At 45.5% G+C, this 115,343-nt stretch carries 98 protein-coding genes and 1 pseudogene (1 of these 99 cut by a window edge); 48 read left to right on the top strand and 51 right to left on the bottom strand.

Features of this window, described 5'->3' with window-relative positions:
• Positions 1 to 658: 658 nt before the first annotated feature.
• The 3 genes from ACIGBN_RS11900 to ACIGBN_RS11890 form a co-directional block, all read right to left on the bottom strand.
• On the bottom strand, positions 659 to 1,363 hold the full coding sequence (locus ACIGBN_RS11900) for a glutamine amidotransferase (protein ID WP_133003870.1): 705 nt from the start codon (positions 1,361 to 1,363) through the stop codon (positions 659 to 661).
• 187 nt (positions 1,364 to 1,550) lie between these two features.
• Positions 1,551 to 2,885 carry a glutamine synthetase family protein gene (locus ACIGBN_RS11895; RefSeq protein ID WP_396665646.1) on the bottom strand — a complete coding sequence of 445 codons (1,335 nt, stop codon included), beginning with the start codon at positions 2,883 to 2,885 and terminating at the stop codon, positions 1,551 to 1,553.
• 570 nt (positions 2,886 to 3,455) lie between these two features.
• Positions 3,456 to 4,739, bottom strand: coding sequence for an NAD(P)/FAD-dependent oxidoreductase (locus tag ACIGBN_RS11890; RefSeq protein WP_396665644.1), 1,284 nt, complete (start codon positions 4,737 to 4,739; stop codon positions 3,456 to 3,458).
• A gap of 423 nt (positions 4,740 to 5,162) precedes the next feature.
• Between ACIGBN_RS11890 and aguB the strand changes: the two genes are divergently transcribed.
• From aguB to ACIGBN_RS11865, 5 genes are all read left to right on the top strand, one after another.
• Complete coding sequence (aguB, locus tag ACIGBN_RS11885) at positions 5,163 to 6,041, top strand: N-carbamoylputrescine amidase (RefSeq protein ID WP_396665642.1); 879 nt, start codon at positions 5,163 to 5,165, stop codon at positions 6,039 to 6,041.
• A 314-nt stretch (positions 6,042 to 6,355) separates the two neighbouring features.
• Entirely contained in the window at positions 6,356 to 7,114 is a 759-nt protein-coding gene (locus tag ACIGBN_RS11880) for a sulfite exporter TauE/SafE family protein (RefSeq protein WP_133003866.1), read from the top strand.
• Positions 7,111 to 8,481 carry a sulfoacetaldehyde dehydrogenase SafD gene (safD, locus tag ACIGBN_RS11875; RefSeq protein WP_133003865.1) on the top strand — a complete coding sequence of 457 codons (1,371 nt, stop codon included), beginning with the start codon at positions 7,111 to 7,113 and terminating at the stop codon, positions 8,479 to 8,481. Before ACIGBN_RS11880 ends, safD begins: the two co-directional genes overlap by 4 nt.
• 283 nt (positions 8,482 to 8,764) lie before the next feature.
• The gene (locus ACIGBN_RS11870) at positions 8,765 to 10,156 is read left to right on the top strand and encodes an aspartate aminotransferase family protein (protein WP_396665639.1); all 1,392 of its coding nucleotides are present in this window, start codon (positions 8,765 to 8,767) and stop codon (positions 10,154 to 10,156) included.
• 221 nt (positions 10,157 to 10,377) lie between these two features.
• On the top strand, positions 10,378 to 11,844 hold the full coding sequence (locus ACIGBN_RS11865) for a PLP-dependent aminotransferase family protein (RefSeq protein ID WP_396665637.1): 1,467 nt from the start codon (positions 10,378 to 10,380) through the stop codon (positions 11,842 to 11,844).
• A 27-nt stretch (positions 11,845 to 11,871) separates the two neighbouring features.
• Here ACIGBN_RS11865 and ACIGBN_RS11860 read toward each other — a convergent pair whose 3' ends face one another.
• From ACIGBN_RS11860 to ACIGBN_RS11810, 11 genes are all read right to left on the bottom strand, one after another.
• Complete coding sequence (locus ACIGBN_RS11860) at positions 11,872 to 12,675, bottom strand: glutathione S-transferase family protein (protein WP_133003862.1); 804 nt, start codon at positions 12,673 to 12,675, stop codon at positions 11,872 to 11,874.
• A gap of 495 nt (positions 12,676 to 13,170) precedes the next feature.
• A complete protein-coding gene (locus ACIGBN_RS11855; protein ID WP_133003861.1) occupies positions 13,171 to 14,088 on the bottom strand; it encodes a LysR family transcriptional regulator in 918 nt (305 codons plus the stop codon).
• A 223-nt stretch (positions 14,089 to 14,311) separates the two neighbouring features.
• Complete coding sequence (locus ACIGBN_RS11850; protein WP_396665634.1) at positions 14,312 to 15,808, bottom strand: aldehyde dehydrogenase; 1,497 nt, start codon at positions 15,806 to 15,808, stop codon at positions 14,312 to 14,314.
• A complete protein-coding gene (locus ACIGBN_RS11845; protein WP_396665632.1) occupies positions 15,805 to 17,046 on the bottom strand; it encodes a Zn-dependent hydrolase in 1,242 nt (413 codons plus the stop codon). The genes ACIGBN_RS11850 and ACIGBN_RS11845 overlap by 4 nt, the downstream gene beginning before the upstream one ends.
• Positions 17,047 to 17,078: 32 nt before the next feature.
• Complete coding sequence (locus ACIGBN_RS11840) at positions 17,079 to 18,806, bottom strand: thiamine pyrophosphate-binding protein (protein WP_396665630.1); 1,728 nt, start codon at positions 18,804 to 18,806, stop codon at positions 17,079 to 17,081.
• A gap of 275 nt (positions 18,807 to 19,081) precedes the next feature.
• On the bottom strand, positions 19,082 to 19,789 hold the full coding sequence (locus ACIGBN_RS11835; RefSeq protein WP_396665628.1) for an aldolase/citrate lyase family protein: 708 nt from the start codon (positions 19,787 to 19,789) through the stop codon (positions 19,082 to 19,084).
• A 3-nt stretch (positions 19,790 to 19,792) separates the two neighbouring features.
• Entirely contained in the window at positions 19,793 to 21,076 is a 1,284-nt protein-coding gene (locus ACIGBN_RS11830) for a TRAP transporter large permease (RefSeq protein ID WP_133003856.1), read from the bottom strand.
• Positions 21,069 to 21,533: a TRAP transporter small permease gene (locus ACIGBN_RS11825; protein WP_133003855.1), complete on the bottom strand. Its 465-nt coding sequence runs from the start codon at positions 21,531 to 21,533 to the stop codon at positions 21,069 to 21,071. The genes ACIGBN_RS11830 and ACIGBN_RS11825 overlap by 8 nt, the downstream gene beginning before the upstream one ends.
• A gap of 3 nt (positions 21,534 to 21,536) precedes the next feature.
• Positions 21,537 to 22,538, bottom strand: coding sequence for a DctP family TRAP transporter solute-binding subunit (locus ACIGBN_RS11820; protein WP_396665625.1), 1,002 nt, complete (start codon positions 22,536 to 22,538; stop codon positions 21,537 to 21,539).
• A 350-nt stretch (positions 22,539 to 22,888) separates the two neighbouring features.
• Positions 22,889 to 23,542, bottom strand: coding sequence for a peroxiredoxin (locus ACIGBN_RS11815; RefSeq protein WP_133003853.1), 654 nt, complete (start codon positions 23,540 to 23,542; stop codon positions 22,889 to 22,891).
• A gap of 179 nt (positions 23,543 to 23,721) precedes the next feature.
• Positions 23,722 to 25,083 (bottom strand): sigma-54 interaction domain-containing protein, encoded by a 1,362-nt coding sequence (locus ACIGBN_RS11810; protein ID WP_396665622.1) that lies wholly within the window; start codon positions 25,081 to 25,083, stop codon positions 23,722 to 23,724.
• Between the two features lie 201 nt (positions 25,084 to 25,284).
• Here ACIGBN_RS11810 and ACIGBN_RS11805 point away from each other — a divergent pair, with 201 nt between their 5' ends.
• The 3 genes from ACIGBN_RS11805 to ACIGBN_RS11795 all read left to right on the top strand — a co-directional run bounded on the left by ACIGBN_RS11805 (position 25,285) and on the right by ACIGBN_RS11795 (position 29,542).
• Positions 25,285 to 26,163, top strand: a complete 879-nt coding sequence (locus tag ACIGBN_RS11805; RefSeq protein ID WP_396665620.1) for an MBL fold metallo-hydrolase — start codon at positions 25,285 to 25,287, stop codon at positions 26,161 to 26,163.
• 73 nt (positions 26,164 to 26,236) lie between these two features.
• Positions 26,237 to 27,820 carry a TIGR01244 family sulfur transferase gene (locus ACIGBN_RS11800; protein ID WP_396665618.1) on the top strand — a complete coding sequence of 528 codons (1,584 nt, stop codon included), beginning with the start codon at positions 26,237 to 26,239 and terminating at the stop codon, positions 27,818 to 27,820.
• A 12-nt stretch (positions 27,821 to 27,832) separates the two neighbouring features.
• The gene (locus ACIGBN_RS11795) at positions 27,833 to 29,542 is read left to right on the top strand and encodes a SulP family inorganic anion transporter (protein WP_133003849.1); all 1,710 of its coding nucleotides are present in this window, start codon (positions 27,833 to 27,835) and stop codon (positions 29,540 to 29,542) included.
• A gap of 109 nt (positions 29,543 to 29,651) precedes the next feature.
• Here the strand turns inward: ACIGBN_RS11795 and ACIGBN_RS11790 are convergent, their stop codons facing one another.
• On the bottom strand, positions 29,652 to 30,575 hold the full coding sequence (locus tag ACIGBN_RS11790; protein ID WP_396665616.1) for a LysR family transcriptional regulator: 924 nt from the start codon (positions 30,573 to 30,575) through the stop codon (positions 29,652 to 29,654).
• Positions 30,576 to 30,689: 114 nt separating this feature from the next.
• On the opposite strand from ACIGBN_RS11790, the gene ACIGBN_RS11785 reads away from it, so the two are divergent.
• The 9 genes from ACIGBN_RS11785 (at position 30,690) to ACIGBN_RS11745 (ending at position 41,457) form a co-directional block, all read left to right on the top strand.
• Positions 30,690 to 32,018 carry a purine-cytosine permease family protein gene (locus ACIGBN_RS11785; protein WP_396665614.1) on the top strand — a complete coding sequence of 443 codons (1,329 nt, stop codon included), beginning with the start codon at positions 30,690 to 30,692 and terminating at the stop codon, positions 32,016 to 32,018.
• On the top strand, positions 32,015 to 33,154 hold the full coding sequence (locus ACIGBN_RS11780; protein WP_396665612.1) for a DUF917 domain-containing protein: 1,140 nt from the start codon (positions 32,015 to 32,017) through the stop codon (positions 33,152 to 33,154). The genes ACIGBN_RS11785 and ACIGBN_RS11780 overlap by 4 nt, the downstream gene beginning before the upstream one ends.
• Positions 33,151 to 34,710 (top strand): hydantoinase/oxoprolinase N-terminal domain-containing protein, encoded by a 1,560-nt coding sequence (locus tag ACIGBN_RS11775; protein ID WP_396665610.1) that lies wholly within the window; start codon positions 33,151 to 33,153, stop codon positions 34,708 to 34,710. Before ACIGBN_RS11780 ends, ACIGBN_RS11775 begins: the two co-directional genes overlap by 4 nt.
• Before the next feature lie 304 nt (positions 34,711 to 35,014).
• Complete coding sequence (locus tag ACIGBN_RS11770; RefSeq protein WP_165943005.1) at positions 35,015 to 36,040, top strand: LacI family DNA-binding transcriptional regulator; 1,026 nt, start codon at positions 35,015 to 35,017, stop codon at positions 36,038 to 36,040.
• Between the two features lie 53 nt (positions 36,041 to 36,093).
• The gene (locus ACIGBN_RS11765) at positions 36,094 to 37,353 is read left to right on the top strand and encodes an ABC transporter substrate-binding protein (RefSeq protein ID WP_133003843.1); all 1,260 of its coding nucleotides are present in this window, start codon (positions 36,094 to 36,096) and stop codon (positions 37,351 to 37,353) included.
• 75 nt (positions 37,354 to 37,428) lie between these two features.
• The gene (locus ACIGBN_RS11760) at positions 37,429 to 38,277 is read left to right on the top strand and encodes a carbohydrate ABC transporter permease (protein ID WP_396665606.1); all 849 of its coding nucleotides are present in this window, start codon (positions 37,429 to 37,431) and stop codon (positions 38,275 to 38,277) included.
• Positions 38,274 to 39,134, top strand: coding sequence for a carbohydrate ABC transporter permease (locus ACIGBN_RS11755; RefSeq protein ID WP_207923408.1), 861 nt, complete (start codon positions 38,274 to 38,276; stop codon positions 39,132 to 39,134). The genes ACIGBN_RS11760 and ACIGBN_RS11755 overlap by 4 nt, the downstream gene beginning before the upstream one ends.
• Before the next feature lie 47 nt (positions 39,135 to 39,181).
• Positions 39,182 to 40,195 (top strand): ABC transporter ATP-binding protein, encoded by a 1,014-nt coding sequence (locus tag ACIGBN_RS11750; RefSeq protein ID WP_396665603.1) that lies wholly within the window; start codon positions 39,182 to 39,184, stop codon positions 40,193 to 40,195.
• Positions 40,192 to 41,457, top strand: coding sequence for an MGH1-like glycoside hydrolase domain-containing protein (locus ACIGBN_RS11745; RefSeq protein ID WP_396665601.1), 1,266 nt, complete (start codon positions 40,192 to 40,194; stop codon positions 41,455 to 41,457). Before ACIGBN_RS11750 ends, ACIGBN_RS11745 begins: the two co-directional genes overlap by 4 nt.
• Before the next feature lie 104 nt (positions 41,458 to 41,561).
• Here the strand turns inward: ACIGBN_RS11745 and ACIGBN_RS11740 are convergent, their stop codons facing one another.
• On the bottom strand, positions 41,562 to 42,602 hold the full coding sequence (locus ACIGBN_RS11740; RefSeq protein ID WP_396665599.1) for a hypothetical protein: 1,041 nt from the start codon (positions 42,600 to 42,602) through the stop codon (positions 41,562 to 41,564).
• A 131-nt stretch (positions 42,603 to 42,733) separates the two neighbouring features.
• On the opposite strand from ACIGBN_RS11740, the gene ACIGBN_RS11735 reads away from it, so the two are divergent.
• Both ACIGBN_RS11735 and ACIGBN_RS11730 read left to right on the top strand, forming a co-directional pair.
• Entirely contained in the window at positions 42,734 to 43,207 is a 474-nt protein-coding gene (locus ACIGBN_RS11735) for an Lrp/AsnC family transcriptional regulator (RefSeq protein ID WP_133003839.1), read from the top strand.
• Between the two features lie 302 nt (positions 43,208 to 43,509).
• Positions 43,510 to 45,075, top strand: coding sequence for a diguanylate cyclase (locus tag ACIGBN_RS11730; RefSeq protein ID WP_396665596.1), 1,566 nt, complete (start codon positions 43,510 to 43,512; stop codon positions 45,073 to 45,075).
• 195 nt (positions 45,076 to 45,270) lie between these two features.
• Here the strand turns inward: ACIGBN_RS11730 and ACIGBN_RS11725 are convergent.
• Both ACIGBN_RS11725 and ACIGBN_RS11720 read right to left on the bottom strand, forming a co-directional pair.
• Positions 45,271 to 45,438: pseudogene (locus ACIGBN_RS11725) on the bottom strand (aldehyde dehydrogenase family protein); the annotation flags it as partial.
• A 45-nt stretch (positions 45,439 to 45,483) separates the two neighbouring features.
• Complete coding sequence (locus tag ACIGBN_RS11720; protein WP_396665594.1) at positions 45,484 to 46,395, bottom strand: LysR family transcriptional regulator; 912 nt, start codon at positions 46,393 to 46,395, stop codon at positions 45,484 to 45,486.
• 117 nt (positions 46,396 to 46,512) lie between these two features.
• Between ACIGBN_RS11720 and ACIGBN_RS11715 the strand changes: the two genes are divergently transcribed.
• The 3 genes from ACIGBN_RS11715 to ACIGBN_RS11705 all read left to right on the top strand — a co-directional run bounded on the left by ACIGBN_RS11715 (position 46,513) and on the right by ACIGBN_RS11705 (position 50,720).
• A complete protein-coding gene (locus ACIGBN_RS11715) occupies positions 46,513 to 47,574 on the top strand; it encodes a 4-oxalomesaconate tautomerase (protein WP_133003827.1) in 1,062 nt (353 codons plus the stop codon).
• Between the two features lie 63 nt (positions 47,575 to 47,637).
• Positions 47,638 to 48,720 carry a tripartite tricarboxylate transporter substrate binding protein gene (locus ACIGBN_RS11710; protein WP_133003826.1) on the top strand — a complete coding sequence of 361 codons (1,083 nt, stop codon included), beginning with the start codon at positions 47,638 to 47,640 and terminating at the stop codon, positions 48,718 to 48,720.
• A gap of 32 nt (positions 48,721 to 48,752) precedes the next feature.
• Complete coding sequence (locus ACIGBN_RS11705; RefSeq protein WP_396665592.1) at positions 48,753 to 50,720, top strand: tripartite tricarboxylate transporter permease; 1,968 nt, start codon at positions 48,753 to 48,755, stop codon at positions 50,718 to 50,720.
• A gap of 109 nt (positions 50,721 to 50,829) precedes the next feature.
• Here ACIGBN_RS11705 and ACIGBN_RS11700 read toward each other — a convergent pair whose 3' ends face one another.
• Both ACIGBN_RS11700 and ACIGBN_RS11695 read right to left on the bottom strand, forming a co-directional pair.
• Positions 50,830 to 51,957, bottom strand: coding sequence for an MFS transporter (locus ACIGBN_RS11700; RefSeq protein ID WP_396665590.1), 1,128 nt, complete (start codon positions 51,955 to 51,957; stop codon positions 50,830 to 50,832).
• A gap of 53 nt (positions 51,958 to 52,010) precedes the next feature.
• Positions 52,011 to 53,210, bottom strand: a complete 1,200-nt coding sequence (locus ACIGBN_RS11695; RefSeq protein WP_396665589.1) for an MFS transporter — start codon at positions 53,208 to 53,210, stop codon at positions 52,011 to 52,013.
• A gap of 110 nt (positions 53,211 to 53,320) precedes the next feature.
• On the opposite strand from ACIGBN_RS11695, the gene ACIGBN_RS11690 reads away from it, so the two are divergent.
• The 3 genes from ACIGBN_RS11690 (at position 53,321) to ACIGBN_RS11680 (ending at position 56,319) form a co-directional block, all read left to right on the top strand.
• On the top strand, positions 53,321 to 54,232 hold the full coding sequence (locus ACIGBN_RS11690; RefSeq protein WP_396665587.1) for a LysR substrate-binding domain-containing protein: 912 nt from the start codon (positions 53,321 to 53,323) through the stop codon (positions 54,230 to 54,232).
• 211 nt (positions 54,233 to 54,443) lie between these two features.
• On the top strand, positions 54,444 to 55,319 hold the full coding sequence (locus ACIGBN_RS11685) for a helix-turn-helix domain-containing protein (RefSeq protein WP_396665585.1): 876 nt from the start codon (positions 54,444 to 54,446) through the stop codon (positions 55,317 to 55,319).
• Between the two features lie 139 nt (positions 55,320 to 55,458).
• Entirely contained in the window at positions 55,459 to 56,319 is an 861-nt protein-coding gene (locus tag ACIGBN_RS11680; protein ID WP_396665583.1) for a nuclear transport factor 2 family protein, read from the top strand.
• A gap of 135 nt (positions 56,320 to 56,454) precedes the next feature.
• On the opposite strand, the gene ACIGBN_RS11675 is transcribed toward ACIGBN_RS11680, so the two are convergent.
• Positions 56,455 to 58,188, bottom strand: coding sequence for a SulP family inorganic anion transporter (locus tag ACIGBN_RS11675; RefSeq protein WP_396665581.1), 1,734 nt, complete (start codon positions 58,186 to 58,188; stop codon positions 56,455 to 56,457).
• A 477-nt stretch (positions 58,189 to 58,665) separates the two neighbouring features.
• Here ACIGBN_RS11675 and galE point away from each other — a divergent pair, with 477 nt between their 5' ends.
• From galE to galM, 4 genes are all read left to right on the top strand, one after another.
• Positions 58,666 to 59,682 (top strand): UDP-glucose 4-epimerase GalE, encoded by a 1,017-nt coding sequence (galE, locus tag ACIGBN_RS11670; RefSeq protein ID WP_133003810.1) that lies wholly within the window; start codon positions 58,666 to 58,668, stop codon positions 59,680 to 59,682.
• 96 nt (positions 59,683 to 59,778) lie between these two features.
• Positions 59,779 to 60,846, top strand: a complete 1,068-nt coding sequence (locus ACIGBN_RS11665; protein ID WP_133003809.1) for a UDP-glucose--hexose-1-phosphate uridylyltransferase — start codon at positions 59,779 to 59,781, stop codon at positions 60,844 to 60,846.
• A gap of 127 nt (positions 60,847 to 60,973) precedes the next feature.
• On the top strand, positions 60,974 to 62,140 hold the full coding sequence (galK, locus tag ACIGBN_RS11660; RefSeq protein WP_396665578.1) for a galactokinase: 1,167 nt from the start codon (positions 60,974 to 60,976) through the stop codon (positions 62,138 to 62,140).
• The gene (gene galM / locus ACIGBN_RS11655) at positions 62,137 to 63,234 is read left to right on the top strand and encodes a galactose-1-epimerase (RefSeq protein WP_396665576.1); all 1,098 of its coding nucleotides are present in this window, start codon (positions 62,137 to 62,139) and stop codon (positions 63,232 to 63,234) included. Before galK ends, galM begins: the two co-directional genes overlap by 4 nt.
• A gap of 119 nt (positions 63,235 to 63,353) precedes the next feature.
• Here the strand turns inward: galM and ACIGBN_RS11650 are convergent, their stop codons facing one another.
• From ACIGBN_RS11650 to ACIGBN_RS11640, 3 genes are all read right to left on the bottom strand, one after another.
• Positions 63,354 to 64,370 (bottom strand): substrate-binding domain-containing protein, encoded by a 1,017-nt coding sequence (locus ACIGBN_RS11650; protein ID WP_133003799.1) that lies wholly within the window; start codon positions 64,368 to 64,370, stop codon positions 63,354 to 63,356.
• A 238-nt stretch (positions 64,371 to 64,608) separates the two neighbouring features.
• The gene (locus ACIGBN_RS11645) at positions 64,609 to 66,309 is read right to left on the bottom strand and encodes a solute:sodium symporter family transporter (RefSeq protein ID WP_133003798.1); all 1,701 of its coding nucleotides are present in this window, start codon (positions 66,307 to 66,309) and stop codon (positions 64,609 to 64,611) included.
• 123 nt (positions 66,310 to 66,432) lie between these two features.
• Entirely contained in the window at positions 66,433 to 68,550 is a 2,118-nt protein-coding gene (locus tag ACIGBN_RS11640; protein ID WP_396665573.1) for an alpha-galactosidase, read from the bottom strand.
• Positions 68,551 to 68,799: 249 nt separating this feature from the next.
• On the opposite strand from ACIGBN_RS11640, the gene ACIGBN_RS11635 reads away from it, so the two are divergent.
• The 3 genes from ACIGBN_RS11635 to ACIGBN_RS11625 all read left to right on the top strand — a co-directional run bounded on the left by ACIGBN_RS11635 (position 68,800) and on the right by ACIGBN_RS11625 (position 71,317).
• A complete protein-coding gene (locus tag ACIGBN_RS11635; RefSeq protein ID WP_396665571.1) occupies positions 68,800 to 69,882 on the top strand; it encodes a LacI family DNA-binding transcriptional regulator in 1,083 nt (360 codons plus the stop codon).
• 160 nt (positions 69,883 to 70,042) lie between these two features.
• Positions 70,043 to 70,843, top strand: coding sequence for a DUF547 domain-containing protein (locus ACIGBN_RS11630; protein ID WP_133003795.1), 801 nt, complete (start codon positions 70,043 to 70,045; stop codon positions 70,841 to 70,843).
• Positions 70,844 to 71,002: 159 nt separating this feature from the next.
• Positions 71,003 to 71,317: an NIPSNAP family protein gene (locus tag ACIGBN_RS11625; RefSeq protein WP_133003794.1), complete on the top strand. Its 315-nt coding sequence runs from the start codon at positions 71,003 to 71,005 to the stop codon at positions 71,315 to 71,317.
• Between the two features lie 82 nt (positions 71,318 to 71,399).
• Here the strand turns inward: ACIGBN_RS11625 and ACIGBN_RS11620 are convergent, their stop codons facing one another.
• Both ACIGBN_RS11620 and ACIGBN_RS11615 read right to left on the bottom strand, forming a co-directional pair.
• The gene (locus ACIGBN_RS11620; RefSeq protein WP_133003793.1) at positions 71,400 to 71,750 is read right to left on the bottom strand and encodes a cupin domain-containing protein; all 351 of its coding nucleotides are present in this window, start codon (positions 71,748 to 71,750) and stop codon (positions 71,400 to 71,402) included.
• A 207-nt stretch (positions 71,751 to 71,957) separates the two neighbouring features.
• Positions 71,958 to 72,671 (bottom strand): FadR/GntR family transcriptional regulator, encoded by a 714-nt coding sequence (locus tag ACIGBN_RS11615; protein ID WP_133003792.1) that lies wholly within the window; start codon positions 72,669 to 72,671, stop codon positions 71,958 to 71,960.
• A gap of 296 nt (positions 72,672 to 72,967) precedes the next feature.
• Between ACIGBN_RS11615 and ACIGBN_RS11610 the strand changes: the two genes are divergently transcribed.
• Positions 72,968 to 73,933, top strand: coding sequence for a transposase (locus tag ACIGBN_RS11610; protein ID WP_396665568.1), 966 nt, complete (start codon positions 72,968 to 72,970; stop codon positions 73,931 to 73,933).
• Between the two features lie 306 nt (positions 73,934 to 74,239).
• Here ACIGBN_RS11610 and ACIGBN_RS11605 read toward each other — a convergent pair whose 3' ends face one another.
• Genes ACIGBN_RS11605 through ACIGBN_RS11590 form a run of 4 tightly spaced genes read right to left on the bottom strand, consistent with a single transcriptional unit; the run spans position 74,240 to position 78,872 of the window.
• Entirely contained in the window at positions 74,240 to 75,736 is a 1,497-nt protein-coding gene (locus ACIGBN_RS11605) for a DHA2 family efflux MFS transporter permease subunit (protein ID WP_396665566.1), read from the bottom strand.
• A gap of 9 nt (positions 75,737 to 75,745) precedes the next feature.
• Positions 75,746 to 76,936, bottom strand: a complete 1,191-nt coding sequence (locus ACIGBN_RS11600) for an efflux RND transporter periplasmic adaptor subunit (protein WP_396665564.1) — start codon at positions 76,934 to 76,936, stop codon at positions 75,746 to 75,748.
• 14 nt (positions 76,937 to 76,950) lie between these two features.
• Positions 76,951 to 78,390 carry an efflux transporter outer membrane subunit gene (locus ACIGBN_RS11595; RefSeq protein WP_396665562.1) on the bottom strand — a complete coding sequence of 480 codons (1,440 nt, stop codon included), beginning with the start codon at positions 78,388 to 78,390 and terminating at the stop codon, positions 76,951 to 76,953.
• Positions 78,384 to 78,872, bottom strand: a complete 489-nt coding sequence (locus tag ACIGBN_RS11590; protein ID WP_133003787.1) for a MarR family winged helix-turn-helix transcriptional regulator — start codon at positions 78,870 to 78,872, stop codon at positions 78,384 to 78,386. Before ACIGBN_RS11590 ends, ACIGBN_RS11595 begins: the two co-directional genes overlap by 7 nt.
• 355 nt (positions 78,873 to 79,227) lie before the next feature.
• Here ACIGBN_RS11590 and ACIGBN_RS11585 point away from each other — a divergent pair, with 355 nt between their 5' ends.
• The 3 genes from ACIGBN_RS11585 to ACIGBN_RS11575 are packed head-to-tail and all read left to right on the top strand — an operon-like array spanning position 79,228 to position 81,537.
• Positions 79,228 to 79,581: a response regulator gene (locus ACIGBN_RS11585; protein ID WP_396665560.1), complete on the top strand. Its 354-nt coding sequence runs from the start codon at positions 79,228 to 79,230 to the stop codon at positions 79,579 to 79,581.
• Position 79,582: 1 nt separating this feature from the next.
• Positions 79,583 to 80,212, top strand: coding sequence for a hypothetical protein (locus tag ACIGBN_RS11580; RefSeq protein WP_396665558.1), 630 nt, complete (start codon positions 79,583 to 79,585; stop codon positions 80,210 to 80,212).
• Between the two features lie 2 nt (positions 80,213 to 80,214).
• Positions 80,215 to 81,537: a GGDEF domain-containing protein gene (locus tag ACIGBN_RS11575; RefSeq protein ID WP_396665556.1), complete on the top strand. Its 1,323-nt coding sequence runs from the start codon at positions 80,215 to 80,217 to the stop codon at positions 81,535 to 81,537.
• Positions 81,538 to 81,541: 4 nt separating this feature from the next.
• Here ACIGBN_RS11575 and ACIGBN_RS11570 read toward each other — a convergent pair whose 3' ends face one another.
• The 15 genes from ACIGBN_RS11570 to ACIGBN_RS11500 form a co-directional block, all read right to left on the bottom strand.
• Positions 81,542 to 81,820, bottom strand: a complete 279-nt coding sequence (locus ACIGBN_RS11570) for a hypothetical protein (protein ID WP_396665554.1) — start codon at positions 81,818 to 81,820, stop codon at positions 81,542 to 81,544.
• Positions 81,821 to 82,181: 361 nt separating this feature from the next.
• Complete coding sequence (locus ACIGBN_RS11565; protein WP_133003783.1) at positions 82,182 to 83,474, bottom strand: NCS2 family permease; 1,293 nt, start codon at positions 83,472 to 83,474, stop codon at positions 82,182 to 82,184.
• 440 nt (positions 83,475 to 83,914) lie between these two features.
• Positions 83,915 to 85,555, bottom strand: coding sequence for a phosphoethanolamine transferase (locus ACIGBN_RS11560; protein ID WP_396665552.1), 1,641 nt, complete (start codon positions 85,553 to 85,555; stop codon positions 83,915 to 83,917).
• Between the two features lie 163 nt (positions 85,556 to 85,718).
• A complete protein-coding gene (locus ACIGBN_RS11555; RefSeq protein ID WP_396665550.1) occupies positions 85,719 to 87,383 on the bottom strand; it encodes a phosphoethanolamine transferase in 1,665 nt (554 codons plus the stop codon).
• A 240-nt stretch (positions 87,384 to 87,623) separates the two neighbouring features.
• The gene (locus ACIGBN_RS11550) at positions 87,624 to 88,559 is read right to left on the bottom strand and encodes a class I SAM-dependent methyltransferase (protein ID WP_396665548.1); all 936 of its coding nucleotides are present in this window, start codon (positions 88,557 to 88,559) and stop codon (positions 87,624 to 87,626) included.
• 114 nt (positions 88,560 to 88,673) lie between these two features.
• Positions 88,674 to 89,981, bottom strand: coding sequence for a PepSY-associated TM helix domain-containing protein (locus ACIGBN_RS11545; protein WP_396665546.1), 1,308 nt, complete (start codon positions 89,979 to 89,981; stop codon positions 88,674 to 88,676).
• Positions 89,982 to 90,156: 175 nt separating this feature from the next.
• A complete protein-coding gene (locus tag ACIGBN_RS11540) occupies positions 90,157 to 90,606 on the bottom strand; it encodes a DUF2946 domain-containing protein (RefSeq protein ID WP_396665656.1) in 450 nt (149 codons plus the stop codon).
• A gap of 42 nt (positions 90,607 to 90,648) precedes the next feature.
• The gene (locus tag ACIGBN_RS11535) at positions 90,649 to 91,017 is read right to left on the bottom strand and encodes a DUF2750 domain-containing protein (protein WP_341564711.1); all 369 of its coding nucleotides are present in this window, start codon (positions 91,015 to 91,017) and stop codon (positions 90,649 to 90,651) included.
• A gap of 100 nt (positions 91,018 to 91,117) precedes the next feature.
• Positions 91,118 to 92,131: an adenosine deaminase gene (locus ACIGBN_RS11530; protein WP_396665543.1), complete on the bottom strand. Its 1,014-nt coding sequence runs from the start codon at positions 92,129 to 92,131 to the stop codon at positions 91,118 to 91,120.
• 17 nt (positions 92,132 to 92,148) lie between these two features.
• Positions 92,149 to 92,949 carry a xanthine dehydrogenase accessory protein XdhC gene (gene xdhC / locus ACIGBN_RS11525; RefSeq protein WP_396665541.1) on the bottom strand — a complete coding sequence of 267 codons (801 nt, stop codon included), beginning with the start codon at positions 92,947 to 92,949 and terminating at the stop codon, positions 92,149 to 92,151.
• A gap of 20 nt (positions 92,950 to 92,969) precedes the next feature.
• A complete protein-coding gene (gene uraH / locus ACIGBN_RS11520) occupies positions 92,970 to 93,323 on the bottom strand; it encodes a hydroxyisourate hydrolase (RefSeq protein ID WP_396665539.1) in 354 nt (117 codons plus the stop codon).
• A 123-nt stretch (positions 93,324 to 93,446) separates the two neighbouring features.
• Positions 93,447 to 94,514 (bottom strand): BMP family ABC transporter substrate-binding protein, encoded by a 1,068-nt coding sequence (locus ACIGBN_RS11515; protein WP_396665537.1) that lies wholly within the window; start codon positions 94,512 to 94,514, stop codon positions 93,447 to 93,449.
• A gap of 86 nt (positions 94,515 to 94,600) precedes the next feature.
• Entirely contained in the window at positions 94,601 to 95,533 is a 933-nt protein-coding gene (locus ACIGBN_RS11510) for an ABC transporter permease (RefSeq protein WP_133003772.1), read from the bottom strand.
• A gap of 9 nt (positions 95,534 to 95,542) precedes the next feature.
• Complete coding sequence (locus tag ACIGBN_RS11505) at positions 95,543 to 96,610, bottom strand: ABC transporter permease (protein ID WP_396665535.1); 1,068 nt, start codon at positions 96,608 to 96,610, stop codon at positions 95,543 to 95,545.
• Complete coding sequence (locus tag ACIGBN_RS11500) at positions 96,607 to 98,172, bottom strand: ABC transporter ATP-binding protein (RefSeq protein WP_396665533.1); 1,566 nt, start codon at positions 98,170 to 98,172, stop codon at positions 96,607 to 96,609. The genes ACIGBN_RS11505 and ACIGBN_RS11500 overlap by 4 nt, the downstream gene beginning before the upstream one ends.
• Before the next feature lie 390 nt (positions 98,173 to 98,562).
• Between ACIGBN_RS11500 and puuE the strand changes: the two genes are divergently transcribed.
• From puuE to rlmM, 5 genes are all read left to right on the top strand, one after another.
• Positions 98,563 to 99,474 (top strand): allantoinase PuuE, encoded by a 912-nt coding sequence (gene puuE, locus ACIGBN_RS11495; protein ID WP_243712035.1) that lies wholly within the window; start codon positions 98,563 to 98,565, stop codon positions 99,472 to 99,474.
• An 11-nt stretch (positions 99,475 to 99,485) separates the two neighbouring features.
• On the top strand, positions 99,486 to 100,022 hold the full coding sequence (gene uraD, locus ACIGBN_RS11490; RefSeq protein ID WP_133003769.1) for a 2-oxo-4-hydroxy-4-carboxy-5-ureidoimidazoline decarboxylase: 537 nt from the start codon (positions 99,486 to 99,488) through the stop codon (positions 100,020 to 100,022).
• 145 nt (positions 100,023 to 100,167) lie between these two features.
• Entirely contained in the window at positions 100,168 to 101,262 is a 1,095-nt protein-coding gene (locus tag ACIGBN_RS11485; RefSeq protein WP_396665530.1) for a GGDEF domain-containing protein, read from the top strand.
• Between the two features lie 90 nt (positions 101,263 to 101,352).
• A complete protein-coding gene (locus tag ACIGBN_RS11480; protein WP_133003767.1) occupies positions 101,353 to 102,024 on the top strand; it encodes a TIGR01621 family pseudouridine synthase in 672 nt (223 codons plus the stop codon).
• 41 nt (positions 102,025 to 102,065) lie between these two features.
• Entirely contained in the window at positions 102,066 to 103,118 is a 1,053-nt protein-coding gene (gene rlmM, locus ACIGBN_RS11475; protein WP_396665527.1) for a 23S rRNA (cytidine(2498)-2'-O)-methyltransferase RlmM, read from the top strand.
• A 127-nt stretch (positions 103,119 to 103,245) separates the two neighbouring features.
• Here rlmM and ACIGBN_RS11470 read toward each other — a convergent pair whose 3' ends face one another.
• A complete protein-coding gene (locus ACIGBN_RS11470; RefSeq protein WP_396665526.1) occupies positions 103,246 to 104,919 on the bottom strand; it encodes a murein L,D-transpeptidase in 1,674 nt (557 codons plus the stop codon).
• The gene (locus tag ACIGBN_RS11465; RefSeq protein ID WP_396665524.1) at positions 104,916 to 105,203 is read right to left on the bottom strand and encodes a YkgJ family cysteine cluster protein; all 288 of its coding nucleotides are present in this window, start codon (positions 105,201 to 105,203) and stop codon (positions 104,916 to 104,918) included. The genes ACIGBN_RS11470 and ACIGBN_RS11465 overlap by 4 nt, the downstream gene beginning before the upstream one ends.
• A gap of 189 nt (positions 105,204 to 105,392) precedes the next feature.
• Here ACIGBN_RS11465 and ACIGBN_RS11460 point away from each other — a divergent pair, with 189 nt between their 5' ends.
• The gene (locus ACIGBN_RS11460) at positions 105,393 to 106,628 is read left to right on the top strand and encodes a response regulator (protein ID WP_396665523.1); all 1,236 of its coding nucleotides are present in this window, start codon (positions 105,393 to 105,395) and stop codon (positions 106,626 to 106,628) included.
• A 39-nt stretch (positions 106,629 to 106,667) separates the two neighbouring features.
• On the opposite strand, the gene ACIGBN_RS11455 is transcribed toward ACIGBN_RS11460, so the two are convergent.
• Positions 106,668 to 107,465, bottom strand: coding sequence for a response regulator (locus ACIGBN_RS11455; RefSeq protein ID WP_396665521.1), 798 nt, complete (start codon positions 107,463 to 107,465; stop codon positions 106,668 to 106,670).
• Between the two features lie 92 nt (positions 107,466 to 107,557).
• Between ACIGBN_RS11455 and ppiC the strand changes: the two genes are divergently transcribed.
• Together ppiC and ACIGBN_RS11445 are read left to right on the top strand one after the other, a co-directional pair.
• Positions 107,558 to 107,836, top strand: coding sequence for a peptidylprolyl isomerase PpiC (gene ppiC / locus ACIGBN_RS11450; RefSeq protein ID WP_133003760.1), 279 nt, complete (start codon positions 107,558 to 107,560; stop codon positions 107,834 to 107,836).
• Positions 107,837 to 107,863: 27 nt separating this feature from the next.
• Complete coding sequence (locus ACIGBN_RS11445; protein WP_133003759.1) at positions 107,864 to 108,289, top strand: TIGR01244 family sulfur transferase; 426 nt, start codon at positions 107,864 to 107,866, stop codon at positions 108,287 to 108,289.
• Positions 108,290 to 108,378: 89 nt separating this feature from the next.
• Here ACIGBN_RS11445 and leuA read toward each other — a convergent pair whose 3' ends face one another.
• Positions 108,379 to 110,052, bottom strand: coding sequence for a 2-isopropylmalate synthase (leuA, locus tag ACIGBN_RS11440; RefSeq protein WP_133003758.1), 1,674 nt, complete (start codon positions 110,050 to 110,052; stop codon positions 108,379 to 108,381).
• Positions 110,053 to 110,241: 189 nt separating this feature from the next.
• Between leuA and ACIGBN_RS11435 the strand changes: the two genes are divergently transcribed.
• Positions 110,242 to 110,715: an Lrp/AsnC family transcriptional regulator gene (locus ACIGBN_RS11435; protein WP_133003757.1), complete on the top strand. Its 474-nt coding sequence runs from the start codon at positions 110,242 to 110,244 to the stop codon at positions 110,713 to 110,715.
• Between the two features lie 79 nt (positions 110,716 to 110,794).
• Positions 110,795 to 111,409 (top strand): GTP cyclohydrolase II, encoded by a 615-nt coding sequence (ribA, locus tag ACIGBN_RS11430; RefSeq protein ID WP_133003756.1) that lies wholly within the window; start codon positions 110,795 to 110,797, stop codon positions 111,407 to 111,409.
• Between the two features lie 127 nt (positions 111,410 to 111,536).
• Here ribA and ACIGBN_RS11425 read toward each other — a convergent pair whose 3' ends face one another.
• A complete protein-coding gene (locus ACIGBN_RS11425) occupies positions 111,537 to 112,751 on the bottom strand; it encodes a DEAD/DEAH box helicase (RefSeq protein WP_133003755.1) in 1,215 nt (404 codons plus the stop codon).
• A 207-nt stretch (positions 112,752 to 112,958) separates the two neighbouring features.
• Between ACIGBN_RS11425 and ACIGBN_RS11420 the strand changes: the two genes are divergently transcribed.
• Positions 112,959 to 113,519, top strand: a complete 561-nt coding sequence (locus ACIGBN_RS11420) for a DUF1415 domain-containing protein (RefSeq protein ID WP_341566821.1) — start codon at positions 112,959 to 112,961, stop codon at positions 113,517 to 113,519.
• A 55-nt stretch (positions 113,520 to 113,574) separates the two neighbouring features.
• Positions 113,575 to 114,408 (top strand): S1 RNA-binding domain-containing protein, encoded by an 834-nt coding sequence (locus tag ACIGBN_RS11415; protein ID WP_133003753.1) that lies wholly within the window; start codon positions 113,575 to 113,577, stop codon positions 114,406 to 114,408.
• 72 nt (positions 114,409 to 114,480) lie between these two features.
• Here ACIGBN_RS11415 and ACIGBN_RS11410 read toward each other — a convergent pair whose 3' ends face one another.
• A protein-coding gene (locus tag ACIGBN_RS11410) for a ketopantoate reductase family protein (RefSeq protein WP_396665517.1) crosses the window boundary here: on the bottom strand, positions 114,481 to 115,343 show its 3' portion. 82 nt of this gene lie beyond the right edge of the window; 863 of the gene's 945 nt are visible here — the last part of the coding sequence; the start codon falls outside the window, past its right edge — the gene reads right to left on this strand; the stop codon is at positions 114,481 to 114,483.

Genomic DNA, 115,343 nt, shown 5'->3' with positions numbered 1-115,343 from the left:
CACTGCCCCTAACCATACAGCACATAGATCCAAACCTACCCAGAACAGCCCTCACTAATTTCAAGTATCCGTTATTATCAAGAGAGTCATTGTCGGCGTTAACATTCGGTCGATACAATGACCAAGTAATCTTGATCATACTGTCCTCTACGAACGAGTTCTTAGTGCTAAATCATCCCTCTCATACTCTCCACTAACTCATTGATCTTGTTCTCTTTCATAAATCATTCAGCCAATCAGATTGTTCGATAACACAATAGCGCTCACGGTACGCAATCGACTGGAATAGAGTGTGTGGGAGCACAGCAACGTCACTAAGTAACGCCACCAGAATAAAAACGCTAGGCTATGTGATGCGGCACGCCAATTCAGTGCCTCATCCCTGCCTAATAAAAGTGAGTAATGACAAGCAACTGTCTGGCGGTCGGCATCGGTCAGTGTGCAACTGAAGTGTGTTTGGTTGTTATGAAATGTCGATAAAGATAAAGAGGGAGAGTTTGTCATCAAAGAAAGGTGTCAGATGCGCTCCATAGCGGTTGTATCGCTAATTAGCTAAGAGGTGTATAGCGTGGAATGCATTTGATTGATTGGGGAGAGGTGAGGCTGGCGGTGTCTGTGATGAACCATCCTTTATTAACGAATAAAGGATGGTGCTTTCTTATGGCTTAAGGAATTGCGCAATCCAAGACATAAGTTGTTTATTCTGAATGCTTTCTTCTTTTATCGTGTGACGTGCTTTGTTCGCTACGTCTGGCGTTAATGTTACGCCATCGTATAGCTCGACCAGTTCACTTTCATACTCTTTGGAGAACTCTGGGTGTCCTTGGAAAGTAAGAATACGATCTTTATAAATGAATCCTGCAAATTCACAGAAATCCGATGTCAGGAAAACATCTAGCTTTGCTGGTTTGTCTATCACCTGATCTTGATGAAATGCGCAAAAGGCAATGTCAGTGGCGCCAGGTAGAGTAGGAATTTCACTTGTTACCTGATAGTGATGAACCCCAACACCCCAGCCCGCAGTCGATTTGGTGACAGTGCCGCCGAGTGCACGAGCTATGATTTGATGGCCAAAACAAATGCCCACGAGTACTTGTTGGTTGTTGTCTACCTCACGGATAAATTCACATAGGCGCAAGATCCAAGGGTCGTCATCGTAAGAGTTGCATTTGGAGCCGGTAATTAACCAGCCATCGCAAGAGGTGGTGCTTTGTGGGAATTCATCCAAGCGCACATCGTATATTTCAAATTCTAATCTTGACTCGATGTCCGTCAGTTGTTGCGCGAACATTTCAGCATAGGTTGGATAATTAGCTTGGAGTACATCGGGTGTAATGCCCGCCGCAAGAATACCGATTTTCATTTGGTTAAATCCTCAAAAATAGGGTAGAAATAGAGTCTATTGACCTAGTTAAAGTGTGGGGGCTAGCTGTGTATATTTATGCAGGCAATTCACTCTGTATTTTGCCCCGCCGCTCGATAATAGCCTCTTGCATTTCCCTTTATCAGACTTGATGTAGAAAGCCTGATAAGGGGCGTTTGCTAATCTATTATAAATACGCTTCGTATTCTACATTGGAGATACGGCTGTGCATCTTTTCTTGCTCTTGTTCTTTTGCGGCTCCGTAAACACGCACAAACTCTTCACCTAAATAATCGCGCATAAAATCGCTTTTTTGGAAGCTGGTTGTCGCCAGATCCCAACGGTTCGGTAGTAAATCTAACTCGTTAGATGTGGTGTAAGCGTCGCCTTCAATTGGTTTTGGAGGTGTCATCTTGCCTTCGATGCCATTAAGGGCAGCGCCTAAAACAGCGGCCAACACAAGGTATGGGTTCGCGTCAGCGCCTGATACTCGGTGCTCAATACGTCGTGCTATGTTTTCGCTTTCTGGGATGCGTACCGCAACGGTGCGGTTTTCATAGCCCCAGCTTGCGAACGTTGGCGCATGGGCGCCATTTTGAAAACGGCGATACGAATTTAGATGCGGCGCAAACACCAGCATGGATTCGGCCATGTTGTTTAATAACCCTGCTACTGCGTGTTGCAGCAGAGGTGAGCCTTCTTCTGTGCCGTTGTTGAAGACGTTATTGCCTTGCTCATCCAGTAAACTAAAGTGAACATGAAGACCATTGCCGCTTTTGTCTGCATAAGGCTTAGCCATGAAGCTGGTGCCAAAATCATACTGACGAGCCACGCCCTTCACTAGACGCTTAAACATAATGGCATGATCTGCCGCTTGGACGGCATCGTCTGTGTGCTTCATGTTGATTTCGAACTGACCGGGGCCTAATTCTGAAATAATCGTATCGGCTGGCACGCCTTGTATGTCGCAGGCTCTACGTACTTCTGTGAAGAAGCTTTCTAAACCGTCCATTTCTTCAATGGAATAACAGTCGGTCTTGTTTAGGCGAACCCCATTGCCCTCGGTGATAACCGGAGGAGAAGGAACACGTTTGGCTTCTGATTCGCCATCCAATAGGTAAAATTCTAATTCGGTCGCAACAACAGGCGTGTAACCCAGTGCTTTGAAGCGCTCGACAATGCGCGTCAGTAATTGTCGCGGGTCTGGGTAGAAAGGAGAGCCGTCTGCGTTGTACATCATGGCCAAAATTTGATCTCGTTCAGATTCTGCCCATGGCACAGGAATAGGTTCAGGGTGGACGGCTTTACAAATGCCATCGCTGTCGCCTGTTTCAAACACCAGTCCGTTTTCTAAAACGTCATCACCCCAATGGTCAAAACCAATGACGGACTGTGGTAATTTGACCCCTTGAGTCATAACGCTTTTTAAACCGCTTGCAGGGATGCGCTTACCACGCAAGTTTCCATTTAGGTCTGTGATGAACAGATCGAATTCGTGGTTTCCTTCATACATATCCGACATACAAATTTCTCTCATGAGGTTAGTGTTGGCGTGAGGGTAGTTTGATCAAAGGCTAGAAAGAATAAATGTGAGATCTATGTTTCTTTTGTTTGCTCAACGTTCTCTTATGGCATTTACCTTAACCCGAGCTAACAATGAGAGTAACTATCTCCGAGTGGGTATACGCGAAAATCGAGATGGCTTTTAAAAGGGGATTTTGACGAGTCAAGAATCGGTGTGATATCTCGCTATGGCTTCTGGTAGTTTCTTTATTTTTTATTTAAGTTATTGATTTATATAGAATAAAAATAGATTTAAAAATATTGCAGATCGGTTTTCTGAAGCGGGAAAGTATTAAAATGACAAGCTTTTTGCGTAATAACGGGTTGAAAAGGGGATGAAGAAAGTTGATCAAATGTTCGGTTTATTGTTTTTTTATATCGATACTCGGCTAACATTTTTAATGTCGTTAGATGTCATTTTTGAAATGAGCGTCATGATAAATAGCATGGCCATATTAGATAAAATTAAGCCCTTCAGGGCATTGCTCTGAAGGGCTTAATGGAGACATGACTAACGCGGTTAGTAGGGTTAAATCCCTAACTTATCTCGCATGTTGTAGTAGGTTGCGCCAATGGCCGTGTAAGGTACACGAAGCATCCGTCCACCAGGGAATTGGTATTGCGGCATACTGGCGAACACATCAAAGCGTTCGGTTTCACCATCAATGGCATCAGACAGAATTTCCCCCATCAGGTGTGAGTTAGTCACCCCATGACCTGAATAGCCTTGTGCGTAATACAGATTGTCGCCAATCTTACCGACTTGCGGCATGCGCATCATGGTTAGCAAGAAGTTACCTGTCCAAGCGTAATCCACTTTTACCCCTTTTAAAGAAGGGAATGTTTTCAACATTTTTGGTGTAATTATGGATTCAATTTTGCCCGGTTCACGAGCGCCATAGGTTGTGCCACCGCCGTAAATAAGGCGTCCATCGCCGGATAAACGATAGTAATCAAGCAAATAGTTACAGTCCTCCACACAACGATCGGTTGGCAGTAGCTGCTTTTGTACCGCTTCTGATAATGGCTCAGTGGTAATAACTTGAGTACCACATGGCATGGCTTTCTTCTCAATATCTGGTAGAAGGCCAAAGATGTAAGCGTTACCAGCAACCACAATCGTGTCGGCAATCACTGTCCCTTGTTTGGTGACGACCTTGCTAGGTTTGCCTTGCTCAAGGCGAACTACTTCAGAATCTTCGAAGATTTCACCACCGAGGCTTTCAAACGCTTTTGCCTGCCCTAGTACCAAGTTTAATGGTTGGATATGGCCGCCTTTGCGGTCAAGTAACCCGCCCACGTAGCGTTCGCTACCGATGTGATCTTGGATAGAAGACGCGGTTAACAACTCAAGTTCGTTGTGACCATGGGCTTCCCAAAGTTCTTTTTTGGCTTTTAGCTCTTCAAATTGTTTGTTGTTACAAGCGGCGAACACGTTGCCGTGTTTAAGGTCACAGTCGATGTTGTATTTTTCAATACGGTTGCGGATTAATTCGGAACCAGCAAACGCCATTTTCGCCATTTTCTTACCGATCACGTCGCCATAATTGCTGGTGATGTAATCAATATCGCGGTTAAAGCTATTTACTATCTGACCACCATTACGGCCGGATGCACCAAAGCCGATACGAGTCCCTTCTAAAACGATGACTTTTTTACCTTTTTCAGCAAGGCTTAACGCCGTTGAAATACCGGTAAAACCAGCGCCAACAACACAGACATCACAACGATGCTCACCTGTAAGTTGTGGGCGGATAACCTTATCATTGGCAGACGCAGCATAGTACGAATTTGCATGAGTAGGGGGTGACATAAATAGCCTCTCCTAATACGCGTAGACAACCGTGTCGATACGCTAATAATGTGACATACATAAGAGCAGGTTTCTGCTCTTTCATTTTATTAATCGTGCTTTACACATTTGCTAGGCCGAGGGCCTTTTGTACTTCAAAAGTTATTTTCTGGTTTATAAGGATAAATCGTCGTTGAGCAAAATATTGCTTCTTCGATATTTTTTCAGCTTATCCTTTCCTAAAACGTTTTGCAGTATTGCTCGGTGTAATTTGCTATAGAGCTAAACTAACTGAGATGTTGTCATTAACACCATATCCCCGAGGTGGTATATCGTTTCTTTTGTGGCTCTTTAAGATGTAGTGCAGGATAAGCGGAAGGTATTCGCTTAGACAAAACACTTTATTATTACCCCACCTAGGGTTGCAGATTGGAGAAGTTGACTATGTCGAAGGTAACGGTAGCGGCAACGCAAATGCATTGCACATGGAACCAACAAGAAAATGTAGATCGTGCTGAAAAACTGATTAGAGAAGCTGCCGCCGGTGGTGCGCAAATTATTCTAATTCAAGAGCTTTTTGAAGCGCCTTATTTCTGTATTGAAATCCATGAGTCTTATCATGATCTTGCAACCACACTAGAAGAAAATGCGGCCTTTCAACGATTTAAGGCGTTGGCTGCTGAGTTGAATGTTGTGTTGCCATTTAGCTGGTTTGAAAAAGCCGGCGTCGCGCGTTTTAATTCGTTGGCGATGATTGATGCAGGCGGTGAGCTATTAGGTGTGTATCGTAAAACGCACATTCCAGACAGTGACGGTTACTTAGAAAAATATTACTTTAGCCCTGGAGATACTGGGTTTAAGGTGTGGGACACTCGCTTTGGTCGTATCGGTGTGGGTATTTGTTGGGATCAATGGTTTCCAGAAACCGCGCGATCAATGGCCTTGATGGGCGCTGATTTATTATTCTTCCCTACCGCCATTGGCTCTGAGCCGAGCCAGCCGGAGATGGACACACAACCGCATTGGACGAATGTAATGCGAGGGCATGCCGCAGCAAATCAAACGCCTGTGATTGCTTCGAATCGTATCGGGACAGAAACCGCGCAATACCGTGATTTATCACTGACTTTCTTTGGTTCCTCCTTTATCTGTGATGAAAGTGGGGAGCTTGTTGCGCAAGCGGATCGTGACAGTGAGTCCATTTTACTGCATACCTTTGACCTTGATTATGTGCGTAAACAGCGTAAAGCATGGGGCTTATTCCGTGACCGTCGACCAGAGCATTATGGCGTGATCAACACCCTAGACGGGCAAGTAAAATAGCAGCGAATAGAACAATCCGCTATCGATGGTTTATCGATAAGCGCGTTATAGTGTTTATAGTAAAGGCTTAAAAACAGCCATGCTTAATGGAATGATAAGCCATGTAGATCCTCTCATGGCTTATCATTCTGATCCTTTCAAAGAAACCTCTTTTCTATTACTACACCAAATTCTGCCCTGACATCTTGTGGCCAACGCCAAATGTAAGAAGCCAATGCGGTCTGACGTTATTCTCAAACTGGACCTATGAAGTGTTTTTTCTTCTCAATAGACTGTGAACACTAAACACAACTGGGTGCTATTAAGGGTTCAAGATGGATGTAGTCTCTTTGTCGAATGAAAGTCTTATATGGCTGTCTCTGGCGATTGTTTTTGCTTCGGCGATCACGTCAATTACTGGCATGGCAGGTGGTGTATTGATGTTTTCCGCCATGAGCGTCTTTATGCCAGTAAAACCTCTGATTGCGATTCATGGTGTGGTTCAGGTGTTTAACAATGCAGCACGCAGTTGGTTTTTGCGTACCAGTATTCGCTGGAGAATGTGTTCCTTGTTTGGTATTGGGGCGGTCTTAGGCGCCTTGATAACCACATTGTTTATCGTTCAGTACGTTGGTGAGTTTTTTCCATTGCTGCTGCTCGTTTGTTTGATTTTATACACCTTGTTTAAGCCAAAACACATGCCACAAGTGAAAATCCAAGAGAAAAATTTCTTCTGGGTGGGCATTGCAACAGGGGCTATGGGGATTGTGGTTGGGGCTATTGACCCCTTGTTAGCGGTGTTTTTTATTCGCGACGATTTAACCAAAGAGGAAGTGGTTGCCAATAAGTCGTTGATGCAAATGTTTGCTCACTTAACCAAAATCCCTGCGTTTTTATTCTTAGGTTTTTCGTTTCTGGATAACGCATACCTCATTCTGGTGTTGAGCATAGCGGCGGTGGTCGGTGCCAAGCTGGGTGTGATTGTGCTGCGTTATATCAATACCAAGTTTTTCTTTGCACTAATGAAGCTGGCTTTGTTCATCGCAGCAGGCCGTATTATTTATCAATTGATTCAGATGGGAGTTCCGCTATGAGCCAAACGTATTCTTTAGTTAATCCGTATAACAATGAACTATTGGGTGAGTATGAATACTCATCTTGGGCGCAAATCGAAGAAAAGCTGGCGCTATTAAAACAAGGTCAGAAAACGCAGCGTAAGACGGCGGCTTTTGAGCGTGCCAATATATTAATGACGTTGGCGTCTTTATTAAAAGACAATGCTGAAAAGATGGCCAAGCTCATCACGTTAGAAACCGGAAAAACGATTTCAGATTCTCGTGTGGAAATGGTCCGTGCGGTGAATGCTACCATCGCCAGTGCAGAAGAAGCGCGCCAAATCAGCGGTGAAGCCTTAGATTCTGATGCCTATGCGGCGGCAGGCGGAAAAATTGGTGTGGTGTGTTGGCGTCCGCTTGGCACTATATTTTGCATCACGCCGTTTAACTTTCCAATCAACATAGCGATGCACAAAATTGGCCCTGCGTATGCGGCAGGCAACTCGATCCTATTCAAACCAGGCCCACAAAATACCGCGTCTTCTCAGTTGTTAGTCGACTTATGTTATGAAGCGGGCATTCCACAAAATGTGCTGCAGTTCTGTATGCCGCCATTGTCTGACTTAGACCGTTTGAATGCACACCCTGCGATTAACGCGATTAACTTTACCGGTGGTACGGCGGCGGCGAACGCTATTTCAGCGGCGGCGGGTTATAAAAAGCTGTTGCTTGAACTGGGTGGTAATGACCCTCTTATTATTATGGAGGATGCGGATCTAGAAGCCGCGGCCAAATCGGCAATCAACCATCGTTTTGCGACGGCAGGACAACGCTGTACGGCGGCGAAGCGTCTTTTCATTCACGCTGCTGTGTACGACAAATTTAGAGATATTTTGGTTGAAAAGAGCGCGGCCTTGGTCATTGGCGATCCTATGAAAGACGATACTTTTGTTGGGCCTGTGATTCATCAGGCGGCCGCAGACGAAATTCGTAAACGCATTGAAGGTGCGATTAATGATGGGGCGACGGTGGCATTAGGTAATCAATACGAGGGGGCGTTTGTTTACCCTACGATTCTTGAAAATGTCAGTGCGGACAGTGAAGTGATGATCGAAGAAACCTTTGGCCCTGTGATGCCATTGTACAAATTTGATGATGTGGAAGAGATTATTCCGATTATCAATAACACCGCTTATGGCTTGCAGGCAGGTATTTTCAGTAACAACTTATCCGTAATTCGTTATCTGTTTGAAGAGCTGGATGTGGGGACGTTAGCGACCAATGATGGCCCAGGTTTTCGCACCGAGCACTTTCCTTTTGGCGGCGTAAAAGAAAGTGGCGTAGGACGTGAAGGAATTAAATACGCGATTCGTGAAATGAGTCATACCAAAACATTGGTTATTTAACCTATTTCATTTAGTTGTGTGTGAAAAGCGGCCTAGAGTCGCTTTTTTTATATTTCTATCTATCTGATTTTTATAGTTTTAATTTGATTTCTTGATGAGTTCTAGATGCTGTTGATCTGGTCTTATCATTGCGTTGCTTCTGGTTCTAACAGTTTCTCTAGGAGAAGCGTAATTTTACTCTATCGGAAATAAATAGGTGGCTTGGTTGATCTTTGTTTTCGAGAGAAGAAAACAAAAGAACCTCGTTAAGTTGGTAAATTCAGCAAGAATTGGAGTGGTTACTATGACGTACGATGTAAATGATTTTGACTCTTTGGATGTGGTAAACAACGATCGTGATCATGTTTGGCATCATCTTGCTCAGCATAAGCCATTTGAAAAAACAGGCCCAATGGTGATCGTAAAGGGTGAGGGCATGAGAGTGTGGGATTCAAAAGGAAATGAATACCTAGACGCGGTTTCTGGCGCGGTTTGGACGGTAAACGTAGGCTATGGCCGTACTGAGATTGCGGACGCAGTGCGCGACCAATTAGTTGAAATGAACTACTTTGCACAAACCGCGGGTAACGTTCCTGCGGCGAAGTTCTCCAAAAAGCTGATTGATAAAATGCCAGGTATGAACCGTGTGTATTTTTCTAACTCGGGTTCAGAAGCCAATGAAAAAGCCTTTAAAATCGTGCGTCAAATTGCTCATAAGAAATACGGCGGCAAAAAAACCAAGATTCTATATCGTGACCGCGATTACCACGGTACAACCATTGCGACATTAAGTGCATCAGGCCAATACGAGCGCCGTAATCAATACGGTCCATTTGTACCTGATTTCGTCGAAGTACCTCATTGCTGCGAATATCGAGCGCAAGATGATGCAGATAAAAGTAACTATGGTGTTTGGGCCGCGAACCAAATCGAGAAAGTGATCTTGGCGGAAGGCGCAGACACCATTGGCGCCTTGTGTCTTGAACCCATCACCGCAGGCGGTGGTGTGATTGAGGCGCCTGCGGGTTATTGGCCTCGTGTCCAAGAGATTTGCAAACAGTACGATATCTTGCTGCATATTGATGAAGTTGTGTGTGGTTTGGGTCGTACAGGGACTTGGTTTGGTTATCAGCATTATGGTGTGAAGCCTGATATTGTGACCATGGCTAAAGGTGTCGCATCGGGTTATGCCGCGATTTCTTGTACGGTTACAACAGAGGCGGTGTTTGAAATGTTTAAGGAAGACGAAGACCCACGCATGGGTTACTTCCGTGACATTTCGACCTTTGGTGGCTGTACAGCAGGCCCAGCGGCGGCGCTGGTTAACATGGAAATCATTGAAAACGAGAAACTATTGGAAAACGCCACACACCAAGGTGAATACTTGCGTGGTCGTTTAAGCGATTTGATGTCAAAACACCCACTCATTGGAGAAGTGCGCGGCAAAGGGTTATTAGTGGGCATCGAATTGGTGAAAGACCGTGCGACGAAAGAACCCGTAGAAGAAGAAACCGTCATGGCCATTGCGGGTCATTGTATGGCTAATGGTGTCATTATTGGGCGTACTAATCGTTCTTTCAAAGCGTTTAATAATACCATTTGTTTGGCGCCTGCTTTGATCTCGACTAAAGAAGACATGGACCAATTGGTTGCGGCATTAGATGACGCTATTGCAGACGTGACCAGCAAAATGTAATGCTTTGTGTTGAATGTGAGAATAAGCCCTAAAAGAGGCGCGGTGTTATGTCGCATTTCGAGGCTTTGTCTTAGTGTCAAAGCTCAGCATGGCGTGCTGAGCTTTGACCTTCTAAGTTTTATCGCGCCAGTGTTCACGTCTACAGTGGGTATTTGTGTGTCGAGACGACGCTTTTCTCGTTAGAAAATGTCCAGTCACGCTTCATTTTAAGGTGTTTTTCTATGATGCAACTTTTCCACCTTTCTCAAAGCAAAGACAGCAGTTTACAAAAGCAATTACGCGAACAAATTGCGCTCGCCATTATGAAAGGCAGTATCCCATTGGACATTCCACTGCCATCCAGCCGCAAGCTCGCTGAACAATTGAACATTGGACGCAATACAGTGGTGTTGGCCTATGAGCATTTATTGGACGATGGCTATATTGTCGCCCGAGAAAGGCGTGGCTATTTTGTTAACCCTGATATTTTAGGCGGCCAAGTGAGCGCGTCGCTAAGACCCACCGAGGAAGAATATAAACGCCCAGACTGGGAGCGCCGCTTTAAAGTACAACCCACCGCCCAGACCAACATTGTTAAAGTGCCCGACTGGCAATCCTATGAGTACCCATTTGTGTATGGGCAATTTGACGAAAAAATCTTTCCTAGCGTTAACTGGCGCGAATGCTGTCGGGATGCCGCCAGCGACACGGCATTAAACGATTGGGCATCCGACAATCTAGACAACGATGATCCACGCCTAATCGAGCAAATACGCACGCGTTTATTGCCGAGGCGAGGGGTTTGGGCGTCACCACAACAAATATTGATCACCGTTGGTTCTCAGCAATCTTTGTTTATGTTGGTGCAACTATTATTAGACCAAAATTCGGTACTGGGCCTTGAAGAGCCGGGTTATGTCGATGTGCGCAATATCGCCAGCTTGCATAAGTGCCAGATTAAACCATTGGCCATCGATGATGGTGGCCTGATTGTCGATGACCAGCTTAAAGGTTGTGATCTCATTTACACCACGCCGAGCCATCAATGCCCAACGGCGGTCACCATGCCAATTGAGCGTCGTTATGAGTTATTGAATAGGGCGAACAGCGATGACTTTTTAATCATTGAAGACGATTATGAAAGTGAAACCAACTTCAATGGCAAACCCAGTCCTGCGTTAAAGAGCTTAGACACCAGTGATCGAGTGATTTACATTGGCAGTTTGTCAAAGACCTTAGCGCCGGGACTACGGCTGGGTTATGTGGTGGCATCAGAGCGCTTGATTCAAGAGGCGAGGGCGCTGAGACGCTTGATGATTCGTCATCCAGCGACCAATAACCAGCGCGCGACCGCGTTCTTTTTAGAACGGGGTTATTATGATGCGCTGATGATGAACATCTCTCGAAATTACCAAGCCCGCTGGAATGCCATGAATCGCGCGCTAAACAAATACCTACCAGGAAGTTACGAAGTGCCCACCTTTGGCGGTTCTTGTTACTGGGTAAAGGGTCCTAAAGAGCTTGATGCGCTGGTACTGCAAAAATTGGCCCAGAAAGAGAGTATTCTAATTGAGCCTGGCAATGTGCATTTCTCTCAAGAGAATAGTCCCAAGCATTATTTCCGCTTAGGTTTTTCCTCTATTTCCACTGATCGTATTGAGCCAGGAATTCAGAAACTCGCAGCGATTATTCAAAAGGCCTGCCGCTAAAGGATAGGCCTTGTGAGTGCATGATAGTTAGTTAGAAAACATCCTTTTGATTTTCAAAATCAGGCGCAGGAAAGACAAGGGTACTGGTGGCATCCACTTTTTAATGCCGTTTTTGTAAGAGTCTCGTTTTTCAAATGCTTTTGCCCAGCGTTTGACGTGACTGTATTGATCCACAGGAAAGCCCAAACCGCTTAATAGTACGTATTGGGGAATCCAAGCAATATCGGCAAGAGAGAGTTGTTCTCCAACAATCCAAGCATGTTGTGCCAGTTTGCTATCAATTTCTGAAAACACCTCGTGTATTTGTTCCGCGGCTTCTTTTACTCGTCCTTCAGGAAACCCTTTTAAAGACTGTTCGTGGAACGCTAATAGCGTTTTATCTGGTTGAATTTGACGATAGCGCTCCATATCACTTTCTGCTTTTGTTCCGCCTCCTAGGGTGCCGTAAACAAAAGTTTTAATGGTATTAACGTGTATTTCAGAGGCGAAATTCACCCAGTACTTTACGTCTGCTGCGAGTGCTTGGCTGTCAGTTGGAATGAGCGCTGGTTCAGGAAACTTCTCTTCTAGATACAATAAAATATCGTTGGATTCTGTGACTATCTCACCATTATAAACAATCGCAGGTACTAAGCCTTTTGGGTTGATTTTCAAGTACCAGTCTTCTAGATTTTCTTTTTTGCTTAGGTTGACCTTATGACTCTTCCAAGGGATGTTTTTTTCTTCGGCCATGATTCTTACGCGCATTGAGCAATTGGAGATACCAGCATGATAAATGTGCAGGCCTGTCATGGATTTTATCTCTTGGTCATCAGTCTGGATAATCGGCATTCTTGTTGCTCCTAATGAAAAGGGTGGGCTTCTGTCGTCGATCAAGGGACAGATATTTAGTTGATAAAGACAACCATATGTTAATTTGATTGATCTTGTCAACTTGTTTTCTGCGAATGCTGTTATGACTGAGTTTCTTGGGCAAGAGCCACTTTTCGCCTGACAGGAAGGCTTAATAATAGATAACACAACAATAGGCCGCTTCCCAGCATCACCACAAGCGTCTGCAGAAACTGGCTATTTTGTCTGTAAAGATAGCGACTATTCTGGGTGGAAGGAGCAAGTCTGGGTGGAAGGTGCAGTCTATGATAAAGCCGCGAATAACGTCGCAATGGGTGTTAATTTACGTTACTAATCTGGTTGTGTAAGTTGATAAGAAACCGCTTAAGCTTTCTTTCCCTTTAGCTTAAGCGGTTTTGCGGTAGGCTCAGATGTTTCTAGAGACTACTTTTAAAACCTTGCATTTAGCCTCTTAGGTTTTCTATTTTGATCGCACTATTTATTCTGTAATGCTGCCATCAGGGCGCTAAAGAAAACCTCTTCCGCCTCGCTGAATTTCGGCATTTTGTTCCACATTAAATACAAGCTGATGCGAGCCAAACCATCGTAGGGAGGAAGCTGCCAAAGGTTTCCAGAAAGTACATCTTGCTGCACGACATTTTCTGGTAAGGCACCAATACCAAGGCCTGCTTTAATCATTCTTCTTACTTCTTCTAAGTTATCACTGGTGCCAACAATGCGACCTTCGAGCCTTTCTTGTGCTCTGTAAATGGCCAATGGGGCCAATACACCATCGAGTTGCTCGCTAGCGAATGACACAAAGAATTCGTCTCTTAAGGCTCTGATACTGATGTTTTCTTGTTGGTATAAATGATGATCTTTTCCGCAATATAGATTGTATTTTTGACTTAACAAAAGCGTGTCAGACAATTCGGCGTGTTTTCTGTATTTGAGGCAAATACCAATGCTGGCGGTGTAATTAAGCAAGTTTTGTTTCACATACTCACTGGAACCAGACAAAATTTCGAAAGTGACCCTTGGGTTATTTTTGTGAAATTCTCCCAAGACATGGTCAAAAACATCGCTGTTTATTCCAGTGACTAAGGCGATCCTAACAATGCCGCTTAAGTCATGGGGCGTTGCGCGTACTGCGGTGGTCAGGCGGGCGATACTGCCGTAAATCACAATGGCTTCACGATAAACGAGTTCGCCTGCTTTGCTTAATTCGAAGGTGGTTCCGTTGCGAATAATTAAACGCTCGTCCAATCTCTCTTCAAGGCGTTTAAGGGCTAAGCTGATGGCAGGTTGAGTGAGGTGCAAGCGATCTGCGGCGCGGCTTATACTGCCTTCTTGTACAATGGCAATAAAGGTTCTTAATAGATTCCAGTCGAGCCTGTCATGAATGCCAGACATAGTTTATCCGCCTATGGAGCTGAAAAATTAACTGATCATAGTACAGTTAATTTCTTTTGAAAGGTATTTCATGCGATGAAAATTTTGTGCTGTTTAGTGGCGTAGGGCACTATAGTGAGCTTTCTTCATCTCCTTCTTACCTGCGCAGCACCTTCTTTAAGTACAGAAAGTGCTGCGAAAATGGTCAGTAATGCTCTATTTTGGGTGTTGCTTCAAACCAAACTTATTCGTTTAGATCAATCCAAGTTGATTTTAGATCCGTGTATTTTTCCAGAGCATGGATGGACTTATCGCGACCAAAACCGGATTGTTTTCTACCCCCAAAAGGAACTGTGATAGCCCCATCAGCATAGCTGTTCACCCAGATCATTCCTGCTTGAAGCTTTCGAGAAACACGATGGGCTCGGCCAAGGTTGTTGGTCCAAAGTCCTGCGCCTAAGCCATAGTCAGAATCATTGGCAAGGGCAATGACTTCCGCCTCTGTGGTAAATCGACATAATCCGAGTACCGGCCCAAACAGTTCTTCTTGCATAACCAAATTGCTATTATCGCTGCATTCAAGAATGGTGGGATTTAAGAACCAGCCTTCTTGAAGTTCTGAGCGCAGGGCAGGGGTAAGCTCTTTAGCACCGCCAGCAATGGCTTCTTCGACGCCTGCAATAATACGTTCAAACTGCAATTGGTCGACGATTGCTCCTGCTAAATTGTCAGGGTTAAGGGGATTGCCAGGTTGATATTTCTTTGCTTCTGCGAGCAGTAAGGGCAAAAAGCGGTCATAAATAGAATCTTGCACATACAGGCGCGAAGCGGCAATGCAGACCTCACCTTGATTAATAAAGATGGCCGCTGCTGCGGTGGCGGCGGCGCGCTCTAGGTTCTCATAATCATCAAAGATAATTTGTGGCGATTTACCACCACACTCTAGCCAAACTCGTTTCAGGTTAGAGTGTGCCGAATACTCCATAAAGCGTTTACCAGTCAGCGTGGACCCGGTGAAGGTCAAACAGTCTACATCAGGGTGTAGGCCTAAGGTTTGTCCTGCTACCTTGCCTTGGCCTGGCACGATTTGTAACACGCCATCAGGCAGGCCAGCTTCTGCTGCCAGCGCAGCAAGACGAATCGCGGATAAACTCGATTGTTCAGCAGGTTTGACGATCACACTGTTGCCTGTGGCAAGAGCGGGGGCAATTTTCCAGCTGGTAATCATTAAGGGAAAGTTCCAAGGCACAACCGCCGCAATCACGCCTAACGGCTCTCGTGTTACCGTGGCCAAGACGTTTTCAGCGGTAGGCAGTACTTCATCATTAATGGTCTCGATGGCACCGGCGTAGAAGCGAAAGCAGCGAATTGCTTCGGGAACATCAAAGGCGAGCGCGTCGGCTGCCGTTTTGCCCATGTCCAAGCTTTCCAGCAAGGCCAATTCTTCCGCATGCTCGGCCATCAGATCTGCAAGCTTTTCAAGTACAACACGACGTTGGCTTGGCGATATGCGCGCCCAATCACCTTGATTAAATGCCGCGCGGGCGCCTGAAACGGCACGGTTTACATCATTTTCACTGCAATCGGCAATGTGCGTCAGTGTCTGTTTATTCGCTGGGTTGATGCATGGCAAAGTGCGTTGATCTTGCGCATCACAGTAGTGGCCATTGATCCAAGCGCGCCCTTCAAAAGAGAGCGTGTCTTGCCGTTTTAGCCAATCTTGGTGAGTTAATTTGCTCATAGTGCGCCCCCAGCTTCCGCTAACATAGCGTTTAACAACACATGGGCGCCAGCTTCTAATTCATCGGGTCGTGCGTCTTCTATTTCGTTATGGCTAATCCCCCCAATACAAGGGACAAAAATCATGGCCGTTGGGATGGTGCGACTTAAATAAACCGCATCATGGCCCGCGCCACTGATCATTTCTATGTGCGGCAGCGCTAGAGAATTGACCGCGTCACGAACACGGTTAATACAGTCTTTATTAAAATGAGTGGGTGGCATCTTTTGAACCACTTTTAACGCGATCTCGATGCCTTCCTTTTTCTCTTCGAGCAATAAGGCTGCAAACTCGTCGTGCATTTTATCGAGTTCTGCTTTGTCGCTGTGGCGTAGGTCTACGGTAAATTTCACGCGACCAGGCACCACATTACGCGAGTTAGGGTGCATGTCTAACTCACCCACTGTCACGCGGCCATCTGGCTGACGAGAGTCAGCAATGGTGAGAATGCGATTAATAAGTTGTGAGGCGGTTTTTAATGCATCTCGGCGGTAAGACATCGGGCTTGGACCTGCATGACACTCTTGGCCTGTCACAACAACGTCATACCAATACAGGCCGAGGGCACCTGTCACCACGCCAACCGGTAGGTTTTCGGTGTCGAGTACAGGGCCTTGTTCAATGTGAGCTTCAAAATAGGCTTTTACATCGTAACCGCCAACCGCTTCACTGCCCGCGTAATTAATGCGTTTTAGCTCGTCGCGTACACTCATGCCGGCTTTGTCTTGAGCCGATAAGGCTTCTTCGAGTGTTAAGGTGTTGGAAAATACACCAGAACCCATCATCACAGGGACGAAACGTGACCCTTCTTCGTTTGTCCAGATGGCGACATCAATAGGGTGATCTGTGGTGATTTTTTGCTCGTTAAGGGTTCGAATGACTTCTAATCCCGCTAAGACACCATAGTTACCATCAAATCGCCCCCCAGTCGGTTGGGTGTCAATGTGGCTGCCACACATAACAGGGGCTAAGTCCGCTTGGCGACCTTCGCGACGGGCAAAAATATTGCCAATTTGATCAATTCGAATGCTCATGCCTTCGTCACGGAACCAGCGGATTACTAAGTCGCGCCCAGCTTTGTCTTCGTCAGTTAGCGCCAGTCGACAGTTGCCACCTAGAGGTGTTGCGCCAATTTTTGCGAGATCCATTAAAGATTGCCATAGGCGAGAGCCATTCACTTTCATAGGAGATTGCGTCATCGTTGTTCTCTCTTTCAATCGTTAAATTAGGGTTAAGCGTTATTTGACTTAGCTTGATCGCTGAGCGCTTGCTCACGTATTGAACTAAGCAATTGGCCTGGTGCAATGCCATTTGAGTCGTATCTGAGCTCAATAATGGCGGGCAGCTTTTCTGTTTCAGCAAAAGACAGCGCATCACGGAAAGCCTGTTCAAACTCAGTGTCTTTCGTGACTATGGCACCTTTGCCTCCGTAGGCTTCAATCAGATTAGAAAACTCAGGGTTGGCGAAAGTGAGGGCAATTTCACGACCAGGGAACTCTCTTTCTTGGTGGGCACGAATCGTCCCCCACATACCGTTGTTGAACACCAAGATGACAATGCCCAACTTGTACTGCATCGCCACAGCCAACTCTTGTAAATTCATTTGAAAGCAACCATCACCGGCGTAGCAGATAGACGGCTCATTTGGGTATTCAAATTTATAACTGATGGCGGCAGGCAAACCGTAGCCCATGGTGCCGACAGTGGAGGCTAGAGAGCTACCATGACCAGAGAATTGCATGTAACGATGGGGATAAAGTGCATAGTTACCGGCACCCACGGTCACACAGCCACGCCCGCCTAATACTTCATTGACTGTGCAAGAAACCTTGTCGAGGCTTAACGAACCAGGGGAACTAAGCGGGGTTAACGACGCCAGATAGGCTTGGCGTGCTTGCTGACGTAGACTTGCCCAACGAGCAGCTTGAGTGGGTGTTAGCTCCGCGAGCATAGAGGCAAAACCGCACACACTGGCATTAATAGCAAGGTCTGGGCGATACACTCGGCCCAATTCTTCAGGGTCAGGGTAAACATGAATAAAGGTTTGCTTTGGTTGAGGCGATTCGATCCATGAATAGCCTTCACTGCTGGCTTCGCCAATGCGGGTTCCAACGGCAAGGATGAGGTCGCTGTTTTTTAATTGTTGACGCAATTCTTCTGTCATCGACCAGCCAACATGGCCGACAAATTGCTCGTCGTGCTGGTCATAACATTCTAAGCGGCGCCATGCGACGCCAACGGGTAGGTCGAATCGTTTCGCAAACTCAGCCACTTGTGCTGTGGCTGTGGTGCTCCAGCCGCTGCCGCCAATCAAAAGAAAAGGACGTTCAGCCGCCTCTAAGCGTGTTTGTAAATCCTGCATTTGCTGTGAATTTACATAGCTTTGTAGTGGCGCCATCGGGGCGACATTGGCCACAACAGATTGATCCCACAAGACGTCTTCAGGTAGGGCTAAAACAACAGGGCCAGGTCTGCCGCTGGTGGCTACATTCCAAGCACGAGTAACGTATTCTGGGATGCGGTCGATAGAGTCGATTTGCGCCACCCACTTAGTCATTTCGCCGAACATGCGGCGGTAGTCGATTTCTTGGAAGGCTTCGCGTTCGACAAAGTCATTGCCTACTTGGCCAACAAATAAAATTAATGGCGTAGAATCTTGATACGCGGTATGCACACCAACCGATGCATTTGTTGCCCCTGGACCACGGGTAACAAAGCAGATTCCAGGTTCACCGGTAAGCTTGCCGTAGGCTTCTGCCATATAAGCTGCGCCACTTTCTTGACGACAAGTGACGGCTTGGATGCTGTCTGTGTGCTCATTAAATGCATCGATGCAGGGTAGGTAGCTTTCGCCAGCGACCATAAAAATGCGTCGTGCACCTTGCATTTTAAGTTGCTCAACTAGAATTTGTCCGCCGTTGCGTACTTGTGTTTGTTTATCTTGTGTTGCATGAGACATGGCTTTCTCCAGAATTTTTTAATTCGTGCTTGAGTCCAAACACAGAGATAAAGGTCATCGTTGTAAAATCAGCATTTAAATAATGAATAAGGCGTGATAAAAATCATCTGCATCATATTTATCTTTACTTGCCTGTTCGTCAATTTTGCAAATTTAATAGGGCGTATAATTCGATTTTATGTGAATTTAAAACGCACGAGTCCCTTCTCTCATTAATTGAATTTAAAGAGTGAAAATGTATTGGTGTTTTGTTTTGTGTCTTTTTAAAAGTCTTTCTAAGTTTCTAATTTAGGTATTTGCTTTATGTCTATTATGCACTTTGAGCGAAAACCTGATTGATAAGAGAAAGCCAAATCTTTTTCATAGTCAGATTTGTTTTTTTGACTTTCGGTTAAATCAGGCCAAGGCCCATCAATGGCGATAATAGAATGTTGTAAACAAGTCGCTAGAAAGGTTTCGCGCTGAGGTCTCATCATTTCCATTCTCATTGGCTCTTTTGATAACCCCAAGGATGTCGATAAATCCCCAGTGCCTAGCAAAGCTGCCAAAATGTTCGCAGGGCAAGACATGATCGCCTCGAGATTTGTTATCCCAGCATGGCTTTCGATGGTGGGCACAATAGGAGTATTTGCCAAGCCGCACTGCGTCATTGCGTCAGTGAGTAGCAACAATTGTTCGGGTGTTTCTACTTGTGGAAGAAAGAGAGCATAAGGCTTGGTGTGGCCGAGCAACAAGAGTTGTTCGGCCCCTCCATTTGATAACGCGTCGATGCGAATGGCACAAGCGACCTCGTTTTGTTGGCAGAGAGTCACCGCTTGTTGGAATTGCTCACAAGCAAGAATTTTGTTTTCTTTTGCGGTGAACTCTTCCAAATCGATAACGATGACGGTTGGCGACGCTTTGGCCGCCTTTTCAATCGCATCAAGGTCATCCCCTGCAATAAACAGCCAAGAATCAATGGTGTTTGAGCTTGAAATAGTCATGCGTTACTCCATTAAATTCGGTAGGTAGAGAACAATTTCAGGCACAAAGATTAATAATATAAGTACCATGACCATAGACGCTAGCATTAATAATAATGGACGGAATGCCTCAGATGTTTTTATTCCTGCAATGCGACAAGAGGCCATTAGATCAATACCAAGCGGTGGTGTGTTTGCCCCAATGGCGAGGTTTATGGTTAATAAAACACCAAAATGTATTAGATCGATGTTGTAGGTTTGTAATAAAGGTAAAACAATCGGTGTGATAATAATAATGATGGCAATACTTTCCATGAAAGTACCAAGAACTAATATGACAGCCATCAATAAAAGTAAAACACTGTATTTACTGCTTGTTAGATCCGCTATTAATGCAGCAACCGCTTGAGGAACCGCTTCATAACTTAAACACCAAGCGAATAACCCCGCCGCAGCGATAATCAACAAAATGGCCGCGCTGGTTTCTGCGGTTTCCTTTAGTGAATCCCATAGCGCGTTTAGATCCAAGCAACGGTAAATGAAAAAGCCCAAAATCAATGCATAAACAATGGCAGAAATGGCGGCTTCGGTTGGTGTGAAAATCCCCAGTCTAATACCACCGATGATCAATACCGGCACGATAAGCGCTGGAATAGCATCACGTAATGCGATCAGTTGCTCCATTCTGGAAAAGCGTTTACCGCCAGACCAGCCGTTTTTCTTGGATAAATACACAGCAACAATAATGAGCCCTGTTGCCAATAGTATTCCAGGAATAATACCGCCCATAAAAAGTTTGCCGATGGACGCATTGGCCGTGGTGCCATAAATGATCATCACGATACTAGGGGGAATAACCGTCCCTAACGAACTTGACGTGCCGACCAAGGCCGCGCTGAAACCAGGGGCGTAGCCTTCTTTTTTCATCGCAGGTAACAGCATACTGCCGATGGCGACAACGTCCGCCACTCCAGAGCCTGATAAGGCGCCAAAGAGCATACAAGCCAGCACGGCAACCACGGCTAAGCCACCTGGTTTGTTTCCAACGATCGCCATGCATAAATTAATAATGCGGACCGTGAGCCCTGCTCGGTTCATCAGTTGGGCAGCAAAAACAAACAGAGGAATCGCCAGCAATGTGAAGCTATGCATGCCAGCCACATATTGTTGTGCTGCGACCATCATGGGCGCCGCATCAAAAAATAATAAGTACCCTAAAGCCGCAATGAGCAGGCTAAATAGGATAGGTACGTCAATAATTAAACAGACAGCAAAAATTGCTAATAGTGATAAAGCGCCACTACTCATGGGAAGATCTCCAACTTGCACATAAGGTTGCAATGTGAACAAGGCCAATAAAAGTACAGCTCACAGGTACACTGAGATACAGCAGTCCGACTGGCCACTGCATTGCAGGGGTGTGTTGATTTATCGTCAGCAAGGTAAGATCCCAGCCCGATTTGGTTAATAAGACCATCGCCGCAATAATCAGCACATCTACCAGACGGTGAAGTAGTCGGGTTATTTTTTGGTTTTTTAGCCACAGAGCCAAAATGCCAGCCGACAGGTGAGAGTTGTTTTTACTGCACCAAACAGCCCCCGTCATAGCGACCCAAATTAATAGGAACTGAGGAAGCTCCTCTGCCCAGTGCGGTGTGACGCCAGCAAAGAAGCGCATAAAAACGATCCAGGCGATCAGGGAGGCCATAATGGCCACCCCGACAGCGGAAAGGTAAAGGTTAAGTTTGATTAAAAGGCGCAGCATTTTTTACTCTCCAGATGTTTGTTCTGCTGCGGCGTATTGTTTGACTAAGTCGATCATGTCCTTGCCTAGAATGGGTTCGTATTTCTTCCAAACAGGGGCAACCGCGGCGGCAAAAGGCGCAGTATTTACCGTATTAATAACCATGCCTTGATCTTCTAGTTTCTTAATCAATTTGGAGTCGTCGTTCTGGGTCATAACTCGCTGTTTATCACGCCATTTATCGGCTAGTTTCTGCACCGTTACCTGATCTTCATCAGACATACGCTTCCAAGTGTATTGGGAAAAAGCCAAACAAGCAGGAGACCAAACGTGGCCAGTTAATGAAACGTACTTTTGGACTTCATAGAAAGAGGAGGAGTAAATAATAGCCAGTGGATTTTCTTGAGCATCGAATACGCCCTGTTGAAGAGCGGAATACAGCTCACCAAATGCAAGAGGTGCAGGGCTGGCGCCTAAGCCAATAAAGGCATCGAGTCGCATCTTGTCTGGCGTAACGCGGATTTTTAAGCCATCTAGGTCTTTAGGCGTGTTAATCGGTGCTCGATTATTGGTGATATGACGAAAGCCATTTTCCCACCAAGACACGATTTTAATATTGTGCTTGAGAGCAAGGTTTTCTAAGCGATCACCAAGCTTGCCGTCATAGGCAGCATAAGCGGCTTGACGATCCGGCCAAGCATAAGGGAGTTCTGAAATACCAAATTTTGGTTCAACCGGCTGGAATGAACCACAGCCAATGATACCGGCTTGAATGCTGCCAATTTGCAGGCCTTCAACTAGGGTGTTTTCATTGCCTAATTGGCCACTCGGGTAGAGCTTGATAGTAACGCGGCTGTTGGTTTGATTTTTAACGTCTTCGGCAAATCCTTTTGCTGCCACATTCCAGCTATGGGACTCTGGCAATACGTCCGCCAGTTTGATTTCCAATGCTAAGGTTTGGTTTGCGGCCAGTGCGATGGAAATTGCACTGAAAGTGAGTAGTGAACTTTTGATGGAGTTTCTCATAATTTACCCTTTGTGTAATATTTGTTATGTCAACTACACAATTGCTTAAATTTTGTGAATCTACAATTTTTTATATTTAATGATGCGCATAAATTTGATTAATACCATTTGTATTTTACGTCGCTGCACTAAAATAGAGTTTTTAGGTAGCCGCGCTAGGCCAGATGCAGGGTGCGTTTGCTGTGAGAGGGGGGTTCTTGCCCCATTTTGGTGTTGGGTTTTGTTTTGTTATTGTGCGCTTTAGTGAGAGACATTAAATTTCAAAGAGGGGTGTTGAGAATAAAAAAACCAGAGCAGGCAACTGATCTGGTTTTCGTAGCGTTTGGTGAATTGCGTCTTAGTTTTTGAGACTAAGAGGGCATTTTCGCCATACGAAGGTAAGGCAGTACCGCGTTTACTTCGCCAAATTTTTCTTTGGCCTGTTCGTCATTTAAGGACAGAGCCACGATAACGTCTTCTCCAACGGTCCAGTTGGCTGGCATGGCAATCGGTACGCCGTAGCTTGCTTGTAGAGCATCCAGTGCACGCAACACTTCGGCAAAATTACGCCCCACAGACATTGGATAAGTCATGGATAATTGCAACTTTTTATCTGGACTAATGATAAACACCACGCGTACGCTGGCTGAGTTTGCCGCGGTGCGACCATCGGGCAAGTAAGCATCGGCTGGTAGCATATCAAGCGCTTTTGACACCGTTAAGGATTCATCTGCGATGATCGGAAAGCTGGCTTTGGCACCAGAAAAAGACTCAATGTCTTTTTTCCATTCTTTGTGTTCTGCCACGCCATCAACAGACAAGCCAATTACCTTAGTACCGCGTTTTTCCCACTCAGCAGACAATTGAGACACGGCGCCAAATTCTGTCGTACACACGGGCGTAAAATCTTTCGGGTGGCTGAATAAAATGGCCCAGCTGTCACCAATCCAATCGTGAAGCTTAAAGGTGCCTTGATCTGTTTCGAGTTCTAAATTTGGAACGGTATCGTTAATGCGTAATGACATCACTATTCTCCTTTGAGTCTCGTTTATTCAGCAGCCTATTCAGGTGACTGAGGTTTGGCCTATTGCGTTATGCAATTTAATTCTTTGCCGTCAAATGCGTGACTTGATGAAACAACATTAGATCTTTCTAATATTGATTGCAACCACTATCGAACTATTGGCTTTATTTAAGAAAACTATCACGACTCAAGTTTTCGATAGAGTGAGCGTAGACTAATGCCTGCCACCGCCGCCACCTTTTCTTTGTCATGATGATGGCGAGCCATTAACTCTGCCAAGTAATGTTTTTCCGCTGTTTTTAAGTCTGGCCATTCTGCTTTCGTTGCAGACATTATGCTGGTTTGGGGGGATGGGTGAGGCAACAGCAAATGCTCACTGTGCTGGTGAAGCTCGTGGTCTATGTTTAAGCACTCTTCAATTGTGCGCCGTTCGATGAGGTTGGTGTCGGTCAAAATGATGGCGCGGTTAAGTATGTTTCTTAGCTCTCGAATATTGCCAGGAAAATCATATCGTTTCAGAGTTTGCAGTGCCGAGTCCGTTAGGTGATATTCCTTTCCTTCGCTAATACGGGCCAATAACGTCGATATGAGCAAGGGCAAATCGTCTTGTCGTTCACGCAATGACGGCACATAAACGGGGAACACATTAATTCGGTAATAGAGGTCTTGGCGGAATTCGCCTGTTTTGACCATGTTTATCAGGTTTTTATGTGTTGCGCAGACGAGCCTAAAATGGCTGTGCTTAACGGTTGATGAGCCAACTGGCCGAAAGGAGCCCGTTTCAATTAGCCGCAATAATTTCACTTGCATAGAGAGCGGAACATCCCCTATTTCATCAAGGAACAAGGTGCCACCATTTGCCTGTTCTACTAAGCCAGTACGATGGTTGTTGGCACCGGTAAAGGCGCCTTTTACATGACCAAATAGCTCGCTTTCAAATAAGGAGTCGGTCAGTCCTGCGCACTCCAGTGTAACCAAAGGATTGTTGGAGCGTTGACTGCCTTGATGAATGGCGTGGGCAACCAGTTCTTTACCGCTGCCTGATTCACCCAGCAGCAAAACAGAGGCTTCGCTGTGACTTACACGGGTAATCTTCTCAAGCATTTGATTGAATTTTTTACTGGAGCCAACCAGGGCGCTTGTGATGTTTTCTGCACTAGCAACGGCGACAGCGCGTAATAATTCAACAAAGAAAAGCAGCTCACCTTGGTGGTCATGTATTGGCAGCATCTCGACATCCACATGTTCTTTTCCTCGAGGCGTTTGGTGGATGTGAAGCACTCGCTCTTTGTGCCCCGTTTGTTGTACGGCGGATAGAGGGCAATCTTCTCCTGCTTCATCGCAGGGAACTGAGTAGCCGTGGGACACTTCAAAGCAACGAGGTTTTTTCGCAAATGAGACTTCTCCAAATTCTTGTCGATAGTACTCGTTAGTCGCAAGGATCTGATAATCCACAGAGACAAGAATGGCGGGGCAGTCGTAGCCCTCCAACATGTTTGAAAGAGCGTCATAAGGCGAACGGTCAGAAGCAATGATAGTCATAAAGGCAGTGTCATATTTGGCAAGGTTAGCGTCAAATATGGCAAAGCGGGTGAGATTAGTCAAAGAAAGCCGAATCAGAATTATATTTTATTGATATAAATCAGTTGGTTAGGTCTGTTTTTGATGTTGGCACGGTTTCTGCTCTATATAAATAATCAACCGACTTCCGGTTACCAATTGATTAAATAGGGGAAACAGATCATGACTCATTCCGTGATAACGCCCAAGGTTGCTGCTTTTTTTGACAAAAACTCCAACACATTTTCGTATGTTGTTAAGGACCCTAGCTCAGTAAGCTGCGCCATTATTGATAGCGTTTTAGATTTTGATTACGCCTCCGGTAGTACCTCTTATAGCGGTGCGGATGAAATTATAGAGTATGTCAAAGGGCATAAGCTGAGCGTTGAATGGCTTATTGAAACCCATGTTCATGCCGATCACCTTTCAGCCGCACCGTATTTACAAGACAAACTGGGTGGGAAAATTGGTATTGGCCAACAGATCACCACAGTGCAAGACACCTTTGCCACTGTCTTTAATGAAGGCGCTGGTTTTAAGCATGATGGATCACAATTTGATTATTTATTTCAAGATGGTGAGCACTATCAAGTAGGCGCCATGCCTTGTGTGGCAATGCACACACCGGGTCATACCCCAGCATGCTTTACTCATGCCTTAGGAGACGCTGTTTTCGTTGGTGACACCTTGTTTATGCCTGACGCTGGTACGGCGCGTGCCGATTTTCCTGGCGGCGATGCGGCGACCTTGTTCGACTCCATCCAAAAAATATTGGCCTTGCCTGACGGTTATCGCATTTTTATGTGTCATGACTATTGCCCAAACGGTCGAGAGTTAGAGTACCAAACGACGGTTAAAGCCCAGCGTGAAAGCAATATTCATGTGCGCAAAGACATCAGCAAATCGGTTTTTGTTGATTTGCGTGAAACACGAGATAAAACCCTCGATATGCCGCGACTTATTCTACCTTCGTTGCAAATTAATATGCGCGCTGGGCACATGCCAGAGCCTGAGGATAATGGTTTGGCCTATCTAAAAATCCCATTGAATGCCTTTAAGTAGCTCACTTATTCACAACATGATTATAAAAAATATTTTAATAACAATGACTTAATAGAAATATCGAGAGATCACTATGATACGCAAACAAATAACTCGCCATTACTCAGTGTCTGAACAAATCAGCTTAGAGGATGTGGATCGCTTGGCCGAATCCGGCGTCACCCTGATCATTGGCAACCGACCAGATAATGAAGAAGAAGGGCAGTTAGCCTTTGCTGAGATAGCCGCACGAGCAGAAAACAATCACATCAAAGCGCTGCATATTCCATTTGCTGGTGGCCAAATGCAGGCCACCGATGTGGCGGCGTTCAAGGCCGCGCTTAAAGAAGCGGATAACGTTCATGCTTTTTGCCGCACAGGGAACCGTTCTACCCTAATTTGGGAAGCGGCCAATCAAAGCGAAGTGATTTCAAAAGCCCATGACAAAGTCAAAGAATTCGATGTGGTGATTGTTGGTGCGGGGACGGCCGGAATCTCAACCGCGGCAAGCTTATTAAAGCGTAAACCCAGCGTGCGTATTTGTTTGATTGATCCTGCGACAGACCACTTTTATCAACCGGGTTGGACATTAGTGGGCGGCGGCGTGTTTAAAGCGGAAAAGACCCGTAGAAACATGGCGGATGTGATGCCCAAAGGTGTTGCATGGAATAAAACGTCAGTCAAAACCTTTCAACCTAGTGATAACCAAGTCACGCTTGAAGACGGTCAAGTGATTGCTTATCAGCAATTGGTGGTGGCCTCGGGTCTAAAATTAGATTGGGCGGCGATCGAAGGCTTGCCAGAAGCGCTAGGGCGCAATGGCGTGACGTCTAACTACCGATATGATCTGGCGCCTTACACTTGGGAACTGGCTAAGACGCTAAAAGGAGGCAAGGCGATTTTTACTCAACCACCAATGCCAATTAAGTGTGCCGGTGCGCCACAAAAAGCCATGTATTTGTCTTGCGATCATTGGTTAAAACAAGGGGCACTGGATGAGATAGAAGTGTCCTTTTACAACGCAGGAGGCGTCATATTTGGTGTTCCAGATTACGTACCAGCGTTGAATGCGTATCTGGAAAAATATCAGGTAAATACGCATTTCACTCATAACTTGGTGAAGGTGGATGGACCGAATCAAGTGGCGTATTTTTCCGCAAAAGATGAAAACGATCAACCTGTTATGATCGAAAAAGAGTTTGATATGCTGCATGTTTGCCCACCGCAATGCGCGCCAGATTTCATTCGCAGCAGTGCATTGGTTGATGATGCCGGTTGGATCGATGTGGACAAAGAAACATTGCAGCATACGACCTTTGACAATGTGTGGTCATTGGGCGATGTGGCCAATACACCAAATGCGAAAACCATGGCGGCTGCTCGCAAACAGGCGCCGGTTGTCGCCCAAAATATTTTTGATGTGCTCGAAGGTCGCCCGATTAAGGCAATTTACGACGGTTATGGTTCGTGTCCATTAACCGTTGAGCGCGGCAAAATTGTATTGGCAGAATTTGGTTATGGTGGTGTGGTCATGCCAACCTTTCCAAGTTGGCTTAACAAGGGCACCAAGCCGACACGGTTAGCCTGGATATTAAAAGAAGACCTATTGCCGCCGTTTTATTGGCACGGCATGTTGAAAGGGTATGAATGGTTCGTTAAGCCAACAATGCGCAAATAATGAGAGCTCAGCATGATAGTTGAACGCGTTTTCCCCGCCGTTTCTTGGTTGAAAAGCTACAATCGAGTGCAGTTTGGCCAAGATGCTACGGCGGCCTTTATTGTGACCATGTTGTTGATTCCTCAGTCTTTGGCTTATGCCATGTTGGCTGGCGTGCCGCCGGAAGTTGGTTTGTATTCGAGTATTTTGCCCTTGGTGCTTTACGCGCTCTTTGGCACTAGTACGTCGTTATCCGTAGGGCCGGTGGCGGTGGCGTCTTTGATGACAGCCACCTCATTGGCTGCGATAGCAGAGCAGGGGACGGCAAGTTATTTGACTGGCGCCATTACCTTGGCTTTGTTATCAGGCGTCATCTTGCTGGCGATGGGGGTGATGAAACTAGGCATGATCACCAATTTGCTTTCCCATTCGGTGATCTCTGGCTTTATTTCAGCCTCAGGGATCATCATTGCCTTGAGCCAGCTCAAGCATATCTTTGGTGTTCAGGCTCATGGCGACAATGTGGTGACACAATTGCTGAGCATGGCAGGCAATATTGGCCAGTTTAATGCCATGACGTGTGCGGTGGGCGTCTCGGTTGTGGCATTTTTGTTGCTGGCGAGGCGTTATGCAAAGCGCAGTTTGATGCTGATTAAAGTGCCAGAAAGCAACGCGGCATCTTTAGCAAAAACCGCGCCCATCCTAGGCGTGTTGGCCAGTTTGGCATTGGTTTATGTGTTCGACTTACAGGCTTATGGCGTGGCCATTACAGGAGACATTCCAGCGGGCTTACCGCACTTCGGGTTGTCGCTGCCGTCTATAGAGTTGGTGAAAAGTTTGGCGTTACCAGCGTTGATGATTTCTGTTATTGGCTATGTGGAATCCATTTCTGTGGGCAAAACCTTAGGCGCAAAGCGACGAGAAAAGGTACAACCGAACCAAGAGCTGATTGGTTTAGGCGCGGCCAATATTGCCTCCGGTTTGTCGGGCGGTTTTCCTGTGACAGGGGGCTTCTCTCGTTCGGTGGTGAATTTTGATGCGGGCGCCGTGACTCAGTTGGCAGGAGTGATGACGGCCATTGGCATCATGATCGCCTCTTTGGTGCTGACTCCTGTGTTGTTCTTTTTGCCTAAGGCGACGCTTGCCGCCACTATTATTGTGGCGGTGATGACTTTAATCGATTTTTCTATATTGAAAAAGACGTGGTTTTTTTCACGCAGTGATTTTTATGCGGTGTTGGCCACTGTCGTGATTACCCTTTTATTTGGTGTGGAAGTGGGCGTGGCTTCTGGCGTTGGTTTATCTGTCTTGTTGCATTTATCGCGGACTTCTCGGCCGCATGTGGCGGAAGTGGGCTTGATTGAAGGCTCTGAACATTTTCGCAACGTAAAACGCTATGACGTCAAAACCGCCGCTAATTTACTTTGTTTACGGCCTGATGAGAGCTTGTTTTTTGTCAATGCCGCGTTTCTTGAAGACTCGATTTTAGAGTCGATTAACCAGCGTCCTGCCATCACTCATGTGGTGATCCAGTGCAGTGCGGTCAATGATATTGATTTTAGTGCATTAGAAATGCTGGAATCGCTAAACACAGAGCTGCAGGCGGCTAATATTTCATTGTCTTTGTCTGAAGTAAAAGGACCGGTAATGGACAGTCTAGAATTTAGTGGTTTTTTACAGCATCTAAGTGGCAAGGTGTTTCTATCGCAATATCAAGCCTTTAAGACATTGGCAAATGGGTAAGACGCTGATGAAATAAAGGGCGCTTACGGAATAGTCGTGATCCTAGGATAACCAAGTTGAATGACGTATTTGGCTTGGTTATTTTTGGACGGCACAGGCGCCGTATTTATCACTGTAACGGCGAAAGTGCCAGTAAGCACTGGTAAAAAGCCTGCGCCGCTGGTGTGAGTGTGTCCTGATGACTTTTGAGCACCAATGAAAATTCACTGCTAAATTGCCATTGGCTTGGGTTCAGAGCAACTAAGTCTTTTTGATGGCGGTTATTGTCGATCAAGTGGGTAGGTAAAAAGCTAAGATGCGTCCCCGCCATGGTTAATATTACGCCCGATTCCACATTCCAACCGTCGATTAATTTCATGTCGTCATATTGATCCACCTGCAATATTTCTTTCATTATTTTGGCCGAATAGCCGCCGATGTTTATACGTTGCCCTGCCAGTGAATAGTGATTACGGATGATTTTGGCCGCCACGTCCTTTCTGGCGAATAGCTGGCTTTGCTCATAAAACAAAGGTTCGACATGGGCAAAATGGCTAGTGTTGTAATCGCTTAGTACAACTATCATCATATCCAATTGATTTTTAGATAGTTTTTCGTTTAAAAAAGTATAATCACCAACTTCTAATGAGATGTCGACGCTGTCGCTGAGTTGGTAAAAATTCTCGATTGCTTGCGGAATGATGTTGTCTTCAAGGGTGATGGTATTGTCCAATACACCCACTCGAACATGGCCGGTTAGGGTGGATCGAACACCTTTCAGTTTGAAAGAGAAGTCGCTCAATACTGAACTAAGCTCATTCGCATAACGGTACACCGTGTGTCCTTCACTGGTTAACTCAAAACCACTTCGTCCACGCTGACACAGTTTTATTCCTAGGCTCTTTTCTAGTTCTATTAATTGATTGCTTAAAACCGGTTGGCTAAGCCCTGTGCTATGGGTGGCATTACTGATGCCATTTTGTTCGACAATTTCGCAGAATAGCTCGAGTCGACGTAAATCTCGTTTGTCCAGTTTGCCAGCATTATTGATCATCTCGAATTTACATCTCTTTTTTCAAATGTTTGCATTCAATAATATTCATTTATTCAAATGTGACAAGCTGTTAGTTTTTATTTGCTTTATTTATGAACAATTCAGGGGCGTAAGATGAAAAATACACACAAGAAACAGAAAATTGACGATTTTGAATTAGAGCCCGTTCCTCTGAATGCCAAGAGGTCATGGTATGTCATTAGTTTGATCTGGCTGGCCATTGGCATTGATGTGTCAGGGCTGTTTCTTGGTGCGCTATTGAGTCAGGGGCTGAGTGTCTACAACGCACTTCTGGCGACCTTTATTGGCTCTTCGATTCTGGCGCTCCTTGCCATGCTGTGTGCCAACATTGGTTTTCAATCGTCGGTGTCGACCTCGTTAATGAGCAGTACTGTGTTTGGGCGTTATGGTGGTAAGGCGCTGGGGGCCATTAATGGTATTTCTTTGGTTGGCTGGTTTGCGTTTCAGACGGATTTTTTTGCACACATATTAGTTGCTTCTCTGGATAAATACGGCATTGTCATTTCGAACTTAAGTGCGTTGATCTTTGGCGCCTTGCTCATGATGATCACCGCGATTTATGGCGTTCGTGCATTGGGTAAACTGAGTGCATATTCAGTGCCTTTAATGGTGACCCTGATTACCGTCGGCCTTTATATGGCGTCGAGTCACAGCAGCGTTGTTGAAGAACCTATCCGTTCTCCGCTTTCTATGGGGCAGGCGATTTCTTATGTTATGTCCATTTGGATTCTTGCCGCGGTTGCCGCCCCTGATATTTCTCGTTATGCCAAAACCCGTAAAGACGCCATCTTAGGCGCAGGCTTTGGCTTCTTGTTTGGTAACAGTGCCACCTTGGTGGTGGCAATCCTGCTTTTGCGCATGACAGGTTCAACCAGCTTGGTGGATGTGTTCTTTGGCTTGGGTCTGGGTGTTGCCGCTATTTTTATTATTGTGTTTGCGCAATGGACCACCAACAGCAGCAATCTGGTGTCTGGCTCCCTCGGGTTATCCGTGGTCTTTCCGAATGTTCCACGTCCGATTCTTGTGGTGGTAATGACGGCCATTGGCGTGGTGATAGCGCAATTGGGCATGATTGAGTATTTCACTTCATTTTTAACCTTGTTAGGCGTCGTGATTGCACCTTCGGCGGGAGTGTATCTCGCGCAATATTACTTTTTAGACCGTAGCGTGATGAGCTTTGAACGCACGCAAACTGCGCCTAATTGGTTACTAAAAGGGCTTATCTCATGGTTTTTTGGGTGTGTGGTTAGCGCCTGCACCGCCACTGAGTTTTTAGGTCTTTTCTCTATTACTAGCATTTCTGCTGTTGATGGCATCTTGGCCTCTCTTGTCGCTTACATAGTGTTAATGACATTTTCTAATTTAAGAAAACCCGCAGAACTAAGACAACCAACTGAATTAAGAAAGGAAAACCGTCCATGATTATTAATGATCAAATGATTGATGACATCGCGATTGGCGCTACCGTATTGGGTACCGGTGGTGGCGGGGATCCTTACAGTGGTTCATTAATGGCCAAAGTGGCGATTGCTAATGCGGCCCAGCCGGTTGAATTGATTTCGTTAGACAGTGTTGAAGACGATTGGGTTGTAGTGCCTTCGTCTATGATTGGCGCGCCAACGGTAGCGATTGAGAAATTAAACTCACAAAATCAAATGTTAGTGGCCTTCGAGGCGATGGAAAAAGAAATGGGAGGCAGCATAGCGGCGACCTTTCCTATTGAAATTGGGGGTGGCAATTCATTGATCCCTATTTTAGTGGCGGCCAGCAAAGGCATTCCTGTGATTGACTGTGATGCCATGGGGCGGGCTTTCCCTGAGTCACAAATGGTCACTTTTTACTTGGATGATTTGCCTTCTGCGCCAAACACATTGGCCGATGAGAAAGGCAATGTGGTGACACTACAGCCTATCGATGGACTTTGGGCTGAGCATTTTGCTCGTGCCATTACTGAAAAAATGGGCGGCTCTGCGGCCATATGCGATTACCCCATGTTGGGCGTTAATTTAAAGCAAAGTGCGTTGGGTGGCACTTTAACCAAATCGATCAAGATTGGTAAAGCAATTCGAGAAGCCAATGAAACCGGCCAAAATGCAACGCAAGCTGTGCTTGATATTGTGGGCGGTCATCGGGTTATTAGTGGAAAAATCACCGATATTGAGCGTAATACTGGCGGTGGTTTTGTGACTGGGAATGTGGTCATTGAACCGCTAAAAAGTCCATCAACTCAGGAAGACGGCAGTGTTTGTGTGCACTTTCAAAACGAATTGCTATTGGCGCACAAAGGCAGATCTGCTGCGGATATTAACGATGAAAACTTATTGGCCAGCACGCCAGATTTGATCTCCATATTGGATTATGAAACAGGCCATCCGATTACCACAGATCAACTTCGTTATGGTCAACGAGTCGATTTGATTGCTTACCCTTGTGATGAAAAGTGGCGCACGCCAAAAGGCATTGAAGTGGTCGGTCCTGGTTACTTTGGTTACCACGTCAGCTATACACCTATTGATGTTCTTGCACAAAAAAATCGCCTTGAAGGAGCACAAAAATGACCACTAATTACCGACTAGGCATAGACGTTGGCGGCACCAATACGGATGGCGTTCTGCTGGATAATTCGCTTAATTGTGTGGCGAAAGTAAAAGTCTCTACCACGCTTGATATCTCCACTGGCATTGATAATGCCGTAGCGGCCTTGCTAACAGGTGCTGGTATAACGGGCGCGCAAATTAAGCACGCGATGCTGGGAACCACACAGTGTACGAATGCCATTGTTGAAAAACGCGGTCTGGACAGGGTGGGCATGATTCGCTTGGCCTTGCCCAGCGGTAGCGCGATTCCACCCCTTAGCGGCTGGAGCCAATCTTGGAAGGATTTATTGGGTGAACATTTTTACGAAGCCCATGGCGGTTATGAGTACGATGGCCAGAAGATTGCTGAAATAAACGAAGCCGAAATTCGAGATATTTGCGCCAAAATGAGAGGACATGTCGACGCTATCGCGGTGTGCGGCGTTTTCTCGCCAGTCAATGGTGAGCAGGAGTTGACCGTGGCCAACTGGGTGTCAGAAGAAATGCCGGATATGGACATTTCTCTTTCCCATAAAGTAGGCAGTTTGGGGATCTTAGAGCGCGAAAACGCGACCATCTTAAATGCGGCATTGCAAGGCACGGCAAAACGCTTTGTAAATGGTTTTTGCCAAGCGCTTGATAAGCATGGAATCCAGGTTACGCCGTATTTTGGTCAGAATGATGGCACCTTGATGTCCAAAGAATTTGCGCTTAAATACCCAATATTAACCGTAGCCTGTGGGCCGACGAATTCGATTCGCGGTGCCAGCCATTTAACCAAGCTGACAGACGCTATTGTGGTGGATGTGGGCGGTACTACGTCTGATATTGGTGTGTTAATGCACGGCTATCCAAGAGAGTCGAGCCTTTCTGTGTCGTTGGGGGAGGTGAGAACGAATTTTCGCATGCCTGACATACTCGCCATTGCCATCGGTGGGGGTACCCGAGTGAATTTTGAAGAGGGTGAACCGGTACTTGGACCAGAAAGTGTGGGCCACCAAATTACCGAAAAGGCTCTGAGTTTTGGCGGTGAAGTACTGACTTTGACAGACGTGGCGCTGGCGCTTGATGTCATGACTTGGTCAGGTGCGCAGCAGCAAGCCTCGATTGCTCTGGACCCGCAAAAAGCACGCAAAATTTACGCAAAAATGCTGGTAACGGTGGAAGACGCCATTGATAAAATGAAAACCTCAGCGGAAAAGGTGCCGGTTATCTTGGTGGGTGGTGGCAGCGCTTTGCTCCCTGATCATTTTGAGGGGGCGAGCCGAGTGGTGCGGCCTGAGCATTTTGAAGTCGCAAATGCGATTGGCGTGGCGCTCGGTGAAATTTCAGGGCAGCTCGACCGAATTGTTTCTATCGAGCCTACGAAGCGCGCCACTGAGATTGCACGATTGGAAGAAGAAGCCAAGGCGATTGCGATAGAGGCCGGCTCATGCCCACAAAGCGTCTCTATCATAGAGAGAAGTGAGATTCCGTTGAGTTATCTCAAAGGCAATATGGTGCACATTAAAATCAAAGCAGCGGGCAAAATGTTGTAGCTTCGCCCTCGTACTATTGTGCTTCTATTGAGTTGTGTTTTTGCATCGCACTATGGGTCATAACTGGCACATAGTGCGATCTTGTTTCTGCTGTCTGTGCAGGCCGCTTCTGAATGATCCCCCCTGTTTATCCTCTTGTTCTGTTGCTTAAAACCCAGAGGATATCGCACTTTTTTGGCCTTCTATAGTCAATAAAAAGAAAAAACAATTGAAGACCCGAAACGTTTTGGTTTATATTTATCCAAATCGTTTCGGGTCATCATTGATAGGCCTTCACATGCGCATAATAAAAACGAATAAATTGATGAAAAAAAAACCGACACTGAAATCCATAGCAGAATATTTGAATATATCGGTGACCACAGTATCCCGAGCTTTGTCTGGCTATGACGATGTAAGTCCTAATACTCGCCGTCAAGTTGAAGAAGCGGTGGCTACCCTTGGCTATGTTCCCAACCTAGCGGCTCGTCGACTCGTGACGGGGAAAAGTGATGCTATTGGCATCTTGTTGCCCGTTTCCTACGGCGACATGAGAGATCACTTCTTAAGTCACTTCCTACTGCATTTCGGTCGTTCCCTGCATACTCACAATCCCAACTTAGACTTAATCGTTTCTTATGCCCCAGAAGGTGAAGAAGAGCTGTCAACCTATCAGCGATTTATTGATAGCCAACGAGTGGACGCTTTTGTTGTGATGCGTACCAGAAAAGACGATGCACGGGTGAACTTGTTGTTGGAGAACAAGGTGCCGTTTGTGACTCACGGACGGACCTTAAGCTCTGAAAAGCATAATTGGATAGATACAGATGCCATTTCAGGGTTTGAGTTTGCGACTCAGAGCTTGATTGATAAAGGCCATAAAAAGATTGTTTTAATGAACCTTCCAGAACGGATGTACACCTCTGATCTGCGTCTGGAAGGTTATATGAACGCCATGAACAAAGCAGGTTTAACGCCTGATGTGTTCGTGACGGAGGTGTCCGATAACATTCCGCACCGCCTCTCCTTGGAATTACTGAAAAGCCAGAACGCACCAACTGGCTTTATCTGTGCTTCCGATGTTATTGCCCATGAAGTCGTGAAAGCCGCCAAAGAGCTAGGCATCGACCCATGTGCAGACATCAATGTAATTGGTTGCGATGACCTGCCGGTATCCACTTTGGGTGATCCAACTATTTCAACGCTAAAGTCGTCTTTTGAAGATCATAGCAATGCCATTATTTCTATCTTACAAGCTGAGATGAATGGCCATCTCACCGTGCCCAGAAATAAGCTAATTAACTATGAGCTGATAGAGCGTCAAACGAGTGAAAATAAAAATATTAGCTAAGTTTTTGATAAAGAAACTAGACTTAATATAAGAATAAAAAAGAGGAAAAATGTATGTTAAAAAAAATAATATTACCAATATTATTAGGGTCCTCTATCGCTTCGGCGAGTGAGGTTGTCTTTTATTCAACTCAAGCGAACCCGCTCAAAGAAGCGGACGCAATGCGAAATGACGTGTTAATCGACTATGATGGAAATGTTAAATTTCTTCCACAAGAAGCTGGCCCGTTTTTTTCTCGGATACAAGCAGAGTCTCGTACCAACTCAGTGACACTGGGTGTATTAGGGGCATTGCATGGTCAGTTCCCTCAGATTCAGGACGCGTTAGACCCTGTTGATGATGTACTGGCTCAACTGCCTAAGGTCAGCGCCAACACGGCCATTACCAAGCTGGGTAAGCTGGGTACAGACCATCAAAAATACATCCCTTGGATGCAAGCTACCTACATTATGGCGGCGAACAAAAAGGCACTGCCTTATTTGCCTAAAGGCGCCAACATCAATGCTTTAACCTATGACCAACTGGCGCAATGGGCCATCAACCTTACCAAAGCGACAGGCAGTCCGAAGCTTGGTTTCCCAGCTGGTGAGAAAGGCCTAATGCACCGCTTTATTCAAGGTTACCTTTACCCTTCGTTCACCCACTCCGTGGTCACTGATTTTCGTGGTAAAGACGCGCAAGAAATGTGGGCTTATTTTCGTAGCCTTTGGAAGAATGTTAACCCTCGTTCCACCGCGTATAACTTGATGCAAGAGCCTTTGTTAACTGGCGAAGTATGGGTTGCTTTTGATCATACGGCTCGTCTTAAAGGGGCATTTGATCAAAAACCAAATGACTTTGTTGCGTTTCCCGCACCTGCAGGAAAATACGGTCGAGGTTTTATGCCGGTTATTGCAGGCCTAGCCATTCCTAAGAACACGCCAGACCGAGCGGCGTCTGTCAGCTTAATCAAATACTTGTCTCGCCCTGATATTCAAGTAAAAACCTTGAAAGCCACAGGCTTTTATCCGGTTGTAGATGTGGCTCTGCCAGAGGATCTTCCTGCCAATGTTCGTATCGCGGGCAAAGCCATTGCGCTTCAAGCTAATGCGCCAGATGCATTGCCGTCGATTTTACCGGTAGGACTTGGGAACTTGAGTGGGCAATTCAATAAAGTTTACCAAGACACCTTCCAGCAAATCATTCTGCGTAATGCGGACATCGACAAAGTACTTAATCGTCAGGCAAAAAGGCTGAGAACGCTGATTAATCGAGCCAAAGCACCTTGCTGGGCGCCCGATAAAGCGAGTGATGGCCCTTGTCCAATTAACTGATTTCTCGCTTTCTGGTCTGCCTCTAGGCTGTTGCAGACCAGCTATGAAATTATTTAAAAGAAATCAGGATTTGTTATGAATAAAAAATATTACCCTTATGTTTTAATTGCGCCAAGCGTATTGTTTTTATTGATTTTTTTCGTATATCCATTCATTGAAGTGTTCGTTCAGGCCTTCACTTCGTCAGAGGGTCATGTTGGTTTAAGCAACTTTGAAAATATCTTTACTGACTATAATTTTCTTCCCTCTTTGAAAAACACCTTGCTGCTTGCCTTGGTGGTTGTCCCTGTGCAGTTGTGCATGGCGGTCGGTATGTCATTGATGATTTCGAAAATGAAGAAAGGTCGTGACACTGTTTTGTATATTTTGACCATTCCTTTGGGTGTGTCGGATCTTGCTGCCGGTATTATCTGGTTGGCGATTTTGGATCAAAACGGTTTCTTAAACAGTTTCTTGTTCTCGATTGGTGTCATTGATCAGCCAGAAAGTTGGTTGAACTATCAAAACCCTATCATTATTTTCACCGCTGTTGTGGTGGCCGAAATCTGGCGTGCGACGGCGATTCTTTTGGTTATTTTGGTGTCCGGTATCGGTCTTATTCCGAAAGAATACTACGAAGCCGCTGAAATTTTTGGCGCGAATTCGTGGGTTCGTTTGTGGAAGGTGACATTGCCTTTGTTACGTCCAAGTTTGCAAACAGCACTGATCCTACGAACCTTATTGGCGTTCGAAGTGTTTGCTGTTGTCATGCTGTTAGGGGGCTCCAATATGCCTGTATTAATGGGAGAAACCTTTAATTGGGCCTTTAATTACCAAGATGCCGGCGCAGCGTCTGCCTATGCCGTGGTTATCCTAGCCCTTTCTATTGTCTTTACGCTGTTTTATCTAAGAGTGTTGCGTGTTCCTAAAGGGGCTAGAATATGAGCGATTTAAGTTACGATGAAATCTTGGAAAAAGAAGTCCGAGAGGTAAACAGAAAGAAGAAAATGTGGCGCTGGTTATTTTTGAGCAGTGTGGCGTTTCTTGTGTCTTGGATTCTGTTCCCCATCTATTTATTAGTGGTCAACTCCTTGAGTTCAGCGGACGTCATTAATGGCTTTCCTAAGAACTTCTGGCCTGCATTTGACATGGAAAGCCTGCACTTTTTCGTGAATTACTACGGTGTGCTAGGGGCGTTGAAAAACTCTTTAATCGCGGCCTTGTTCACCATGGTGATTGCGATTGGTCTAGGGACGCCAGCAGGCTACGCGTTAGCGCGCTTTGATTTTCGAGGCAAAGAAACCTTCAGAATGTTGATCTTGTTAACGCGAGCGTTTCCAATGCCGTTGTTGGCGCTGCCATTGGCGGTGATTTTCATCAATGTTGGTCTGGACGATTCTTTGTTTGGCTTGTCTTTGGTGCACACGGCCTTGGCTTTGCCTTTCTCTGTGTTGATTACCTCCAGCTTGTTTCTTGGTATTCCTGTTGAGTTAGAAGAAGCGGCCTGGGTACTTGGTTGTAATCGCTGGCAGGCGTTCATGAAAGTTGTGATGCCATTAGCCTTGCCAGGTCTTACTGCGTCTGCTGTGTTTGCCTTTGTTATTTCGTGGAACGAAGTGTTTGCTGCCGCGGTGCTCACCGTAAACAACCAAACATTGACGGCCTTTTTGGTGCAAAGCCTTTCTACTTCTCCGGTAGAAGTGAAGTTTGCTGGTGGCTTGATTTTGATATTGCCAGCCATCCTATTTTTATTCGTTGTTAGAAAATATCTATTCAGTATGTGGGGGATTGCGAACCGTTAAGTCCGAGGTTTTTTCTTCACATTGATATTTATTTTTAGGAACTTGTTATGACCACTATTACCGTAGAAAACATTAAAAAATCCTTTGGTGATGCAGACATACTTAAATCTGTGTCACTCGATATTAAAGACCAAGAATTTACTGTTCTATTGGGGCCTTCAGGGTGTGGTAAGTCCACTTTGTTGCGCATCATTGCTGGGTTAGAAACACAAGACAGCGGTACGATTAAAATTGGTGATCGTGTTGTGTCACATTTACCGCCAAGAGAGCGCAATGTGGCCATGGTGTTTCAAAACTACGCTGTTTTCCCACATATGACGGTGTTTGAAAACATTGCTTTTGGCTTGCGCATGAAAAAAGCCCCAGAGAAAAAGATCAAAGAGAATGTAGAGCGTACCGCAGCCTTGATGCACATTGATCATTTGTTAAAGCGTTACTCTGGTCAGCTCTCTGGTGGTCAACGCCAACGTGTGGCTGTAGCCCGTGCGCTGGCTGTTGAACCAGATGTTCTCTTGATGGATGAACCCTTGTCCAACTTGGATGCCTTGTTGCGTTTGCAAATGCGTGCTGAGCTAAAATCGGTATTAGAAGCGTCTAAAACCACCACTGTGTATGTGACCCATGACCAAGTGGAAGCGATGAGTTTGGCCGACCGTATTGCGGTGATGAACTCAGGGCGTATTGATCAATACGATTTCCCTGATGAAATCTACAACAAGCCAGCCACAGAATACGTGGGTAGCTTCATTGGTAATCCACCTATGAACTTTATTTCTCCTGACTTCCAAGTAGGCACAGTGCCTAACGGTGCTTTCCAGCTTGGTATTCGTCCAGAAGACTTCCATATCTCAAAAGAGCAAAGAGATAACTACTGGCCTATTACCGTGTTAACCCGTGAGAAATTAGGCTCTCATCAGCAGCTGTCAGCTGAATTGAACGGCCAATTATTCCGCGTGAATATCCCAAATGAAATTGAAATAGAAAGCGGCAATACATTGTATTTAATGCCAAAAGAAGACAAAAAACGTTGGTACACTGAAGGTGGGAAAATTATTTTATGAGTAAGCTAGAGAACTTAGTCGCGCAAGCAAAAGGGATTTTACGCACCAATGATCTGGGTGGTTATACTGTTCCTACCAAAGGATTGTATCCATTCCAGTGGAATTGGGACGCAGGCGTCACTGCGTTAGGCTGGTTGTATGTTGATGAAGCTCGAGCATGGACTGAGTTTGATAAACTGTTTGAAGGCCAGTGGGACAACGGCATGGTGCCTCATATCGTATTCCATCAAGAGTCTGACGATTATTTCCCAGGCCCTGATCAATGGAAAGTAGAGGGTAATCCACCGACTACTTCTATTTCTCAGCCGCCATTATTGGCGACCATGGTGCGAATTATCTATGAGCAAAGTAAGGACAAAGACCTTGCGCAGGCGAAATTAGACGCCTTGATGCCAAAACTGATTCGTTACCACGAATGGTGGTACCGAGAGCGTGATCCAGAAACAACCGGTTTGGTTTCCAGCTATCACCCTTGGGAATCTGGGATGGACAACAGCCCAGCATGGGATGATGTGTTGCAGCGTGTGCCACAGGTAACGCGTCCTTATCAGCGTCGTGATTTGAACCACGTAGATAGCAAACAGCGCCCATTGAAAGAGCAGTATGATCGTTATATTTATTTGGTGGATTTCTTTCGTGAAAACGATTTCGATTACCAGAAAATCTATCAAAACTGTCCTTTCCACACGCAAGACATCAGCTTAAATGCCGTGTTACAGCGTGCGACAATAGATTTGATTCACCTAAATACGCTGGCATCGACCCAGGTGGACATGTCTTCACTGGAAGCGTCTGTGAAAAAAGCAGAAGCGATTTTCCCAAGCTTATGGGACGCAGAGCGTCACTTGTTCTTGAACAGAGATCACGCGCTTGCTAAAGCGATTCCGGTAAGCACATCGGGTGGCTTTATGCCGCTATACAGCTACTCAGCCAGCGCTGAACAAGCGGCTTTGATGGCAGAAGAAATCCAGAAATGGTTGGTGTTAGGACCAAGTGGTTTGGCGTCTACCTCGCCTCTAGAAAGCACATTTGATGCGAAGCGTTACTGGAGAGGGCCATCTTGGTTGCATATTAACTGGATGATTGCCGACGGTTTGAAGCATTACGGTTATGATGATGTGGCTGAACAATTACGCCAAGCGTCACGAGCGATCATTGATCAATCCGGCTACTTTGAATACTTTGATCCGATTACGGGTGAAGGTTGTGGCGGTAAGGACTTCTCTTGGACAGCGGCCATTGCTTTGCATTGGTTACTATAAACAGCCAGACCACGCTTAATGTTTCTAGTTATTAAGCGCTAGGTGGCGGTGTAGTCTCACTTTATAAAGCCAGATGAACTCGGTTCATCTGGCTTTTCTTTTGGCTATACCAGCTCTTTGTTGGAGAGTGGTGGCGTCGATGGGGGCTGGTAAAGCCAAGCGTACTTTCTGCTAGACAGTAATGGAAGGAGACGGGCGAGCGCCACGATAATAACGATGGCAAAAACCAATCTTACCCATAATATTGAAAACAAATCCGCGCCTAATAACAGCATTAAAAGTGTGTCTTCGATAAGGCTATGGCATAAGCCTAGAAAAGCTATGGTTAAAAACACGTCCTGGTTATCAATGTGTCCTGTTTTGGCTTCTCGGATCAAAATACTGCCGCCAAAAGATAGGCCGAGGGTTAAACCAACCACAATAATATTAGACGCTTTTGCCCCAATGCCTAATAAGCGGAGCAAAGGGGACAATAAAAAGTGAATGGCTTTTTCGATGCCAAGGTAATTCAACACTCGGATGGTTAAGGTAAGTGCGGCGATGATAACAAACGCCGCCACGAACGTTTGCCCTTGTAATAAAAGCCAGCTGCTCCAGCTAGCGTCGCTGTTTTCGGGTATCCAAGCGGTGTTAATAGGCGTTTGTAACAGGGCAAATGCATCATAATAGTGGTGCAAGAGAAAGCCCAATAACATGGCACCGCCAATGCGCAATACAAGAGTAAACCTGAGTCTGGCGCCGACGGCTTTGGCAATCGCGGCCTCAATAGGCAGTCCGTGGGAAATGAGCATCATAGAGCACAAAACACTGACCTGTGCGACGCTCAGTTGGTCCATTCCTCCTAATTGGTAAAAAATGGCCATCGCCGTGTATAGATTACTGAAGATGGCCGTCACCCACACCAACCCCATTTCTCCGGGCAATCCTACCCAAATCATAATGGGGCTAATGGCGTTTCCTAAGGCGTTAATCCAACCTAGTAACTCAATCATTCTGACCACAAGTAAGATAGGGATCATGATTTTCGCCAACCCCCAAAAAATCCGACACACATCCATTAGCCATCTGCCAATCCGATTGCGTTCGGCCTGTTGAGATAATGTGTGTAGACGACTCTGAATACGGTGCTGAAAGGAGCGGATCATTGTATTGCCTTATGAAAAATGATGAGCAAAAGTCAGGCAATAGAATATCAAATTGAGAATTAATTAATGCTTCTTATTGGGTATTTTGGAAACTATAATTTCTTATATTCATACTAAGAGAAATGTAATTAATGAAGCTGCATCCTATCGACATTCGTATTTTAACTGAGCTGCAGCAAGATGCGGATCAAACCAATCTCTCTTTGGCGGAAAAAGTCGGCTTGTCAGCGCCAGCCTGTTTAAAACGAGTGCATAAACTCAAAGCCGAAGGAATTATTGAGCGAGTGGTGGCCGTGGTGTCCGCTCAAGCGCTAGGGCGTCGGTTAAATATGGTGGTAGAAGTCGAAATGACCAGTGATGATTTGATGCTGGCCAACCAGTTTATCGCTGCGATCAATCAATCCCCAGAAGTCAAACAATGCTACAAGGTGACAGGCAGCGTTGATTTTGTCTTAATCGTCAATGTGAGCGATATTTTTGAGTATGAAGCCTTTTGTCAGCGCGTTATATACGCACAACAAGGCATGAAAAAATTCACCACATTAATTAGTCTGCGCTGTACCAAATTTGATTTGTCCCAAGGGGGCTTGTCGTCTTTATCATAAAGTCGAAGCACAAGGGGATGAGCAAGAATGATGCATGACATCGCGATATAAAGCGTTTGCCATAAAAATAGTCATCAACGTGCTTTTTCGGCTTGAAAATCGGTTAGTATTACAATATTACGACAGAGGTTGTGTCTGCCTTTGCGGTCTTTATCACCCGTATTATTTACGTGAAAAAGTCAAAAACGAATGTGAAATTGCATAATATATCGGCTTACTCGGCGTTTTAACGCCTTATATTGCCCAATATGAATGACATTTTTCGCCATGAATACGTGTATCAAATAACAGGAAAAGTGACTTTGGGTACTTTGAAATACAATTTTCTAAAATTAAATAGGCTGATTTTGCTGTTGGCGCTAACGGCCACCATATTGACTTTTGTTAACAGTTTTTACTCTAACTATGAAGTGCAAAAAGAACAGCTTATTACTCAGCGCATTAGCGTGAATCAAGCTTATGCGCATAAATTAGCCGACACAACCGAAGTGTTTTTGAACTTATCGCGGCAGCAACTGGCTTATTCTGCGAACGGTTTAGGAACCAAGATGCACGATAAGACCTTTCTTGCTCGAGAGGCGAACCGCCTTAAATATCAAACAGACAGTTTTAATTCCGTTGTCATTAGTAATGACACAGGCATGACGCAAGCGGCGTCGCCTGAAACACTAGGTTTGGTGGGTAAGCAGCTTAAATCAGCAGGCAGTCGAGAAGCGTTAGAAGAAAAGAGATCGCTGATTAGTAAGCCATATATCTCAACGATTAATAATTTATTGGTTTTTATTTCCACGCCGATTTTTAGCCCAGAGCATGACTACCTTGGTTTTGTAGGGGGCACTATTTATCTTAAAAAACCCAATATTCTCCGTGAAATTCTAGGCGAACATTTTTATAGAAATGGTTCCTATATTTATGTGGTAGACAATGCGAAGAAGATCTTATACCACCCGGATCAAGACAGAATCGGTACGATTGTAAAGAACAACACAGGCCTAGATGAAATCATTGCTAAAAAAGAAGGGGGCGTGTCCCTGCGCAACAGCAGAGGGATTGATATGCTGGCTGGCTACGCAACGATTCCGAGTACCGGTTGGACCATAATAACGCAAAGTCCATTGGAATCTTCTTTGTTGCCTTTGACTGGCATTATGGAGCAGGTGATTTTAAAGACCTTACCAATGACGCTGGCGGTGTTTGTGTTTATCTGGCTATTTGCCCGCGCCATTTCTCACCCATTACGACAATTAGCGGACAAGGCCAAGACCCTTGATAACCCAGAAGTAAGTGATGAAATTGAACGCATTAATTCATGGTATGTGGAAAGTTCAAGCCTTAAAAAAGCCATTCTGAGTGGTGTGAAATTACTGCAAGTTCAAATCGGCCAACTGCGGCTGGACGCAGACACAGACCCTTTGACGGGGGCGAAGAACCGTCGGGCACTGCAATTTAAGCTTGAAGAGCTGGTCGCACAAGACAAAACGTTTTCTCTCTTGTCTGTGGATGTGGATTACTTCAAAAAAGTGAATGATACGTTCGGCCATAACGTCGGCGATGAAGTGCTTAAACAGCAAATTCAAATCATGAATCGCTTCTCTCGTAGTGAAGATATGGTCGCGAGGACAGGGGGGGAAGAGTTTGTATTATTGCTTAAAGAAACCTCTGTAGAAGACGCCTACTTGGTGGCGGAACGACTTAGGGAAGCGGTGGAAAAAGAAGAGTTTGAGACAGTAGGGCACATTACTGTCTCTATTGGCGTAGCAAGCTGGAGCAACCATTCGGTTCCCTTGAAAAAAGTGCTTATCTGCGTGGATGAAGCGCTTTATGAGGCCAAGAAACAAGGTCGTAATAGAACAATTGTTGCCGAATAAAATGGGGCTTGGGAAGGCCAGATAGAGTGGGGTAGACACTCCCCCCAACGGATGAAAAAGTCGCCTACTTGCTCGTTATTAAGCAACAAAAAAGGCCTATTCTCAATCTTGATTGGGAATAGGCCTTTTGTCTATTTAGGATGAGAAACTATTTTAGGGTGAGAAAGTGACGGCGAACGCCGTGTCATTACTCACTTATAGTGGATAATGTTGCTCTGGGTTCTCAATAGTAATCCAGCGCACATCGGTAAATTCTGAAATGCCTGCTTGGCCACCAAAGCGTCCGTAACCAGATTCACCGACACCACCAAATGGAATTTGTGGCTCGTCAGAAACAGTAGCGCCATTGATGTGGTAAATACCGTTTTCAACCCACGGCTGTTTTGTATTTGCGGTGTATAAAGAGCGTTAAGTCACTTGAGGGATGGTCGCTGGCCAGCGTTCTAGCAGAATGTTAATAAACAAATCCGCCGCTGGTGACAAGGACGTAGAGCTGCGTTTGACGAGACCAATAGAGCGGTCGATTTGTTGGTCTTTCAGTGGTCGGTAGGTGAGTGCCGAGGTACTGCTAAGTGGCATTGCCAGTTTTGGAACAATGGATATGCCTAAGCCCATTTCTACCAGCCCCAGTGAGGTAGACAGGTGCTGCACTTCATAAAAACTATTCAATTGCACTTGGTCTTTGGCCAGAGATTTATCCAGCAAAATTCGGTTACCACTGGCCCTTCCTACACTGATCAGTTTATAAGGTTCCATGTCAGTCCAAGACACTTCTGTTAATTCGCAAAGCGGGTGATCTTTTCTCAAACAGACCACAAAAGGGTCATCCAGTAATTGCGTAAAGGTGACTTCAGGGTGCTGAGCAATGGCCATGTTAATGCCAAAATCCGCGTCGCCTCGAATCACAGATTCCAAACCATGGTTCGCGCTTTCATCGAGGATCTGGATGCGAATTCCTGGGTATCTTTCATTAAAAACAGTGATAACGCTTGGTAAGAAGTAAAACGCTGCGGTTGGAATACAGGCAATGGTGACCTTACCTTTTTGCTGAGAAGCCATGTCTTTAATGCCTAAAACAGACAATTCAAACTCTTCAACCATACGCCTTGCTTTGGGCAAGAACTCCCTTCCGACTGAGGTTAGCCAGGTTTTTCTCGTGGTTCTTTCAAAGAGTTGAGCCCCTAGTATCCCTTCTAATTTTTGCATTCTGCGGCTGAGAGCCGGTTGGGATAAAAAGGTCAATTCGGCGGCATCGTGAAAGTTTCCAGTTTCTGCGATACGAATAAAAATAACCAAGTCTTTAAATTCTATTTGATGCATAAGGCTCTCTATTAATTCGTTATACACATCAACTATGCATTATTTTTGCATTTGATGCACTAATCAATCTTGTGACATTGTAATAGAAGGTACTCAATAACAATAAGGTTTATTCACATGTCGCAAACCCTATCCTGCATGATTATGCGTGGTGGCACTTCTCGAGGTCCCTATTTGCAAATCGCTGATCTGCCTCAAGACAGAGAAGCCTGCGCAGAAGTTTTATTAAAAGTTATGGGATCTGGGCATGAGCTACAATTAGATGGCATTGGTGGTGGCAATAGCTTAACCAGTAAGGTTGCTATGGTTGGTCCTTCTACTCATCCGGATGCCGATGTTGACTATCTGTTTGCCCAAGTGGGTATTCTCGAAAAGAAAGTCGACTTCTCTCCAAATTGCGGAAACATGCTTTCAGGCGTCGCGCCTTATGCCATTGAAACGGGCTTGTTTCCAGCGGCTCAAGGCAAAACAACAGTACGCATCCATAATTTGAATACCGGCAAGATTATCCATGCCACCGTGTTAACCCCAAATGGTCAGGTTCAGTATGACGGGGACACCATCATTAGTGGTACAAACTCACCAGGTGCACCTATCGAGTTAACCTTCCTTAACGTAGAAGGCTCGAAAACAGGTAAGTTGTTACCAACAGGTAAGTTGATCAATGTTATTGATTCTATTGAAGTAACTTGTCTTGATGCGGCAACACCAGTGGTTTTAATCAATGCACAAGATCTTAATAAAACCGGCAGTGAGTCACCGGCTGAATTAGACAGTGACATTGAATTTATGGCGCGCTTAGAAAATATTCGTTTGCAAGCGGGTGAGTTAATGGGCATGGGAGATGTATCAAATTCTGTCATTCCGAAGCCGATTTTAGTGTCACCAGCGTTGCATGGCGGCACGATCACCGCACGCTATTTTGTGCCGCATAAATGCCATAAAGCATTGGCAGTAACCGGCAGTATCGCCATTGTGACCGCGTGTTGCACACCGGGTACTGTGGCATCAAAACTGATCGATGCTCAGGAAGCGAGCTCGGTTTTTGTATTGGAACACCCATCTGGCACGATTGAATTGAGCGCCAGACGCAAAGAAAACGACCCATCTGCCTTGGACAGTGTGTCGCTAATCCGTACTGCGAAGAAAATATTATTAGGCAATATCTATCTTAGCTAATCGCTTTTGGTGCGTTCTTATCGAGCGCATTAATAAACTATAAAAACAAGAAAGGAAGATAACATGAAAAAAATACTCAACTTAGTCTGTGCGTCTGCATTGTCTATCAGCTGTGTACTTGCGTTGCCTGCGCAAGCAAAAGAAGCCGATGTGCCATCGACAATTAACTGGACGGTACCCTTTGGGGTTGGTGGCGGTACTGATGTGTGGGCGCGATTTATTGCTCCTTACCTAACAAAGTACATTCCAAGCAATCCGACTGTGGTTATCCGTAACCAACCAGGTGGCGGCTCCATTACCGGCGCAAACTTGTTTTACAAGCGTGCCAAAGACGATGGCAGCACCATGCTAGCGACGTCGGCATCGACCTTGTTCCCATATATGTTGGGTGACAAACGAGTGCGTTATAACTTCGATAAATGGGTGCCATTAATGGCAAGCCCAACGGGTGGTGTGGTTTACGTACAGCCAGGTTTGGGTGTGAAATCAGCCGCGGATATCGATAAATTAGATGGCATGACGCTACCGTTTGGTTCACAAGGACCAACACGTCTTGAATTGCCTGTCTTGATCGCCTTCGAAATGCTGGGTTTGGACGTGAAACCTGTGTTCGGTATGAAAAGCCGTGGTGCGGGTCGTTTGGCGTTTGAACGTGGCGAAGCGAAAATTGACTTCCAAACAACGTCTGCTTACTTAAACTCAGTGGTTGATCTAGTAAACAATGACAAAGCGATTCCATTGTTTTCTCTAGGTGTTATGAATAAAGAGGGTAAAGTAGTACGTGATCCTGCGTTCCCTGATCTACCAACCTTCCAAGAAGTGTATGCTCAGAAATTTGGCAAACAACCTTCTGGTATAGAATATTCGGCTTACTCTAAATTCTTTGCAGCGGGCTTCGCTTTCCAAAAAATGATCTTTATCCCATCTGACACACCAACAAATGTGATCAATGAATACCGTAATGCTGTTCAAACTATGTTGAAAGACCCTAAATTCATTGAAGATGCCGCGGTTCAAGTGGGACCTTACCAAAGCATTGTAGGCATTGATGCAGCACAGCACATTCAAGAGGCTCTTACAGTATCTCCTGAACTTTATACTTGGATTTCAGGCTGGTTGAAAAAGAAATTTGATTACACCCTGTAAGTAGTTTGTTGTTTTATATTTAGGAGTTATTCATGGCTGTGCTTCTTAGTGCTCTAGACCAAATATTATCGTTAACGCACCTAGTCTATTTGGTGGGTGGCGTATTGGTCGGTCTTGTTGTTGGTATTATTCCTGGACTTGGCGGCATTGCCGGCATGTCCTTGCTACTACCGTTTTTATATGGAATGGAGCCTTCAGTTGGTCTTGGTATGCTGATGGGGTTGGTTGCTGTGATTCCCACAGGTGATACTTTCACCTCTGTGTTAATGGGGATACCAGGATCCAGTTCTTCGCAAGCCACAGTCATGGATGGTTTTCCATTGGCGAAAAAAGGCCAGGCAGCACGCGCGCTGTCTGCGGCTTTTTTATGCTCAATGATTGGCGGTGTGGTTGGTGCGATTGTACTGAGTGTCTTCATTTTGGTGGCACGGCCTGTGGTACTCGCATTCTCATCTGCTGAATTGTTTATGCTGACTTTATTAGGCCTGAGTGTGGTTGCGGCCTTATCCGGCGGGAATTTATTTAAAGGCTTAGCCGCTTGTGGTTTTGGCCTATTAATTGGTTCTGTTGGCTCGGCGCCTGCCACTGGTGAGTTCCGTTTTACCCTAGGCATTGATTACTTGTATGACGGTATTCCATTGGTTGTCGTGGGTTTGGGTATCTTTGCGCTACCAGAAATCATCAGCTTATTGGTGCAAAACAAAGCCATTGCTTCTACGCCAAATAAATTAGGTCATGGTTTAAAACAGGGTTTCAAAGACGTGTTTGCCAACTTGCCTTTGGTCGGTAAATCGTCTGTATTTGGTAGCTTGATCGGTGCGATTCCTGGTTTAGGTGGTTCGGTTGTTGACTGGATGACATACAGTTTCGCGATGAATGGCAGTAAAGACACGTCCCAGTTTGGTAAAGGGGACATTCGTGGTGTTATTGCGCCTGAGTCTGCGAATAACGCTTGTGCTTCAGGTAGTATGATTCCAACCTTGTTGTTTGGTATTCCAGGCTCGGGTTCGGCTGCGGTTTTTCTAGGTGGTATGTTATTGCTGGGTCTTCAGCCTGGTGTTTCCATGATCACCACGAACTTAGACCTGACTTACACTATTATTTGGTCTTTGGCGTTGGCGAACATTTTAGGGGCGATCTTTTGTATTGCTTTTACGCGACCTATTTCACTATTAACCTATGTGAAATTTTCAATACTTGCGCCGATTATCTTAACCTTGATCTTGTTTGCTGCGTATCAAGCAACGCGCAGTCTAGGTGATTTCATGGTGCTGGGTGTCATTGCAACAATTGGTGTGATGATGAAAGGGGCCAACTGGCCACGTCCTGCTTTCTTGATTGGTTTTGTGCTTTCTTCTGGCGCTGAAAACTACTTTTTCCAAAGCATTCAGTTTTACGGCAGCTCTTGGTTTCTACGCCCTGGTGTAATTGCACTGGCTGCCTTGATTGTATTGGGCTTTGTATTGCCTCCAATGCTGAAGAAAAGAAGAGCGGCAAAAGCCAGCACGCAACCTAAAACCGGTCTAGAGCCAGAAGAGCCTAGTGTTAAAACGGTGTCGGCGACGGATTGGGTGTTGTTAGCGGTATTGGGTGCATCCGGCTTATACGCTTTGGTTGATGTATGGAATATGTCGACCTTGACGAAAGCTTTCCCAATTATTTCTATTGCCATTGTGTTGTTCTCTGTGGCGATGCTGATTGTGAAATTTATCCGAGAAAAACATCAGCGAGTGGCGTCTAACTTAAGAACAGACCTTGTGTACATTGTTGGCTTCTTTATGATTGCTTACGGTTATTACACGCTGGGATTTGTCACCACGACCTTTGTCTTCTCGTTCTTGTTCTTGCGTTATTTGGCGAAGGCGACGTATTTAAAATCGTCTACCATTGCCGTTTGCTTGGTGATCTTCCTCGTGGTTTTAGGTCGCATCATGAACATAGAATACCCAGAAGGCTACTTTGACCCCTATTTCTTTGATGTGGTTAATCGTTTTTTCTAAGTAACACAGTAAGCGTTTTAAAAAGAAACAACAAAGCGGCAAGTTATCACTTGCCGCTTTTTTTTGGTGATAGCCTACAGAGGGTGCCAGGCTCAATGGCTGCGAGTATTTATTTTTTGAAAATAATCAGCGCACAGAAAAAATACACCCCTGCACCAAGCCCTGCCACCACGTACACAAGGCTGATGTCACCTGGGATTAACTCTACGAATGAGGTGAGGAATTGTCCTAGAAAAATAGCCATTGCCAAATAGGATAAGTTTTTACCTCTTTCTGTCGGTGCACTTTTTTCCACTGTAATATGATTAAACAAGGGAATAGAAAGACCGAACGCCATGCCAGATAAGAGGCCACCTAAAAGCAACATAGGCAAGGTGTCTGCGTGGTAAAATGCGGCATGGGATAGGCAATAGAAAGCAAAAGCTAAGCCTAACGTACCTTGGTTTTTCCAACGTAAATGAACCCGTGGTAAAAAGTGCGCCGTGACAACGGCGATCAATGAAATGAAGGCTAAAAACAAGCCTATTTTATCCGCATTATAGCCAGCATCCTGCATGCTAAGTGGTAATACGACGATGGCGGTAAAAAACAGAGTCATGGCGACACAGGCAGACAGGTAAACGAAAAGCAATGGCTCAGAGGTTACCTGTTCTTGGGCTTGGTTCGTCGATGGGGCACTGTGTGCTGCTTTCATGTTGGGTACGGATAACACCAACATGATTAAAAAGGCGATGGCAATAAGGTATACATAAAAGGGAAGATTCCACCCCATAACTGTGAGCTGTCCACCAGCAAACAAAACCAATACCCCACCAATTTCAATGGCCATACCTTGCTTGGCGATCATTTTGAGGCGCTCGTGTCCCGAGTAAAACTGGGAAATTAACGTGGTGCCTCCGGCCATAAGAAGAGTCGCTGTTCCCCCTAAGAGCATGCGATTAATAAACACTTCCGTCGGGCCAAAAAACCATTGTCCAGAAGTCCCTAATATTCCGTATAAGAGTAAGGCTACAAGGGTGCAGGAATAGGCTCCGAAACGGTCAATTAAACGGCCGGAAAATGGGGCGAATATTACGGCTCCGAGGGCGGGTAAGGTGATTAATAAGCTGGCGTTATCCGCGACCCCTAAAGCCTCAGAGATGCCTGATAAGCCTGGGGCAACCACCGCACCGACCATAATGGTTAAGCTGGCAATGCAGAGTAGCGTCAGTCGGCCGAAAAAAGACAACGTGTTCATTAAAGCTCCAAGTTGAATAAGGTTTAACAGTGTTTAGAGGTAAATAGTGCTGATTAAGTGCGTTTAATGCCGTGATAGAGCAGGCCAATTCCTGTGATAAGCGCGCAGAAAATACAAATCGCCGACCAGCCCATCGCGCCGATGATGTTGACGCCAATAGCAGACCCTATGGCGGCACCAGAGTAGTAAAACAACATATAGACAGCGTTGATTCGGCTTTGGGCGGCAGGGTCAATCGAAAAAATGCGAACCTGATTGGCTACTTGGCCACTGAATACCCCAAGATCGATCAAAATGATGGCGATACAGAGCCCTAATAAGCTGTCCGTGAACAGGGCTGCAATGCCAAAGCCAAGAATGATGAGAGACATTGAGACCATTAATATTCGGCGAGAGCCAAATTTAGGCACCCAGCGTCCTGATAGCTTTGCTCCGATAATCCCCGACATAGCAAGGATGCCAAATAGACCGATTTGTTGGGTGCTGTAGTGAAAGGGCGCTTCGCTAACGTGCAGCGCTAAGGTGGCCCATAATGCATTAAACGCGGCGAACCATAGCGCGCCAATAAAGGCACTCTCACGCAGCACTTTATGCTGACGTACTAAGCTCCCCATACTGATGATGAGCTGGAAATAGGACATAGAATTAGTCGGTTTATTATTGGGTAAAAACCGATACAGCAAGACGCCAAAAAGCAAAGCGATTGTGGCTGACATGATAAATACAGCACGCCAACCAAAATGTTCGCTGATCACGCCACTGAGTGTTCGCGACACTAAAATACCGACAGTTAGGCCTGTCATCACTGTGCCCATGACTTGCGCTTTGGTGTCTGGGGAGCTTAACGAGGCTGCAAATGGAATGAGCTGTTGAGTAATGTTGGCGCTGAGTCCGATCAGCAAGCAGGCGGCAATTAGTACATAGCCGGTGTGTGCGAATGAGGCCATTAAGGCGGTGAGAGTTAATAAAACTGACAAAAAGGCAATGACGTTTCGTCTTGGGAAGCGATCTCCTAAGGGAGAGATAAAGAGTAATGCCAAGGCGTAGCCTATTTGAGTTGCCGCAGGAATGGCGCCCAAAAGCGCGTCGCTGAGGGCTAAATCTTGGCCAATGAGCGGCAAGATGGGTTGGTTATAGTAGAGATTGGCGGCAGAGGCAGACACTGCGCTGGCAATAAGAAAAATCAACCTTTTGCTAATGCCGGTTTTGCCTGTGCCGGTTTTGATAGGACGAGAAGAAGATGTTGCTTGCATGGATGGCTCATTTCTTTGAGGGTTAGCGATAAGGCGTGATTTTAGTGACACCAAAGCTATAATAGAAATGATTTAATATGATAAAACTTATACGGATTTGGTATTAATCTATGGAATTAAAACCACTAAAAAGCTTTGTTGCTGTGGCCAGGTTGAAGAGTTTTTCCGCAGCGGCTCGTGAATTGAATACGGTACAACCGGCAATCAGCCGACATATAGCTTCGTTAGAAGAAGAGCTTGGCGCCCCTTTGTTTATTCGTAATACTCGTGATGTGCATATCACGGCGGCTGGCTTGCAATTATTTCACGATGCCAATGTGCTTTTAAAGCAGGCAGGAGAAGCAAAGCAGCGAGCTCAAAAGGCGGCAAAGGGGACGCTGGGAACATTAAGGATAGGTTATTTGCCCTCGGCCTGTTTGGCGTTTATTCCCTATTTAGTAAAGCGCTTCCATGAGCAATACCCGCAAGTTGATCTTGCCTTGTTTGAAATGACCGCGTCAGAACAGATGATGGCGTTTGATAGGCGGGAAATTGATGTGGGGATTTCCAGACCATTGCCTCAAGATTATCAATTCTTATATGAAAGTAAGTTATTGTATGCCGATTATCTGACGGCTGTGGTGCCTGAACAGCACAGTTTGTCTGGGCGTAAACAGATCCAGATTGAGGAGCTTAAACAAGAGTCCCTTATTCTTTTTGATCGCGAAGAGGCGGTAGGGTTATTTGATAGCATTATTAGCTTGTGTCGGAATAATCAATTTTCCCCCCATATTTCGGCTCAACCAAAGCATATGCAGACCTTATTGACCATGGTGGCCGCAGGGTTAGGTACCGGTATTGCACCGAATTGCATTGCCAAACTGTTCACTCAAGGGTGTCGGTTTATTCCCCTGAAAGGGAGCAATACAGAGGTGCTGACTCAAATTCATTATAGTAAATCTGAGTTAACCCCAACGGCTGAGGCGTTCGTGAAAATAGCCTTGCACTCGTCTGAGCGTATTCAACAAGAAATGAGCGCATAAAAAGTATGGAACCTTTTATGCGCCGAGGAATCTGGGCGGTTAGACCCCCAGGCCGCCTTACTCCAGCGCGGGTGAAGGTGTTTTTAGACTTTATGGAGCAGAAAATACGTGAGACTAATCGCATGCGTTATGGGGATTTTTTCTAGTGTGCTGTTAATATGCAGATAGCCGTTATACGAATAGACAAAGGGTGTAAGCTTGCTGGACTTTTATGAATAATTTGATACCACAGATTGAGTTTAAAGAATCAAACTTGTCGCTGGTAGGTTTTGAAGTGTTTGATATCAAACAGCTTTATCGCCGATCGGAAAGTGGTGAGTTGGCGTATATCGATCAACCACACAGAGTAAATTTTCATAATTTGATCCTCTATACGGGCAATGCCGGTGAGCATTTTGTGGATTTTCACGCCTTTCCAGTGGAAAAAGACGCATTGGTATTGGTGAATAAGGGGCAGATACACGCGTTCGATTTGTTGAATAAGCCGGCCGCGATCTTGGTGGTTTTTACCGACAGATATTTGGACGAAGTGAGTGCCGCGATAGACGCTCGAATTTTCGCACCGACACAGTTTTTGTCTTCCTACCGCCCCAGCTTTTTGATGCCAGAGAAGCAAGCGCTGTCGTTAAATAGTATTCTTGGGCTCATTGCGGCGGAATTTAAAAATACGCCGATGAACATACAGTACGTCAAGGTGCTTTTTGCAGCGGTCTTGACCAAGGTAAGTGAACTAAGGCCAGACATTTATCATCATAAAATGAATGCCTCGCAAATTAAATGCTTCGAGCGTTTTGTGGTCTGCTTACAACGTGATTACGCCCTTATTCGAGACGCGAATGAATACGCAGACCTAATTGGCACCAGCTATAAAACGCTTAATAAACTTTGTAAGGTGGCGACACACCTAACGGCGAAGCAGCTCATTGACGCTCATGTGGTGTTAGAAGCCAAGCGACGTTTGTCGATAGACAATACACAAGTCCAACAGGTCGCGGGTGAGTTGGGGTTTGATGAGGTAACCAACTTCGTTAAGTATTTCAAAAAACACACTTTAATGACACCAAGTCAATTTAAAAGACAGTCCTAATCGCCTCATTCATTCTGCTTGTTGATTTTCTTTAGATTATCGAATGGTTCGATATTTACCATTTTATCGCTGACTTTGACCTCTTCGTATTTTTGCTTTTCCTTACAATAGCGACATATTCAACTGTGAGGAAAAAAACATGAAAACAACACTTTTAGCCACTCTTGTCGCGAGCAGCGCGTTATTAAGCGCTTGTACCAGTACGAGTGTTTCTGAGCCTAGCGCTATGATTTCAAATAAAGACAAAGCCGTAGCGGTATTGAATTCTATTGAAACGGGTGACACGAAAGCCATTAGTTACATTAATAGTTCAAATTACACGCAACATAATTTGGCCGTTGGCGATGGGTTAGCAGGCTTTGGTGAAGTCTTGCACGCTCTGCCAAAAGGCAGCGCGAAAGTGAAGGTGGTGCGTGCGTTTGAAGATGGGAATTATGTCTTTACGCAAACCGATTATAACTTCTTCGGACCGAAAGTAGGGTTTGATGTTTTCCGCTTTGATAACGGGCAGATTGTTGAGCATTGGGACAATCTTATTGCCAAAGCAGATAAGCCGAACCCGAGTGGACACACGCAACTAGATGGTGCGCTGACAGTAACAGACCTTGATAAAACCGCTGAAAATAAAGCGTTGGTGAGCGAATTTTTTAATACGGTATTGGTGAAAGGCGACTATCAAAAAATGCCACAATTCTTTGATGGCGACCACTATATTCAACACAACCCAGCCATCGGCGATGGCTTATCTGGTTTGGGTAAAGCGATCGATGAAATGGCCCAACATGGGATTAAAATGACCTTCACAAAAGTGCATAAGGTATTGGGAGAAGGGAACTTTGTCTTGGTTATTAGTGAAGGGACATTCGCCGGAAAAGCCACTTCTTATTACGATCTATTCCGTGTGGATAACGGAAAAATCGCCGAGCATTGGGATGTGATGGAAACCATCCTTCCGAAAAGTGAGTGGAAGAACACCAACGGAAAATTCGGTAATTTATAAGTTGGATGATGTTATCACCTAGCCCTTTTTAAGGGATAACATCGCTCATTTCACCCCATCGCTGGTCATTATTTCTCTTAGGCTAACACCTGATTAGCCTAGATGAGATAGTGATCAGCGATGTTTTTACTTCTATCAAGCTGTCTCTTGATGGCAGCCTTCTAAACATTTAATCGCCTGATGTTGCGTTAAAAAGATCTCACCGTTTAGTTCTTTTAGCAATTGGGTGTCTTTTAGTTTGTCCATCACAGGCCCTTTCACCTCAGATAAATGCAGCTGCACGCCGGCGTCGGCCAATCGAGTGTGGATTTTTTCTAGGCTTTGCAATGCACTGGCATCAATCATATTGACCGCAGTACACATCAAGATTAAATGCTTTATCTCTTTATTTTCAGACACGATTTGCTGTAGGCGCTCTTCAAGAATGCGGGCGTTGGCGAAAAATAGATTTTCATCGATGCGGACCGTCAACACGCTCTGGTGGGTTTCAACCGTGAAGCGTTGCACGTTACGAAAGTGCTCAGTTCCTGGGACTCGGCCAACAATGGCGATGTGTGGGTGACTCGTATGCCAAAGAAAAAACAGCAGAGACAAGCAAACACCAACGATCAACCCCGTCTCCATGCCTTCAATCAATACAACAAAGAAGGTTGCTAGTAATAAAACGGCTTCTTTTTTCGAAAAATTCCATAGGTGACGTAAGTCCTGCACGTTAACCAACTTCAGCATGGAAATAGAAATAATAGAGGCCAAAATGGCTTTAGGGAGATAGAAAAATAACGGGGTTAAAAACAGCAAGGTTAGCAAAATAAACAGTGCTGCTATTATTCCTGTCATTGGGCTTTTTGCCCCAGAATCGGCGTTCAGTACCGTACGTGAAAAACCGCCAGTAACGGGGAAAGCACCACTAAGTGCAGAGCCAATATTGGCCAGCCCAAGGCCGACTAATTCTTGGTTTGGGTCTATGTCCTGACGACGTTTGGCCGCATAAGTTTGTGCCACAGACACAGAGCCAAAAAAGCCCACAATACTGATCAAAATAGCCCCAGGGATTAATTCTCTAACCATGGGTAAATTGATCTGGTCTAGGTGAAGGGTGGGTAAGGCTTCAGGAACGGCGCCAATAATACTCACACCAACTTGATCCAAAGAGAAGCTGGCGACAGCGAGAGTGGCTAAGAACACAATAATCACGGGCCCCGATTTTCCGAGTAGCTGTACGGTACGTTTAGAACAGCCAACCGCGCCAAGAAAGCGTGCAAAATGGCGCTGCATCATCACTAATGAAAAAATAGAAAGGATGCTCAGAATAAGGGTGGGAATATTGGTCGAGCCTAAGTGACGATAAAGACTGCTGACTAACGGGAATAAGGTGCTGCCTTCGGATTGAATGCCCAATAGATACTTTAGTTGGCCAATGACCACGATTAATGCGGTGGCGCTGATAAAGCCAGAAATAACCGGGTGACTAAGGAGATTGGTCAAGAAACCTAAGCGGAACAAGCTCAGTATCAGTAAAAACACACCAGACATAAACGCCAGCAGAATAGCAACGGTGGCGTAGTGTTCGGTGCCTGCTACGGCAAAGGGCAGAATAGCGGAGGCCGTCATCACAGAGCTTAAAGCAACCGGGCCAACGGCGAGCGTGCGGCTGGTGCCGAAAAGAGAATACAAAATCGAAGGAACGATACTGGCGTATAAGCCTGTGATCGCAGGCATGCCAGCCAGCATCGCATAAGCAAGACTTTGCGGAATCACCATAATAGTAAAAATTAAACTCGCGGCCGTATCGTTTTGTAGATCGTCCAATGAGTACGTTTTAAGCCATTTCCATGACGGAATAATGCGTTCGACCGTTATTTTATTCATCGCAAGCTCGTTCGTTGATGTGTGGGAAAAATATTGCCCTGATGTAGCCATGTCGTCGCATCATAGAAGATTTAAGAAGGTCAGTCAAAAATAAAGTAATAAGCTTATAATCAAATAGAATATTGCAAATAGGCCGCCTTTATAGGTCGTTCTACTGTTCCTTGCATTGCGACTGATAGCAGGCGTGCTTTTTAGCCATCAACTGTGTGTTGGTGCCATGATGTTGTCGCTAGATGGCGTTCATTGTGATTGGTTCCTAGAAGAAAACCGATTTTTACTAGGGTTGCTTTGCTTGGGAAAGTATTATGTGAATACAAGGAGGTGGAGATCGTTTGCCAACCTTTGGTATCGTTTACATTATTTTGATATTAATTTTAAATTCACCCTCGATTTAAGGGCTGAAATCCTGTTTAATGTCGTTATAAGTTAAATGTAATCGTTTACATTTTAATGAATTTATAAGAGTGAGAGGTGGTTATGAAGGTCTTAGTGACAGGCGGATTAGGTTACATCGGAAGTCATACGTGTGTGCAATTGATTGCCGCAGGTCATCAGCCTATCGTCATTGATAATCTATCTAACAGTAAATTAGAGGTGCTTAAGCGCATAGAGGCGATTGTTGGCGAGCGACCTGAGTTTCATCAAGGTGACGTTCGTGATGAAGCGTTTCTCGACGCCGTGTTTGCAAAGCATGAGATTCAAGCGGTCATTCATTTTGCCGGTCTGAAGGCCGTCGGCGAGTCAGTAGCTAAGCCGCTTGAGTATTATGACAACAACGTAAATGGGTCTTTGGTGTTGGCTCGTTCGATGCGTACTGCTGGCGTGAAAAATATGATTTTCAGCTCTTCTGCTACGGTATATGGCGACCCTCAAGAGGTGCCCATTACCGAAGATTCACCTACTGGCGCCACGACCAACCCATACGGTCGCAGTAAGTACATTGTGGAAGAATGTCTGCGTGACTTGTTCGCCGCAGAGGACGACTGGAGCATTACTTTGTTGCGTTACTTCAACCCAGTGGGCGCCCATTCATCGGGCACCATGGGGGAAGATCCTCAAGGTATTCCTAATAATTTGATGCCATTTATCGCGCAAGTTGCCGTCGGGCGACGTGAAAAATTGGCGGTATTTGGGGACGATTACCCAACTCCAGATGGCACAGGTGTGCGTGATTACGTTCATGTGGTGGATTTGGCAGATGGGCATTTAGCGGCCTTGAACGCTCTGACCGATAAAGCTGGACTGCATATTTATAATTTGGGTACCGGAAAAGGCAGCAGTGTATTGGACATGGTTAAGGCGTTCTCTAACGCCTGTGGTCATGATGTCGCGTACGAAATACAACCGCGTCGACCAGGTGACATCGCTGAATGTTGGGCCAGTACTGCAAAAGCAGAACAAGACCTAGGCTGGAAGGCGCGTCGTGATGTGTCTGAAATGACGATTGATACGTGGCGTTGGCAGTCTAACAATCCTCAAGGCTATCAGGGGTAACCAGCCCCTATCGCCTTGCCCAAACTGTGTCGTGCTGCGCTGTGTGGTGAAACAGTGTTGCTAGAATGAAGTGTCAGAATGAGTGAGTAGCAAAAGATGTCAGAAATAACCTTTAATCCTGTTGATCATCCGCATCGTCGTTATAACCCATTAACAGGTCAGTGGATTCTTGTTTCACCCCACCGCGCCAAGCGTCCTTGGAGTGGGCAAGATGAGAAAGCGACGATGGACAATCAAGCCTCCTATGACGAAGGGTGCTTTCTTTGTCCTGGTAATGCCCGTGTTTCTGGGGATGTTAACCCGGATTACAGTGGGACTTATGTGTTTCAAAATGATTTTGCGGCCTTGATGCCTGACTCTCCGGATGCTCCGACTTCTGATAACCCTTTGTTTAAAACTCAAGGCGTTCGCGGATTGAGTCGAGTGATTTGTTTTTCTCCTGATCACAGTAAAACGCTGCCTGAATTACCCGTTTCTCAAATCCGTAATGTGGTTGATACCTGGAACGAGCAAATCGAAGATCTGGGTAAGGAATACTTGTGGGTGCAGGTTTTCGAAAATAAAGGCGAAGCGATGGGGTGCTCACAGCCTCATCCTCATGGCCAAGTTTGGGCGAACAGTTTTTTACCGAATGAAATAGAAAGAAAAGACAAACACTTGCGGGAGTATTATCAAGCGCAAGGTTCAAACTTGTTAGTGGACTATGTTCAAGCGGAGTTGCAAGACGGTGCTCGGACCGTGGTTGAAACGGAGCATTGGATTGCCGTAGTGCCATATTGGGCGGCGTGGCCGTTTGAAACCATGCTGTTGCCTAAGGTGCATGTGCGTCGTATGGCAGAGCTACAGGATGCACAACGTGACGATTTGGCGGTCGCCATCAAAAAGCTAACCAGCCGCTACGACAATCTCTTTCAGTGTTCTTTTCCTTATTCGATGGGGTGGCACTATGCCCCATTTTTTGAAGCGGATAAGGACAGGGATGATAAGGGCATTGAACATTGGCAGTTGCACGCCTTGTTCTATCCGCCATTGTTGCGCTCAGCCACCGTTAAGAAGTTTATGGTGGGGTATGAAATGCTGGCCGAAAGCCAACGAGATCTAACCGCAGAGCAGGCAGCAGAGCGATTGCGAGCGGTCAGTGATGAGCACTATAAAGCGTCATAAAAGCGGTCTATTTAAGCCTGTTTAATCGGCGTAGACAGTTTATAGAAAAATAATAGAAGCAATAATACCGTCTCTGAGTGCTCTTAAAGAGAGTTTTGGAGGCACTAAAATACAGTAGGAAAAAAGTATGATTGATTGTTCAACGCAGCCGACTCACCTTGTCTCCAATGCCTTTAAATCTGTTTTTGGGCGTACTGCAGAGCACCTTATTCAGGCGCCGGGGCGGGTAAACCTAATAGGTGAACATACTGATTATAACGATGGTTTTGTTTTGCCTTGTGCCATTGATTATCAGGCTGTGGTGGCTGCAACGGCTCGTCAAGATACGTTAGTTCGAGTGGTGGCGGTCGATTACGATAACCAAATGAACGAATTTGATCTCGCTCAGCCACTTGAATTTGATCACGATGTTATGTGGGTGAATTATATTCGAGGCGTGATTGATTGCCTGCAAAAACGCGGGTTTACATTTAATGGCGCGGATATCGTGGTGAGTGGCAATGTGCCACAAGGCGCAGGATTGAGTTCTTCGGCTGCATTGGAAGTGGTTATTGGGCAAACCTTTAAGGTGCTTTATGATCTGGACATCTCACAGCAAGACATTGCGCTAAATGGGCAGCAGGCGGAAAACCAATTTGTAGGCTGCAATTGCGGCATTATGGACCAATTGATCTCTGCTAAGGGCAAACGTCATCACGCCTTATTGATTGACTGTCGTTCATTAGAAAGCGACGACGTGTCTATGCCTGAGAGCATGTCTATTGTGATCATTAATTCAAATAAAAAACGTGGCTTGGTAGACAGCGAATACAACACTCGTCGTCAGCAATGTGAAGCCGCTGCTGACTTTTTTGGCGTGAAAGCCCTGCGTGATGTCAGTATCGAGATGTTTGAAGCTCGCCAAGCGGGGCTTGATGAAGTGACCGCGAAACGTGCTCGTCATATTATTACTGAGAATGCGCGTACGGTCGAAGCAGCGCAAGCGCTAAGGGACTGTGATATGGCCCGTTTAGCGGTGTTAATGGAGCAGTCACATGTGTCCATGCGTGACGATTTTGAAATTACTTGTCCTGAAGTGGATGCCATTGTCGACATTGTGAAAAGCACCATAGGCCCTCAAGGCGGTGTGCGCATGACGGGCGGTGGTTTTGGTGGTTGCGTGGTTGCTCTGGTACCGCCGGCGCTTGTCGATGTGGTTAAGCTGGCGGTAGAAAAACAATACCAAGCGCAAACTGGTCTAAAAGAGACCATTTACGTTTGTAACGCGAGCGATGGTGCAGGTTCAGTAGCGTGAGTGTTCTTAGGTCTTACCCGGACAGTGTGAAGGCTTTGCATGAAAACATGCAAGGTCTTGCGAACGATGGTCAGCCTGCTCGCTTGATTACCTTGTGCAATGGCTCAGGCATGACGGCGACCTTTATGGACCTTGGCGCTACTTGGCTAAGCTGTACTTTGCCAATGGCAGAGGGCGCTCGAGAAGTCTTGCTCGGTGTGGATACGCTGGCTGCGTTTTATCAGCAAGCTGGCTATTTGGGTGTCACCGTAGGTCGTTTTGCTAATCGTATCAATAACGCCCAGTTCTCTTTGCATGGTAAAGATTACTCGATTAGTAAAAACCAAGGCGCACACTGTTTGCACGGTGGGGTAGAGGGCTTTAATCGCCGTCGTTGGACCTTGGTTGAGTGGTCGGATCGCTATGTTGTTTATGGTTTGAGATCCCCTGATGGCGATCAAGGCTTTCCTGGTCAATTGGATGTGACCGTCTGCTATGAATTGACGCAAACCAATGGTATTTCGATTTCTTATCATGGCGTGTGTGACCAAGATTGCCCTGTCAGTTTGACCAATCATGCGTATTTTAATCTGCAGGGCGACACCACTGAGATGGATTGCCGTGATCATGAATTGTTGATTGATGCGGATTCATATTTGCCAATAGACGCCTCTGGTGTGCCTATCTCCGGGTGTGTTCCGGTGGCAAAGAGCGGTTTTGATTTTAGGATCAAAAAGCCCATCCGCCAAGATTTTCTCAAAGATGAGCAGCAGCAATTGGTGGGTGGCTACGATCATGCCTATTTGCTTAATCAGCCAAGCCATCGTGTTAATCTTGTGAGTAGTGTGAATACGCCAGATCAGGCAGTGAGGATGGATGTCAGCACCAGCATGCCGTCTGCGCAGCTCTATACCGGCAACTTTCTAGATGGGTGTCCAAGGCGTGGAGGGGGGTATTATAAAAATCACTCAGGCTTTGCGTTTGAAACGCAGTATTTGCCAGATTCGCCGAATCACCCAGAATGGACATTCAGCAATAGTCTCTTGAAAGCCAATAAAGCCTATCATCATAAAACGCTTTATGAGTTTGTGTGGCATGGATTAAGCGCTCAATAACGCTAACCAATAACTCTAATAACAACAGCGAGGTTTCTTTGAGAAAAGAGTAGGCACTTTGTTTTGGGTGGTTATTTGGTGATGCACAAACGCCGTCTGGGTTAACAGGCGGCGTTTTTTTAAACGGACGTAGCGCTCGGGGCTGACACCACAGACAAGCGCTTCACTAAAGTTGGGACAAATATCATGTTGTTGGTAACGGGCTTTTCTTTATTGGCGAGCTTTAAAGAAAGAATCGCCGCCTGTTCTGCCATTCTTTGGATCGGGTAGCGCACCGTGGTCAACTTGGGGTGAAGGTATCGGGCAATGAGTCCGTTATCAAAACCGATAATAGACATGGCTTTGGGGACCTCTATATTGTTTTCTTCGAGGGCTGACAAAGCGCCCGCAGCCATGTAATCGTTGTAGGTGGCAATGGCTGTCAGTGGTAGCCCTCTGGTCAGCAAATTTGTCATCGCCAATTCTCCACCGGCTTCGTCGGGAGCGCCATATTCAATGTGATCTTCGGTGCAGGTTAAGCCATGGTCTTTGAGTGCTTGTAAATAACCCGCCTTACGCTGTTCTGTGTCTTCAATGTCATGGTTGGAGCAAATATAGCCAATCTGCTGATGACCGTGTTTGATGAGATAATCTGTGGCAAGGTAAGAGCCTTTTAGATTGTCCAAAGCGATGCAGCGCTCCGCTATCTCAGGAATAAATCGATTGATTAACACCAGTCCAGGGGCTTCGTTGGCGAAGGTGATCAACTCTTCGGCGGTCAGGCTTTTGCTATGAATAACAAGGGCTTCGCAACCTTGGCTAATCAGCAGCTCAATGGTCTCACGTTCTTTTTTAGCTGAGTGGTAACCATTGCCAATCAATAGATGTTTGCCCTGTTCAGTGGCAATGGTGTCGATGGCTTTAACCATTGAGCCGAAAAAAGGGTCGGAGACATCACCGACCAATACGCCAAGCGTTTGTGTGGATTGGCTGACCAGCGCTCGTGCTGCGGCGTTAGGGCGATAGCCGAGTTTTTTCATCGCCACTGTGACGGCTTGAATGGCGGCCTTGCTGGCTTTGGGGGAATGGTTGATGACGCGCGATACCGTGGCAATAGAAACCTTCGCTTCTTTCGCAACATCTTTCACAGTAGCCATAGAGTTTGCCTTAACATCTTCGTAATAGTCAGTGTCTTTGTGCGTCTACTTTACCATAGGTAAGTTTAAGGTTTGCCGATACTTTTCCAAATTTTATGATCACAGCTCACTGTCCACAGGCTTTATTGTCCGTGAGGTTGGTGCTAAGGAAATGAGCCAAAGCGAACGCAAAATAGAGGGAGAGAATCACGCTCGCTTGCCCCTTTTTTGGGGCGCAACGAGCGTGAGGGTTGTCTAACTATTGTGACAGGGCGGCCTGTCGTTTTTTCTGCTGGCGAGTGCGGAAAATGATCCCTGCCAACATGATGACGCCACAAGCTGCGTAAATTTGCATATAAGATGGGTCATCGGAGATGAAACCAATGTTCGAGAACATGATGTAAGCGCCTAACACCATGTAGAGCACAATTGCTGAGGCTTCAAAGCGGAATTTCCATGGCGTAATGTCAATGGATTCATTGATTGGCATTTTGTAATCCGTGGTGCGTGGGTAAAAATAACCAATCACAAACATCAATAGAGTGCAGGCCACAAATAAGATCGCCAATTGATGCAGGAAGTGCAGCTCTACCTTAAAGATAAGTTGCATCGACGCATACGAAGTGACAAAAACAGCCAAGGCGATTTTGGCGGCGATGGCCGGAACGCGCTTGGAAATATAACCAACGAACACAATGGTAAAGATGGGAACACTAAAGAAACCGGCCACCATTTGTAGGTATTGGAACAAGCCTTCTGGCGCAAACATGATGAAAGGCGCGATGCAGATAGAAATGATCGCAATCACAACCCCAAAGATACGGCCTTTGCCAATCAGCTCTAAATCGGTTTTGCCCTTACCAAAGAGTGGTTTGTAGACATTCAAAGCGAACAGTGTGGTTGAGCTGTTTAGTACCCCGTTGAAGGTGCTTAAAATGGCGCCAAACATCACAGCAACAAAGAAACCGACCAATGGTTTTGGCAGTACTTCGTTGACGAGGCGTGTGTACATGGAGTCAGGGTTGCCGGCATTAGCACCAAATAAATGGTAAGCAATAACGCCCGGAATGATCAAAAACAAAGGGGAAATGACTTTAATAAGCCCCGCACCGATTACGCCTTTCTGTGCTTCTTTTAGGTTTTTCGCGCCCAATACTCGTTGCACGATCGATTGATCGGTTCCCCAGTAATACAGGTTCACCAGCAATAAACCGGTAAACAGCGTGGAGAAAGGGAGCGGGTCTTTTTCTGATCCTACGGATTGAAGTTTTTCAGGTGCGGCGCTAAGAAGTGTGTCTAGCCCAGCGCTGAAGCTGCCATGGCCCAATGCGATTAGCCCGAAAACAGGAATCATCAAGCCGCCAATAATCAAGCCAATGCCGTTAATGGTGTCTGCAATCACCACGGCTTTTAAACCGCCGTAAATGGCGTAGAAAAAGCCCAGCAACCCGATGGTGGCCGAGATAAGCGCAATAGATTGAAACTCAGTGATGCCAAGCAAGTCTTTGATATCAAAAATTTCAGCAAGGACAACCGCGCCTGCGTAAAGCGTGGTGGGTAGAATGTTAATCACGTATTGGCAAAGGAACAGCAAGGTAACAAATTTCTTCACTGACATGTCATAACGACTTTCTAAAAAGTCGGGGATGGTTGTGATGCCTTGCTTTAAATAACGAGGCACCAGCAGCAGTGCAATGATCACCAAGGTGACGCCCGAGGCCACTTCCCAGCCCATTACACTCATGTTGTTGGTGTACGCTTGGGCGCTCATGCCGACAAAGCTGGTGGCGCTTAGGTTGGTTAAAATGAGGGAGCTGGCGATGAGTCCGCCGGTTAGACTTCGACCGCCGAGGAAAAAGCCGTCTTTAGAGTGGTGTTGGTCGCGTTTTACTTTTCGATACGTAAAGATAACCACGAAACCGGTGAACAACAAAAACGATAAAAATACCGTGAGGGACATAGTCTTTTCCTTTCTTTTTATACACGGCAAGCAGACGCGAGCCTTTCACGGCATGCGTGAAAGGCGTAGTGACAGATTACTGCGTGTTTTTATAGGTAAGGTCTAATTTATTGACCGTTGTTTTTATATTTTTTTTAGGTGAACAATCAGGGCAGACTCTGGGTCTAAAATCGGCAATGTAATACCGACTTCTTTCAGGTTGTCTCCATTAAGTTCTAAGGTTTTATCCAGCCATTTTGGGGCTTGTTTCATGAGTTGAAAGCTGGTCTTTGGCATTTCTACTATGTTTAATTGATAGCGTGCATGCACATCAATGTGGCTGATTCGTAAGGGCGAAGGCAGCGCGTATTCCGGCATGGCCAGCTGGCATACAGTGATAAGCAACTCTTCTTGGCCGTCTTGGTTGGCACCAACCACGCCGTAAATGTATTGATCCTTATTGGCGGAATCGATCCGGAAGGTACGGCCAGAATGCAGCAGGTGGCGATGTTGTTTGTGCAGCTGAATGTAATGAGCAAACGCTTGTTTTTCTTCTGCCGTTTCTTTCACTGGGTCGAGTTCGACGCCCATGTGTCCGCCTAAGGCGGTAACGCCACGCATGTTGATGCTGTGGCGACGGTTGGTTGAGTGGCATTCGCCTGGGCCAATGTGCGCGCCCATGACTTCGGGTGGAAAAAAGTAGCTCATGCCGCGTTGAATGCTTTGTCGCTCTAGGGCGTCGTTGCAATCGGATGCCCAAAAGCGATGGGTGCGTTTTAGGATCTCAAAATCAATGCGTCCGCCACCAGAGGAGCAAGACTCGATTTCAACGCTCGGATGGGCGCTGGTTAGCGCGTCCAGCAGTTGGTACAAAGCCTGTGTTTGACCGCGAACGGCGGCTTTACCTTGATGCCCAGGTTGCACGAGTTCGCGGTTCATGTCCCATTTTAGATAGCAGATGTTGTAGCGTGTGAGTAGGTCGTCGAGCCTGTCAAATAAGTATTGAAAGCACTCAGGATTTTGCAGGTCGAGTACGTATTGCCAGCGACCAGAAGGTTGCTGATAGCCTGATAAGCCTAATACCCAGTCAGGGTGGGCGCGGAATAAATTGGAATCTTGGCTGACCATTTCTGGTTCAACCCACAAGCCAAACTCCATACCCAGTGTGTTGACGTGCTCAATGACTGGCTCTAGACCATTTGGGTATTTCTTTTCATCGAGATACCAATCACCGAGTGCGGCGCGTTCATGATCGCGGCCAACAAACCAGCCGTCATCAATGATAAAGCGCTCAACACCCATGTCGGCCGCTTCGCTGGCCATTTTCATAATGTAGTCAGGGTTGTGATCGAAATAGATACCTTCCCATGTGTTTAGATGCACAGGGCGCGGTTTTTGTGTTGGGAAGCGAAGAATGCTGTGGCGAACAAAGGTGTGAAAACGATCGGAAATGCCATTTAGTCCTTGGTTGCTGTACACACCATATAGCCAAGGTGTTTGGTAGATGTCATTTTCAGCCAGCTGGATTTCCCCCGCCAGTAGCAATTCTCCGGCTTGCACAAAGCGGCGGCCATCACTCTTCACATCGGCTCGCAGTTGGTGGTTGCCACTCCAGCCGAGGTGAAAGCCCCAAACATTTCCTTGTTGTTCACTAAACCCTTTGCTGCCAACAAACAGCCCGGGGAAATTTTCGTGGGAGGTGCGGCCGCGGCGGTTTTCTTGCATAAACCCGCCGTGCTCTAACGCTTGGCGCTGGTTTTGAAACTCTTGGCACCAACGACCATGAAAGGTCATCAGTTCATTTGCATGGTGAGGCAGTGTTAACGTCGATGATAGTTTATTGAGTGTGTAAACCTCTGAACCTAGGTTGCGCACGCTAATGCGTTTTTGTAGGACATCAGAATCGTGATCCAGTAGCACCTCGATAGTGAGTTCAAGATTGGCTATGTCGTCTTGCAGTGTGAACACCGCTTGGTGGTCATTGGCTTGCGTGTCAGTGGTGTGGAAAACCGGCGCCCAATCATGGCCATTGCGATGCCCTTCGATGCCTGGCGCATTGAAGTGTCCGCTGCCTAATTCGGGGCACAGAGACAAAGGAATATCAACGTCTAGGCGAGCCTGAGAAATAGGGCGTTCAGTGGAGAGTAATAGGTCTGCGTCAATCTGAGCGATGCGCGCGCCCCAATGAACGATTTCAGGGACACGATCCACCTTAATGATGCAGCTGTGATTGAGGCTGGTTAAATGAATGAATTGATTCATGTTGAAGCTCACTATGTTTGCGTAAATATTTATATTTATTGGTGTCTTTCTGGAATTGAAACGCAGAGTAGCAAAACGATAAAAAATGATCAATTGTTATAGATAATAGAATTATTCCGCTAAAAACCTAACATTTTTTGATGTTTTTCAATGTCGTGTTAAATGTTTTCGATAACATTAATGTGTTATTGTTTGTCTCTACAGTAGAAAAAAAGACTGATTTTTTAGACCGATGAGAGGAGTGCTTGGGTGTCTGTAACATTTAAAGACGTCGCGAAATTAGCGGGGGTATCGACACAAACTGTGTCTCGGGTCACTAATGGCGCGGATAATGTCTCCCCTGAGACTCGTGATCGAGTGAACCAAGCGATCAATGCGCTAGGCTATATTCCCAATAAAGGCGCACAAATGCTGAGTCGCGGCAAGTCCAAAACCTTGGGCATTGTGTCGCTTGATATCGCCTTGCACGGGGTGGCTTTGATCGTCAATGGGGTGCGCCAGCAGGCCTATGAAAAAGGCTATGGGGCCGCTTTGTCTATTGTCGAAAATAATGAATTTGGCAGAATTAAAGCGGCCATCAGAGAGTTGGCTTCTCAGCAAGTGGATTACATTGTGGTTAATGTGCCCTTGACGCAAGAGATGGCAGAGCAGTTGGTTGAGCAGTTTACCTCGCTGAATTTTATGTTTATTGATGTGCCTGAACACAGCAAGGTGAACTATGTGTGTGCAGAACATACGGAAGGCGCCAAAATGGCCGTGCAGCATTTGATCGCCTGCCAGCGAGAGGATTTTTTGCTTGTTACAGGGCCTAATGCGTCAACCGGGTCGTCGTTAAGACGGGCTGGATGGCGTGACGAGCTGACGCAAAATGGGAAAAATATAGTGGCAAGTTATGAAGGGGATTGGGACGCTCAAAGCGGCTATTTGGCGATTCGTGATGCGCTTGCTAAGAAGCAATCTTTTGATGCTGTGTTGGTGGCGAACGACCAAATGGCTTTGGGGGTGCTGTGTGCGTTAAATGAGTTAGGAATATCAGTGCCAGATAAGGTGTCTGTGGTCGGGTTTGATAACATCAGTGACAGTGCCTTTTTTACGCCTCCTTTGACCACGGTGGAACAAGATTTCTTGGCGTTAGGTCAGCAAGCGGTTAAGCGTTTGTTGGACAGCACAGAGCAGACGCCTCATTCGTATTGCCAATTGATTTTGCCGACGCGGTTAATTGTCCGTTCCAGTACCTCGGTAAAAACCAAGCAGGGAGAGAATGCTCAAGAAATATTGAATCATTTGGACAAAGCTCGGGCACTCTTGCAATCGTCTCTTGAGAGGAATTAAATCAGATTATCCCGAGAGGGGTTGCCTCACTTTGCCGATCCAGTGTTTGAGTTTTTCAGAAAAACTGTAAGAAGCGAGTGAGGTGTTGCGTCTAATGCTGACTATTTATGAGCTTTTCATAAGCACAATCACAAAATATTAAGGTGTTGAGGCGTTTATCATGACAAAAATACTGGTTTTACTGCTTGCGTTGTTTGCTGGGCAAAGTGCGTTTGCAAGCGCGGCTTCTTTTGATCACAGCAAATGGAATGACTTACTACAGCGACACGTGTATTTACTGAATGGCGGGCAGGCAAGTCAGGTCGATTATCAAGGCTTTGCTGATGACAAAGCGCAGCTAGATAGTTATTTAACAAGCTTGTCTGGCGTAACGCAGAAACAGTTTGATGCGTGGCCAAAAAACGATCAGTTAGCCTGGCTTATTAATGCTTACAACGCTTGGACGGTTGAGTTGATTTTGACCAAGTGGCCTGATTTAACATCAATCAAAGATCTTGGCAGTTTGTTTCGTTCGCCTTGGAGCAAAAAGTTCATTCCACTGTTAGGTGAGAAGCGCTCGTTGGACAACATTGAGCATACCCTGATTCGAGGCTCTGATCGTTATCAGGACCCGCGAATTCACTTTGCTGTTAATTGTGCCAGCATTGGTTGTCCAGCATTGGCTAACCAGGCGTATCAGGGTGACAATCTTGATGCGTTATTAAGTCAGCAAACTCGACTTTTTTTAGCGGATCGCAGCCGCAATCGTTTGCAAGGCGACACCTTGGCATTGTCTTCTATTTTTAAATGGTATCGAGAAGATTTTGAAAAAGGTTGGCATGGTTATGACTCATTAGACGCGTTTCTTGTTGATCATGCTGCTGATTTGTCGTTAACGCCAAGCGCCGTAGACCAGTTAAAGCGTCAATCATTGACCCTTGATTTCTTGGATTATGATTGGCAATTAAACAGTAAGTCTTAATGATACAGGGGCGAATAGCATGGTGTTCATCGCTCATTTTTTGATGGCTGCCATGGTTTCATTTTAATGGACTCTGTTGTTGAGACTTTTTTCTCAAAGTGGCGATTCTTGATGTTTTTTATTGAGTCACTTTGGATTTTTATTAAGTAAGGGTGTATTTTGAAAATCGTTGAACTTCGTGAATATAAAATCAAACCAGGCAAAGCGGACCAATGGGTGACATGGATGCGCGACGAATTGTTGCCGTACCAGCGTTCACAAGGCATGAGAATTCTCAGCACCAATTTGTATAAAGACGACAAGGGTGATGAGTTCTTTATTTGGACGCGTGAGTTTGATAGTGAGCAGCAACGCCAACAAGTGTCTGAGCAAACTTACAATGATTGGTGGGTCAATGAGGTGCGCCCAAAAGTAGGGGAGCTTATAGAGTTGGACTCTATTAAGGTAAGAGCAATTACCCCGCTTTCATTATAATTAGTTGATTTATAATCTTATTAGATCGTCTGAAGCAGGGCGCTTGCCTTGTTTCAGACCTCTAAAAGTGTGTTCGGATAAATCAGGGCGTGAGTGTTTTATTGAGGAAATCTTCTCGAGCAGGGGAGAACATGTCTAACAAAATGCTGTTGTTTTCTAATGCCACCGCACCGTGAACAAAGTGTTTTTGTGCAATGTACGCATCGCCTTTTTTCAAGATCTGTTTTACGCCATTCACTTCGGCCTCAAAGCTGCCTTCTACGACATAACCAATCTGATCATGAATATCATGGGCATGTGGGTGGCCGACGGCGTTTTTATCAAAGCAAAGATGCACGGCCATTAAGTTGTCTGTGTGACCAACAATTTTGCGTTTAATGCCGCTGCCTAGATCTTCCCATTCGTGTTCTTGAGATTGAAAAAATGTGCTCATAGAAACCCCTCGTCTTATTTTTATAATGCCTAATTGTATTATAATAGCATAAAAATATTTTAGTCAAAATAAACACGACACTCTGTTGGTCTGAGGTGCTAGAAAAGAAACGGCCAGGGGGGAATTAGAGTGAGGCTGTTATAGAAAAACGGAATTAAGCGCAGCATCAGGGTTATCGCGTCATGCTGCGCTTAAAAGAGAGGGAGATTAGACGGCTTCTGGCAAACGGTGCTTAGTAGATTGCAAATGATCGCGAGAGGCGTTGCGTGCGCCATCGCTGTCGCCGGCAATAATGGCTTCAAAAATGAGCCTGTGTTCGTTCAAACAGACGCCGCCGTGGGCGGATGAGTGTTTGATAAAGGTGGCAAACATGGTGGTTAAAATATTGCCAAATGGTAAGTAGAAATCGTTATTGGTTGAGTTGAAAATAAGTCGATGAAAGCTTAAGTCAACGCTTGTCCAAGTATCGTGCTCGAAATGCTGAGCGGCTTTTTCCATTTGCTGAAAGATGACAGTGAGCTCTGCTTTCTGTTCTGGCGTGGCGTGGAGCGCTGCCAGAGCACAGGCTTCTGGTTCTACCGCCCGTCTTAGGCCAAGAAATTGTGTGCAGAACTCCGCTGGATCGCTTAAGCCATCCATCCATTCAATCAATTGTGGGTCGAGAAAGTTCCAGCGATCTCTTGAGACAACCTTGGTGCCAATTTTAGGTCTGGATTCAAGCAAACCTTTAGAGGTTAGCAATTTAATGGCTTCACGCAGCGCTGTTCGGCTCACGCCAAATTGTTCGCATAATGTCATTTCGTTTGGCGCAATTGAGCCTTGCGGCATTTCTCCAGACAAAATACGACGCGCGATGGTTCGTGCCACTTGGATATGCAAGCTTCTTGAAGAGGTCGAAATAGAAGTGAAATTATTGGTCATGGTGTCCTTAGCGTCAAACGTCGCGAGCCAATTTTAATAAGCGGCTTCAAAATATAGATCAAGATTAGCATGATTTTGTATTGTGACCTATTTGTTGTCCAATAATACTACAAAAGACACAATCAGACGCACTTATAAAGGGCGTTTATCGTTTAACCTCCCATTTAACGCCCAACTACACCCAAGACAGGCATACGAAAAAGCCAGTAACCACGGTACTTATCGCTCTTTTCGGTTTATTTTTCAGACTTCTTCTATACTTAATTTTTGTTTTCTCAAGGAAGAGGAACGGGATTATGCCAATGCCCAGAAGTCAGCAAGTATGCTTAGACGATACCCCTTATTATCACTGCGTGGCCCGATGTGTGCGTCGTGCTTTTTTGTGCGGTGAGGATCCATTTACTGGTGCGAGCTACGAACATCGACGAAGCTGGGTCGAGCGCCGTTTGTTGTTTCTCGCCAGTGTCTTTTCGATCGATGTGTGTGCCTATGCGGTGATGAGTAACCATCTTCATGTTGTGCTGCATATCGATTCAGAAAGTGCGAAAAACTGGTCTGTCGTGGAGGTGTTAGAACGCTGGCATAAGCTTCATAAAGGCACGACCTTTACTCAGCAATACTTGCTTGGCGGCACGCTTCCAGCTTATGTGACCTCTGTAGTGGAAGCCGCCGCTGAAACTTATCGAGCACGCTTAACAGACATTAGCTGGTTTATGAAAGAGCTTAACGAGCCGATTGCACGGCGAGCCAATTTAGAAGACGAATGCACAGGTCACTTTTGGGAAGGACGCTTTAAATCCCAGGCTTTATTGGACGAAGCGGCGCTGATCGCTTGCATGGCCTATGTGGATCTAAATCCAGTCAGGTCGGGTATTAGTGACACTCCAGAAAGCTCCGATTTCACCAGTATTAAGAAGCGCGTGCTTGCCGTGAAAGAAAACAGCCAGCCCAAGACGCTGCATCCTTTTGTCGGTCATCCACGAAAAGACATGCCCAACGGTTTGCCTTTTAAACTGGCGGATTATTTAGAGCTGGTCGATATGACAGGGCGCATAGTGAAAGAAGGCAAAAAAGGCGCGATTGATGCCTCCTTACTTCCCATCCTACAGCGATTGAATATCTCGTCTGACAACTGGGTGTGTATTGCAACCGAGTTCGAAGCCAGAACAGGAAGAGTCGTCGGGCAGGCATCGTCCATTGACCAGTACTGCGAATCGCACCATCGCAGACGCAATCGAAAAAGCGCTCAGCTACTCGCCTGATTGAAATAGTCGAATAAATTACAAGGTATCAGCATGGCGTTGAGGGGTTCTCATGGCCAAAAAAGGCCAAATAACCACTTCACTCAACGAGAATGTGCGCTCTAGCCTCAAGTTCCTCCTTTTATTAAATAAATTAGTAGAACAAACATATTCAAGCCTTTGTCATCGTTGGCTTTTAAAGATGCCTGTCTTATTAATTTAAAAAAGACAAATTTAAAAAAGACAGGCATGCTAAAACCCTTGTGGTTACTGCTTTTTAAGGGTGCCTGTCCTTGAATGGTTCTAGGCCTCTGTGTGGTGGTATGGTTAGTGTTCTTTTAGGGCTTTTTTCGTGAAGAAAATAAACGGTGTGAGTACAAAGAACAGCACCATTAGCATGGTAAATAGATCAATGGTAGACATCATCAAGCCCTGTGACGTCACTGTTTGATTGAAGTTCATCAAAGTGGCCGTGCTTGGATTTTGCAATTGCTGTGATACAAGCGGGTTGTAAGGTGATATCTGCTCACTTAACACCGAATGATGGACGCTTGAGTTTCGTGCCCATATCCAAGCGGTTAATGAAGAGGCGAAACTGGCGCCGAGGGTTCGTATAAAGGTCGATAACGAGGCGCCATCGGCAATGTCGGGTCCATTAAGGTCAGACATCAATATGGTTGTCATTGGCATAAAGAAAAGCGCGATGCCAATGCCCATAAACAGTTGGATAAGCGCAATGGTGGCGAAATCTATGTCCAAATTAAACAAGGTGCGCAAGTAACAGCTGATGCCTATGACAACGAATGAGCTGCCGGCCAACCAACGCATGTCCATACGATGGCCAAATTTCCCCAGTAGTGGTGACATGATCAAGGGCAATATGCCCATGGGCGCAGCCGCTAGGCCTGCCCACAATGCGGTGTAGCCCAATTGCGTTTGCATCCACTGGGGCAATATTAAGTTGATGCTGAAAAAGCCTGCGTACCCTAACGTTAGCAATATGGTGCCAATGCAAAAGTTACGATTGGCGAACAAGCGCAAGTTAATAGCAGGGTGCTCGTCGGTTAATTCCCAAATAACCATAAATACCAACATAATTGCTGCAAAGACCGACCCAATAATAATCCACTGATTAGAGAACCAATCCAGGTCGTTGCCTTTATCCAATACAATCTGCAATGCTCCGACACCCAATACCATGGCCGTCAAGCCAATAATGTCCAGTTTGGGCTTGGTTTTTTCCTGCGGACGATCTTTCAATTGCGCCAAGATAACGCTCACGGAGAACAACCCTACAGGGATGTTGATAAAGAAAATCCATGGCCAGCTGTAGTTATAGGTAAGCCAACCGCCCAAAATAGGCCCTACGATCGGCCCTACTACCGCTACCATACCGATTAATGCCAATGCCATGCCGCGTTTTGCACGAGGGAAAATAGACATTAATAGCACTTGGCTCATTGGAAAAAGTGGCGCCGCAGACAAGCCTTGTAATGCTCGAAAGACCACTAATTCCGCCATGTTTTGCGATATGCCACACAAAAAAGAAGTGGTAATAAAGCTTAACAGTGCCGCCGTATAAAGCTGCACTTCACCAAAGCGTCGGCTGAGCCACGAAGTGATAGGCAAGCCGATGGCATTACAGACGGTGAAAGACGTAATAACCCAGGTTCCTTGGTTAAAACTGACGCCCATGCTGCCTGAAATGGTGGGCAAAGAGACGTTGGCAATCGTGGTATCCAGCACTTGCATGAAAACACCCAGCGCAATGGCAAACACACACAGAGCCATATTAGCGGGACGAAACCCTTCTTGTTGACTCATAGATAGTCCTTACGGCTGGTTCGCGGATGCAGGGTGACGTTGCGCATCATTTTCTTTGATGATTTGGCTGATAACTTGTGCCACGCCTTGCATCGTTTGATGGTAAACGTCGGTCTCAAAACGAGGTTTTGCAGGGCTGTCTGTGGCCAATAATTTGCCTGATGGGCTTACTGTGTTCACATCGACATTCATGGATAAACCAATGCGAAGAGGGTGTGAAGCCAGCTCATTTTTATCAAGCTTAATGCGCACCGGTAAGCGCTGTACAATTTTGATCCAGTTACCCGTTGCATTTTGCGCTGGCAACACGGAGAAGGCACTGCCGGTACCAATCCCCAAGCTTTCGACTGTGCCGTGGAAAACAACCTCGTCACCATACAGGTCACTGACCAAGGACACGGGCTGGCCAATGCGCATATTGTCGAGTTGCGTCTCTTTAAAATTGGCGTCTACCCAAACATCATGCAAGGGTACTACGGCCATTAATGTTGCGCTGGGAGAGATACGTTGTCCAAGTTGCACTTGTCGACGAGCCACATAGCCGGTCACTGGTGCCACTATTTGTGTGCGTTGTTTGGCTAGGTACGCTTGTTTTACGTTGGCAATCGCGGATTTGACAACTGGGTGTGTCTCGACTGTGGTGCCAAATATCATCGATTGTTGCGCTTTTAATTGTTCAACGGAAACCGCCAATTGTTTTTGTGCCGAATCGACCATGTCTTTTGCGTGGCTTAAGTCTTCTTGTGACAAACCACCGGCTTTCACCATGTTTTTACGACGTTGGTAATCTTTTTGTGCCTTGTGCAGGGTGATTTCTTGAGACGCGACAACGGCTTCCGCTTGGGTCACGTTATTGAACATGGCTCTTACTTGGCGCACGGCCTGCGCTAATTTTGCTTTTGCGTCTTCGTAGGCGATGTCGGCATCTGCTTCATCAAAACGCACTAGGACTTGCCCCTTTTTCACATAATCCCCATCATCAGCGGTGATTTGTGTGACTGTTCCGACTGTTTCAGACGTAATCGAAACAATGTTGCCATTAACGTAAGCGTCGTCTGTTGTTTGATTGCCAACAATGTATGTCTCGTAATACCAGCTAACGGCGATGGCGCCTAAGACAATAATAATAAACAGTATGATTAAGCTTTTTTTACGCTTGCTGTTTGTTGGTGCTGCTGTGTTTGCGTCGTTGTTTTGCATAATTTTATTCACCATTAATGTTTAGAGGTAGAGACCGTTTGATCATCCCCAAAACCACCGCCTAGGGCTTCAATAAGAGCGGCTTGCTGTTCTTGTAGCTGATTTTTCAGTAGTGTCAGTGCCGACTCAGCTTGCAATAATTGATTCTCGATGAGTAACACTTCCAATTGACTGCCCATCCCGGATTGGTAGCGCTTTTCCGTGATGTGGTAACTCTGAGCAGCCAGTTTGGCGCTGCGTTGGGCATCTGCGATTTGTTTGTTAACCGATTTAATGGTCAAAATTCGGTCGGTCACATCGCCAAAGGCTTTGCTGATCGTTTGGTTGTAATGCGCCACGGCCGAATCATAATCAGCGCTTTGATCGATCAAGTTGGCCTTGAGATCTTGCGTAAATAAGGGCAAGGAAATGGCAGGGCCGACACTCCAAGAGCGGCTTGGTTCGCCAAACATGGAGTCCCCTAGCACGCTTTTAAAGCCAGCACTGGCGCTCAAATTGACGTTAGGGTAAAAGCGCGTTTTGGCCACATCAATGTTTTTGCTGGCGGCTTCGATGCGCCATTTCGCCGCCACAATGTCAGGGCGATGTGCCATAAGATTCGCTGGTAGCTCAGCAGGTAAGTTGAGTTTGGCGCTTAGGTGGGCGCTTGGGCGCTGAATGTTATTGGCAAGGTCAGGTCCATCGCCTATCAATGTTGCCAAGGCATTTTTTAGCAACTGAATGCTCAGCGCTCTCTGCTTTAGAACCTGTTTAGAAGACGCTTCGTTGCTTTGTGCTGTGTACAAGCGATCATTTGAGGTTAGACCGCTTTGTAATAATTTTTCCGTGATCAAAACGATACGCTGGGTGCGTTCGAAATCGTCTTTGGCAAGGTCTTCTAATGCATATGCATTGGCCAGTTGAATGTAAGTTCGAATGATGGCGGATGATAAATTTATCTTCGCGGCTTGATGGTCTATTTCAGCGGCTTTTTGATTGCTTACACTGGCAATCCAAGCGGCTTTATTGCCTCCCCATAAATCGAAGGAATAGCTCATGTTTAGCCCAAGACCATATAGGGTGCCGTATTGGCTACCTTGGTAGGTGTAATCTTCTGAGCGAGACAAACGAGAGCGAGTGGCGCTCGCATTGGCGGACACGACGGGATCAAATTTGCTGTCTGCTGCCATCACTAAGGCGGATGCTTTTTCTAAATTAGCATTGGCCAACTGGATGTTGGGACTGTGCTGCAGTGCTTGCTCGATCAAGTTGTTTAGTTGGATATCCCCCAGCGACAACCACCATGATTGAGAAGGCCAGTTAGCCGAATACAGCTTTTTGCTTTCTAGGCTAGTCGCGTGACTCACCAAGGTTTTGTCCGTTAGGGTGTTGTGTGTTTTGATACTTGACGGTGGCGCGCACCCATAAAGAAGGCATAGCGACACATAGGTCGTAATCTTCGCCAGTTTTAGCATGTTGCATCCTTTTTATTATTCAACAGACACTCTTCGGTGTGAAAAAAATTGACAATTTTTCCTAAGCAATGCTGCAAGCTTTGTTTTTCATCTGGGGTTAAGCACTCGGTTAATTTATCAATGGCTTCATTAGCAAGAGGCAAAGCTCGTGAGGTGATTTCATGTCCTTTCGTTGTCAACTCAATAAACACTGAGCGGCGATCATCAGGGTCTGCCATACGCTGAATCAGTTCTTTCTTTTCGAGTCGATCTAGCATTCGAGTGACCGCACTGCTGTCGACGTTTAGCGCTTTACTGATGTCAGAAGAGCGTTGGTTTTTAAGAAAGAAAACCGTGAATAGCACCTTAGCTTGACTCGATGTTATGTCTTCGACAGCGAGATAATGATCCAGAAGGCGATCTTTTATCTGAGCGCTTTTGCCGAGTAAAAAGCCGAGATTGGTTAAAAGTGTTTCATCGATTACGTGGTATGGCGATGTCATGAAGAACCTTGCAATAAGAATTTAAAAGTTACTTGTCTATGCAATAGGTGCATAGGCAATTAATTCTGCGCATTTTATGGATTGACGTCAATCTTGCTAAAGGCGGCGAGTGAAATTGTGTCAAAATTGACCTCTTTGTGCGTTTTTTTGCCTTATTTGCTTATAAAGTGCAAATGGAGAGCCCTGCTAGAGCGGTATCTTATAAGGGGGAGAGTTGGTTGAATTTTTCATTTTTACTGAAAAATACATATATAGACAAAGAGTAACAAATATCTGTTAGCTGACAGTCTCTAATTCAGAAAACCTCATATATCATAAGGTGTTATATCAGTAGCGCAAATTTAATAGGACCCTTATGGCATTACGAATTTTATTGGTTGACGATAGTAAAGTGAGTCGTTTGGCTTTATCTAAAGCATTAAGACGACTTGATGACTCGATTATTATCAGCGAAGCGGCCAGCGCCGATGCAGCGGAGGAGCTGCTGAAGACAGTCACGGTTGATCGGGCGCTCATTGATTACAACATGCCAGATCGAAATGGCCTTGAATTGGCTGAAGTGCTGTTAATGACTCATCCTAAAGTGAAACAAACCTTGGTAACGGCGAATATTCAAGATGCTATTAGAGATCGAGCGGCTTCGTTAGGCATAGGTTTCATTGCAAAACCAGCGAAACCTGAAGAGCTTGCCAGTGTTGTAGGTGTTTAATATGAAATCGTTTTTAAGCGATGATGAATTTGATTTGGTGGTTGAACTTGTCAATATTGGGGTGGGCAAATCAGCGGCTTCTTTATCACAAATTGCAGGTGAAGAGGTGCTCTTATGTGTCCCTATTCTAGAGTTCTTAACGTTAGATGATGCGACTCATGTGTTTGAAGAACGATTACCTAGCTCCTTAACAGGGGTTAGCCAAGAATTCTCTGGCTTTTTCTCAGGAAAGGCTGCGTTGCTTTTTCCTGAATCCCGTAGCCTTGACTTGGTAAATGTTATGCTGGGGGGAGATGATTTTGACGGAGAAGTGGACGTAGAGTTGGAAGAAGAGGCCTTGTCTGAATTGGGTAATATTCTTCTTAATAATTGCTTGTCTACTATTTCTAATATTTTAAATAAACCACTTGCCACATTATTACCTCAGACTTTCCATACGCAGCCAGCACGTTTGGTTAATCAGTTGGTCCCAAAAGAAAGCGCTGAAACGGTTATTATGCTTTTGAAAATTGATTTTTATCTAAAAAGTCGGAATTTATCAGGGCATGTGGTCTTTGTTATTGATTTTACAGAAAATGGGTCCTTTAAAGATACCTTACAAGATTATCTTAGAAGTCTAGAGGAACTCTAGTGATGAAAGGCTTAATACCTGTTGATGTTTTGTTGTCATCATTTGATTGTATTGAAGGTGGGGTGATTATTTTAAACCCCGAGGGTGGAATCGTATACCTTAATGACTGGGTTCAGAAAAACAGTGTTAAAGCAAAAGAAGATTATCAAGGCCTGTTATTAACTGAGGCTTTTTGTGGTGACGTTTCAAGTCAACTTGTTGATGCTGTTGATGGTGCCGTTAGTTCATCATTGAGCCGGGTGTTGTCCCATAAAATGCATAAGAAAATCTTGCCATTTTATCGTGATAAAGTCATCTCTGAAGAACATGCATTAAATGTTTCTGCTCTGGTTTCTCCCTTGCAAGGAATCACTGGAATTCTAATCCGAATTGTAGATTACACATCACTGGTAAAGCGTGAAAAGCAAAATCGAGTGAACGAAGCGCTTTTAATGATTGAACGAGATTATTTCAATAAAGCGTCTGATTTAGCCATTACTTTAGATCAATTCATTGCAGATTTGGTGAAAGAGCTGTCAGATAACGTGTATTTTATGTCCGTGCGCTTCTCTTTACTAAAGAAAAATGTGTTTTCACATTTTTCTGATTACTCAGACAGTCAAATTCTGAAAAAATCTGAACAAATGATATTGCATCATACAGGCACCAACGATGAACTTTTGGAAGCCCTAAAAGGGCTTGGCGCTCAAGGGGGAAAGTCGCTTGGGGTGATGGATTTTTCGATTGAGAATATGAAAGGGATCGTTGAATTAGTCAAAGAGTCAGATCATATTCTAGATATAAGCTTTGAAAAAACAGCGGATAAGATAAAAGGTTTATTATTTAGCTTAATTGAATGGAAAATAAGTTATGAAAAACTAAATTATATGGCTATTCATGATGAACTTACAGGTTTATACAATCGTTCTTATTTAGGTAAAAAATTTACGGCCTTAAGCAAAGAAGTAGAAAAGGAAGTAAACGGAGAAGGGTCTCTTATCTTATTTTTTATCGACTTAAATAAGTTTAAAAACATTAATGATCAATTTGGCCATCGTTTTGGTGATAAAGTGCTAATCAAGGTGGCCCAGAAAATAAAAGCCTGTTTAGCCCCTGATGATATTGCATTTCGTATTGGGGGAGACGAGTTTTTGGTAATAAAAAAAGGTCGGCAGCCTGAAGAGTACCAACAGAGCTTAAAGTTGAAAATAGCCAGCCCTTTTCTCTGTGGACCCAGACCTATCTCTATTTCTGCCTCGATCGGAGCCGCCGTTTTTCCGCAGGATGGCCGCACTTTAGATGAGTTAATTCATCTGGCCGATGAAAAAATGTATGCAGAGAAATAACCAATTACAGACCTATTAAAATAGGTTTATGAACGATTTGGGTACGCAAAAACACCGTCTCTGTGTCAATAATGTAGCAAGGTGTGCGTTGTTTGATCAAATATTCTACACGGCCTTGTAGAGCCTTTCTTCTTTTCGATAAGCGCGTGTTCAAATCATTCGTTGTGCCTGAGTGGTTATGGATCGTCACTTTATAGACCTTTTCTCTTGCTTTTTTATTAAGTCGATATTGTGACAACAGCCGATAGAGACCATCGACAATGGCATGCGAGATACCATTCATCTTTTTGTCGTTGGTGCGTTTCTAGATATTGTCTAAACCCACCTAGGTGACACCATAAGCGCGATGACGTTTAAAAGGCGTTAAGCGTTTATAGGATGAATCGTATCGTCCTACCTCAGCTGCTTTACTATTCAAGGAGCAAAGAGTCTATATGAATTTGCGTGGCCGCCACCAAGTGATGTTGGCCTCAGTGATTGATGAAAAGATCATGAGAAGTGATGACTGTGAGGAGGCTCGACTTCCCAGAGGTTTTAAGAAAGACAGGACCTGGCACACAAATTTGCTAGTCGATTTATCAAAAAGCCCCGCTTTATGCACTCATAAAGCGGGGCGTAATTTTGGTCTATAGCAGGATGTCGAGTTATGTGAAGAACAGGTATTTCACAATGAAGAACACCGCTAAAACATAAACACTAATACCAACTTGCTTACCTTGTCCTGATAGCAACTTAATAACCGCGTAGCTGATGAAAGACAGCGCAATACCGTGTGCAATGGAGTAGGTCAATGGCATAGTGAAGGCGGCAATCAACACAGGTGCAGATTCTGAAATATCTTCCCAATCTACTTTTGCTAGGCTGCTGGTCATTAACACAGCCACATAAAGCAAGGCACCCGCGGTAGCGTAAGACGGAATAGACGCTGCCAATGGTGAGAAGAACAAGCTCAATAAGAAGAGCAGTCCCACGACCACAGCGGTCAGACCAGTACGACCGCCAGCCGCAACGCCTGATGCACTTTCGATGTAGCTTGTGGTAGAGGAGGTACCAAAAGAAGCACCAATCACAGTGGCAGTGGAGTCGGCTAGTAAGGCTTTCTTAAGACGTGGAAGTTTTCCGTCTTTGTCCAATAAACCACCGCGTTGCCCCACGCCCAATAGGGTGCCTGATGTATCAAATAGATCGACAAACAAGAACGCAAAAATGACGCTGATCATGCCAATATTAAAGGCACCTTTCACATCCATTTGTAAAAAAGTGGGTGCGATAGACGGCGGAGTGGATATGACGCCAGCAAATTCACTGTTGCCAAACACAATCGACAGTACGGTCACGCAAAGAATGCCGATCATCACCGCGCCTGTGACTCTTAAGTAGGACAAAGCAGAAATGATGAAAAAGCCCAAGAAGCCGTAAATAGCCGCCGGCTTGGATAAGTCACCTAAGGTGACCAAGGTGGCTGGGTTTTTCACGATAATGCCCGCATTTTGCAGTGCGACCATGGCTAAGAATAAACCAATGCCTGCGGCGATGCCGAGTTTTAAGGAAGAAGGAATGGCGTTAATCACCCATTCGCGAATTTTAAACACGCTGATCAGAATAAACACACAACCAGAAAGGAACACAGCGCCTAATGCTTGTTCCCATGTGTAGCCCATGCCTAGAACCACACCGTAAGTGAAAAAGGCATTAAGCCCCATACCAGGGGCTAAAGCGATTGGGTAATTCGCATACAGCCCCATAATCAAACAGCCGACGGCCGCAGCAATACAGGTAGCGACAAACACCGCGCCTTGATCCATGCCTGCCTGAGCAAGGATGGAAGGGTTGACGAAAATAATATAAGCCATGGTCAGGAAGGTGGTTATCCCGCCTATGATTTCATTACGTATCGTCGTGTTGTGAGCTTTTAGTTGAAAGAAACGTTCGAGCATTGAGTGACCTTTTTTAGTTAAATTACCTAATTTCGTTCCAAATAAGCGCTGTGGCGCTGCTTATTGGTAGAGATTAGACCAACGAGGGGATAAAGTTTGAGCAAATGGTCAGACTTTTTAAAAAAGGCCGCTAGTATAAAAAATATGATCTAAATATGGCAGTATTATTAAAGAAAAAAGTCATTTTGATGGTGGAATCTGATGATTTTCGTGAAATATCTGGCGTTTTTACGAAGCGTTGAGACAAATAGAGAGGAATAGGCTGCGTTTGTTTGTAAAAAAATGCACAAGTTTTCAATGAGCCTGGCTCGCTTTAGCTGACACTCGAACCGCTTTGGCTAAGCAGAATCGAGTGGCAGGCAGCGGGGTTAAAGATGTTTATAGGAGGGCGCTTTGGTAAAAGGAAGCCCGCCAAAATAGCCCAATAAAATGCCGCGCGATCAGTCACGACAGGGCTGGTAAATATCTAGATTTTTATCGTAGGCGTTGGTTTTTACGTCCATGATGCCAAGCAAGGAACTAAAAACGTAATCTTGAGAAAAGTCGCCCTTCTTGGCTTCTTTCCTTAAACAGGCTTCGTCGATGTGTTTGCTTTGTTTAAAGCCGTCAGACAGCCATAAAATAAGCGGCACTGTGGTTTGGAAGGCTGGCGCAACGGCATAAGGAACCCCGTGTAAAAACAAGCCATCTTCCCCTAATGATTCCCCATGATCTGAAATATAAAAAAGGGCGGTGTTGTATTGCCCACTTAAGTTTTTCAGCTTGTTAATCGCTTGGCTAATGACGTAGTCAGTGTAAACAATGGTGTTGTCGTAGGTGTTGACTATGCTGTTTACAGAGCAATCTTCTATTTCACTGCTTTGGCAATCCGGTAAGAACTTTTCTTGTTCTTTTGGGTAGCGTAGATAATAGGTTGGTCCATGGCTGCCCATTACATGCATGACCAGTAATTTGTCCTTGCCTTTCATGGCTGCTATTTGGCTGTCGAGGTTTTGCAGTAGTGCCATGTCTAAGCAGGTACTGCCATTGCAAAATTGATCTTTGCGTGATCTGTCTATGACTATTTTAGGGATACGCTTGGCCACATCTTTATCGCCGCCGTCGTTTTCTTTCCACAGTAAAGAGACGCCAGCGCGCTGCAAAATATCCATCACATTGTCTTGGTTATAAGTGCGCTTTTTGTTGTAGTCGTGACGCCCTTGTTGCGAAAACATACAAGGTACGGAGACCGCCGTCGCCGTGCCGCAAGAGTGCACGCTTTGGAATGAAATGACGTTCTGTTCTTTTGTATAAGGGTTGGTGTTCTTCGCGTATCCATTTAATGCGTAGTTTTGTGAGCGTGCGGTTTCACCAAGGATAAAGAAAAACAGAGTGGGTTTTTCATTGCTGCTTTTGTTACTCAGTGTCGCGTCTTCGCCAATGTGTTTGAAAGGGATCGGGCGAGTAAAATAAGTATCGTGTAAATAGTTATAAGCGCTGTAAAGGTAATAGGTCGGAATGATCATTCTTTTGAGTGAGCCATGATTCCTTCCTACGGCACTTAAATCTTTATAAGAGAAAAACAACAAGAGCAAAAGCAGAATGACAGACAGGCCTATCGCGATGGCTTTTCTAAGCAAGGCAATCCCTGGTTTCATTGGGGCAAAGGCCACTAATAGGGACGGAATAACACCGGTAATGGTAATCCAACTGATTGAGTGTAGGTTCAAGTAAGACGCCGCTTCACTTGAATCTGTCTCAAGCGCATTTTCTATCATCCCATAATCGACATTAATGCCATAAAACAACATGGTGTAACTAACGATACTGGAGGTGATGAGTAGAAAGATAAAAAACGCTTTGCCGACATAAGGCCAGCTAAAAAGATTGAAGATAATATTGAGTATTAACAGCAAAAAAAGCGGGATAGGCAGAATGGTAACGACATTCATGTCTCCAATGCTGGTTAATACTGTTTTCAGCTCACGATAAAAAGGAAGGTTGACGGCTAGAGTATAATAAATGGCCAGAATGAAAGACAGAGAGCTATAAGAAAGCTGAAACCTAGGTTCCTTTTTTTGAGACGTCTTTTTCTCGCTCATTTTTATTCCTAGTTTATGAAAAACAAAGGCGTGATTCTAGTGAAAGGCGGTTGAAAAAAACACAAAAGAAAAAGGGTTTAAAGTGATTAAAAAGAGGCAATTATAAGGAAGTGTCATTGGAGTGCACTCTTCCCTTGTTAAGAGAAGAGTGCAGGTATCGGTTTTAGGAACGACAAGCGTGATAGATATCTAGGTTCTTATCGTAAGCGGTGGTTTGAACATCCATAATGCCAAGAAGTGAACTGAACACATAATCTTGAGAAAAATCTCCGTTTTTGGCGGCTTTTTTCAAGCAACTCTCATCAATGTTTTTGCTTTTCTTAAAGCCGTCGGACATCCATAAGATCAAGGGAACCGTGGTTTGAAAATCAGGCGCTACCGCATAAGGTACGCCATGTAGATACAGGCCGTTTTCGCCTAGAGACTCTCCGTGATCCGAGAGATAAAGCAACGCGGTATTGTATTGATTGCTTAGTGTCTTGAGTTTATCAATTGCTTGGCTCACCACATAATCTGTGTACACAATCGTATTGTCATAGGTGTTGACGATTTGATCGGTCGAGCAGTTTTCTATTTCGCTGCTTTGGCAATCCGGTAAAAATTTCTGTTGAGCCTTTGGGTAACGCAAATAATAGGTGGGTCCGTGACTGCCCATAAGATGCATGACGACCAGCTTTTCATTGCCTTTCATGGCATTGATTTCACTGTCTAAGCCTTGCAGTAGCGCCATGTCTAAGCAGGTACCACCGTTGCAAAACTGGTTGTCATGCGAGCGGTCGATTTGTACTTTCGGAATACGCTTGGCAACCTCTTTATCTCCCCCATCGTTTTCTTTCCACAGCAAAGACACGCCAGCGCGTTGCAGTATATCCAGTGCGTTGTCTTGATTATATGAACGTTGTTTGTCGTAATCGTGTCGTCCTTGTTGGGAAAACATACAAGGAACAGACACCGCAGTGGCGGTACCGCAAGAGTGAACGCTTTGAAAGGAAATAACGTCTTGTTTTTCAGTATAAGGGTTGGTGTTTTTGGCGTAGCCGTTTAATGCATAATTTTGTGAGCGTGCTGTTTCGCCTAGAATAAAGAAAAACAAAGTAGGCTTCTCATTCACTTTTGGGTCTGCATTTTTAACCACTATTTTTGCGTCTTCTCCAATGTGCTTAAACGTCATTGGTGTAGAGAAGTAAGTATCTCGAACATAGTGGTAAGTGCTGTAGACATAATACCCTGGGAGAATCATCTTTTTCAGATAAGAATTGTTGCGTCCAACAGCGCTAAAATCTTTGTAGGTGAAAAACAATAAGAATAAGAGTAAGGCGAATAACGTTATGATAGAAATGGCCTTTTTAAGCAGCCCAAGGCCTGGTTTCATTGGCACGAGAGCGACCAGGATAGCCGGAATAACACCCGTGATGGTCACCCAGGTGAAAGAGTGTAGATTGAGATAAGACGCGGCTTCACTGACGTCTGTTTCAAATGCGTTTTCGATCATGCCGTAATCGACATTGATGCCGTAAAACAACATGACATAGCTCACCATGCTGGAGGTGATCAAGAGTAAGGAGAAAATGGGTTTGCCAATATAAGGCCAGCTAAAGACGCTAAAAACAATACTGTTCAATAAAAAAATAAACAATGGAATAGCGATGATAAAGCTTATGTGAACATTATCTAGGCCAGATAATATTTTATAAAAATCATTATAAAGAGGGATGTTAACCACAACGGCATAATAAAAAGCCAAAACAATAGGCAAGCTTGTATAAGATGATGCTAACGATCGTTTATTTTTTGGTTTGTTGTTTGTTTGAGTGTTATCTGCTTTCATTCGCTATTCCAGAAGGGTGTTTTCTTAGGGGGCGAATGCTAATAATGACAGGATGAAAAAAATGTAAATGTTGTTTTCTAATGCAAATTCATTATCTCAATAAAAGACAATTAATTTGCATTAAAAAGAGAAATATTTTATTTATTTTTCATTTTTTTAAGACTGATCAGATGTTGTTGATGCAGAATGCTGCGTTTTTTATCTATGTGATCAAAAAAAGAAAATGCTGAAAAATAAACATCAAGCTTGAAAAATAAGTGCTTTCAAGCCACTTTCTGAGTCAATGTCAGGAAACTCAGCAGGATTGTCTAAGCGTGACAGAAATTGTAAGTTTGGGGCTTCTGCTTTCATGCCGTCAATCAAAAATTGAGCGCTTAATGTTGGGTCGTTAACGCAGGCGAGTACCTTGCCTTTTTGCGTTAGTAATTCTGGTAAGCGGCGTAAAATCTTCTGGTAATCTTTGGTGATGGCAAAGCTGCCTTTCTGAAACGTAGGTGGGTCGATAATAATCAGATCATACTGACCGTATTTTTTGATTTTCCCCCAAGATTTGAAAATATCATGGCCAAAGAAAGAGACTTGACTAAGGTCGTGCCCATTTAGGCGATGATTTTCTCTGCCCCTGTTCAGTACCGATTTAGCCATGTCTATATTCACCACGTATTCTGCTTCTCCCGCCAGCGCCGCAACGGAAAAACCACAGGTGTAGGAGAACAGGTTCAGAACACGTTTGTGTTGACTGTTTTCTTTTACCCATTTTCGACCTAAGCGCATGTCTAAAAACAATCCGCTGTTTTGATTTCGGTCGAGGTCAAGCTTAAATGTTAAACCATTTTCAGTGATCAGCTGCTGAGTGTGATGTTCGCCCCAAATGCATTCTATCGGCGTATTTTGTTGGTAGCGGTGTTGGAGTAACAGGGACCTGGTTGAGCTGGATTGCCATTGTGGAGTGCTCGTCCATTGCTCAAGAGTGTCCTGTAGTGCCAATAGAAAATCCTCTGCAGGCGCCTTAAATAAAGAAACCAGCACTTGCCCTTGTAACCAATCCACCGTGATGTGTTCTAGTCCTTCAAAACAGCGACCTCGACCGTGAAAAAGACGACGTGTTTCGTGCTCAATGGTGCTCAGTGCATTTAGGGTGTGTTGGCTTAGAATGGGTAACGAGGCGGTATGCATAATGTATTTTTCGTTGTGAATGACGCGATGGCGTATTTTAGGTGAAATGGCTTCTTGAGTCAGTAAAAAACCGCGTAAGGCCTCGCCAAAAGAGAGCGTGGCGAGGCCTTCCGATCAGTGGACGGCTTTTTTCCAGCGTATGCAGTCGATGACTAAAAAGCACAATAGGCTCACGCCCATGGCTGGCAACGACACACCCAGAATAATGGCGATCGCCAGGGTCACGCTTTTTGTTGTGATGCTGAGTTTTTGCCATGCCTCTAGCAAGGGTTTTGATGCGGCTCCTGGAGCAGGGCGACGACGCCACCACATCAGATACCCCCATACCACCATGGTGCACAAGCCTAGCCCAAAAAAGACTAAGAGTATTTGGTTTACAACACCAAATAAGACGCCCATGTGGAAGTCGACACCCCAACGGATCAGTTTGGCAACGATTGGGAAGGTGGCAAAATCGGCTCGACTCACCACTTTCATATCGCTTGGGTCAATGGCGACAGAATCGACTTGTGTGGGCCATGAACGATCAATCTCACGAACAAACCAAGCTTTATTGGCTTTTCTTGGGGGCTTTATCTCGATCTTATTTGCGTCAATTCCAGCGGCGCGGGCTGTGGCCAGTACTTGATCAAACAAGATGTCGGTGTTTTTGCTGGCGTCTATGTTCACTAGGTTGGTGTTAGGGGATGGCGTGTACCACCCTAAAGACTGACGAAGCGTGGAGATGTTGCCGCCAGCCCATTTTGACCAGGTTAGCCCAGTGGCCGAGAAAAAGAGCAAACCAATGAACAAAATAAGGCCCAGCTGGCTGTGGTTTTTTCTGGTTGTTAAGTAAGGGGTTCGTGAGGCGACATTGGGCTGGTTTTTCTTGCCACCTTTGTACCATAAGAACACGCCACCGAACGCGACAATCCATAACCATGATGCGGCAAGTTCGCTGTAATTACGCCCAAATTCACCCAACAAAAGTTGTCTGTGTAGGAAGTCTAGGGTCATACGAAATGGCAAAATACCACTGGTGCCATAAACCGCCATGTCGCCTTTGACGGCGAGTGTGGCTGGGTCAATAAAGACCGCGCGAGCGCCTGAGGCGGTGGTGGCGTCGAGAAACATCACACGTGTGGTGTCTCCTTGTTTTGGCGCAGGTCTGACGGCGAACAAGGTTAAGTCTTTATTAAGTGATTCTTTGGCGGCAGCAATTTGTGACGACAGAGGGCGTGATGGCCCTGTGCTGTCCGTGGTTAGCGCGTTTTTATACAGCGCATGTTCAATTTGCGGCGTTAAGATATAGAGGGTTCCGGTCAAAGCGGCAACCAGAATAAAAGGGCCAATAAACAAGCCAATGTAAAAGTGCAGGCGTGTTATTAGCATTAGCAAGGCGTTCGAATGAGGCGCTTTGTTTAACGTTTTATCAGTAGACATAACAAGATAAAGTCCATAAAACCGTTTCGCCTGAGTGTCTGTTCGCAGAAAGCGGCGGCAAACTTCAGGTAAACAGGGTAACTGTGATAAAGACGACCGTTTTTAATTCAGCCTTGTGCTCAGTTCAAATGCCTGAGTTGAGTGACTAATTTAAGTAGAAACCGTCGTGTGTTATTTAGGTGATATCAGTATGGAGCGACAGGCGTGGTGGTGCCCTAGGTTGTATGGCGGCATAAGTGGGGGGCAGTTCAATCTCTAAAATGGCGGCGGCAATGGCAAGGTAAGCCTGTTGCGGAATAATCGGTAACGAGAACGAAAAGACATTGAGCCAGTTTAAATGAAACAATAACGTACAGTAGCCACAAGCCGCTTCTAACCCAAAGTGGTTGGCGGCACTGTCTGATGTCGCAAGGGTTTGAGCGGCGAGGGACGGGGCCGTGTTTTGATGGCTCTCATGCTGCATAGCCCCATGATTCATAGATTCATGGTTCATAGAGGCATGATTTAGCTGAGAAATAAGCGGCGCAATATAGATAAGCGCCATTGCGAACAAGCTAATAAAAGCGTTCCGGCGCATAATCTGAGAAACGGCTGTTGCGTGCCTAGTGGCCGAGTTCAACGTCATCAAAATACTGTCTAATGAGTGATTACTTTATGGCGATTAGGATTATGCTTGAATGTCGTGTTGGTGCTCTTGAGCAGAAGAAACAATGCATTCGCCCGCTAAGTTAGAAGCCACGCCAACACAGAAACCATCATTGTTCATTCCGGTTAGCCATTTTTCAGACCAGTCTTGTGCAGACACTTCCATTGCTTGGAAACCGGCGTATTCTTGAGCGCCCCATTTCGTGGCAAGTTCAGCGGTGGGCCAAATAGGCAATACTTTATCGCTGCCTAAATCAATGATTAAACAACCTTCCGAGTCGGCTAATACAAAAATACTGCGATTTCTTTTTAGATGTTTAATGACTTCCTCATAACGGCTGTTACTTGGTAAACGGAAAAAAGCATCGGAAGAGAAGTCTGTTGTTGTCATTGATATGAAGCTCAAAATAAAAAAGAAACCATAATAGCATGTTATGGTTTCTTGTCAGTAGCGTTTGAGCAGGATTGCGGGTTAGCGCGAGGAATGGTGATTAAGCGAACAGTGTGGCTAATGTGGCCAAGTGCGCCGTTTTTTGTTCGTTACTCATCCAGCTCCCTTCGATGCCGTTGTGTGCCAATTGATAGAGTTCGGCTTTATCAATGCCTGAGTATTTAATTAGGGCGCGGTAGTTGTCGTTCATGTAGCCCCCAAAATACGCAGGGTCATCCGAATTCACTGTGGCTTTTAACCCTAACGCTAGCATGTGTTTAATCGGGTGGTCTGAGAGATCTTCGATCACACAAAGCTTCAAGTTGGACAGAGGGCAAACCGTTAAGGTCAACTGCTTTTCTTTTACGCTAGCCACCAAATTCATGTCTTCTAAGGCGCGGTTGCCGTGGTCGATACGGTCCACCTTGATCAAGTCAATGGCTTGCCAGACGTACTCAGGAGGACCTTCTTCTCCGGCGTGTGCGGTGACTTTAAGGCCAAGGTCTTGGCAGGCTTTGAAAACCTGTTGGAATTTTTCTGGCGGATGCCCCAATTCAGAGCTGTCGAGCCCTACGCCATCAATCCAATGCAAAAAGGGTTTGGCCAGCTCTAGGGTGTCAAAAGCACTTTCTTCACTTAGGTGGCGCAAGAAAGACATAATAAGCTTAAAGCTCATTCCCCATTGTTGTTCTGCGTCTTGCAGTGCTCGGTAGATCCCCGTTATTTGTGTTTCGAACGACACACCACGGGATAAATGCCCTTGAGGGTCGAAGAAAATCTCTACATGGACAACGTTTTCACTGTGTACTTTGCGCAGGTACGCCATGGTTAGGTCGTAAAAATCCGCTTCTTTTAGCAGAACCGACATGCCTTGATAGTATAGGTCTAAGAAATCTTGCAGATTAGTAAACTGATAGGCGGCTTTTAACTCATCCACTGACGCGTATTTTAGCGTTACCTTGTTGCGTGTTGCCAATTCGAACATTTGCTCTGGCTCGAAGGTTCCTTCGATGTGTAGATGGAGTTCTGTTTTTGGCATTTTCTCAGCCAGTGTCATCAGTGTGGTTACACTCATGGCTTACCTCTTTTCTATTAAATTGACACCGCTTGTGTGGCGGGTACTTCTTGTGTTGCTCGTATTTTTAACACTTGTGCTAAAACTGAGATGGCAATTTCACCCGGTTGTTTGGAGTGTATTTCTGTATCGCCCATAGGGCAGTGCATGCTGGCGATTTGTGCGTCACTGAAACCTTTACTGTGCAGTCGGTGGCGAAAGCGAGCGCTTTTGGTTTTCGAACCGATGACACCAATAAAAGCGGCATCATTGCGCTTTAGCGCGGCTTCGGTAAGTTCTAAATCCAGTTGGTGATTATGAGTGACTATTAAAAAGTAACTTTGGGCTGGCAGCGCATTGATTTCATCAACGGGGTACTCGCTCAAATGCACTCGAGTATTGCTTGGGATATGAGCAGGAAACTCTTGTTCACGGCTGTCTATCCATGTGACTTGGCATGGGATGTTTTCTAGGCAATGGACAATGGCTCTGCCAACGTGCCCAGCGCCAAAGATGGCAATATGAAGCGGTGTTTGCATCATGCTCTCAAATAATAAAGTCACAAATCCACCACAGCATTGCCCCAGTGTCGCGCCCAATGGGTAATCGTGTGTTTGCGGAACATTGTCGCCTGTTGCCAGCCTCTCTCTTGCTCTGGCAATGGCTTGCCATTCAAGGTTGCCACCGCCGACGGTACCATATAAGGCATGTTGACTGACTAACATGCGAGCTCCGATCTCCCTAGGTGTGGAGCCTTTAATCGACAATACTGAGACCATCACAAAATCGATGCCAGATTTTTCCCATCGGGCCGCTTCTTGTAGCCATTTGGTGTTCATGTGTCGTCCCTCATTACTGGTTAACTGCCACGGTAGGTGCTGTAACCGTAGGGAGAAACAAGCACAGGCACATGGTAGTGGCTGGATTCATCACTGATGCCGAAGCGTATGATGACGTCATCTAAAAATAACGGCTCTTCTAATGGGATGTTTTTGCTTCGGTAATAGTCACCAATGGCGAATTCAAGTTCATAAACGCCTTTTTTGAAATCACTGTCGGGCAGGATCGGCTGCTCGCAGCGCCCATCGTCGTTGGTAACCGTGTTCATTATCGTCGTCTTTTGGCCGTCATTAAGACGATACAATGTGACGGATACCTTGGCAGCGGGCGTGCCGTGCGTAGTATCTAGAACATGTGTTGTTAGATAGCCCATTGTCTTTCCTTAATATAATAAACCCTTGGTGAAGCAAAGGTGGGAAGGGGATCAAACGGTATGGTTAAACGTTAAAATGGATAAAGAGAAAAGGCAGCCAATGGTGTTGGCTGCCTTAAAAGACTAATTAGGAACTTTATCTGTGATGCCGTCAACATACCAGTTTACTTTTGCTAACTCTTTGTCAGTTAGTGTGTGGCCTGCTGGTACCACTATCTTGCCAGTGTTGTCTGTGATTGGGCCTTTGAATGGCTGAATCGTACCAGATTTCACACCTTGATAAGTGGCGTCAATTTTGGCGCGCACATCGGCAGGTAAGTTCGGGTTAATAGAAGTAAGCTGCAACATGTCATCATGGAGTCCGCCCCAGAAATCTTGAGATTTCCAAGTACCGTCCATGACTTGTTGCACGGTTTTGATGTAGTACGGCGCCCAGTTATCACGGACGGAGAAAACGTGCGCTTTGGGCGCAAATTTACTCATGTCTGAGGCTTGGCCGATCGCGCGAATGCCACGTTTTTGTGCCGCAATAAGCGGTGCTGGGCTGTCTGTATGCTGTATTAGAACATCGACGCCCTGATCCATTAACGCATTGGCCGCGTCTGTTTCTTTACCTGGATCATACCAGGTGTTTGCCCACACAATTTTTAGCTTAACGTCAGGGTTAACGCTTTTCGCCCCCATATAAGTCGCATCAATATCACGAATGACTTCAGGAATAGGGAAGGCGCCAATGTAACCAATGGTATTGGTTTTGGTTAATAGACCGGCGGTGACACCAGAGACATAACGACCTTCATACGTGCGAAGGGTGTAAGTGCCGAGGTTTTTAGCGCGTTTGTAGCCAGTAGCGTGTTCGAACACCACGTTAGGGAAGCGTTTTGCTACCTTGACCGTAGGGTTCATAAAACCAAACGACGTGGTAAAGATAACTTGGTTGCCTGCTTTAGCAAGCTGGGTGATAACGCGTTGTGCATCGGCTCCTTCTGCGACGTTTTCCACAAAAGTCGTTTTGACCTTGTCGCCAAAGTATTTCTGCATTTCCTCACGGCCACGGTCGTGCTCATAGCTCCAGCCAAGGTCGCCAATAGGGCCAACATAGACAAAGCCAACTTTGAAAGGTTCTTCGGCGTGCGTCAAGCTGACCCCCGCCATCAGTCCAAGACCAACTAACAAACTCTTTAGTTTCATTTTGAGCTCCTTTTGTGCCCTAAGGCATTTTTTTTATGATATCTATTTATAAACAAGGGCGTGTGATTTCACACGTTTTATCATTGTTACGCCATATTCCTAGGGTCGAATGGTTTTCCTAGAGATCTGGGGGCTAACAATTTTTCTTTAAACTGATCGGCGCTGATAATGACCATAACAATCACAGTGGCCACGTAAGGCATCATGGCCAACAGGTTGGACGAAATGTTCACGCCCAGACCTTGTAGAACCAAATGCATGATGCTGGCAAAGCCAAATAAATACGCGCCAAGCATGATGCGACCAACGCGCCATGAGGCGAATACCACCAAGGCCAATGCAATCCAACCACGGCCAGCGGTCATGTTTTCGGCCCACATGGGCGTATAAACAAGGGACATATAGGCGCCTGCTAGTCCTGTCATGGCACCGCCAAACAGAATGGCAAGATAACGGACTTGCAGCACCTTGATGCCAATGGCATTGGCCGCATGAGGGTTTTCTCCGACGGCCTTGAGTACCAAGCCCACACGCGTTTTATTGGCCACATAAGCAATGACAACCGCTAATACGAAAGACAGATAAACCAAGATGTCATGTTTGAATAAAATGTCTCCTAAGTAAGGGATAGAAGACAGCACGGGAATGGCAATTGGCTGGAAACCTTGCACGGTATTGCCCACAAAATCAGAACCAACAAAAGCGCTTAGGCCTGTGCCGAAGATGGTGAGAGCCAAACCAGTGGCCACTTGATTCGCGCCCAGCTGAAGCACTAATACGGCAAAGATAAGGCTCATAAAACTGCCCATTAGCATGGCGCCCAATACGCCCAGTCCAGCGTTGCCTGTGGCGTAGGCCGCAATGAAGCCAACCACAGCGCCCATGAGCATCATGCCTTCTTGGCCTAGATTGAGCACACCTGACTTTTCACAAATGACTTCTCCTAATGCAATAAGCAATAACGGCGTGCCGGTTTTAATGGCGGCAAATAAGATTTGAACGATTAAATCTGCGTCCACAACGGGCTCCTAATGAGTAGCTTGTTTGTTGAAAATAAGGCGGTTACGAATGAAGAAGTCACACGCCAATAGGAAGAACAGTAAAACACCTTGGAACATACCAACCACCGCCACGGGAATGCCCATTTGAATTTGCGCTAAATCACCGCCCATGTAGAGCACCGCCAAAAAGATGGCCGCAACGATCGCGCCCAGTGGGTGCAAGCGACCTAAATAGGCCACTATGATGGCAGAATAGCCATAACCAGGAGACACATTTGGAACCAGTTGACCAATGGGGCCGGTGACTTCCGATACGCCAGCCAGTCCTGCCAGTGCGCCAGAAAAAAGCATCACAAACCAGCTGAGTTTTTTGCTATTAAAACCGGCGTATTTAGCGGCAGGCTCATCCGCACCAAAGACTCGAATCTGGAAGCCTAGGTGGGTTTTTGTGAGCACAAACCAACCAATGAAGGCAGACAGAATGGCAAATAAAATGCCCAAGTGAATGCGGCTTCCGTCAAACAAGGTCGGCAAAGTGGCGGCTTCTGAAAACAACGCGGATTCCGGGAAGCCATAGCCGTCAGGGTCTCTTAAAGGCCCATTGACAGCCCAAATTAATAGATACAGACCTATGTAGTTAAACATGATGGTGGTCAATATTAAATTTGAGTTAAAGCGCAGTTTGAGAAAGGTCGGAATGGCGGCCCATAACATGCCAGAAACAATGCCGGCGAGCAGAGCACAAGGCAGTACGAATACCGACTCTGAATCGATGAAAGTCAGGGCAACCACCGAGCCACCCAAGGCGCCTACCAGTAGCTGGCCTTCAGCACCAATGTTCCACATATTGGCGCGGTAACAAAGCGACAAGCCAACAGCGCACAATAATAGCGGTCCCATTTTGACCAGCATTTCGCCAACGTTGTACATGTCGGAAAGAGGTGCGATCAGCAAAACATGCAAGGCTTCAAAAGGGTTTTTATTTAGGGCTGAAAAGAGAATGCAGCCGAAAAGTAAGGTGCACACAATGGCGATCAGTGGTGATGCGACCTTCATTAGTGAACTGGGCTCGGTCCGAGCTTGGATGCGCATCATGCCGTTGTTTCCTCAGTGTGGTGAGCGGGAGTGATAATAAAGGTGCCCGCCATCCATTGGCCTATTTGATCAATGCTAGTGTCGGCGGTTTTGACAACCGGAGATAAATGCCCGTCACACACGGCAGCCATGCGGTCCGCTAATAAAAACAACTCATCAATGTCTTCAGACACCAGCAAAATCGCCGCGCCTTGATCGCGTAGAGCGAGTAAGGCCTGATGGATGGCCAACGCTGCGCCGACATCAACGCCCCAGGTCGGGTGCGCACAAATTAATACTTTTGGGTTTTGGCCAATTTCGCGGCCCATGATGAATTTCTGTAAATTACCACCGCTGAGGCTTTTGGCTTCCGAGAATTCCCCGTGGCATTTAACCTTGTATTGAGCGATCAATTTGTTGGCGTATGCTTTTAAGGGTTGCCATTGCACTAGGCCTTTTTTGATAAAACCTTGGCTGTGGGTCAGTAGCGTATTTTCCGTGAGGCTCATGTCTGGCACTGCGCCACGACCTAAGCGTTCTTCAGGCACGTACGCCATGCCAAGCTTGCGACGTTGTCCGGCGCTGAGTTGGCCAATACTCTGTTCTTCAAGTGACAGGGCGTGACCTGTGTTGCGCTCGTCTTCACCACTGATGATGGCCATGAGTTCATCTTGACCATTGCCTGCAACACCTGCAATACCAAGAATTTCGCCGGCTTTTAACTCAAAGTTAATGTTTTTTAGGCTGGTGCCAAAAGGCTGTTTGGTGGTGAGATTCAGGGCGCTCACGGTGAACAACGTGTGGCGACCTTCTTTCTTCGAGTAGCCTGCGTCTTGCTCGGCCAATTCTCCCACCATCATTTTGGCAATCGTCGCGGGGGTTTCTCGAGCAGGTTCACAGGTTGCAATGACTTTGCCTGCTCGCAATATGGTGGCTTGTTGGCAAATCTCAGTCACTTCATGCAGTTTATGGCTGATAAAAAGAATGCTGCAGCCTTCTTTTGCCAAAGTGCGTAATACCACAAACAGACCAGAGACTTCCTGTGGTGTTAACACTGAGGTTGGTTCATCTAGTATTAATAGCTTCACGGATTGCACTAAGCAGCGCATTATCTCAACGCGTTGTCTTTCGCCGATGGATAATGAATGAACGTAGCGGCTAGGGTCGACGTTTAAACCATATTTCGTTGAGAGCTCACTGATTTTATGAGAAAGATTACCAATCGAAGTCAATTGTGTTTTGCTTAGGCACAATTCAATATTTTGGCTAACCGTTAATGTTTCAAACAATGAAAAATGTTGAAACACCATGCCGATGCCAAGTTCTCTTGCCTTCGATGGTGATTTAATTTCAACCGCTTTGCCATCCCAGAGAATGTCGCCACTGTCAGGAGCGACAACGCCATAAATGGTTTTTACTAGGGTGCTTTTTCCTGCGCCGTTTTCACCCAATAGAGCATGAATTTCGCCTGGCATGAGCGTCAAGCTGACACTGTCATTGGCAAGGCAACCGGGGTACTGTTTAGTGATATTTGCTAATTCGATACGTGCTATCGAATGCCGCTTTTTCAATGTTTCCGCCACCGTAAGTTCTCTGCTGTTGTGCTCATAAGGAGCAGATTTTAGTCAATGATCCCTAAATATACTAACTGTACGTGAGTTGAGTTAGTTGTGTGACCTCGTATTAATCATTTAACTACCGCCCTAATTTAGTGCGCAAGTTAATGGGTGTGCTCTATCTTGTTGCTGAAATGACGCGGTAAAACTTTGACCGATCGGTTAATAACTTGCTACTCTGTTTTTTCTTGAAATTTATGTTTCATACAAACAACAATCGTGCCAAATTTTTTAAATTGTTGTAATGTTTTTATGAAAGGCGCGAAGGATACGAGATTTTCAGTTAATTGTCTGTATGGTCAAGTTTCTTTTGTATAAATGGTCAAACCAAGATGTTGTTAAATATAGGAGATAAAGATGTCTTATGATCGTGATTTATTAGGTTATGGCGGGCATCCTGTTCATCCTAAATGGCCGAATAAGGCAAAAGTCGCCTTACAATTTGTATTGAACTATGAAGAAGGTGGTGAAAACTGCATTCTTCACGGTGACCCAGCATCGGAAGCGTTTCTGTCTGAAATGGTGGGGGCGGATGCAAGAGAGGGGGTTCGCCATATGAGCATGGAGTCCATTTATGAATACGGCAGTCGCGCTGGTGTATGGCGAGTTCTGTCACTTTTCAAAGAAATGGACATACCATTAACCGTCTTTGCTGTAGGGATGGCGCTGGAACGGCATCCAGAAATCGCTAAGGCATTTGTTGAAGCGGGTCATGAAGTGTGTAGCCATGGTTATCGTTGGATCGATTACCAGTATGTTGATGAAGACACTGAACGCGCAGACATGCAAAAAGCGATTGAGGTTATTCGCCAGTTAACGGGGCAGCGACCTTTAGGCTGGTACACAGGCAGAACGAGTCCAAATACGCGTCGCTTAGTCGCCGAAGAGGGAGGGTTCTTGTACAACGCCGACGATTACAGTGATGATTTGCCTTTTTGGCGGTTGGAAAGCGGCGTTCCTCAGTTAATGATTCCTTACACCCTAGACACCAATGATATGCGGTTTGCGGCCTTGCAAGGCTTTAATACCGCAGAGCACTTTTTTCAGTACCTAAAAGACGCCTTTGACACCCTGTATGCGGAGGGTGAAACTAGCCCTAAAATGTTATCAATTGGCTTGCATTGTCGGTTAATTGGCCGTCCTGCGCGCATTGCCGGCTTGCGCCGTTTCTTGGAATATATTCGACAATTTGACGGCGTTTGGTGTGCCCGTCGTATTGATATTGCGCATCATTGGCGTGAACATTTTCCTTATAAAGCCCAAGAGTAGAGAGTCAAAATATGAGCAATCAGGCCGATCTTCTATTAAATAAGCCCAGTGCCTTGAATGAGCATGAATTTATTCAACATTATAAAGATATTTATGAGCATTCAACCTGGGTGGCTGACGCCGCGTGGCAGCATATTCAACGCTGTCCTCGCGTGGCAGATTTTGATCGTCGAAGCGCACTGCAAGCGCTCTTGTATGAGATTGTAGAAAGCCGTGACTATGAGGTGAAATTGGCTTTGCTGCGTTCCCATCCAGACTTAGCTGGGAAGGCGGCATTGTCTGGTGAATTAACCCCGTCTTCGACGTCAGAGCAGGCAGGGGTTGGGTTAGACCAATGTACGCCCGCCGAGTTGGCGCGTTTTACCGAGTACAACAATGCGTATAAAGCGGCGTTTGATTTTCCTTTTATTATGGCGGTAAAGGGAGCGACCAAAGCGCAGGTTTTATCCGCTTTTGAGTCTCGTATTAACAACAATGTTTCGCAAGAGTTTCAGACCGCGATGTCGCAGGTGCATAAAATTGCCGCATTTCGATTAGCAGAAAAATAAATTATTAATTCTAGAGAGGCGAATTGAGCGCTAATGAGTAGGAAAAATCGCGCTTTTTAGGTAGAATTTAAGCAATAAAAATATCAAGCTCGGTTCTTCATGATAGTACGTCTTTTTGTGAAGCCTTTATTAGATTAGGAATAAAGTGCCACCTTCAAAGAACAATTGGCTGGAAAAGCTTCTCAATTTCGGTATTTCAGAAGGCTCAGCAAATAATTTAAATTACAAACAAGTTGTTAATTTAGCCTTAGCTTTGCTCTGCGTGACGGATGCCGGCATGATGCTTGTTTTTGCGCTGCAGCAGGCTTTCTGGGTTGTTGGTTTTTACGCCATTTTCATGGTCATCTCCCTGTTCGGTTTTTATCTGCATTCTCGACATTACTTCTCTCTTGTTAAATTAATTGTTCCCTTCAGCACCATAGTGCAAATTGTTGTTACAAGTTTGTATTTTTTTGGGCCTGGTAGTGATTTCCACTGGTTGTTTGTGACAGTGGCTGCTTATGCGTTTACGGCGTTTCGTCCCGATGAGAAGATCATGCGTTATGGTGTGGTTTTATTGTCCGTGATGTTGTTTACCGCTTGTGAGATCTTTCCCCTAGAAGGCGTGCATATGAGCAATGCCGACCAGGGATTGACCGCTGTCCTGACTTTTTTATGGACCTTGTTTACATTAGCTGTGGTCATCAATGTGGTGATCGCGCGTTTGCGAAAAGTGAACGATTATTTGCGCGTGCTAGCAGAGAAAGATGAGCTTACTGGGTTGGCCAATCGCCGCAAAGTATTGACGAATGCGGTGACCATGTACACCGAGGCGATGTATTACCATCAGCCCTGTGTGTTTGCTATTTTGGATCTTGATCACTTTAAACGTATTAACGACACCTTTGGTCACGATGCCGGAGATTTGGTTCTGAGTGAGATCTCTGGGGTTATGCAGTCCTGTTTAAATAAAGGTGACGCCATCGGTCGTTATGGCGGCGAAGAGTTTGTCGCTATTATGGGCAATACAACGCTAACAGAGGCGCAACAAAAAATGGATTCGCTGCGTGAAACGGTTGAAAACACTTATATCACAACCGAAAAAGGCATCGTTATTCCTGTGACTGTAAGTATTGGTCTGGCGGCGATATCGAGCCAAACCAAACGTTATGAAGACGTATTGGCGCTGGCGGATACCGCACTTTATCAAGCCAAGAAAGCAGGGCGTAATCGCGTTATTGCTCAACAACCCACATTTTAATGTTTGAATGCCATTGACAAATGAGTTGTCCACTAAGTTTGGGGATAACTCTGTTGGCTTTTTTTATTTTCGCTTTTTTGAGGTTCTTCTTTGTTAGACATAGTGTTCCGCTGTGATGATTTTTGGTTGGTAAATAAGCCTGCAGGCATGAGTTTTCATGGAGAATCAGACACGTTAGGGGTTATACAGACGTTAAAGCGTGATTATCCTTCTCACGTGTTTTACCCAGTGCATCGATTGGATAAAATAACCTCAGGTTTGCTGGTGGTTGCTTTGCATCATGAGGCAGCGGTCACATTCGGCCATATGTTCGAACAGCATTTGATAGAAAAGCGCTACGTGGCGATTTCGAATCGTAAGCCTAAAAAGAAACAGGGGGCGGTTCGTGGTGGTATGGCGCCGAGTCGACGAGGTCAGTGGAAATTGACCAAGGGGCTTGAGAATTTGGCTGTGACGCAGTTCTTTTCCGCTGCGTTTGAGGGCAAACGGGTTTTCTTTTTAAGGCCGTTAACCGGCAAAACACATCAGATTCGTGTGGCGTTAAAGAGTGTGGGTGCGCCCATTCTTGGTGATGAACGTTATGGCGGTGAGCCTTCTGATCGTGGTTATTTGCACGCCTATTTTTTGTGTTTTATGTGGCAGGGTGTAAAGCAAGAGTTTCGTTGTTCTCCTAATGTAGGGGAGCATTTCAGTTCAGCGTTTTGTGAGTTTCTAGAGTCGAACTTTCAGGAAACGTCATTAAAATGGCCGTCAGGTCAATAAATGTAACCCAAGTCTGATGTGGCTTTGGGGTAGGAAAGTAAATGAAAAATATTTTGGCATATTGCCGACCGGGTTTTGAGAAAGATTGTGCCGCTGAGTTGGCACAAGTGTCGTCTGAGAAAGGGTTTTATGGCTACGCTAAAGTCGTTCCAAACGCGGGTTATGTGGTCTATTGCTTTAATCAGACGGATACGATTGAAGAGTTAATTAAGCAGTTGTCGTTTAACCGTCTTATTTTTGTGCGTCAGTTGATCGCGATTAATGAGGTTGTGGAGTTTGAATCTGGCTCGCGAGTGGAGTCCTTGTTGGACGCGGCTCGTCAATTGCCTCTTGCAGAAGAAGTGTGGATTGAAACCGCCGACACAAATGACGCAAAAGCCTTGTCTGGGTTAATTAAAAAACTGGATAAGCCTTTAAAAATGGGTTGGAAAAAATCTGGTGTGTTGCGTAATAAAGCGGTTGGCGTGCGCCATCATGTTTTTTTATTGGATGGCGAAAGTGCTTACTTAGGGGTGTCTTATGCGGCCTGTCGCAGTGAGTTCCCAATGGGCATTCGTCGTTTGCGTTTCCCAGCAGCAGGGCCTAGTCGCTCTACGCTGAAGCTAGAAGAAGCCTTCTTGCAGTTTGTGCCTGAACATAAGCGAGACACCGATTTGCTAGAAGGCATGACGGCGGTTGACCTTGGTGCTGCGCCAGGTGGTTGGACGTATCAATTTGTTAAACGTGGCATTAACGTGATCGCGGTAGACAATGGCCCTATGCAAAAAGAGCTTATGTCGACAGGCTTGGTGGATCATGAAAAAGCCGATGGCTTCAAGTTTGAGCCGCCTTACACAGTAGATTGGCTAGTGTGCGATATGGTGGAAAGACCCATCATGGTGGCTGAGTTGATGGCGAAATGGCTGGCTAGTCGCTGGACTCGTCGGGCTATTTTTAATTTGAAATTGCCGATGAAAAAGCGTTATCAAGAAGTGGTATTGTGTCTTGAGTTGATTGAAAAGCAGTTGCAAAAAGCCGGTGTTGGTTATCAGTTTCAGGCCAAGCATCTGTACCATGACCGAGAAGAAATCACCGTTTGTATTATTGCTCACTAATTTTTCTTTAGTGAGATAGGTGCTGTTTTCCTGTTACTAAAAAGCCCCATTCACCGTGAATTATATTTCTAGGTGAATGGGGCTTTTTGCTGTCTGCTCGCTGGAGAAAAGCTGGGCTGGCCGTGATTTAGAGAGACTCTTTTACATGAAATGCCTTGTAGCCCATGGCGCGTTCCATTAGCTCGTCGCGGTGGTATATGTCGTTACGAAATTCTGGCATGCCGTTGGCGTTGGGCACCACGGTAAAATAGACGATGTAAACAGGGATGTAAGTTGGCAGTGTGATGACTTTGCTCTTCTTGCTCTTCATAACACTAGCAAGCACGCTTGCCTGGGGGCTGTTGTTGGTGATGTTTTTCGCAAACGCCGCCGCGTGTTCGAGGCGAATACAGCCGGAACTGAAAGCGCGATCGGTTCGTCTGAATAAATACTTGGCTGGGGTGTCGTGCAAGTAAATTTCATTTTTATTGGGGAACATAAATTTGAATGAACCCAGAGCATTGTCTTCGTCGGGGATTTGCTCGAAGCGGAATGAAAGGTCTTCAGGGGCAATGTTTTTCCAATTAATGCGTGTCGGATCTAGCTCTTTTGCACCAATGCTCCAGCTTGAGAATACACGAAAACCGTGTTTGCCTAAGTAATTTGGGTCGGCTTGAAGCTTAGGCAATAAGTTTTCTCTTGCGATACGGTGCGGAATGCGCCAGCTAGGGTTGGCCACCATGTATGTCATTGTGCCTTTGAACACAGGTGTCATTCTGTCTGGTTTGCCAATCACGGTTTTCATGGTGGTGCGATTGCCGTTTAGGTAGGTGTCGACTGAGTAGTTGGTCAGGTCGACCCAAATGCGGTTTGCTTCTAATTTATTGGGTAACCAGCGCCAGCGTTCTAAGTTGAAGGCGATTTCTTCGGCGCGTTTTTTGAGCGGAACGTTGAGCATTTGAATGGTGTTTGCGCCAGCCGCGCCGTCGGCACTTAAGTGATGACGATGCTGAAAACTTTGTAAGGCTTCTTTTAGTTTTTTATCAAACCTGTCTTCGTCTACTTTGCGTGTGGAGAAGCGAATGTCGCCTAGTTGTACTAATCTTGCTCTGAGTTGTGAAACGCGAGGGCCTTCGTCTCCTATTGAGAGTGCTGAGCCTGGTTGAACGACAATGTCTTTTTCTTTTTTGGCAAGTTGTTGGTAATAGACTAACCACTTTTGTAGCACTTGATATTGAGGGTTTCGCGGAGCAAGCAGCGGCAGAGAGTCAACCATTTCACCCGCGGTGCTTAAAGAAAGTAGGTCTTTCCAGTCGCGACTGGGTGCATCAAGCTGCCAGTTTGGGTCAATCAGTTGTGGCTCATAGCGGCCATTGCTGATGTCGTGTGCATAGCTAGACAGGGCAATGGTTGTAATGACGTCCATTTCCGCTAGCTGTTGTGTGGTTGGGGACTTTAGCGACAAATAGTGCTTGATGATGCCGACATGATAGTAAATTGGATTAAGGCCGTGACTGTTCGCTTTTTCTAAAATGGTGACCAGTTTGTAGATAGAGGGCACAATGTGCTTGTCTTGTATCCAAATAGGTCGATAGCCGCGTTCAGCATACGTCGATAAAACGGTGTTGTTAGGAAGTGCTTGGCCCGCAACCGGGGTAAACGCGTTCAGCATCATGCTGACTTGGTCTTTAACGCTGCTTTTTATTTGTGATTCGCTGGGTTGCTCAACCACTAATCGGTTGCCGGTATTGGTGGTGGAGCAAGCGCTCAGCATGAGGCAGAGTAGCAAGAGTGTGATGGGGCGTTTCAGCGTAAGCGTCATAGGGTGCTCCTAGCAGTGATATGGTGGTCCGTTGGGGTGGTTGCTTGTTCAATCGAGGTGATAATTTGCAAGGCTTCTTCTCTGCTGTTGCCACAGATCATCGCTTCGGCGCTAAAATCACGGCACACTTTCGGGCGGGATGGATCATTGAAAATGGCGCAACGATAGTCGGTTAGAAGGTGAATGCATGCCTGCCCAGCGGCTTTCCCATTGGGCATCCCTGGAATGGGGGATGAAATAGAAGGTGCTGTACAACAGGCACCGCAGTGAGAACGACATTGCATATCGGCGAGATACCCTGTTAAATGGCTTAATAAGCAAGTAAGTTTATGTAAATAGATAGAATATTCAAAAACTTATGCATTTATATACTATTTTAAAGTATCCCAAGCATAGGGCAATAGGAAAGCTTTAAATAAGTGTGTAAATCGACCTGAGACGTCCTCCTTTAGTGAAGTGTTGTTATTATCATTATGAACAAAATTTTAGTGGTTGAAGATAGCCCCGTTGTATTAAAAGTTTTAAAGCATTTATTGTCGCAAACCGCCTCTTTTTCACCTGTGTTATGCGCCAGCTATGAAGAAGCAAAGTTGGTGTTAACTGAGGAAGGAAGTGAGCCTTTTTTTGCGGCGATTGTGGATCTTCATTTACCAGATGCCGTAGATGGGGAGATCGTCGATCTTGTGTTGTCGCTTTCGATCCCTTGTGTTGTGTTAACGGGCACCTATGATGATGCACTGCGCTTAAGTTTGTTGAACAAAGGGGTCTTGGACTACATCACAAAAGACAGTCGCTATTCGTTTAATCATGTCGTCAGTGTGATTGAACGCCTCAGGAAAAACCAATCAATTAAAGCCTTGGTAGCGGAAGATTCGTCGACCAGTCGTTTGTTTATTAAAGCCTTGCTTGAACAATACCGTTTTAATGTCATTGCTGTAGAAAATGGTCAAGAAGCCTTGTCTATGTTGGAGTCAGATCCTGATATTCGCTTACTGATCACCGATCATAATATGCCGCTCATTAACGGCTATGATTTGGTTCGAATGTTACGTCAGAATACTCGCTTCCAAGACTTGGTGATCATAGGTTTATCGGCTGAGGGAGATAATGCCTTGTCGGCAAGGTTTATTAAAATGGGCGCGAATGACTTCATTAAAAAGCCATTTTATCATGAAGAGTTTCATTGTCGGGTGATTCAAAACTTAGAGTCCCAAGAAATGTTAGAAACCATTCGTGATATGGATGCGGTTGATTCCTTAACGCGCTTAAGAAGTCGCCGTTATCTGTTTGATGAAGGTCAGGCGTTTTTTGATAAACAAGCCGCCAAGCCAGAGGGCGTGGGGCTGGCGATGATCGATTTAGACGCTTTTAAGCAAGTGAACGACATTTATGGCTTTATGGTTGGCGATGCCTTATTGAAAGAAATGGGCGAGCAGATGCTGCTGTCTTTTCCCGAGGCGCTGGTGGCTCGATTTAGTGGGGAGGAATTTTGCGTCATTGATGAAGGCGGGGCGTCTTTTGATACTAAACTGCAGAGTTTTATGTCCGTGCTGAGGGCAATGACCTTCACCGAAGCTAAGATCCCTATGACCTCTAGTATTGGTGTGTTTGTAACCCAGGATGGCGGCCTAGAAGAGGCGATTAAGATCGCTGATGCGCGTTTATACGAAGCCAAAAGCCGCGGCCGTAACCAGATTGTTGCAGGTTAACGCCGAGGCTTCTGTGCGCTGCTGGGTTTAATGGGGTATCTAATTTAAGATTTGCGCTAATAGCTGACGAATGACCCTAGGCTCAAAGGGTTTCCCACAGATCGCATCTACCCCTTCTTGGGCAATGTTTGACAGCTGGCTGTCGCCGGCGTTGGAGCTGACCATTAGAATGGGAATGTGGGCAAGTTCGGTTGATTGTCGAACGGTTCTCGCCAGCTCTCTCCCGTCCATTTCTGGCATATTATAATCTGTGACAATAAGGTCAAAATCGTCGCAATTTAGACGTTCGATGGCTTGCTGGCCATTATCGGCTACCTGTATGTGGTTTATGCCCATGGCATTTAAGGTGCGGCTGACGTACTTTTGCGACATGATGCTGTCGTCCACCACGAGAACTCGTAAGTTTCGTGGATCAAACAGCTCTAGGCTGATTTCCTCTTCTAGAATAAAATCCAATGTCGAATAAATCGCTCTTTTGAGGTCTTTATTAGTAAAGGGCTTAGGCAGAATGGCCAATACTCCCGCTTGTTTTAAGTGCTCTAGGTTGTGCTGATTACTCTCGCTCGACACTAGCATAAAGCATTGTTCTTCTGTCCTTTCATTGCTGCGAATGGCGTCGATTAGCTCGTTCGCTGTGCCATCAGGAAGGTACATGGCTGAAATAATCAGGTCTGGTGGAAAGCTGGCCAGCAGTGCGAGAGTTTCTTCGATGTTGTTGGCAAATTCAATGTGCTTAATGCCGGATTCTTCAAGTGCTTTGGCGATGACTTTTTTTTGCATGTCGGAAGGTTCGACGAGCAAAAGAGAGAGATCTTGAATTTCTAGATAGGGTTCCACAGCCTAGTCGCCTTATTTGGTGTAAAATCTCATCCTATCACATCAAATACGTTAGAATGCGAGTTTGATCAATATTTGAGTTGGAGAGAAGGGTGGCGACAGCAAGTGCATGTCATATTTTGGTAAAAACCAAAGCAGAAGCAGAATCCATTAAAGGAAAGCTGGATAAAGGTGCGGATTTTTATAAGCTGGCTAAGCAGTTTTCTACTTGCCCGTCAGGTAAAAAAGGTGGGGACCTTGGGGAGTTTCGTAAAGGCGATATGGTTGCGGCGTTTGATAAGGCGGTTTTTAGTGGCCCTTTGTTGAAAGTGCAGGGACCCATCAAAACTCAGTTTGGTTTTCATCTGATAAAAGTATTGTACCGATCTTAATCACATCACACACGAAGGAGAATAACGATGGATAACCCAATCCCATTGGCGAGTAATTATTTTGTCGCGCCACAAATTGCGGTTGCAGATCTGCTTCAGCTAAAAGCGCTAGGCTTTGAGAGCATTATCAATAATCGCCCAGATCATGAGGTGGATGATCAGCCCTTGTCTATTGAATTGGAAAAAGCCGCTGCGGAATTGGGGCTTGAGTATGTTCATAACCCGGTTGATTTGAAGACCTTGAGTGAATCCGAAGTGGACGCTCAGGTCGCCGCATTGGCGGGTGAGAAAAAAACCTTGGCATTTTGCCGTACAGGTACCCGTTCTTCTGTGTTGTGGGTACTATTAAATACTGCCCAAGGGGCAAATTATAACGACCTCAAAACCTTGGTGGCTGGCAAAGGATTTGATCTTTCTCGTTGTGAGCCAGCCATGCAGCCATTAATTAAATAAGTCGCTATTAGTTAAAAAAACGGCTCTTTAAAACAAAAAACCGCTTCACATGGAAGCGGTTTTTTTATGTCGACACGTGCGTTGCTTTATTAAGCAACCGCCGCGTTTTGGGTTTGAAGTGTCTTCTGGTTCACTGTAGCAAGCAAGGCTTGAATAGAGGCAGACACAATGTCGTTATCTATTGCCACGCCGTTAAAGCGATCACCATTAATATTGGCTTGAACGTAGGCGATGGCTTGAGAGTCACTGCCAACAGTCAATGCGTGCTCTTGATACTGGATGATATCCACTCGCATATTAAAGTGATTGCCTAGTGCTTCACTGAAGGCAGACAAGGCGCCATTGCCAGATCCGCTGATTTTCACGCTGCCGCTGTCGCTAAGCAATTCTGCGCGAACGGTGTCTTCCTCTTCTTTTGCAAGGTCATAACGGCCAAGTTTGTAAGGGCTGGTGCCCGTTACGAAGCTGCTTTCGAACAGATCCTTCATGGATTCAGCGTTGACAACGCCGCCATCTTTTTCAGCAAATTGCTGCACGATAGGGCTGAATTCTACTTGCAACCAGCGAGGCAATGCCAAGCCGTATTCTTGCTCAAGAGTGTAAGCGATGCCGCCTTTTCCTGATTGGCTGTTTACACGAATCACTTCTTGGTAGCTGCGGCCCACGTCGCGAGGGTCGATTGGCAAGTAAGCCACATCCCAAGGTTTGTCGTCAGTCTGATTGGCCAAACATTTTTTAATGGCATCTTGGTGAGAGCCAGAGAAAGCAGTAAACACCAATTCGCCTGCGTAAGGGTGGCGCGGGTGAACTTGTAGTAAGGTGCAGGCTTGAACCACACTTATGATGCGGTCCATATCGCCTAGTGCCAACTCTGGATCAATACCTTGGCTGTAAATGTTCATCGCCATAGTTACGATGTCCATGTTGCCTGTTCTTTCGCCATTGCCTAGCAAGGTGCCTTCAATGCGGTCTGCACCCGCCATCACGCCTAGTTCTGCAGCGGCAACGCCACAACCTCGGTCATTGTGAGTGTGTAGGCTGACTATCATGCTGTCGCGTTTTTTCACGTTGCGGCAGAAGTATTCAATCTGATCTGCGTAACGGTTAGGTGTGGACACCTCGACAGTAGCAGGCAAGTTAATGATGATTTTGTTGTCAGGTGTTGGTTGCCATACATCAGCAACCGCGTCGACGACTTCAATGGCGTAATCGATTTCTGTGCCGGTAAAACTCTCTGGTGAATATTGAAATACCCATTCTGTTTCAGGGTGTTTCGCGGCGTGGTCTTTGACGCACTGGGCACCATCTACTGCGATTTTTTTGATGCCGGCCATGTCCATACGGAACACTTGCTCACGCTGAGTGGTCGAGGTGGAGTTGTAAACGTGAACGATGGCTTTTTTGGCGCCTTTCAAGGATTCGTAAGTACGTTCAATCAATTCTGGGCGTGCTTGGGTCAATACTTGAATGTAGACATCGTCAGGCACTTGGTCTTCTTCGATTAACCAGCGTACAAAATCAAAATCCAATTGGGAGGCGGCAGGAAAGCCCACTTCGATTTCTTTAAAGCCAACATCAACCAGTAGGGCGAAGAATTGTTTCTTTTGTTCCACAGTCATTGGCTCAACCAGTGCTTGGTTGCCATCGCGCAGGTCAACACTAGACCAAATAGGTGCTTTAGTGATTTCTTGGTCAGGCCAAGTGCGGTTTTGAATCGCCACTGGTTTGAATGGCGTGTACTTAGTGTGGTCAAAAGACGTCATGATGTAGGTCCTTGCTGGTTGAGGGTCGGTAAACCCCTGTGTGTTATGCGCTTCTCGAATAGGCGCTTTTCTATGTTTCTATAGTAACGAAAAACTTGGGGTAAAAGATTGCGTTTTTTAATAAAAATCACATATTGTTTGGCAGTATATTGCTAGTATTTGGATAAATCGGACAAAAATGGTGGTTTTATGAAGTTTGACAAGATTGATTTGAGTATATTGAAGGAGATTCAGCAAGATTCTGGTCTTACTAATCAGGAGTTGGCGGATCGGGTGGGATTGTCTCCATCGCCTTGTTTGAGAAGAGTAAAAGCGTTAGAAGAAAGTGGCATCATAGATCGTAAGGTTACCTTATTAAAGCGCTCAAGTTTGGGGTTGAAGTTAACGGCTTTTTTGCAGATTAGCATGGATCGACACACACCAGACCGCTTTGGCGTGTTTGAAGAGGAAGTGAATGGTTTTCCCGAAGTTCGAAACTGTAACCTGGTAACGGGGCAAAATTGTGACTATTTACTAGAGGTGGTGGTGGAGGATATGGAGAAATACCATGACTTTTTGTTGGGTCAGTTAACGCGGATTCCTGGGGTGACAGGAGTGCAGTCGAGTTTTCTATTGCGCAGTGTCAAAGACGGCACTTCTTTACCTTTAGATCATTTAATCTAGTTTTCCTTAGTTTGTATGTTGAAAAGTACTTATAATGCACGCATATAAAGCATTATTTTACAAAGAGAGTATAGAGACAATGGGTCAGTTAACGGTTAAACGTCGAGTGACAATTCCTGTAAGAGCGGGCGACGTAATGGCTGATTTTATTTCTTTTAATGGAGATGAATCAGGTAAAGAGCACATTGGTATTTTCTGTGAGGGAAAAAACGCAAAGGCTCAAAACGAAGTGCCTTTGGTGCGATTGCATTCTGAATGTTTGACTGGGGATGTCTTTGGCTCTGGGCGTTGTGATTGTGGTGAGCAGCTTGATGAGGCCATAGACCGTATTAATGAAGAAGGCGGTTACATTCTTTATTTGCGCCAAGAAGGACGCGGCATTGGTTTGTACGCTAAGTTAGACGCGTACGCCCTGCAAGATAAAGGCTATGACACCTACCAAGCGAATGAAATGCTGCATTTACCAGAAGACGGTCGTGACTTTGGCGTGGCCGCAGAAATGCTGAAGTCATTGGGTGTGACGAAAATTCGTTTGTTAACCAACAATCCTGATAAAGCAAAGCAGTTGAAGGAACATGGTATTGAAGTGGCGGAATTGGTGCCAACCAAAGTGCATGTCAACCAGCATAATCGCTCCTATCTACACACCAAAGCGGCTCGTAAGCAGCATACGCTTGTGTTTGACGATGAATAAAGCGCGCTGATGGCTGGTGCACCGGCCGAAGCGTGAGGTGTAAAAAAAAGGGCTTTTTTCAAAAAGCCCTTTTTTGTGTCCGTCGTTTGAGCGTGCTTGGTCGTGTTTGCTGGCCAAGTGGGTGTTGCTATTTTTTTGCTCTGGTTTTAGACGGTGCTTTTTTCTTTCTTGGGCGATTGCTTGGTGAGCGTGCCTTGGTTTTCGCTTCCAGTCCTTCGATGCGACCAAATTTAATGTTGGCTTGCATAAAACGCTGAATTTTTTCGATCATCGGCAAATCGTTGATGTCGATAAGTGAAATGCAGTCGCCAGGTTCGCCTTCGCGAGATGCTCGGCCTGCTCGGTGAACATAAGAGTCTGCTTTTCGCGGCAAGCGTAAGTTAATTACGGTATTTATTTCAGGAAGGTCGATGCCGCGAGACGCAACGTCGGTGGCTACCAACACTTGTAAGCGGCCACGAACCATTTGTTTCAAGTGTTCGCTGCGGTCGCCTTGTTTCATTTCGCCGTGTAGACCGTCACACATTAGGCCCATTTTACGAATGCGTTGCACCCAGACGTCAACGTGCTCGCGGTTGGAGACAAACACCACGGCTTGTTGCACTCGATCCAGCATTAATAAGTGCTTCAGAATGGCTTCTTTGTGGTCTTCATCGTCCACTCGGTAGGCCACCTGGCGAATTTGGCTAGGCACGGAGCGTGAGGATTCGCCAAGACGAAGTTGTTGTGTTTCGTCGTTTAATAGGGCATTGGCAAATCGTCCCATTTTTTCGCCTTCCAGTGTGGCGGAGAACATCAATGTTTGATGTTCGTTGGGGATTTGTTTGGCTAGGTGGTTGATGGCGCTTGAAAAGCCCATGTCCAGCATGCGGTCTGCTTCGTCAATGACAAAATAGGACACATCGCTTAAATCCAACCATTGTTTTTCGTCTAGCTCCACCAAACGACCTGGGGTGGCAACCAAAATGTCGCAGTTTTCGCTTAATTGTTGCTGTTGCATGCCGTAAGGAATGCCACCAATGATCAGCTGAGACTCAATTCTGGTGTGTGCCGTTAGTTGCACAACGACATTGTATATTTGGCGTGCAAGCTCGCGGCTTGGCGCTAGGATCATCACTTTCGGTGCGGTAGTAGATTGCTCATCTCGGTCAAGGATGTGTTGAATCGCTGGGGCGCAAAAGGCAATTGTCTTGCCTGTGCCGGTTGGCGCTGTCGCCAGCAAGTCTGATCCGTCTAAAGCAATAGGGATGGCTTGTTCTTGTATTGGGGTGGGGGTATCAAACCCCATATCCATGATGGCTTGCTCTATTGTGACATCAAGATCTAGTTCAGCAAATGACATGTAAACTCTCTGTTGCGAGGAAAAAGGAGCAGCAAGTGAATGTTTTCGTTCTCATTACCGGTAAAGTACTCGTGTAATGGGCTGCATATCTTAAATAATACCTTGTTTTATAGGGTTTCGAAATCGAAACCTTATTTCATGGCGAGTTAAGTTAGACCCGTTAGGTGCTTTGCTCTAAAATGGCAAAACCATAGGAAGAAGATAATCATGCATTTGTCAGATGAGCTGGTAACCACCCAAACCATTAAGTGGGTGAATGATTTTATTGTAGGCTTAAATGTTTGCCCTTTCGCGAAGCGTGAAATGGAGCGAGAAAGCGTTCGATTTGTCGTTGTGCGCTCTAAAAAGTCGCAAGTGGCGCTGGAAGAATTAATGTCTGAGGTGCATTGGTTGGATGAGCACCCAGAAACGGAAACCACGATTCTTGTGTTTCCGACCTTGTTTAGTGATTTTTATCGTTATTTAGATTTTGTGGATCTAGCGGAAAATATCATGTTGGAACAAGAGTGTGAGGGCGTGTATCAATTGGCGACCTTTCATCCAAATTACTGTTTTTCTGGCACTGAGCCGGAAGATGTTTCAAATTACACCAATCGCTCTCCTTATCCTATGTTGCATTTGTTGCGTGAGGCAAGTGTCGAAAAAGCCATTGAGTTTTATGGTGATACCGACGCCATTCCAGAGCGCAATATAGATGTGATGGAAGAGATGGGAAAAGAGAAATTGGAAAAAATATTATCCAACAGTATGCAGGTATCAGACGATTAGTTTGGGCTTGATAATGATTGGCTATAATGCGTAAAAACTTAATGCCGGAGACTTCATGGCTACACAAATTGGGCGCTTAAATACATTAAGAGTCGTAAAAGAAAAAGAGTTTGGTGTTTATCTAGACGCCGATGAATTAGGTGAGGTTTTATTGCCTAAACGATACGTTCCTAAAGACCTTCAAGTGGGTCAGGACGTAGAAGTGTTTGTTTATTTAGATTCAGATGACAAGCTGATCGCGACAACGGAGCTTCCAAAAGCACAAGTGGGCGAATTTGCTGCGTTAACGGCGATTGCCGTGAATCAGGTGGGTGCCTTTTTTGATTGGGGGTTGCCGAAAGATTTATTGGTGCCTTTTAGTCAGCAAAAGAATCGAGTGGAAGAGGGTGAAACGCATTTACTTTTCATCTATCTAGATAATATTACCAACCGTATCGTGGCGACGACGCGAGTGGATGCTTTGCTGAATCGCGAAGAAGCACCGTATAAAGTCGGCGAAAAAGTGAATATTATCATTGGTGACAAAACCAATATCGGCTTTAAATGTGTGATTGATAATCGCTTTTGGGGCGTGTTGTTTTTCGAAGATGCCTTTAGACAGCTTCGTAAGGGCGAAAAAACCACCGGGTTTATCAAGCGAATTCGCGAAGATGGTAAAATCGATTTAAGTCTTCAAGAAGTTGGCTATAAGAAAGTACGAAATATTTTGGATGATATTTTGGACTATCTAGACGCGCACAACGGTGAGTCGCCATTAACCGATAAGGCGTCTCCAGAAGCCATTTATGCGGTCTTCAAGGTGAGTAAAGCGACCTATAAGAAAGCCTTGGGTGCCCTTTATAAAGACAAGAAAATCACGCTGACAAAAGAAAAAATCAGCAAGATCTAACGTCTTTCTGTATTTGATGTGCTGCTTATTGAGGGCGCATCAAATGCACGTCCAGCGTTTTTTAAAAAGCTACTAAACGGTGTTTAGTAGCTTTTTTTTGATTTCTTCACGCTGTTCGGGTTGTGCGATGGCTTGGTAGAGAGCGGCTTGAATGGGCAAGGCGTTATTGCTTTGTTCAACCAGATAACCAGAAATAAATTCGTTTTCAGTTTGTCTTTTTAATCGTAAGTCTTCGTGCATGGAGGAGCGATTTAAACGTGTCAGTTGGGCAACGGTCGAAATACGATTGATGAGATTGTCAGTGTTGAGGTGTTTGCTGTATTCAAGCAATGAAAAGTCAGATTGGGTGAAAAAAGCGGCCAGCTCAGCGGTGGCTGTTTTAAACAGAGTCTCGTAGTCGCTGTGCAAAATGTCGCCGTTTTGGATGCCGTAAATGGCGGTGATCGGATTGATAATGGCGTTTACTGCCAATTTCTCGATCAGTCTTTGGTGGATGTTGGCGACGGTTAGATCGGGGATGGGAAATGTTTTGTCTGTGTCTTCAGGGCGCCATGGGCCAAAATAGGTGTCGCCAAGTCCTGTGTGTTTGACCTTGTTCGGTGCGATTTTTAAGGCGCCTTCGCTGGTTGTGCCAGCCCACAAAGTTTGTGTTGGCTTGATGCTCTGTTGCAAGCGGTCTTGAACCCCAAGGCCATTACAAAGGCAGGCGATGTCGGCGGTGTCGCTTATGTGTTGTGCGACCGACTGGTAAGCGTCTACTAGGTCGTAGGCTTTGGTGCAAAACAGCACTTTGTCGTAAGTGGTTTTTAGCTGGGAGGCCTTGAAGCGTTTGATTTTGTATTCGGACAATGTGGGGGCGTCTTCTGCGCCTGCCAGTGACTCATCTAGGGTGAGTGTATTGCTGGGATCTTCTTTTCGATAAACTAAATGGACAT

This window comes from Marinomonas sp. NPDC078689, assembly GCF_044542435.1.
Taxonomy (GTDB): Bacteria; Pseudomonadota; Gammaproteobacteria; order Pseudomonadales; family Marinomonadaceae; genus Marinomonas; species Marinomonas arenicola.
Note: the sequence above shows the minus strand (reverse complement) of the source record. Positions and strands in the feature narration are given on the sequence as shown.

Bases quoted from the DNA above. Each gene is read 5' to 3' on its own strand.
- ACIGBN_RS11900 (WP_133003870.1), bottom strand. From the start codon at position 1,363: ATGAAAATCGGTATTCTTGCGGCGGGCATTACACCCGATGTACTCCAA.
- ACIGBN_RS11895 (WP_396665646.1), bottom strand. From the start codon at position 2,885: ATGTCGGATATGTATGAAGGAAACCACGAATTCGATCTGTTCATCACA.
- ACIGBN_RS11890 (WP_396665644.1), bottom strand. From the start codon at position 4,739: ATGTCACCCCCTACTCATGCAAATTCGTACTATGCTGCGTCTGCCAAT.
- aguB (WP_396665642.1), top strand. From the start codon at position 5,163: ATGTCGAAGGTAACGGTAGCGGCAACGCAAATGCATTGCACATGGAAC.
- ACIGBN_RS11880 (WP_133003866.1), top strand. From the start codon at position 6,356: ATGGATGTAGTCTCTTTGTCGAATGAAAGTCTTATATGGCTGTCTCTG.
- safD (WP_133003865.1), top strand. From the start codon at position 7,111: ATGAGCCAAACGTATTCTTTAGTTAATCCGTATAACAATGAACTATTG.
- ACIGBN_RS11870 (WP_396665639.1), top strand. From the start codon at position 8,765: ATGACGTACGATGTAAATGATTTTGACTCTTTGGATGTGGTAAACAAC.
- ACIGBN_RS11865 (WP_396665637.1), top strand. From the start codon at position 10,378: ATGATGCAACTTTTCCACCTTTCTCAAAGCAAAGACAGCAGTTTACAA.
- ACIGBN_RS11860 (WP_133003862.1), bottom strand. From the start codon at position 12,675: ATGCCGATTATCCAGACTGATGACCAAGAGATAAAATCCATGACAGGC.
- ACIGBN_RS11855 (WP_133003861.1), bottom strand. From the start codon at position 14,088: ATGTCTGGCATTCATGACAGGCTCGACTGGAATCTATTAAGAACCTTT.
- ACIGBN_RS11850 (WP_396665634.1), bottom strand. From the start codon at position 15,808: ATGAGCAAATTAACTCACCAAGATTGGCTAAAACGGCAAGACACGCTC.
- ACIGBN_RS11845 (WP_396665632.1), bottom strand. From the start codon at position 17,046: ATGACGCAATCTCCTATGAAAGTGAATGGCTCTCGCCTATGGCAATCT.
- ACIGBN_RS11840 (WP_396665630.1), bottom strand. From the start codon at position 18,806: ATGTCTCATGCAACACAAGATAAACAAACACAAGTACGCAACGGCGGA.
- ACIGBN_RS11835 (WP_396665628.1), bottom strand. From the start codon at position 19,789: ATGACTATTTCAAGCTCAAACACCATTGATTCTTGGCTGTTTATTGCA.
- ACIGBN_RS11830 (WP_133003856.1), bottom strand. From the start codon at position 21,076: ATGAGTAGTGGCGCTTTATCACTATTAGCAATTTTTGCTGTCTGTTTA.
- ACIGBN_RS11825 (WP_133003855.1), bottom strand. From the start codon at position 21,533: ATGCTGCGCCTTTTAATCAAACTTAACCTTTACCTTTCCGCTGTCGGG.
- ACIGBN_RS11820 (WP_396665625.1), bottom strand. From the start codon at position 22,538: ATGAGAAACTCCATCAAAAGTTCACTACTCACTTTCAGTGCAATTTCC.
- ACIGBN_RS11815 (WP_133003853.1), bottom strand. From the start codon at position 23,542: ATGTCATTACGCATTAACGATACCGTTCCAAATTTAGAACTCGAAACA.
- ACIGBN_RS11810 (WP_396665622.1), bottom strand. From the start codon at position 25,083: ATGACTATCATTGCTTCTGACCGTTCGCCTTATGACGCTCTTTCAAAC.
- ACIGBN_RS11805 (WP_396665620.1), top strand. From the start codon at position 25,285: ATGACTCATTCCGTGATAACGCCCAAGGTTGCTGCTTTTTTTGACAAA.
- ACIGBN_RS11800 (WP_396665618.1), top strand. From the start codon at position 26,237: ATGATACGCAAACAAATAACTCGCCATTACTCAGTGTCTGAACAAATC.
- ACIGBN_RS11795 (WP_133003849.1), top strand. From the start codon at position 27,833: ATGATAGTTGAACGCGTTTTCCCCGCCGTTTCTTGGTTGAAAAGCTAC.
- ACIGBN_RS11790 (WP_396665616.1), bottom strand. From the start codon at position 30,575: ATGATCAATAATGCTGGCAAACTGGACAAACGAGATTTACGTCGACTC.
- ACIGBN_RS11785 (WP_396665614.1), top strand. From the start codon at position 30,690: ATGAAAAATACACACAAGAAACAGAAAATTGACGATTTTGAATTAGAG.
- ACIGBN_RS11780 (WP_396665612.1), top strand. From the start codon at position 32,015: ATGATTATTAATGATCAAATGATTGATGACATCGCGATTGGCGCTACC.
- ACIGBN_RS11775 (WP_396665610.1), top strand. From the start codon at position 33,151: ATGACCACTAATTACCGACTAGGCATAGACGTTGGCGGCACCAATACG.
- ACIGBN_RS11770 (WP_165943005.1), top strand. From the start codon at position 35,015: ATGAAAAAAAAACCGACACTGAAATCCATAGCAGAATATTTGAATATA.
- ACIGBN_RS11765 (WP_133003843.1), top strand. From the start codon at position 36,094: ATGTTAAAAAAAATAATATTACCAATATTATTAGGGTCCTCTATCGCT.
- ACIGBN_RS11760 (WP_396665606.1), top strand. From the start codon at position 37,429: ATGAATAAAAAATATTACCCTTATGTTTTAATTGCGCCAAGCGTATTG.
- ACIGBN_RS11755 (WP_207923408.1), top strand. From the start codon at position 38,274: ATGAGCGATTTAAGTTACGATGAAATCTTGGAAAAAGAAGTCCGAGAG.
- ACIGBN_RS11750 (WP_396665603.1), top strand. From the start codon at position 39,182: ATGACCACTATTACCGTAGAAAACATTAAAAAATCCTTTGGTGATGCA.
- ACIGBN_RS11745 (WP_396665601.1), top strand. From the start codon at position 40,192: ATGAGTAAGCTAGAGAACTTAGTCGCGCAAGCAAAAGGGATTTTACGC.
- ACIGBN_RS11740 (WP_396665599.1), bottom strand. From the start codon at position 42,602: ATGATCCGCTCCTTTCAGCACCGTATTCAGAGTCGTCTACACACATTA.
- ACIGBN_RS11735 (WP_133003839.1), top strand. From the start codon at position 42,734: ATGAAGCTGCATCCTATCGACATTCGTATTTTAACTGAGCTGCAGCAA.
- ACIGBN_RS11720 (WP_396665594.1), bottom strand. From the start codon at position 46,395: ATGCATCAAATAGAATTTAAAGACTTGGTTATTTTTATTCGTATCGCA.
- ACIGBN_RS11715 (WP_133003827.1), top strand. From the start codon at position 46,513: ATGTCGCAAACCCTATCCTGCATGATTATGCGTGGTGGCACTTCTCGA.
- ACIGBN_RS11710 (WP_133003826.1), top strand. From the start codon at position 47,638: ATGAAAAAAATACTCAACTTAGTCTGTGCGTCTGCATTGTCTATCAGC.
- ACIGBN_RS11705 (WP_396665592.1), top strand. From the start codon at position 48,753: ATGGCTGTGCTTCTTAGTGCTCTAGACCAAATATTATCGTTAACGCAC.
- ACIGBN_RS11700 (WP_396665590.1), bottom strand. From the start codon at position 51,957: ATGAACACGTTGTCTTTTTTCGGCCGACTGACGCTACTCTGCATTGCC.
- ACIGBN_RS11695 (WP_396665589.1), bottom strand. From the start codon at position 53,210: ATGCAAGCAACATCTTCTTCTCGTCCTATCAAAACCGGCACAGGCAAA.
- ACIGBN_RS11690 (WP_396665587.1), top strand. From the start codon at position 53,321: ATGGAATTAAAACCACTAAAAAGCTTTGTTGCTGTGGCCAGGTTGAAG.
- ACIGBN_RS11685 (WP_396665585.1), top strand. From the start codon at position 54,444: ATGAATAATTTGATACCACAGATTGAGTTTAAAGAATCAAACTTGTCG.
- ACIGBN_RS11680 (WP_396665583.1), top strand. From the start codon at position 55,459: ATGAAAACAACACTTTTAGCCACTCTTGTCGCGAGCAGCGCGTTATTA.
- ACIGBN_RS11675 (WP_396665581.1), bottom strand. From the start codon at position 58,188: ATGAATAAAATAACGGTCGAACGCATTATTCCGTCATGGAAATGGCTT.
- galE (WP_133003810.1), top strand. From the start codon at position 58,666: ATGAAGGTCTTAGTGACAGGCGGATTAGGTTACATCGGAAGTCATACG.
- ACIGBN_RS11665 (WP_133003809.1), top strand. From the start codon at position 59,779: ATGTCAGAAATAACCTTTAATCCTGTTGATCATCCGCATCGTCGTTAT.
- galK (WP_396665578.1), top strand. From the start codon at position 60,974: ATGATTGATTGTTCAACGCAGCCGACTCACCTTGTCTCCAATGCCTTT.
- ACIGBN_RS11650 (WP_133003799.1), bottom strand. From the start codon at position 64,370: ATGGCTACTGTGAAAGATGTTGCGAAAGAAGCGAAGGTTTCTATTGCC.
- ACIGBN_RS11645 (WP_133003798.1), bottom strand. From the start codon at position 66,309: ATGTCCCTCACGGTATTTTTATCGTTTTTGTTGTTCACCGGTTTCGTG.
- ACIGBN_RS11640 (WP_396665573.1), bottom strand. From the start codon at position 68,550: ATGAATCAATTCATTCATTTAACCAGCCTCAATCACAGCTGCATCATT.
- ACIGBN_RS11630 (WP_133003795.1), top strand. From the start codon at position 70,043: ATGACAAAAATACTGGTTTTACTGCTTGCGTTGTTTGCTGGGCAAAGT.
- ACIGBN_RS11620 (WP_133003793.1), bottom strand. From the start codon at position 71,750: ATGAGCACATTTTTTCAATCTCAAGAACACGAATGGGAAGATCTAGGC.
- ACIGBN_RS11615 (WP_133003792.1), bottom strand. From the start codon at position 72,671: ATGACCAATAATTTCACTTCTATTTCGACCTCTTCAAGAAGCTTGCAT.
- ACIGBN_RS11610 (WP_396665568.1), top strand. From the start codon at position 72,968: ATGCCAATGCCCAGAAGTCAGCAAGTATGCTTAGACGATACCCCTTAT.
- ACIGBN_RS11605 (WP_396665566.1), bottom strand. From the start codon at position 75,736: ATGAGTCAACAAGAAGGGTTTCGTCCCGCTAATATGGCTCTGTGTGTG.
- ACIGBN_RS11600 (WP_396665564.1), bottom strand. From the start codon at position 76,936: ATGCAAAACAACGACGCAAACACAGCAGCACCAACAAACAGCAAGCGT.
- ACIGBN_RS11595 (WP_396665562.1), bottom strand. From the start codon at position 78,390: ATGCTAAAACTGGCGAAGATTACGACCTATGTGTCGCTATGCCTTCTT.
- ACIGBN_RS11590 (WP_133003787.1), bottom strand. From the start codon at position 78,872: ATGACATCGCCATACCACGTAATCGATGAAACACTTTTAACCAATCTC.
- ACIGBN_RS11585 (WP_396665560.1), top strand. From the start codon at position 79,228: ATGGCATTACGAATTTTATTGGTTGACGATAGTAAAGTGAGTCGTTTG.
- ACIGBN_RS11580 (WP_396665558.1), top strand. From the start codon at position 79,583: ATGAAATCGTTTTTAAGCGATGATGAATTTGATTTGGTGGTTGAACTT.
- ACIGBN_RS11575 (WP_396665556.1), top strand. From the start codon at position 80,215: ATGAAAGGCTTAATACCTGTTGATGTTTTGTTGTCATCATTTGATTGT.
- ACIGBN_RS11570 (WP_396665554.1), bottom strand. From the start codon at position 81,820: ATGAATGGTATCTCGCATGCCATTGTCGATGGTCTCTATCGGCTGTTG.
- ACIGBN_RS11565 (WP_133003783.1), bottom strand. From the start codon at position 83,474: ATGCTCGAACGTTTCTTTCAACTAAAAGCTCACAACACGACGATACGT.
- ACIGBN_RS11560 (WP_396665552.1), bottom strand. From the start codon at position 85,555: ATGAGCGAGAAAAAGACGTCTCAAAAAAAGGAACCTAGGTTTCAGCTT.
- ACIGBN_RS11555 (WP_396665550.1), bottom strand. From the start codon at position 87,383: ATGAAAGCAGATAACACTCAAACAAACAACAAACCAAAAAATAAACGA.
- ACIGBN_RS11550 (WP_396665548.1), bottom strand. From the start codon at position 88,559: ATGCATACCGCCTCGTTACCCATTCTAAGCCAACACACCCTAAATGCA.
- ACIGBN_RS11545 (WP_396665546.1), bottom strand. From the start codon at position 89,981: ATGTCTACTGATAAAACGTTAAACAAAGCGCCTCATTCGAACGCCTTG.
- ACIGBN_RS11540 (WP_396665656.1), bottom strand. From the start codon at position 90,606: ATGACGTTGAACTCGGCCACTAGGCACGCAACAGCCGTTTCTCAGATT.
- ACIGBN_RS11535 (WP_341564711.1), bottom strand. From the start codon at position 91,017: ATGACAACAACAGACTTCTCTTCCGATGCTTTTTTCCGTTTACCAAGT.
- ACIGBN_RS11530 (WP_396665543.1), bottom strand. From the start codon at position 92,131: ATGAGTGTAACCACACTGATGACACTGGCTGAGAAAATGCCAAAAACA.
- xdhC (WP_396665541.1), bottom strand. From the start codon at position 92,949: ATGAACACCAAATGGCTACAAGAAGCGGCCCGATGGGAAAAATCTGGC.
- uraH (WP_396665539.1), bottom strand. From the start codon at position 93,323: ATGGGCTATCTAACAACACATGTTCTAGATACTACGCACGGCACGCCC.
- ACIGBN_RS11515 (WP_396665537.1), bottom strand. From the start codon at position 94,514: ATGAAACTAAAGAGTTTGTTAGTTGGTCTTGGACTGATGGCGGGGGTC.
- ACIGBN_RS11505 (WP_396665535.1), bottom strand. From the start codon at position 96,610: ATGATGCGCATCCAAGCTCGGACCGAGCCCAGTTCACTAATGAAGGTC.
- puuE (WP_243712035.1), top strand. From the start codon at position 98,563: ATGTCTTATGATCGTGATTTATTAGGTTATGGCGGGCATCCTGTTCAT.
- uraD (WP_133003769.1), top strand. From the start codon at position 99,486: ATGAGCAATCAGGCCGATCTTCTATTAAATAAGCCCAGTGCCTTGAAT.
- rlmM (WP_396665527.1), top strand. From the start codon at position 102,066: ATGAAAAATATTTTGGCATATTGCCGACCGGGTTTTGAGAAAGATTGT.
- ACIGBN_RS11470 (WP_396665526.1), bottom strand. From the start codon at position 104,919: ATGACGCTTACGCTGAAACGCCCCATCACACTCTTGCTACTCTGCCTC.
- ACIGBN_RS11465 (WP_396665524.1), bottom strand. From the start codon at position 105,203: ATGCAATGTCGTTCTCACTGCGGTGCCTGTTGTACAGCACCTTCTATT.
- ACIGBN_RS11460 (WP_396665523.1), top strand. From the start codon at position 105,393: ATGAACAAAATTTTAGTGGTTGAAGATAGCCCCGTTGTATTAAAAGTT.
- ACIGBN_RS11445 (WP_133003759.1), top strand. From the start codon at position 107,864: ATGGATAACCCAATCCCATTGGCGAGTAATTATTTTGTCGCGCCACAA.
- leuA (WP_133003758.1), bottom strand. From the start codon at position 110,052: ATGACGTCTTTTGACCACACTAAGTACACGCCATTCAAACCAGTGGCG.
- ACIGBN_RS11435 (WP_133003757.1), top strand. From the start codon at position 110,242: ATGAAGTTTGACAAGATTGATTTGAGTATATTGAAGGAGATTCAGCAA.
- ribA (WP_133003756.1), top strand. From the start codon at position 110,795: ATGGGTCAGTTAACGGTTAAACGTCGAGTGACAATTCCTGTAAGAGCG.
- ACIGBN_RS11425 (WP_133003755.1), bottom strand. From the start codon at position 112,751: ATGTCATTTGCTGAACTAGATCTTGATGTCACAATAGAGCAAGCCATC.
- ACIGBN_RS11420 (WP_341566821.1), top strand. From the start codon at position 112,959: ATGCATTTGTCAGATGAGCTGGTAACCACCCAAACCATTAAGTGGGTG.
- ACIGBN_RS11415 (WP_133003753.1), top strand. From the start codon at position 113,575: ATGGCTACACAAATTGGGCGCTTAAATACATTAAGAGTCGTAAAAGAA.